This window comes from Streptomyces sp. MMG1533 (assembly GCF_001279775.1).
Classification (GTDB): Bacteria; Actinomycetota; Actinomycetes; order Streptomycetales; family Streptomycetaceae; genus Streptomyces.
The window spans coordinates 1-112690 of the sequence record NZ_LGDG01000063.1; the positions used below are offsets into that span (position 1 = coordinate 1).

Annotated in this window: 101 protein-coding genes and 2 pseudogenes (1 of these 103 cut by a window edge); 60 read left to right on the plus strand and 43 right to left on the minus strand. The window is 71.0% G+C overall.

Annotation, left to right across the window (positions count from 1 at the left end):
- A pseudogene (locus ADK57_RS09775) lies at positions 1 to 178 on the plus strand (electron transfer flavoprotein subunit alpha/FixB family protein); the annotation flags it as partial.
- A 59-nt stretch (positions 179 to 237) separates the two neighbouring features.
- Here ADK57_RS09775 and ADK57_RS09780 read toward each other — a convergent pair.
- Positions 238 to 1143: an endonuclease/exonuclease/phosphatase family protein gene (locus tag ADK57_RS09780; protein ID WP_053748985.1), complete on the minus strand. Its 906-nt coding sequence runs from the start codon at positions 1141 to 1143 to the stop codon at positions 238 to 240.
- A 224-nt stretch (positions 1144 to 1367) separates the two neighbouring features.
- Between ADK57_RS09780 and ADK57_RS09785 the strand changes: the two genes are divergently transcribed.
- Together ADK57_RS09785 and ADK57_RS09790 are read left to right on the plus strand one after the other, a co-directional pair.
- Positions 1368 to 2672, plus strand: coding sequence for a DUF6986 family protein (locus tag ADK57_RS09785; protein ID WP_053748986.1), 1305 nt, complete (start codon positions 1368 to 1370; stop codon positions 2670 to 2672).
- Positions 2673 to 2767: 95 nt separating this feature from the next.
- Positions 2768 to 4699 carry a serine/threonine-protein kinase gene (locus ADK57_RS09790; protein WP_053748987.1) on the plus strand — a complete coding sequence of 644 codons (1932 nt, stop codon included), beginning with the start codon at positions 2768 to 2770 and terminating at the stop codon, positions 4697 to 4699.
- Here ADK57_RS09790 and ADK57_RS09795 read toward each other — a convergent pair.
- Positions 4645 to 5469 (minus strand): hypothetical protein, encoded by an 825-nt coding sequence (locus ADK57_RS09795; RefSeq protein WP_053748988.1) that lies wholly within the window; start codon positions 5467 to 5469, stop codon positions 4645 to 4647. The genes ADK57_RS09790 and ADK57_RS09795 overlap by 55 nt on opposite strands.
- A 7-nt stretch (positions 5470 to 5476) precedes the next feature.
- Positions 5477 to 6526, minus strand: coding sequence for a LacI family DNA-binding transcriptional regulator (locus ADK57_RS09800; RefSeq protein ID WP_053749094.1), 1050 nt, complete (start codon positions 6524 to 6526; stop codon positions 5477 to 5479).
- Positions 6527 to 6740: 214 nt separating this feature from the next.
- On the opposite strand from ADK57_RS09800, the gene ADK57_RS09805 reads away from it, so the two are divergent.
- The 9 genes from ADK57_RS09805 (at position 6741) to ADK57_RS09845 (ending at position 16641) form a co-directional block, all read left to right on the plus strand.
- Positions 6741 to 7694 carry an ROK family protein gene (locus ADK57_RS09805; protein WP_053748989.1) on the plus strand — a complete coding sequence of 318 codons (954 nt, stop codon included), beginning with the start codon at positions 6741 to 6743 and terminating at the stop codon, positions 7692 to 7694.
- Between the two features lie 139 nt (positions 7695 to 7833).
- Positions 7834 to 8844: a TIGR01777 family oxidoreductase gene (locus tag ADK57_RS09810; RefSeq protein WP_053748990.1), complete on the plus strand. Its 1011-nt coding sequence runs from the start codon at positions 7834 to 7836 to the stop codon at positions 8842 to 8844.
- 31 nt (positions 8845 to 8875) lie between these two features.
- Positions 8876 to 9070, plus strand: coding sequence for a hypothetical protein (locus ADK57_RS09815; protein ID WP_053748991.1), 195 nt, complete (start codon positions 8876 to 8878; stop codon positions 9068 to 9070).
- A gap of 146 nt (positions 9071 to 9216) precedes the next feature.
- Positions 9217 to 10257, plus strand: coding sequence for an NUDIX hydrolase (locus ADK57_RS09820; protein WP_053748992.1), 1041 nt, complete (start codon positions 9217 to 9219; stop codon positions 10255 to 10257).
- 368 nt (positions 10258 to 10625) lie between these two features.
- Entirely contained in the window at positions 10626 to 11657 is a 1032-nt protein-coding gene (locus ADK57_RS09825; RefSeq protein ID WP_053748993.1) for an ABC transporter permease, read from the plus strand.
- Between the two features lie 83 nt (positions 11658 to 11740).
- Positions 11741 to 13408, plus strand: a complete 1668-nt coding sequence (locus ADK57_RS09830) for an ABC transporter substrate-binding protein (RefSeq protein WP_053748994.1) — start codon at positions 11741 to 11743, stop codon at positions 13406 to 13408.
- A 77-nt stretch (positions 13409 to 13485) separates the two neighbouring features.
- A complete protein-coding gene (locus ADK57_RS09835) occupies positions 13486 to 14478 on the plus strand; it encodes an ABC transporter permease (RefSeq protein WP_053748995.1) in 993 nt (330 codons plus the stop codon).
- A gap of 37 nt (positions 14479 to 14515) precedes the next feature.
- A complete protein-coding gene (locus ADK57_RS09840) occupies positions 14516 to 15592 on the plus strand; it encodes an ABC transporter ATP-binding protein (protein WP_053748996.1) in 1077 nt (358 codons plus the stop codon).
- Positions 15589 to 16641, plus strand: coding sequence for an ABC transporter ATP-binding protein (locus tag ADK57_RS09845; RefSeq protein ID WP_053748997.1), 1053 nt, complete (start codon positions 15589 to 15591; stop codon positions 16639 to 16641). Before ADK57_RS09840 ends, ADK57_RS09845 begins: the two co-directional genes overlap by 4 nt.
- Here ADK57_RS09845 and ADK57_RS09850 read toward each other — a convergent pair.
- The 3 genes from ADK57_RS09850 to ADK57_RS09860 all read right to left on the minus strand — a co-directional run bounded on the left by ADK57_RS09850 (position 16611) and on the right by ADK57_RS09860 (position 19810).
- Positions 16611 to 17669 carry a hypothetical protein gene (locus tag ADK57_RS09850; protein ID WP_053749095.1) on the minus strand — a complete coding sequence of 353 codons (1059 nt, stop codon included), beginning with the start codon at positions 17667 to 17669 and terminating at the stop codon, positions 16611 to 16613. The two genes, ADK57_RS09845 and ADK57_RS09850, sit on opposite strands and share 31 nt — an antisense overlap.
- A gap of 11 nt (positions 17670 to 17680) precedes the next feature.
- Complete coding sequence (locus tag ADK57_RS09855) at positions 17681 to 18385, minus strand: MBL fold metallo-hydrolase (RefSeq protein WP_053748998.1); 705 nt, start codon at positions 18383 to 18385, stop codon at positions 17681 to 17683.
- Between the two features lie 69 nt (positions 18386 to 18454).
- Entirely contained in the window at positions 18455 to 19810 is a 1356-nt protein-coding gene (locus ADK57_RS09860; RefSeq protein ID WP_053748999.1) for a dipeptidase, read from the minus strand.
- Between the two features lie 134 nt (positions 19811 to 19944).
- Here ADK57_RS09860 and ADK57_RS09865 point away from each other — a divergent pair, with 134 nt between their 5' ends.
- Entirely contained in the window at positions 19945 to 21216 is a 1272-nt protein-coding gene (locus tag ADK57_RS09865; RefSeq protein ID WP_053749000.1) for a geranylgeranyl reductase family protein, read from the plus strand.
- Here the strand turns inward: ADK57_RS09865 and ADK57_RS09870 are convergent.
- Positions 21206 to 21655 (minus strand): nitroreductase family deazaflavin-dependent oxidoreductase, encoded by a 450-nt coding sequence (locus ADK57_RS09870; RefSeq protein WP_053749001.1) that lies wholly within the window; start codon positions 21653 to 21655, stop codon positions 21206 to 21208. The two genes, ADK57_RS09865 and ADK57_RS09870, sit on opposite strands and share 11 nt — an antisense overlap.
- 167 nt (positions 21656 to 21822) lie before the next feature.
- Here ADK57_RS09870 and ADK57_RS09875 point away from each other — a divergent pair, with 167 nt between their 5' ends.
- The 3 genes from ADK57_RS09875 (at position 21823) to ADK57_RS09885 (ending at position 24731) form a co-directional block, all read left to right on the plus strand.
- A complete protein-coding gene (locus ADK57_RS09875) occupies positions 21823 to 22542 on the plus strand; it encodes a TetR/AcrR family transcriptional regulator (RefSeq protein ID WP_053749002.1) in 720 nt (239 codons plus the stop codon).
- Between the two features lie 291 nt (positions 22543 to 22833).
- Positions 22834 to 24069, plus strand: coding sequence for a sensor histidine kinase (locus ADK57_RS09880; RefSeq protein WP_107091517.1), 1236 nt, complete (start codon positions 22834 to 22836; stop codon positions 24067 to 24069).
- A complete protein-coding gene (locus ADK57_RS09885) occupies positions 24066 to 24731 on the plus strand; it encodes a response regulator transcription factor (protein ID WP_053749004.1) in 666 nt (221 codons plus the stop codon). Before ADK57_RS09880 ends, ADK57_RS09885 begins: the two co-directional genes overlap by 4 nt.
- On the opposite strand, the gene ADK57_RS09890 is transcribed toward ADK57_RS09885, so the two are convergent.
- Both ADK57_RS09890 and ADK57_RS09895 read right to left on the minus strand, forming a co-directional pair.
- On the minus strand, positions 24692 to 24979 hold the full coding sequence (locus ADK57_RS09890) for a DUF6332 family protein (RefSeq protein WP_053749005.1): 288 nt from the start codon (positions 24977 to 24979) through the stop codon (positions 24692 to 24694). The two genes, ADK57_RS09885 and ADK57_RS09890, sit on opposite strands and share 40 nt — an antisense overlap.
- Positions 24980 to 25053: 74 nt before the next feature.
- Positions 25054 to 26535, minus strand: a complete 1482-nt coding sequence (locus tag ADK57_RS09895; RefSeq protein ID WP_053749006.1) for an MFS transporter — start codon at positions 26533 to 26535, stop codon at positions 25054 to 25056.
- An 86-nt stretch (positions 26536 to 26621) separates the two neighbouring features.
- On the opposite strand from ADK57_RS09895, the gene ADK57_RS09900 reads away from it, so the two are divergent.
- Positions 26622 to 27014, plus strand: coding sequence for a MarR family winged helix-turn-helix transcriptional regulator (locus ADK57_RS09900; protein ID WP_053749007.1), 393 nt, complete (start codon positions 26622 to 26624; stop codon positions 27012 to 27014).
- Between the two features lie 55 nt (positions 27015 to 27069).
- Here the strand turns inward: ADK57_RS09900 and ADK57_RS09905 are convergent, their stop codons facing one another.
- On the minus strand, positions 27070 to 27816 hold the full coding sequence (locus ADK57_RS09905; protein WP_053749008.1) for a maleylpyruvate isomerase family mycothiol-dependent enzyme: 747 nt from the start codon (positions 27814 to 27816) through the stop codon (positions 27070 to 27072).
- Between the two features lie 437 nt (positions 27817 to 28253).
- Positions 28254 to 29450, minus strand: coding sequence for an MFS transporter (locus ADK57_RS09910; RefSeq protein ID WP_053749009.1), 1197 nt, complete (start codon positions 29448 to 29450; stop codon positions 28254 to 28256).
- A gap of 371 nt (positions 29451 to 29821) precedes the next feature.
- On the opposite strand from ADK57_RS09910, the gene ADK57_RS09915 reads away from it, so the two are divergent.
- Positions 29822 to 31027 (plus strand): lactonase family protein, encoded by a 1206-nt coding sequence (locus tag ADK57_RS09915; protein ID WP_234390093.1) that lies wholly within the window; start codon positions 29822 to 29824, stop codon positions 31025 to 31027.
- Positions 31028 to 31103: 76 nt separating this feature from the next.
- On the opposite strand, the gene ADK57_RS09920 is transcribed toward ADK57_RS09915, so the two are convergent.
- From ADK57_RS09920 to ADK57_RS09935, 4 genes are all read right to left on the minus strand, one after another.
- Positions 31104 to 31409, minus strand: coding sequence for an SDR family NAD(P)-dependent oxidoreductase (locus ADK57_RS09920; RefSeq protein ID WP_053749010.1), 306 nt, complete (start codon positions 31407 to 31409; stop codon positions 31104 to 31106).
- A 128-nt stretch (positions 31410 to 31537) separates the two neighbouring features.
- Positions 31538 to 33067 (minus strand): APC family permease, encoded by a 1530-nt coding sequence (locus ADK57_RS09925; protein WP_053749011.1) that lies wholly within the window; start codon positions 33065 to 33067, stop codon positions 31538 to 31540.
- Between the two features lie 218 nt (positions 33068 to 33285).
- Positions 33286 to 34647: a 6-phospho-beta-glucosidase gene (locus ADK57_RS09930; protein WP_053749012.1), complete on the minus strand. Its 1362-nt coding sequence runs from the start codon at positions 34645 to 34647 to the stop codon at positions 33286 to 33288.
- The gene (locus ADK57_RS09935; protein ID WP_053749097.1) at positions 34644 to 35396 is read right to left on the minus strand and encodes a DeoR/GlpR family DNA-binding transcription regulator; all 753 of its coding nucleotides are present in this window, start codon (positions 35394 to 35396) and stop codon (positions 34644 to 34646) included. The genes ADK57_RS09930 and ADK57_RS09935 overlap by 4 nt, the downstream gene beginning before the upstream one ends.
- 338 nt (positions 35397 to 35734) lie before the next feature.
- Between ADK57_RS09935 and ADK57_RS09940 the strand changes: the two genes are divergently transcribed.
- The 3 genes from ADK57_RS09940 to ADK57_RS09950 are packed head-to-tail and all read left to right on the plus strand — an operon-like array spanning position 35735 to position 38917.
- Positions 35735 to 37012 (plus strand): extracellular solute-binding protein, encoded by a 1278-nt coding sequence (locus ADK57_RS09940; RefSeq protein ID WP_053749013.1) that lies wholly within the window; start codon positions 35735 to 35737, stop codon positions 37010 to 37012.
- A 1-nt stretch (position 37013) separates the two neighbouring features.
- Positions 37014 to 38087 carry a carbohydrate ABC transporter permease gene (locus ADK57_RS09945; RefSeq protein WP_078973043.1) on the plus strand — a complete coding sequence of 358 codons (1074 nt, stop codon included), beginning with the start codon at positions 37014 to 37016 and terminating at the stop codon, positions 38085 to 38087.
- Between the two features lie 50 nt (positions 38088 to 38137).
- Positions 38138 to 38917, plus strand: coding sequence for a carbohydrate ABC transporter permease (locus ADK57_RS09950; protein ID WP_078973050.1), 780 nt, complete (start codon positions 38138 to 38140; stop codon positions 38915 to 38917).
- 61 nt (positions 38918 to 38978) lie between these two features.
- Here the strand turns inward: ADK57_RS09950 and ADK57_RS09955 are convergent, their stop codons facing one another.
- Together ADK57_RS09955 and ADK57_RS09960 are read right to left on the minus strand one after the other, a co-directional pair.
- Entirely contained in the window at positions 38979 to 40310 is a 1332-nt protein-coding gene (locus tag ADK57_RS09955) for a HupE/UreJ family protein (RefSeq protein ID WP_078973051.1), read from the minus strand.
- Positions 40311 to 40330: 20 nt separating this feature from the next.
- Positions 40331 to 41584, minus strand: a complete 1254-nt coding sequence (locus tag ADK57_RS09960; RefSeq protein WP_078973044.1) for a DUF3500 domain-containing protein — start codon at positions 41582 to 41584, stop codon at positions 40331 to 40333.
- 126 nt (positions 41585 to 41710) lie between these two features.
- Between ADK57_RS09960 and ADK57_RS09965 the strand changes: the two genes are divergently transcribed.
- On the plus strand, positions 41711 to 42427 hold the full coding sequence (locus ADK57_RS09965; RefSeq protein WP_053749015.1) for a response regulator transcription factor: 717 nt from the start codon (positions 41711 to 41713) through the stop codon (positions 42425 to 42427).
- A complete protein-coding gene (locus ADK57_RS09970; protein ID WP_078973045.1) occupies positions 42424 to 43971 on the plus strand; it encodes a HAMP domain-containing sensor histidine kinase in 1548 nt (515 codons plus the stop codon). Before ADK57_RS09965 ends, ADK57_RS09970 begins: the two co-directional genes overlap by 4 nt.
- A 10-nt stretch (positions 43972 to 43981) precedes the next feature.
- On the opposite strand, the gene ADK57_RS09975 is transcribed toward ADK57_RS09970, so the two are convergent.
- Positions 43982 to 44428, minus strand: coding sequence for a helix-turn-helix domain-containing protein (locus tag ADK57_RS09975; RefSeq protein ID WP_053749016.1), 447 nt, complete (start codon positions 44426 to 44428; stop codon positions 43982 to 43984).
- A 74-nt stretch (positions 44429 to 44502) separates the two neighbouring features.
- On the opposite strand from ADK57_RS09975, the gene ADK57_RS09980 reads away from it, so the two are divergent.
- From ADK57_RS09980 to ADK57_RS09990, 3 genes are all read left to right on the plus strand, one after another.
- A complete protein-coding gene (locus ADK57_RS09980) occupies positions 44503 to 45384 on the plus strand; it encodes a class I SAM-dependent methyltransferase (protein WP_053749017.1) in 882 nt (293 codons plus the stop codon).
- Positions 45385 to 45572: 188 nt separating this feature from the next.
- A complete protein-coding gene (locus ADK57_RS09985; protein WP_053749018.1) occupies positions 45573 to 46283 on the plus strand; it encodes a ThuA domain-containing protein in 711 nt (236 codons plus the stop codon).
- Positions 46253 to 47380 carry a Gfo/Idh/MocA family protein gene (locus ADK57_RS09990; RefSeq protein WP_053749019.1) on the plus strand — a complete coding sequence of 376 codons (1128 nt, stop codon included), beginning with the start codon at positions 46253 to 46255 and terminating at the stop codon, positions 47378 to 47380. Before ADK57_RS09985 ends, ADK57_RS09990 begins: the two co-directional genes overlap by 31 nt.
- 115 nt (positions 47381 to 47495) lie before the next feature.
- Here ADK57_RS09990 and ADK57_RS09995 read toward each other — a convergent pair whose 3' ends face one another.
- From ADK57_RS09995 to ADK57_RS10020, 6 genes are read right to left on the minus strand one after another with little or no spacing between them, the layout of a single operon-like run.
- Positions 47496 to 48524 carry an ABC transporter ATP-binding protein gene (locus ADK57_RS09995; protein WP_078973046.1) on the minus strand — a complete coding sequence of 343 codons (1029 nt, stop codon included), beginning with the start codon at positions 48522 to 48524 and terminating at the stop codon, positions 47496 to 47498.
- Positions 48521 to 49567, minus strand: a complete 1047-nt coding sequence (locus ADK57_RS10000) for an ABC transporter ATP-binding protein (protein WP_053749020.1) — start codon at positions 49565 to 49567, stop codon at positions 48521 to 48523. The genes ADK57_RS09995 and ADK57_RS10000 overlap by 4 nt, the downstream gene beginning before the upstream one ends.
- Positions 49560 to 50525 carry an ABC transporter permease gene (locus tag ADK57_RS10005; RefSeq protein ID WP_053749101.1) on the minus strand — a complete coding sequence of 322 codons (966 nt, stop codon included), beginning with the start codon at positions 50523 to 50525 and terminating at the stop codon, positions 49560 to 49562. The genes ADK57_RS10000 and ADK57_RS10005 overlap by 8 nt, the downstream gene beginning before the upstream one ends.
- 5 nt (positions 50526 to 50530) lie before the next feature.
- The gene (locus ADK57_RS10010; protein WP_053749021.1) at positions 50531 to 51556 is read right to left on the minus strand and encodes an ABC transporter permease; all 1026 of its coding nucleotides are present in this window, start codon (positions 51554 to 51556) and stop codon (positions 50531 to 50533) included.
- A complete protein-coding gene (locus ADK57_RS10015; protein WP_053749022.1) occupies positions 51553 to 53277 on the minus strand; it encodes an ABC transporter substrate-binding protein in 1725 nt (574 codons plus the stop codon). The genes ADK57_RS10010 and ADK57_RS10015 overlap by 4 nt, the downstream gene beginning before the upstream one ends.
- 21 nt (positions 53278 to 53298) lie before the next feature.
- Entirely contained in the window at positions 53299 to 54195 is an 897-nt protein-coding gene (locus tag ADK57_RS10020) for a proline iminopeptidase-family hydrolase (RefSeq protein ID WP_053749023.1), read from the minus strand.
- 240 nt (positions 54196 to 54435) lie between these two features.
- On the opposite strand from ADK57_RS10020, the gene ADK57_RS10025 reads away from it, so the two are divergent.
- Complete coding sequence (locus tag ADK57_RS10025; protein WP_053749024.1) at positions 54436 to 55203, plus strand: FadR/GntR family transcriptional regulator; 768 nt, start codon at positions 54436 to 54438, stop codon at positions 55201 to 55203.
- Positions 55204 to 55336: 133 nt separating this feature from the next.
- Here ADK57_RS10025 and ADK57_RS10030 read toward each other — a convergent pair whose 3' ends face one another.
- Both ADK57_RS10030 and ADK57_RS10035 read right to left on the minus strand, forming a co-directional pair.
- Positions 55337 to 56806, minus strand: coding sequence for an L-fucose/L-arabinose isomerase family protein (locus ADK57_RS10030; RefSeq protein WP_053749025.1), 1470 nt, complete (start codon positions 56804 to 56806; stop codon positions 55337 to 55339).
- A 32-nt stretch (positions 56807 to 56838) separates the two neighbouring features.
- The gene (locus ADK57_RS10035) at positions 56839 to 58137 is read right to left on the minus strand and encodes an MFS transporter (RefSeq protein WP_053749026.1); all 1299 of its coding nucleotides are present in this window, start codon (positions 58135 to 58137) and stop codon (positions 56839 to 56841) included.
- Positions 58138 to 58356: 219 nt separating this feature from the next.
- Here ADK57_RS10035 and ADK57_RS10040 point away from each other — a divergent pair, with 219 nt between their 5' ends.
- Positions 58357 to 62304 carry a glycosyl hydrolase gene (locus tag ADK57_RS10040; RefSeq protein ID WP_053749027.1) on the plus strand — a complete coding sequence of 1316 codons (3948 nt, stop codon included), beginning with the start codon at positions 58357 to 58359 and terminating at the stop codon, positions 62302 to 62304.
- Positions 62305 to 62312: 8 nt separating this feature from the next.
- Here ADK57_RS10040 and ADK57_RS10045 read toward each other — a convergent pair whose 3' ends face one another.
- Entirely contained in the window at positions 62313 to 63332 is a 1020-nt protein-coding gene (locus ADK57_RS10045) for a LacI family DNA-binding transcriptional regulator (protein WP_053749028.1), read from the minus strand.
- Between the two features lie 299 nt (positions 63333 to 63631).
- Here ADK57_RS10045 and ADK57_RS10050 point away from each other — a divergent pair, with 299 nt between their 5' ends.
- Positions 63632 to 64315, plus strand: coding sequence for a lytic polysaccharide monooxygenase auxiliary activity family 9 protein (locus ADK57_RS10050; RefSeq protein WP_053749029.1), 684 nt, complete (start codon positions 63632 to 63634; stop codon positions 64313 to 64315).
- A 137-nt stretch (positions 64316 to 64452) separates the two neighbouring features.
- Positions 64453 to 64908: a VOC family protein gene (locus ADK57_RS10055; protein ID WP_053749030.1), complete on the plus strand. Its 456-nt coding sequence runs from the start codon at positions 64453 to 64455 to the stop codon at positions 64906 to 64908.
- A gap of 108 nt (positions 64909 to 65016) precedes the next feature.
- On the opposite strand, the gene ADK57_RS10060 is transcribed toward ADK57_RS10055, so the two are convergent.
- Together ADK57_RS10060 and ADK57_RS47160 are read right to left on the minus strand one after the other, a co-directional pair.
- Entirely contained in the window at positions 65017 to 65820 is an 804-nt protein-coding gene (locus ADK57_RS10060) for an SMI1/KNR4 family protein (RefSeq protein ID WP_053749031.1), read from the minus strand.
- 82 nt (positions 65821 to 65902) lie between these two features.
- Positions 65903 to 66274, minus strand: a pseudogene (locus tag ADK57_RS47160) (transposase); the annotation flags it as partial.
- Positions 66275 to 66437: 163 nt separating this feature from the next.
- Here ADK57_RS47160 and ADK57_RS10065 point away from each other — a divergent pair.
- The 4 genes from ADK57_RS10065 (at position 66438) to ADK57_RS10080 (ending at position 70951) form a co-directional block, all read left to right on the plus strand.
- Positions 66438 to 67181, plus strand: a complete 744-nt coding sequence (locus ADK57_RS10065) for a GntR family transcriptional regulator (protein WP_053749032.1) — start codon at positions 66438 to 66440, stop codon at positions 67179 to 67181.
- A gap of 381 nt (positions 67182 to 67562) precedes the next feature.
- Positions 67563 to 68387: an intradiol ring-cleavage dioxygenase gene (locus ADK57_RS10070; RefSeq protein WP_053749033.1), complete on the plus strand. Its 825-nt coding sequence runs from the start codon at positions 67563 to 67565 to the stop codon at positions 68385 to 68387.
- 138 nt (positions 68388 to 68525) lie between these two features.
- The gene (locus ADK57_RS10075; protein ID WP_053749034.1) at positions 68526 to 69314 is read left to right on the plus strand and encodes a cyclase family protein; all 789 of its coding nucleotides are present in this window, start codon (positions 68526 to 68528) and stop codon (positions 69312 to 69314) included.
- Positions 69311 to 70951, plus strand: coding sequence for a thiamine pyrophosphate-binding protein (locus ADK57_RS10080; RefSeq protein WP_053749035.1), 1641 nt, complete (start codon positions 69311 to 69313; stop codon positions 70949 to 70951). Before ADK57_RS10075 ends, ADK57_RS10080 begins: the two co-directional genes overlap by 4 nt.
- A 51-nt stretch (positions 70952 to 71002) precedes the next feature.
- Here ADK57_RS10080 and ADK57_RS10085 read toward each other — a convergent pair whose 3' ends face one another.
- The gene (locus tag ADK57_RS10085; protein ID WP_053749036.1) at positions 71003 to 72181 is read right to left on the minus strand and encodes a CdaR family transcriptional regulator; all 1179 of its coding nucleotides are present in this window, start codon (positions 72179 to 72181) and stop codon (positions 71003 to 71005) included.
- Positions 72182 to 72412: 231 nt separating this feature from the next.
- Here ADK57_RS10085 and ADK57_RS10090 point away from each other — a divergent pair, with 231 nt between their 5' ends.
- Genes ADK57_RS10090 through ADK57_RS10105 form a run of 4 tightly spaced genes read left to right on the plus strand, consistent with a single transcriptional unit; the run spans position 72413 to position 76155 of the window.
- A complete protein-coding gene (locus ADK57_RS10090; RefSeq protein WP_234390095.1) occupies positions 72413 to 73315 on the plus strand; it encodes a substrate-binding periplasmic protein in 903 nt (300 codons plus the stop codon).
- A 10-nt stretch (positions 73316 to 73325) separates the two neighbouring features.
- Entirely contained in the window at positions 73326 to 74105 is a 780-nt protein-coding gene (locus tag ADK57_RS10095) for an amino acid ABC transporter permease (RefSeq protein WP_053749038.1), read from the plus strand.
- Positions 74102 to 74896: an amino acid ABC transporter ATP-binding protein gene (locus ADK57_RS10100; RefSeq protein WP_053749039.1), complete on the plus strand. Its 795-nt coding sequence runs from the start codon at positions 74102 to 74104 to the stop codon at positions 74894 to 74896. Before ADK57_RS10095 ends, ADK57_RS10100 begins: the two co-directional genes overlap by 4 nt.
- Positions 74893 to 76155, plus strand: a complete 1263-nt coding sequence (locus ADK57_RS10105) for an NAD(P)/FAD-dependent oxidoreductase (RefSeq protein ID WP_078973047.1) — start codon at positions 74893 to 74895, stop codon at positions 76153 to 76155. The genes ADK57_RS10100 and ADK57_RS10105 overlap by 4 nt, the downstream gene beginning before the upstream one ends.
- 2 nt (positions 76156 to 76157) lie before the next feature.
- On the opposite strand, the gene ADK57_RS49850 is transcribed toward ADK57_RS10105, so the two are convergent.
- Positions 76158 to 76727, minus strand: coding sequence for a hypothetical protein (locus tag ADK57_RS49850; RefSeq protein WP_078973048.1), 570 nt, complete (start codon positions 76725 to 76727; stop codon positions 76158 to 76160).
- 107 nt (positions 76728 to 76834) lie between these two features.
- Positions 76835 to 77923 (minus strand): DUF6183 family protein, encoded by a 1089-nt coding sequence (locus tag ADK57_RS10115; RefSeq protein WP_053749041.1) that lies wholly within the window; start codon positions 77921 to 77923, stop codon positions 76835 to 76837.
- 217 nt (positions 77924 to 78140) lie between these two features.
- On the opposite strand from ADK57_RS10115, the gene ADK57_RS10120 reads away from it, so the two are divergent.
- Positions 78141 to 78719, plus strand: a complete 579-nt coding sequence (locus ADK57_RS10120) for a hypothetical protein (protein ID WP_234390097.1) — start codon at positions 78141 to 78143, stop codon at positions 78717 to 78719.
- Positions 78720 to 78789: 70 nt separating this feature from the next.
- On the opposite strand, the gene ADK57_RS10125 is transcribed toward ADK57_RS10120, so the two are convergent.
- The 3 genes from ADK57_RS10125 to ADK57_RS10135 all read right to left on the minus strand — a co-directional run bounded on the left by ADK57_RS10125 (position 78790) and on the right by ADK57_RS10135 (position 82138).
- Positions 78790 to 79974 (minus strand): flavin-dependent monooxygenase, encoded by a 1185-nt coding sequence (locus ADK57_RS10125; RefSeq protein ID WP_053749042.1) that lies wholly within the window; start codon positions 79972 to 79974, stop codon positions 78790 to 78792.
- 287 nt (positions 79975 to 80261) lie between these two features.
- Positions 80262 to 80891 (minus strand): response regulator, encoded by a 630-nt coding sequence (locus tag ADK57_RS10130; protein WP_053749043.1) that lies wholly within the window; start codon positions 80889 to 80891, stop codon positions 80262 to 80264.
- Complete coding sequence (locus ADK57_RS10135; RefSeq protein ID WP_053749044.1) at positions 80888 to 82138, minus strand: sensor histidine kinase; 1251 nt, start codon at positions 82136 to 82138, stop codon at positions 80888 to 80890. Before ADK57_RS10135 ends, ADK57_RS10130 begins: the two co-directional genes overlap by 4 nt.
- A 212-nt stretch (positions 82139 to 82350) precedes the next feature.
- On the opposite strand from ADK57_RS10135, the gene ADK57_RS10140 reads away from it, so the two are divergent.
- Positions 82351 to 83133: a class I SAM-dependent methyltransferase gene (locus tag ADK57_RS10140; protein WP_053749045.1), complete on the plus strand. Its 783-nt coding sequence runs from the start codon at positions 82351 to 82353 to the stop codon at positions 83131 to 83133.
- Here ADK57_RS10140 and ADK57_RS10145 read toward each other — a convergent pair.
- Positions 83111 to 83719, minus strand: a complete 609-nt coding sequence (locus tag ADK57_RS10145) for a hypothetical protein (RefSeq protein ID WP_053749046.1) — start codon at positions 83717 to 83719, stop codon at positions 83111 to 83113. The two genes, ADK57_RS10140 and ADK57_RS10145, sit on opposite strands and share 23 nt — an antisense overlap.
- A 200-nt stretch (positions 83720 to 83919) precedes the next feature.
- On the opposite strand from ADK57_RS10145, the gene ADK57_RS10150 reads away from it, so the two are divergent.
- Both ADK57_RS10150 and ADK57_RS10155 read left to right on the plus strand, forming a co-directional pair.
- The gene (locus tag ADK57_RS10150) at positions 83920 to 85062 is read left to right on the plus strand and encodes a sensor histidine kinase (protein WP_053749047.1); all 1143 of its coding nucleotides are present in this window, start codon (positions 83920 to 83922) and stop codon (positions 85060 to 85062) included.
- Position 85063: 1 nt separating this feature from the next.
- Positions 85064 to 85726, plus strand: a complete 663-nt coding sequence (locus ADK57_RS10155; RefSeq protein ID WP_053749048.1) for a response regulator — start codon at positions 85064 to 85066, stop codon at positions 85724 to 85726.
- Between the two features lie 57 nt (positions 85727 to 85783).
- On the opposite strand, the gene ADK57_RS10160 is transcribed toward ADK57_RS10155, so the two are convergent.
- On the minus strand, positions 85784 to 86710 hold the full coding sequence (locus ADK57_RS10160; RefSeq protein WP_234390099.1) for a hypothetical protein: 927 nt from the start codon (positions 86708 to 86710) through the stop codon (positions 85784 to 85786).
- Positions 86707 to 88812 (minus strand): PEP/pyruvate-binding domain-containing protein, encoded by a 2106-nt coding sequence (locus ADK57_RS10165; RefSeq protein ID WP_053749049.1) that lies wholly within the window; start codon positions 88810 to 88812, stop codon positions 86707 to 86709. Before ADK57_RS10165 ends, ADK57_RS10160 begins: the two co-directional genes overlap by 4 nt.
- Before the next feature lie 431 nt (positions 88813 to 89243).
- On the opposite strand from ADK57_RS10165, the gene ADK57_RS10170 reads away from it, so the two are divergent.
- The 8 genes from ADK57_RS10170 (at position 89244) to ADK57_RS10205 (ending at position 96337) form a co-directional block, all read left to right on the plus strand.
- Entirely contained in the window at positions 89244 to 90359 is a 1116-nt protein-coding gene (locus ADK57_RS10170; RefSeq protein ID WP_053749050.1) for a Gfo/Idh/MocA family protein, read from the plus strand.
- Complete coding sequence (locus ADK57_RS10175; protein WP_053749051.1) at positions 90356 to 91282, plus strand: PmoA family protein; 927 nt, start codon at positions 90356 to 90358, stop codon at positions 91280 to 91282. The genes ADK57_RS10170 and ADK57_RS10175 overlap by 4 nt, the downstream gene beginning before the upstream one ends.
- Positions 91276 to 92037, plus strand: a complete 762-nt coding sequence (locus tag ADK57_RS10180) for a cupin domain-containing protein (RefSeq protein WP_053749052.1) — start codon at positions 91276 to 91278, stop codon at positions 92035 to 92037. The genes ADK57_RS10175 and ADK57_RS10180 overlap by 7 nt, the downstream gene beginning before the upstream one ends.
- 58 nt (positions 92038 to 92095) lie before the next feature.
- Positions 92096 to 93379 (plus strand): ABC transporter substrate-binding protein, encoded by a 1284-nt coding sequence (locus tag ADK57_RS10185; protein ID WP_053749053.1) that lies wholly within the window; start codon positions 92096 to 92098, stop codon positions 93377 to 93379.
- Positions 93376 to 94320: a carbohydrate ABC transporter permease gene (locus ADK57_RS10190; protein ID WP_053749054.1), complete on the plus strand. Its 945-nt coding sequence runs from the start codon at positions 93376 to 93378 to the stop codon at positions 94318 to 94320. The genes ADK57_RS10185 and ADK57_RS10190 overlap by 4 nt, the downstream gene beginning before the upstream one ends.
- Complete coding sequence (locus tag ADK57_RS10195; protein ID WP_053749055.1) at positions 94317 to 95183, plus strand: carbohydrate ABC transporter permease; 867 nt, start codon at positions 94317 to 94319, stop codon at positions 95181 to 95183. The genes ADK57_RS10190 and ADK57_RS10195 overlap by 4 nt, the downstream gene beginning before the upstream one ends.
- A 5-nt stretch (positions 95184 to 95188) precedes the next feature.
- The gene (locus ADK57_RS10200) at positions 95189 to 95779 is read left to right on the plus strand and encodes a hypothetical protein (RefSeq protein WP_053749056.1); all 591 of its coding nucleotides are present in this window, start codon (positions 95189 to 95191) and stop codon (positions 95777 to 95779) included.
- Between the two features lie 105 nt (positions 95780 to 95884).
- Positions 95885 to 96337 (plus strand): phospholipase, encoded by a 453-nt coding sequence (locus ADK57_RS10205; protein ID WP_053749057.1) that lies wholly within the window; start codon positions 95885 to 95887, stop codon positions 96335 to 96337.
- A 49-nt stretch (positions 96338 to 96386) separates the two neighbouring features.
- Here ADK57_RS10205 and ADK57_RS10210 read toward each other — a convergent pair whose 3' ends face one another.
- Positions 96387 to 98639: a heavy metal translocating P-type ATPase gene (locus ADK57_RS10210; RefSeq protein ID WP_053749058.1), complete on the minus strand. Its 2253-nt coding sequence runs from the start codon at positions 98637 to 98639 to the stop codon at positions 96387 to 96389.
- 205 nt (positions 98640 to 98844) lie between these two features.
- Between ADK57_RS10210 and ADK57_RS10215 the strand changes: the two genes are divergently transcribed.
- Positions 98845 to 99828 (plus strand): hypothetical protein, encoded by a 984-nt coding sequence (locus ADK57_RS10215; RefSeq protein ID WP_053749059.1) that lies wholly within the window; start codon positions 98845 to 98847, stop codon positions 99826 to 99828.
- A gap of 20 nt (positions 99829 to 99848) precedes the next feature.
- Here ADK57_RS10215 and ADK57_RS10220 read toward each other — a convergent pair whose 3' ends face one another.
- Positions 99849 to 101675, minus strand: coding sequence for a glycoside hydrolase family 15 protein (locus ADK57_RS10220; RefSeq protein ID WP_053749060.1), 1827 nt, complete (start codon positions 101673 to 101675; stop codon positions 99849 to 99851).
- Positions 101676 to 101821: 146 nt separating this feature from the next.
- Here ADK57_RS10220 and ADK57_RS10225 point away from each other — a divergent pair, with 146 nt between their 5' ends.
- Together ADK57_RS10225 and ADK57_RS10230 are read left to right on the plus strand one after the other, a co-directional pair.
- A complete protein-coding gene (locus tag ADK57_RS10225; protein ID WP_053749061.1) occupies positions 101822 to 102397 on the plus strand; it encodes a TetR/AcrR family transcriptional regulator in 576 nt (191 codons plus the stop codon).
- 57 nt (positions 102398 to 102454) lie between these two features.
- Positions 102455 to 103642 (plus strand): GDSL-type esterase/lipase family protein, encoded by a 1188-nt coding sequence (locus ADK57_RS10230; protein ID WP_053749062.1) that lies wholly within the window; start codon positions 102455 to 102457, stop codon positions 103640 to 103642.
- A 36-nt stretch (positions 103643 to 103678) separates the two neighbouring features.
- Here the strand turns inward: ADK57_RS10230 and ADK57_RS10235 are convergent, their stop codons facing one another.
- Positions 103679 to 104458, minus strand: a complete 780-nt coding sequence (locus tag ADK57_RS10235) for a DeoR/GlpR family DNA-binding transcription regulator (protein WP_053749063.1) — start codon at positions 104456 to 104458, stop codon at positions 103679 to 103681.
- 121 nt (positions 104459 to 104579) lie between these two features.
- On the opposite strand from ADK57_RS10235, the gene ADK57_RS10240 reads away from it, so the two are divergent.
- From ADK57_RS10240 to ADK57_RS10250, 3 genes are all read left to right on the plus strand, one after another.
- Complete coding sequence (locus tag ADK57_RS10240) at positions 104580 to 105461, plus strand: SIS domain-containing protein (RefSeq protein WP_053749064.1); 882 nt, start codon at positions 104580 to 104582, stop codon at positions 105459 to 105461.
- Positions 105462 to 105481: 20 nt separating this feature from the next.
- Positions 105482 to 106348 (plus strand): class II fructose-bisphosphate aldolase, encoded by an 867-nt coding sequence (locus ADK57_RS10245; RefSeq protein WP_053749065.1) that lies wholly within the window; start codon positions 105482 to 105484, stop codon positions 106346 to 106348.
- A gap of 118 nt (positions 106349 to 106466) precedes the next feature.
- Positions 106467 to 107198, plus strand: coding sequence for a hypothetical protein (locus ADK57_RS10250; RefSeq protein ID WP_053749066.1), 732 nt, complete (start codon positions 106467 to 106469; stop codon positions 107196 to 107198).
- Positions 107199 to 107260: 62 nt separating this feature from the next.
- Here ADK57_RS10250 and ADK57_RS10255 read toward each other — a convergent pair whose 3' ends face one another.
- A complete protein-coding gene (locus ADK57_RS10255) occupies positions 107261 to 108400 on the minus strand; it encodes a methyltransferase (protein ID WP_053749067.1) in 1140 nt (379 codons plus the stop codon).
- A 66-nt stretch (positions 108401 to 108466) separates the two neighbouring features.
- Here ADK57_RS10255 and ADK57_RS10260 point away from each other — a divergent pair, with 66 nt between their 5' ends.
- From ADK57_RS10260 to ADK57_RS10270, 3 genes are read left to right on the plus strand one after another with little or no spacing between them, the layout of a single operon-like run.
- The gene (locus tag ADK57_RS10260; protein WP_053749068.1) at positions 108467 to 109180 is read left to right on the plus strand and encodes an alpha-ketoglutarate-dependent dioxygenase AlkB family protein; all 714 of its coding nucleotides are present in this window, start codon (positions 108467 to 108469) and stop codon (positions 109178 to 109180) included.
- Between the two features lie 36 nt (positions 109181 to 109216).
- Entirely contained in the window at positions 109217 to 110458 is a 1242-nt protein-coding gene (locus tag ADK57_RS10265; protein ID WP_078973049.1) for an ROK family protein, read from the plus strand.
- Positions 110459 to 110513: 55 nt separating this feature from the next.
- Positions 110514 to 110963: an RpiB/LacA/LacB family sugar-phosphate isomerase gene (locus ADK57_RS10270; RefSeq protein WP_053749069.1), complete on the plus strand. Its 450-nt coding sequence runs from the start codon at positions 110514 to 110516 to the stop codon at positions 110961 to 110963.
- On the opposite strand, the gene ilvY is transcribed toward ADK57_RS10270, so the two are convergent.
- Positions 110960 to 111817 (minus strand): HTH-type transcriptional activator IlvY, encoded by an 858-nt coding sequence (gene ilvY / locus ADK57_RS10275; protein WP_053749070.1) that lies wholly within the window; start codon positions 111815 to 111817, stop codon positions 110960 to 110962. The genes ADK57_RS10270 and ilvY overlap by 4 nt on opposite strands.
- An 88-nt stretch (positions 111818 to 111905) precedes the next feature.
- Between ilvY and ADK57_RS10280 the strand changes: the two genes are divergently transcribed.
- Positions 111906 to 112690, plus strand: the 5' portion of a protein-coding gene (locus tag ADK57_RS10280; protein ID WP_053749071.1) for a hypothetical protein. It continues 685 nt past the right edge of the window; the window shows 785 of its 1470 coding nt (coding positions 1-785); the start codon lies at positions 111906 to 111908; the stop codon falls past the right edge of the window.

The window sequence follows — 112690 nt, forward strand, 5'->3', positions numbered from 1 at the left end:
CTCCGGCATCTCCGGCGCGATCCAGCACCGGGCCGGCATGCAGACCTCCAAGACCATCGTGGCGATCAACAAGGACGCCGAGGCCCCGATCTTCGACCTGGTCGACTACGGCGTGGTCGGCGACCTCTTCGACGTCGTCCCCCAGCTCACCGAAGAGATCAACACCCGCAAGGGCTGAACCCGTTCGGGCGTACGAGGCCCCCGCGACCGCTTCCGCGCGGTGGCGGGGGCCTCGGCTCATTCCAGGGTCAGGGCCGCCTGCACCGGGAGATGGTCGCTGGGGAACTGCCCGTTCAGCGTGAAGGTGTTGATCGCCGCGCGGTGGGTCGTGACGCCGGACGAGGCGAGGATCCAGTCGATGCGGTCGCCCTCCGGTGTCAGTGGCTGGTAACCGTGGAAGGTCCCGTACAGCCTGCTCCGCTCGGCCGCGCTGTCCCAGGTGTCGACCAGGCCCGCGCCCAGCATCGTGTCGTAGACCGCGTTCTTGTGGGCGGCGACGTTGAAGTCCCCGGTCACCAGGACCGGGAGCGTCGGGTCGAGCCCGGCGATCCGCTGGGTGATCAGTGACGCGGCACGCGCGCGTGCGTACTCGCTCGCGTTGTCGAGGTGCGTGTTGAGGACGTGGAACTCCCGGTCTCCGTCGAGCAGGTCCCGGAAGCGGACCGAGGTCACCATCCGGATGGAGGCGCCGCCCCAGGTGTTCGAGCCGATCACGTTCGGGGTCTCGGAGAGCCAGAAGTGCTCGTACTCGCGCGGGGCGAGTCGGCGGGCGTCGTAGAAGACCGCCATGAACTCGTCGCGGCTGCCGCCCGCGCGTCCGGTGCCGATCCAGTCGTAGTGCGGTCCGAGGTCACTCTTGATGTCGCGCAGCTGCTGGTACAGACCCTCCTGGGTGCCGAGGAGGTGCGGGCCCTCGCGGCGCAGCAGCTCACGCATCACGGGTCTGCGGGCGGTCCAGCTGTTGGGCTCGGCGGTACTCGCGAAGCGGAGGTTGAACGACATGACCTGGAGGGGGCCGCCTCGGGGCTCGTCCGCCGAGGCGGGGACGGGCGAGAGTGCTGTACTGGACAGGGGCATGAAGATCGTGGCCGCTAACGCGGTCTTCATGCCCATACGGCGTGTGACTCGGCTGTGGTTCGGCACAGGGGCTCCTTCTGCGGCGGCTTCCGGGCGAGTCGGGCGGGGAGTGCTGTGAGGTCGCGGTGTGTGCTGTGAAGTTGTCTGTTGAACGGTGCCAGATGGACGTGAGCATGCCGAGATGTCGGAGTGGATCGAAGGGGAGTCGGTGTTGACCGGCGGAAAGGTTGCCGGATAACTTCGTTCTACGGATTGTTGATTCCGTAAAGCGGAAAACAGGAGGGTGCGGGATGGGTCAGGGCCAGCAGGAGCAGGTGGCGACGAGCCTCGCGGGCGCCGTCAGCGAGGAGATCAGCGCCTCCCTCGCCCCGGTCGACGCCGAACTGGAGCGCCGCTACCCCGGAGACCCCGGCACCCGCCAGCCCGTCCACACCGTGTACGTCCCCGGTGACGCCTTCGCCGCCGACACCATCCGTTCCTGGGGCGACCAGGCCCTCGCCGCGCTCGACGAACACGCCCCGGACGCCGCCTCCTTCGCGGCGGTCCTGGGCCTGTCAGACGAACTCGCGGGGCCGGTCTACTCCCGCGTCCGTGCCAAGCTGGAGCACGAGCCCGTCGAGGACCTGCGCGTCGACTTCGAGGACGGCTACGGCCCCCGGCCGGACGCCGAGGAGGACGAGACGGCCGCCCGTGCGGCCCGGCTGATCGCGGAGGCGTTCGAGAACGGCACGGCGGCGCCGTACATGGGCATCCGCATGAAGTGCATGGAGGCGGCCGTTCGCGACCGGGGGATCCGCACGCTCGACATCTTCCTCACCGGTCTGATGGAGGCCGGAGGTCTGCCCGACGGGCTGGTCCTGACGCTGCCGAAGGTGACGTATCCCGAACAAGTCAGTGCCATGGTCCGCCTTCTCGAGGCCTTCGAGAAGGCGCGCGGCCTAGAGCCCGGCCGGATCGGCTTCGAGATCCAGATCGAGACCAGCCAGGCCATCCTCGCCACCGACGGCACCGCGACCGTCGCCCGGATGATCCAGGCCGCCGAGGGCCGCGCCACCGGTCTGCACTACGGAACCTTCGACTACAGCGCCTGCCTCGGCGTGTCCGCCGCCTACCAGGCCAGCGACCACCCGGCCGCCGACCACGCCAAGGCGATCATGCAGGTCGCGGCCGCGGGGACGGGCGTACGCGTGTCGGACGGCTCGACGAACGTGCTGCCCATCGGCCCGACCGCCAAGGTCCACGACGCCTGGCGGCTGCACTACGGCCTCACCCGCCGCGCCCTGGCCCGCGCCTACTACCAGGGCTGGGACATGCACCCCCGCCACATCCCCACCCGCTACGCCGCCGTCTTCGCCTTCTACCGCGAGGGCTTCGAACAGGCCGCCGCCCGCCTCGCCCGCTACGCCAACCGCACGGGCGGTGACGTCATGGACGAGCCCGCCACCGCCAAGGCCCTCAGCGGCTACCTGCTGCGTGGCCTCGACTGCGGCGCCCTCGACATCGCCGAGGTCGCCCGCCTGTCCGGCCTGACCCGGGCGGACCTGGAGGGCTTCGCGGCACCGAGGCGGGGGGACCTTACGGTCTCCGGCAAGTAGCGGGCCTGTCACAGCGGTCACGGCCGGCCGGCGCTGTCACCCCTGCCCCGTAGTGTGTACGGCACGCACGGACGGGTCACAGGAACGGGGCGGCGGTGTCTTCGGGGGAGTACGGGCAGACGGACGGGATCGGGCGGGTGCTGGCCGGGCGCTATCGGGTCGTGGCGCAGCTCGGGCGCGGCGGCATGGGCGTCGTGTGGCGGGCCGTCGACGAGGTGCTGGGGCGTGAGGTCGCCGTCAAGGAACTGCGGACGTACACGGACGCCGACGGGCCCGAACTCGCCGGTATGCGACTGCGGATGCAGCGCGAGGCCCGGGCGGCGGCCAGGGTGCGGCATCCCGGCGTCGTGGCCGTGCACGACGTCACCGAGGTCGACGGCCGTCCGCTGATCGTCATGGAACTGGTGGACGGGCCGTCCCTGGACGACGTCCTGCGCGAGCGCGGCACCCTCGACGCGTGCGAGGCGGCCGGGATCGGCGCCAAGGTCATGGACGCCCTGGCCGCCGCCCACCGCGCGGGCGTCCTGCACCGTGACGTGAAGCCGGGCAACATCCTGCTCGACCGCTCGGGCCGCGTCGTCCTCACCGACTTCGGCATAGCCACCATGGAGGACCCGGGCGACGGCTCGGCCACCCACCTCACCCGCAGCGGCGAACTCGTCGGCTCCCTGGACTACCTGGCACCCGAACGCGCCCAGGGCGCCGACCCCGGCCCCGCCTCCGACATCTGGGCCCTGGGTGCCACGCTGTTCGCGACGGTCGAGGGCGCCGCGCCCTTCCGCCGTACGTCCACCTTCTCCACCCTCACCGCCATCGTCAGCGAGCCCCTGCCCGAAACCCGCCGCGCCGGTCCCCTGGCGCCCGTGCTCCAGCGGCTGCTGGACAAGCGTCCCGAGTCCCGCCCGGAGGCCGACGAGGCACGGGAGCTGTTGCAGGCGGTGGCGGACTCGGACGGTACGGATGCGCCGACGACGACGCTGAGGCGTACGGCGGGCGCTCCGGCCGTACCTCCGGGTCTCGGGCCGCCGGAGGCGACGGGGTCCGCAGGGCAGGGGGACGGGGCCGGGGCCCCGGGATTCGGTCCGGTGCAGCAGGGCGGGTCCGGTGCGCCGGGGTTCGGTTCTGCGGAGGCTGCGGGAACGGCCACGCCCGGGTTCGGTCCCGTGGAGCCTGCGGCAACGGCCGCGCCGGGCTTCGGGGCGGCAGAGCAAGCGGTGCCGGGGGCGCCGGGTCATGCGCCTCCCGCATCATCACCGCCGCCGTCCGGCCCGGCCCCCGCGTCCATGCCCGGTACCTCCCCTCCCACCGGCCCCATGTCCGCCTCCACCCCACCCCGCCGCAAGGGCGGCCGTGCCCTCCTCGCCGGCGCGGCCCTCACCGTCGTCCTCGTCACGGCAGGTACCACCGTCGCCCTGCTGAACGACCAGGGAGACGCCGAAGCCGGGAAGCCGCCCGCCACGTCCGCCACCTCCGCCGGCGCCGGTGCCTCGGCGGCAGGCCGGGCCGACGCCGGTCGCACCGGCGACCCCGAGGCCACGGAGGAGGGCGACGACAAAACCCCGACGGCGACCAGGGCCCCGAGCGGCAGGACCGACACCAACCCCACCGGCCGGGCCGACACGTCCTCCCCGGCCAAGACCTCGGGGAGCGGCACCAACGGCGGTACCTCCGGCGGCGGTTCCGGTGACGGTGGTACGACGGGCGGAGGCGGCACGACAGGCGGCGGTACGGCGACCACCCCGGCCGCCTCATGCCGGTCCGTCGGCGGCGGCAAGTACAACTGCGAGGTCTGGCGCACCGCCAAGTCGTACACCGCCTCCGGCATGGAGGCCGGCGTCCTCAACGAGGGCACCAGCTACTTCTACTGCCAGCAGAACCTGGGCCGCCGCGAGACGTACGGCGAGTGGACCAACGTCTGGTGGGCGAAGACGGACGACGACAGCGGCAACACGAACGTCTACGTCAGCGACGTCTACATCAAGGGCGGCGACAACGACGAGCCGGTGCCGGGGCTCCCGGTCTGCTGAACCCGTACGTGCCGCTCCAGGCCGGAAGCCGTCACCCGCTTCTCGTCCTTGAACAGCCGCGTACCGCGCTCGCACAACCGCCGGTCGGCTCGGGCCCGCGCGCAGAACTCCTCGGGCGTGACCCCGAACAGCTCCCGCAACCGGGCGGAGCCGACGAGGAGTTCGCTGAGCAGCGCCCGCTGGCCCGGGTGCGTGCGCGGGATGCCGGTGCCGTCGTGCAGGACGCCGTGGCGGTTGACGTACGCGTACACGCCTGGGAGCGTCACCCCGGCCCCCAGCTCGACCCGGACCTCGGACGCGGGCAGCCACCTACGGGCGTAGTTGCCGTTCGCCAGCGGCACACCCTCGCTCGCGTCGACCACCGCGAGCTGATCGGCGTCCAGCCAGATGACGAACAACTCCCTTACCGCGCCCGGCGCCTCGAAGGGCGACGCGGACACGTACCCCAGGCGGCTGACGTGCGCGGAGACGCCGACGTCGATGCCGGTGACCCGGGCCCTGACCATCGGGATGGGCGAGGTGATCCCGACCTCGGCCATCTTGTGGCGCAGTTGGGCCGGGCTGGCGTTGGAGCCCACGGCCAGGACGGGCGTGCGGCTCTCGTGCACGAGGTCGTCGAGGGGGAACAGGTGGTCCCCGTGCAGGAGCGTGGATTCCGGTGGCCACATGCCCGGGTAGAGCAACGGATGATCACGTGGCGCCTCGGCCAGACCCAGTGCCTCCAGGGTGCGGCCGTACACCTTGCGCAGGTTTCTCGTGAGGTCGTCCATGGGCCGCTCAGTCCGTCGGTGGCAGCTCGCCCGAGCCGCGGGTGATCAGCCGGGTCGGCAGCTCGATCCGCTCCGGGGTGAGCAGGGTGCCGTCCAGCTGGCGGAAGAGCCGCTCGGCGGCCGTACGGCCCAGGGCTGCCGCGTCCTGGGCGACGACCGTGACGCCCGGCTGGAGCAGGTCGGCGAGTTCGATGTCGTCGAAGCCCACGAGGGCGACACGGCGGGCCTGTTCGGCGAGGACGCGGATCACGGTGACCGTCACCCGGTTGTTGCCCGCGAAGACCGCGGTGACGGGGGAGGGGCCGGACAGCATCTCCTCGGCCGCCCGCCGCACCCGCCCGGGGTCGGTGACGCCCAGGGACATCCAGGAGTCCTCCACCGTTATGCCCGCGTCCTCCATGGCGGTCCGGTAGCCGCGCAGCCGTTCGGCGGCGGTGTGGATGCGCGGCATGTCACCGATGAAGCCGATCCGCCGGTGCCCGTGGGCGATGAGGTGGGCCACGCCGTCGCGGGCACCGCCGAAGTTGTCCGACAGGACGACATCGGCGTCGATCTGTCCGGCCGGACGGTCCACGAACACCGTCGCGACACCGGCCTTCAGCTCGGGCTCCAGATAGCGGTGGTCGTCGCCGGCCGGAATCACCACGAGCCCGTCCACCCGCCGTGCGCACAGCGCCAGCACCAACTCCTGCTCGCGGTCCGGGTCCTCCGCGCTGGAACCGTTGATCAGCAGTGCTCCATGGGCGCGGGCCACCTCCTCGACGGCGCGGCTGAGCGGGCCGTAGAACGGGTCCGCGAGGTCCTCCAGGACCAGCCCGATACTGGCGGTGCGGCCCTTGCGCAGTACCCGCGCGCTGTCGTTGCGGCGAAAGCCGAGCGCGTCGATGGCCTCCTGGACGCGGCGCTCCGTCTCCGGCGTGACCCCCGGCTCCCCGTTGACCACACGCGAGACCGTTTTCAGCCCGACACCGGCCCGCGCGGCCACGTCCTTCATGGTCGGACGGTTGCCGTAGCGGGTGCCGGACAGACGGTCTGCTCGGCTGTGGGTCTCGGGCACGATGCGGTGTCCTGTCCTGTCGTCCACGGGGGTGTGGCGATCCATGATGTTGTATGAGGATGTGGCGTCGAGCATAGAGCCTGGACAACGTTGTCAGATGCGGGAGACACTGTCCACCGCAATCTCCGGCCTGCGCCCCCACCGCGAGACCGGCCTGCTGGTTCTTCATGGTTGTTCTCTGGTTGTCCATGTCTGACGGGGAGATCCGACACTGATGCACACCGACCTCGTGGCCGCGCTCGACATCGGCGGCACCAAGATCGCCGGGGCGCTGGTCGACGGCCACGGCCGGATCCAGGCCCGCGCGCAGCGCGCCACGCCCGCACGGGAGGACGGCGAGACCGTCATGCGGGCCGTCGAGGAGGTGATCGGCGAGCTGACCGCATCGCCTCTGTGGGGACGGGCAACGGCGCTCGGGATCGGCAGTGCGGGCCCGGTGGACGCCTCCACGGGCACGGTGAGCCCGGTGAACGTGCCCGGCTGGCGCGACTACCCCCTGGTCCAGCGGGTGCGTGCCGCAGCCGGTGGGCTGCCCGTCGAGCTGATCGGCGACGGTGTCGCGATCACGGCCGCCGAGCACTGGCAGGGCGCGGCCCGCGGCCACGACAACGCCCTGTGCATGGTGGTCTCGACGGGCGTCGGCGGCGGTCTGGTCCTCAACGGTCAGCTGCATCCGGGCCCGACCGGCAACGCCGGCCACATCGGGCACATCAGCGTCGACCTCTACGGCGACTCGTGCCCGTGCGGTTCGCGCGGCTGCGTGGAGCGGATCGCCAGCGGCCCCAACATCGCCCGGCGAGCGTTCGAGAACGGCTGGCGGCCCGGCCCGGACGGCGACGCCTCCGCCGCCTCGGTGGCCGCCTCCGCCCGCGCCGGCGACCCGGTCGCGGTGGCTTCCTTCGAGCGGGCCGCCCAGGCGCTGGCCGCGGGGATCGCGGCCACCGCCACCCTCGTGGAGATCGATGTCGCCGTCATCGGCGGCGGTGTGGGCAAGGCGGGCGACGTGCTGTTCACGCCACTGCGCAGGGCCCTGAGCGACTACGCGACCCTGTCCTTCGTCCAGCGGCTGACGGTGACGCCCGCCCAGATGGGCACCGACGCGGGGCTGGTGGGCGCGGCCGCGGCGGCGCTCGCCAGACAGGCGGACGCGACTGCGGCGGGAGTCTGACGCACTGGGCAGGAACGTTCATTCGGAAGCTCGGTCGACCCGCACGGGTCGGCCGAGCTTCGTGGTTCACGGCACATCGTCGATTTTGAACATGTTCAATTTTTCGCGCTAGGCTTGCCCCACACGAAGGGGGAGCCCAATGAAGATCGTGATTCCCGGGGGAACCGGACAGGTGGGCACGGTCCTGGACCGCGCGCTGACCGCCGCGGGCCACGAGGTCGTCGTCCTGACACGACGACCGCGGCATGTGCGCGAGGTCGCCTGGGACGGGGAGACGCCGGGTGCGTGGGCCGAGGAGATCGACGGCAGCGACGTGGTGATCAACCTGGCCGGCCGCAGTGTCAGCTGCCGCTACACCGAGGCCAACCTGCGGGCCATGATGGATTCGCGGGTACGTTCCACGCGGGTCGTGGGTGAGGCGATCGAGGCCGCGGTGCGCCCGCCCCGTCTCTGGCTGCAGATGAGTACGGCCACTGTCTACGCGCACCGCTTCGACGCCCCGAACGACGAGGTGACGGGTGTGATCGGGGGCGACGAGGCCGGCGTACCCGACTACTGGGCCCACAGCGTGGAGATCGCCAGGAACTGGGAACTGGCCCAGCAGCAGGCGCGGACCCCGCACACCCGCAAGGTCGCCCTGCGCTCGGCGATGGTGATGAGCCCCGACCGCGGCGGCGTCTTCGACGTCCTGTCGTGGCTGGCGCGGCTCGGGCTCGGCGGCCCGGTCGCGGGAGGCGCCCAGTACGTGTCCTGGATCCACGACCGGGACTTCGTGCGCGCGGTCGAGTTCCTGATCGACCGCGACGACGTCGACGGGCCGGTGAACCTCGCCGCTCCCGGGCCGCTGCCGCAGCGCGCGTTCATGCGTGGGCTGCGCTCGGCGTGGCGTGTTCCGGCGGGCCTGCCCGCGACGAAGTGGATGGCGGAGATCGGCGCGTTCGTCCTGCGCTCCGACACCGAACTCCTGCTGAAGAGCCGCCGCGTGGTCCCCGGCCGGCTGCTCGACTCGGGGTTCGCCTTCGACCACGCCGAGTGGCCGGGAGCCGCCGAGGACCTGGTACGGCGGCTGCGTGGCGGGGCGGGGCCCGTCGGGCCGACCCCTCGGCGTCGACTTCCGGCACTGTCGCGATCACTTCAGCGCCGGGCGTGACCTGCGCGGCGGTTCGCCAGTTGATCCCGGTATGAAGAAGCGCAGCATGCTCGCCATCGCCTCCCTCGCCACCGGCTTCGTCGTCGCGGCGGTCTCCCCTTCCCACGCCGCGGGGGAGGAACTGGGTGACCTCGTCGTCGACAAGACCCTCAGCGCCCTCGACCAGACCGTCTCCAGCGACAGCCTGGCCGATGTCGACGAGGGCACCCTCGGCCAGAACGGCTGACGAGGTACGGGCTCAGCAGGACCGTGGCGCCGGCGCCCCCGGAAGGAGGGGGCGTCGGCGCCCCTTTGTGCGCCCTCAACTGCGGCTGGTTTCCGTGGCAGGGTGGAGCGGGCAAGCCTCAGGGGGCCAGTAGCAGAGGGGGAAACGTGATCGTCTGGGTCAACGGCGCGTTCGGTGCGGGGAAGACCACCACCGCACGGGAACTGATCGAACTGATCCCGAACAGCACGCTCTTCGACCCCGAGGTCATCGGCGGAGCACTCTGGCACCTGCTGCCGCCCAAACACCTCGCAGAGGTCGGCGACTTCCAGGACCTGCCGATCTGGCGACGGCTCGTGATCGACACGGCGGCCGCGATGCTCGCCGAGCTGGGCGGGACCCTGGTGGTCCCGATGACCCTCCTGCGCCAGGACTACCGGGACGAGATCTTCGGCGGCCTGGCCGCGCGCCGGATCGCCGTCCGGCATGTCCTGCTCGCCCCGGCGGAAACGATCCTGCGCGAGCGAATAGCCGGGCGGAAGATCCCGCCCGACCTGCCCGACGGCGAGATGCGGCAACGGCAGTGGGCGTACGACCACATCGAGCCGTACCGGGCCGCCCTGGCCTCCTGGCTCACCGCCGACGCGCACCCCGTCGACAGCGGGGCCCTCACGCCGTACGAGACCGCCGCCCGGATCGCGGCGGCCGTCAGCGCCGGGACCGTGCCCGTGTGCGACATCGTCCAGACGCCCGAGCCCACCGCCGAGACCCTCGCGGCGGGGGTCCTGCTCTTCGACGAGCAGGACCGGGTGCTGCTCGTGGATCCCACCTACAAGGCCGGCTGGGAGTTTCCCGGCGGCGTCGTCGAACCCGGCGAGGCGCCGGCCCGCGCCGGTGTGCGCGAGGTCGAGGAGGAGACCGGGATCCGCCTGGACGACGTACCCCGCCTCCTGGTCGTCGACTGGGAGCCGCCCGCACCCCCCGGTTACGGCGGTCTGCGCCTCCTCTTCGACGGCGGCCGGCTCGACTCCGCCGATGCTGCGCGGCTGCTGCTGCCCGGCCCCGAGCTGCGCGGCTGGCGCTTCGCCAGCGAGGAGGAGGCCGCCGACCTGCTGCCGCCCGTCCGCTACGAACGGCTGCGGTGGGCCCTGCGGGCGCGGGAACGCGGCGCGGCGATGTATCTGGAGGCCGGGATACCGGTCGGCTGATCCGCGATGAGGTCCCCGCCGCTGCCTGGCGCCGGCGGGGACTTCGGCGTGCCCCGGGTGGCGATCTCCGAGGGAGACGAGTGCCAAGCGGAGCCCGCGAGACCGTAGCAATACCTCTATGTGAGAGCTAACTGGACGCCGCGCTCTCGTCAACTCTTGGCAACGAGCGCAAACAATCACTTTTCAGCCACTTATCCGCCTTGACCGGACTCACGACGCGTTGCGAAAGTCCGCTCAGTCGCACGGCGACGGCAACGAGCGTCGCCCATGCCTTTCACCCAGGGGCACCTCCGCATGACGAGTCCCTCCACTTCGGCGACCGCGGAAACTCCGCTACAGCCTCAGCCCATATCCGGGACGTCCGAACGATGACGACGCAACACCAGCCGGTCCCGATCGGCACCGGCACCACGCTCCCGGCCGACGAACAACCGTCGGCCTCCCGGCCCGGCGGCCCCGCCATCGCGGGACGGTCACCGGCCCGCATGGCCTGGAACCGCATCAGGCGGGACAAGGTGACCATGGCCGCGTTCGTGGTCACCGTCCTGTTCATCCTGATCGCGCTCCTGGCCCCGGTGCTCACGGCGCTCACCGGCTGGGGCCCCATCACCCCGGACGGGAAGGCCATCGACCCGGACACGGGCAACTTCCCCCGCGGTTCTCTGGGCGGTATCAGCCTCGACCACCTGCTGGGGGTCGAGCCGGGCACGGGATACGACCTGTTCGCCCGGATCGTCTACGGCCTGCGCACCTCGCTCGTGGTCGGCTTCGCGTCGGCCGTGCTGTCCACCGTCGCCGGAGTGGTGGCCGGCCTCGCGGCAGGCTATTCGGGCGGCTGGGTCGACTCCCTGCTGTCACGGGCCATGGACGTGATGCTGGCGTTCCCGCAGTTGCTGTTCATCATCGCGCTCACCCCGGTCATCCAGAACGCGCTGCAGACCAACAGCCACGGCGGTACCGACGAGAACCTCCGGCTGCTGGTCCTGGTCCTCAACATCGCGGTGTTCGCCTGGGCCTACACCGCCCGCCTGGTGCGCGGGCAGGTACTTTCCCTGCGCGAGCGGGAGTTCGTCGACGCCGCGCGGATCATGAGCGCCGGCCGAGGGCACATCCTCTTCCGCCAGCTGCTGCCGAACCTCTGGGCACCGATCCTGATCTCCTTCGCGCTCGCCGTCCCGCAGAACATCACCACCGAGGCGGCCCTGTCGTACCTGGGTGTGGGCGTCATCCCGCCCAACCCGGACTGGGGAGCCCTGCTCTCGGACGCCTCCCAGTTCTTCCTGCAGGACCCGATGTACCTGTTCGTCCCCGGTGTCCTGCTCCTCGTCCTCGTCCTCGCACTCAACCTCCTCGGAGACGGAGTCCGGGACGCCCTCGATCCCCGCGCAGGCCGTAGCTGACGCGTTGCCCTGAGCGCCGGCCCGGACGGACCCCGTAAAGGGCCGCCCGAAGCCGGACCAGTTCCAGAACGGAGTGTTTGCCGATGACGCGCAGAACGCGCACCCTCGCCCTCACGGCGTCCGCCGTGGCGATAGCCCTGGGGGCCACCGCATGCGGGGGCTCCTCCAGCACCACCAGCAGTGGTGCCCCGACGAAGGGGGGCACGCTGACGATCCTCAACGATGCCGACTACGACCATCTCGACCCCCAGCGGGCCTACACGACCGAGGGTTCGAGCATGGACGAGGAGATCGTCCGCACCCTCACCGGCTGGGACGAGACGGGCTCGACGCCGAAGCTGGTCGGCGACCTGGCCACCGACACGGGGGCGCCCAGCAAGGGCGCCACCGTGTGGACCTTCCATCTGCGCCACGGGATCAAGTACCAGGACGGCACCGAGGTCACTGCCCAGGACGTCAAGTACGGCGTCGAGCGGACGTTCTCTCCGGACATCAACGGCGGCCCGCCGTACGCCAGTCAGTGGCTGGTGGGCGGCTCCACGTACCAGGGCCCCTACAAGGGGCAGCAGCTCAGCTCCATCCGGACGCCGGACAAGTACACTATCGCCTTCCATCTGAACCAGCCCGTCGCCGACTTCAACGAGACGACGGCCATGACCGGGTGGTCCGCCGTGCCCAAGGCCCACGACACCGGCGCGACGTACGACACGCACGTCTGGTCCGACGGGCCGTACATGATGAAGTCGTACGCCAAGAACAAGGAACTCGTCCTCGTCCGGAACAAGAACTGGAGCCCGACGACCGACCCGATCCGCGAACAGAACGTCGACGAGATCGACGTGAAGTTCGGTCAGGACCAGGCCGCCATCGACCAGCAGATCAAGTCCGACGCCGGCACCGCCCAGACGTCGATCATGCAGACGCCGATCGCCGGCTCCGACCTGACGCCGATCGCGGGCGACGCGTCGCTCAAGTCGCGCTATTACAAGATCCCGGCCCCGGGGATCAACTACATGGCGATCAACACGAGTCGGGTCAAGGACGTGAGGGTGCGTCAGGCGATCGAGGACGTCGTCGACAAGACCACCGCCCGCGGTGCCTTCGGCGGTTCGGCCTACGGCGACTACGCGACCTCGGTGCTGAGCCCCGGCATCGGCGGCTACAAGAAGTTCGACCTGTACAGCGCCGATCCCGCGGGTGACCTCGCCAAGGCCAAGGCGCTGATGAAGCAGGCCGGCAATCCCAAGCCCACCATGTCGCTCGCGGTGGAGAACATCACCACGCATGAGCACTTCGCCGACGCGGTGAAGACCTCGCTCGGGAAGATCGGCATCACCGTCAACATCACCCCGATCGACGCGGCGAACTACTTCAGCACCGTGGACAACGTGAAGAACCAGTACGACCTGACCTGGGGCGACTGGATCGCGGACTGGCCGAACGCCTCCACCGTCCTGCCCGTCCTGTTCGACGGAGCCCAGATCGCGAAGCTGCCGCAGTCCAACCAGGACCTGTCGTACCTGAACGACGCGAAGGTCAACGCGCAGATCGACAAGATCTCCAGGATGACCGGCATCAACGAGGCCAACACCGCCTACGGAAACCTGGACGAGCAGATCATGAAGGACGCCGCCGTCGTCCCGCTGATGTACATGAACTTCAGCGAGCTGGCGGGCTCCAAGGTCGGCGGCGTCATCCCGGACACCATCCTCGCCGAGCCGAGCCTGGTGCACGCCTACGTCAACCACTGACGCCCCCTCCGTCCGCCCCCCCGCCGGCGGTGCGCCGCCGGCGGGGGCCTCCCCCTCACGTCAGGTCCCGGGACGACATGCTTCGCTATCTCATCCGACGTCTGCTGGCAGCGGCCGCGATCCTGATGGTGATCACCGTGATCACCTTCGTCATCTTCTACGCCCTGCCCTCCGACCCCGCACTCCTGGCCTGCGGAAAGACCTGCTCGCCCTCCCGGTTGGAGGAGATCAGGCACTCGCTGGGCCTCGACCGGACCTTCGTCACGCAGTTCTGGGAGTTCTTCAAGGGGCTCTTCGTCGGCCGTGACTTCGGCGACCAGAGTGTGCGCGTGCACTGCGGCGCGCCCTGCCTCGGGGTCTCCTTCCAGACCGACACGCCGGTCCTCACCACCCTGTTGGACGACTTCCCGGCGGACCTGTCGCTCGGCCTCGGCTCCGCGGTGGTCTTCCTCGTCCTGGGCGTCGGCCTCGGCACGGTCGCCGCCGTGCGCAGGGGCCGGGCCGCGGACAAGGCGGCGGTCGGACTGGCGCTGGTCGGCGTCTCCGTGCAGATCTACTTCATCGGTCTGCTGCTGCTCTTCCTGTTCGTCGACAAGTGGCAGATCCTCCCCGCGGCCGGCTACACACCGTTCACCCGGAACCCGGCCGCCTGGTTCCAGGGGCTCGTCCTGCCGTGGGCCACCCTGGTCATCGTCTACCTCGCGCTGTACACCCGGCTCACCCGCTCCTCCATGCTGGAGGTCTTCGCCGAGGACTACATGCGCACCGCCCGCGCCAAGGGACTGCCCGTCGCCAAGGTCGTCCTCAAGCACGGCCTGCGGGCCGCGATCACCCCGATCATCACCATCTTCGGCATGGACGTCGGCTCGCTGATCGGCGGCTCCGCCGTCATCACCGAGTCGGTCTTCGGCATCAACGGCATCGGCAAGCTGGCGGTGGACTCGGTGCAGAACTCCGACCTGCCGGTCATCCTCGGCACCACGCTCTTCGCCGCCACGTTCGTCGTGCTCGCCAACGTGGTCGTCGACGTGGTGTACGGCCTCGTCGACCCCCGCGTACGCCTCGCCTGAGCCGCCCCAAGCCCCCCGTCGTCACAAGGACAAGCCAGTGACCCTGCACACCTCACCGCAGCCCACGGACGTCACGACGACGTCCACCGCCTTCCTCGACGTACGGGACCTGCGGGTGCACTTCCCCACCGAGGACGGCGTCGTCAAGTCCGTCGACGGAGTCTCCTTCACCCTGGAGAAGGGCCGAACGCTCGGCATCGTCGGCGAGTCCGGATCGGGAAAGTCGGTGACCTCGCTGGCCCTGCTCGGGCTGCACAAGGGCACCCGCGCCACCGTCTCCGGCGAGATCCTGCTGGAGGGCAGGGAACTCGTCGCCCTGCCGGAGCACGAGATGCGCGCGCTGCGCGGCAGGACCGTGTCGATGATCTTCCAGGACCCGCTGTCCGCCCTGCACCCGTACTTCACCGTCGGTGCGCAGATCGCCGAGGCGTACCAGGTGCACCACAGGGTCTCCAGGAAGGAGGCCCGGGACCGCGCCGTGGAGATGCTGAAACGGGTCGGCATCCCGCAGCCCGAACGGCGGGTGAAGGACTACCCGCACCAGTTCTCCGGCGGCATGCGGCAGCGCGCCATGATCGCCATGGCGCTGGTCTGCGACCCCGCGCTGCTCATCGCCGACGAGCCCACGACCGCTCTGGACGTCACCGTCCAGGCGCAGATCCTGGACCTGATCCGCGATCTGCAGGAGGAGTTCGGCTCCGCCGTCATCCTCATCACCCACGACCTCGGCGTGGTGGCCGACGTCGCCGACGACATCCTGGTGATGTACGGCGGCCGCCGCATCGAGTACGGCACCGTACGTGACGTGCTGAAGCGCCCCGAACACCCCTACACCTGGGGCCTGTTGCAGTCGGTGCCGCGCATCGGCGGCGACGTGAGCCGACGGCTGAACCCCGTCCCCGGCACCCCGCCGAGCCTGATCAACCTTCCGGGCGGGTGTGCCTTCCATCCGCGCTGCGCCCACAAGGGCCGGGTGCCGGAGGGACGTTGCGCGGTGGAACGGCCGGAACTGCGGGCGGTCGACGGCACCGACGCGCACCTGGCCGCGTGCCACCTGACCGCGCGGGCGAAGCAGGAGATCCGCGGTGAGAGCGGGAACAGGAGCATGGCGTGAGCACCGACCGGCAGTCGCAGACTCCGCCGACCGACGCGCCGCTGCTCGAGGTCAGGGGGCTGCACAAGCACTTCCCCATCCGCCAGGGCATCGTGTTCCAGCGGCAGATCGGGGCCGTCCGTGCCGTCGACGGCATCGACTTCTCGGTCGGGGCCGGTGAGTCGCTGGGCCTGGTGGGCGAGTCCGGCTGCGGCAAGTCGACCACGGGCCGCCTGGTGACCCGGCTGCTGGAACCCACGGGCGGTTCCATCGTGTTCGACGGCGAGGACATCACCCACAAGCCGGCGGCGAAGCTCCGGGAGCCGCGCCGCAACCTCCAGATGATCTTCCAGGACCCGTACTCCTCGCTGAACCCCCGGCACACGGTCGGCACCATCATCGAGACGCCGATGAGACTCAACGCCGTCGACCCGCCCCAGGGGCACAAGAAGCGGGCGCAGGAGCTGTTGGAGACGGTGGGGCTCAACCCCGAGCACTACAACCGCTACCCGAACGAGTTCTCCGGCGGCCAGCGTCAGCGCATCGGCATCGCTCGCGCCCTGGCCCTGCGGCCCAAGCTCATCGTGGCCGACGAACCGGTGTCGGCGCTGGACGTCTCCATCCAGGCCCAGGTCGTCAACCTGCTGCAGGACCTGCAACGGGAGTTCCGCATCGCCTTCCTCTTCATCGCTCACGACCTCGCCGTGGTGCGCCACTTCTCGGAGCGGGTCGCGGTGATGTACCTCGGCAGGATCGTCGAAGTGGCCGACCGGGAGTCGCTTTACGCGCGGCCGCAGCACCCCTACACGCGTGCGTTGCTGTCCGCCGTCCCGGAGGCCGACCCGGACCTCGCACAGGGGCGCGAACGCATCCGCCTGGCCGGGGACGTACCCTCGCCGATCGACCCGCCCTCCGGCTGCCGGTTCCGCACCCGCTGCCCCAAGTTCGCGCAACAGCTCACCGAGGAGGAACGCACCGCCTGCGTGGAGCGGGAACCCGAGCTGCTCGACCGGGGCGACGGCAACCCGGTCGCCTGTCACTACGCGGAGAGCGTGGCACCGCTGTCGTAGAGGGCGCCGCGGATCTCCTGGTACGGGTAGGGCGTGAGCTTGCCCTCCCGCTCCAGTCGCCGGAAGAAGTCGTTCAGCACGGCTGTGAGGGGCGCGTGGCGGGTGATGATCGCGGTGGCCGCCGACGGCATGCCCTCGGGGCGCGCACCGTCGGCGCACGCGCGTACGAACGCCTCGCGGTCGTCACGGTCGTACCCGTGCAGGGCGGTCGCGAGCCAGTTCACGAAGTACGAGGTGGCGTAGGCGCGGTCGTAGTCGCGGTGTCGGTCGAAGAAGACCCGCTCCTGCGGGGTGAGACGGAAGCGGGAGGACAGTGCGAGGCCGTAGTCGGCGAAGTAGAGCTGCCTGCCGTCAGTGAGGATGTTCTCGAAGTGGGCGTCGAAATGGTGGAGTTCACGCGCCTGAAGGAAGTCGGCGGCCTCGGTCAGACCTTGCTCCACCAGCGCGCAGGCGGCGTCGGCGTCCGGCGTGCGGATCCGTGCGTCGAGCCAGTCGTGGAGGGTGTACGGGACGTACTCCAGGAACAGGGTCAGGCTCGCGGTGGCCGTCCGCAGGGCCTCGATGCGCTCACGCACCTGAGGGCCGCCGCCCCAGTCGGCGACGACCCGGTCCACGTCGGCCAGTTCCTCCGGCAGCGGCTGGGGCTCGTCGGGCAGGACCCGCCAGTGGTGCGTCAGCGGGAAGCCCGAGAACGCCCCGCCGACCACCCCGTTGGTCGTCATCGTGTGCACGGCGAGCTCCCGCCACGCCCCGAAGCCGGGCCCGCCGATGCCGTAGTGGCAGAAGGACGGCAGGCCGAACAGGTTCGCCGTGGACCGGGCGTGCTCCGGGAGCAGTTCGCTGTCCGTCAGCGGCACGCGTTTGACGAAGACCCGTCGGCCCTCCACCTCGACGTGCAGGCCCCGCCCGCCGATCCCGGTGCCGACGGGCACGCCGGACGCCACCAGGTCGGCGAGCTCGCGGTCGCCGAGCAGGGCGAGGGACGTGGCGAGGCCAATGTGGGCGGCGAGACGCGCGGTGCGGGACATGAGCCCCATCCTCACGGCGCAGCCGGGTACCCGTCCGCCGACTTCCGAAGGACGGCCGAGGCGTGCCCGAGCACCGGGTCACCGTGGCCGAAACAGGCCAGGTCGGTGTCCAGCGCCGCCAGCCGCCGGAAGGAGGCGAGGGCCTGGTCGCGGTCGAGGTTGAACACACCGAGCATCACGGCCCCGTCGACCGGGGACGCGGCGACGGCGTCTCCCGTGAACAGCACGCCGTGCCGCGGCAGACGGATCGCGATGCTGCCGTGCGTGTGGCCGGGGACGTGGACGACCTGCGCTCCGCCGCCGAAATCGAGGAGGTCGCCGTCGGACAGCTCGGTGACCTGCGGCGGCCGCGCGAACTCCCCCTGGGGCAGGTGCCGTACGGCCTCCGCGTGCAGGGGGCGTTCCCAGTCCTCGAACACCGGTGGCGGGCCGGGGGCCTCACCCCGTACGACGGGCGCGTCCAGGCGGTGGGCCAGCACCTCGGCTCCGGTCGACGCCGCCAGCTCACCGGTGCCGCCCACGTGGTCCTCGTGGAAGTGGGTGAGCACGATCCGCCGTACGCGCCCCAGGGGTGCGGCGAGTTCGGCGATCGATGCTCCGGCCCCCGCGGGCCCGGCGTCGATCAGCGTCAACTCGTCGCCGTCGCGCCAGACATAGGCCTGGCCGACCGGGAAACGCAGGAGGTGCAGGCGCGGGAGTAGTCCGATGACGTCCATCGGACGACCGTACGAAGGGCCCCGTCCGGTGACGAGGGCCCTCTGCCGACAGCAGAGCGGGACGTCCGGTCAGCTCGCCGCGTAGTTGCGCAGGAACAGCGCCTCCGCCACCGACAGCCGCTCCAGTTCCTCCGGGGACACGCTCTCGTTCACCGCGTGGATCTGCGCCTCCGGCTCGCTCAGGCCGATGAGGAGGACCTCCGCGTGCGGGTAGAGGGCGGCGAGGGTGTTGCACAGGGGGATGGAGCCGCCCTGGCCGGCGTACTGCATCTCCTGGCCGGGGTACGCGACCGCCATCGCCTCGGCCATCGCCGCGTACGCCGGGCTGGTCGTGTCCGCGCTGAACGGCTGGCCCTGGCCGATCTGCTCGGTGCGCACCCGGGCGCCCCACGGGGTGTGCGTCTCCAGGTGGGCCTCCAGCAGCTTGGTCGCCTCGGCCGCGTCGAGGCCCGGCGGCACGCGCAGGCTGATCAGCGCGCGGGCGCTCGACTGCACCGACGGGGTGGCGCCGACGACCGGCGGGCAGTCGATGCCGAGGACCGTGACGGCGGGACGGGCCCAGATGCGGTCGGCGACCGTGCCGGAGCCGATCAGCCGCACGCCGTCCAGCACCTTGGCGTCCTGGCGGAACTGCTCCTCGTCGTACTGCAACCCGTCCCAGGAGGTCTCCGGCGTGAGCCCGTCGACCGTGGTCGAGCCGTCCTTTGCGCGCAGCGAGTCGAGTACGCGGATCAGGGCGCCGAGCGCGTCGGGGGCGGCGCCGCCGAACTGGCCCGAGTGCAGGTTGCCCTCGAGCGTGTCGATCCGGACGCGGACCAGGGTCATGCCGCGCAGGGTGGAGGTGACCGTCGGCAGGCCGACCCGGAAGTTGCCCGCGTCGCCGATGACGATGGTGTCGGCCTCCAGGAGCTCGGGGTGTTCCTCGGCGTACCGCTCCAGGCCGCCGGTGCCCTGCTCCTCCGAACCCTCGGCGATGACCTTGACGTGGACGGGGACACCGCCGTTGGCCTTGAGCGCGCGCAGCGCGAGCAGATGCATGATCACGCCGCCCTTGCAGTCGGCGGCCCCACGCCCGTACCAGCGGCCGTCGCGCTCGGTCAGCTCGAAGGGCGGGGTCGTCCAGGCGGCCTCGTCCAGCGGCGGCTGCACGTCGTAGTGGGCGTACAGCAGGACCGTCTTGGCGCCCGCGGGGCCGGGCAGGTAGCCGTACACCGACTGCGTGCCGTCGGGGGTGTCGAGCAGGGCCACGTCCTCGAAGCCCTCGGCGGTGAGCGCGTCGGCGACCCAGCGGGCGGCGCCCTCGCTCTCGCTCTTCGGGAACTGGTCGAAGTCCGCCACCGACTTGAAGGCCACCAGCTCGGTGAGCTCCGCCCTCGCCCTCGGCATCAGCGAGGCGACGGTCTCGGCGACCGGATTCGACGACATGGGCACGCTCCTTGTGGGTGCGACGTTGTACCGATGAGTGCCGTAGATCCTCCCACAGCGGTCTGTGGGGACGTCCGCCGTAGGATGCGGAGGGACAGGTGCGGCAGCGGCTTGATCGGGAGCAGTAGACCATCGTGAGCAGCGAGAACTCTTCGGCGGACGACTCTTCGGCGGACGACGTGCAGCGGGTGTGGGACGTCGTCGTGGTGGGCGCGGGACCCGCGGGGGCGTCGGCCGCCTATGCGGCTGCGGTCGCGGGGCGGCGCGTGCTGTTGCTGGAGAAGGCCGAGCTGCCGCGCTACAAGACGTGCGGCGGCGGCATCATCGGCCCCTCGCGCGACTGCCTGCCGCCCGGCTTCGAGCTGCCGTTCCGGGACCGGGTGCACGCGGTGACGTTCTCGCACAACGGCCGCTTCGCCCGCACCCGCCGCTCCAAGCAGATGCTGTTCGGCCTGATCAACCGGCCCGAGTTCGACCAGCAGCTGGTCGAGCACGCCCAGAAGGCGGGCGCCGAGCTGCGGACGGGTGTCACCGTCCAGCGGGTCGAGCAGCACGGCTCGTCCGTGCCGGACCGGCGCACGGTCGCGGTGGTCCTGCAGGGCGGCGAGACGGTGCTCGCGCGTGCCGTCGTCGGCGCGGACGGCAGCGCCAGCCGCATAGGAGCACATGTCGGCGTGAAGCTCGACCAGGTGGACCTCGGCCTGGAGGCGGAGATCCCGGTGCCGGAGACGGTCGCCGAGGACTGGAAGGGACGGGTGCTCATCGACTGGGGCCCGATCCCCGGCAGTTACGGCTGGGTGTTCCCCAAGGGGGACACGCTCACGGTCGGTGTGATCTCCGCGCGCGGTGAAGGCGCCGCGACCAAGCGGTACTTGGAGGACTTCATCGGCCGGCTCGGCCTCGCCGGCTTCGAACCGAGCATCTCCTCCGGCCACCTGACCCGCTGCCGTGCCGACGACTCACCGCTGTCGCGCGGGCGGGTGCTGGTGTGCGGGGACGCGGCGGGGCTCCTGGAGCCGTGGACCCGCGAGGGCATCTCGTTCGCGCTGCGCTCCGGCCGGCTCGCGGGCGAGTGGGCGGTCCGGATCGCGGAGGCGCACGACGCGGTGGACACCCGTCGCCAGGCCCTGAACTACGCGTTCGCGATCAAGGCAGGGCTCGGCGTCGAGATGAGCGTCGGAAAGCGGCTGCTGATCGCGTTCGAGCGGCGTCCCGGCCTGTTCCACGCGGGGCTGACCGGTCTTCGCCCGGTCTGGAAGGCGTTCATGGACATCACCCGCGGCGCGACGTCGCTGGGCGAGATCGTCCGCACCCGTCCGATGGCCCAGCGCGCCCTGACCGCACTGGACCGGCGCCAGGCGGGTCCCGCCGCCGACGCCGCCGACGCCGCCGACGTCAGCTCGTGACCGTGATCCGGAAGACCGGGTGGTCGGGGGCGATCCGGCGCAGATCGGCGTCCGGCGAGTTTGGGCCGACGCCGTTGAAGAAGACGCCGACCTCGGCCTTCCAGCGCTTGAGGTAGGCACGCAGCAGCGGAACCTTGTCGTCGTCGGTGACCTCGGTCGCGGTGAACACGTCCACGTTCTTGCCGAGGTGCAGTTCACCGCCGCCTGCCGCACGCATGTTGTGCGTCCACTGGACGTGACCGCGAGGGGCGACCAGGAACTGCTCTCCGGCCACGGTCAGCAGGTTCACGGGGGTGGTCCGCCACTCGCCGCTCTTGCGGCCGCGGACCGCCAGGACCCGGGAGCCCCAGACGCTGATGCCCCGGCGGGTCATCCATGCCACGGCACGGTTGAAGACGTTGACGGTGAACCAGCCGGGCTTCTTGACGTGCGTGGACATGGAGACCCCCAAAGAATGAGAAGAGCGACGCTCTCTATTGCGAGCACTGCTCTCGCTTGATGCACAGTCTGCCGGAGGTCGGGGATCCAGTGCAAGAGCACTGCTCTCTTTCTTGTTCAGTGCTCTTGTTTGTGTGCACCGCTCTCCTTTCATGGGACACTGACCTCATGAGCAGCACCGCACACGGCGCCCGAGCCCGCGCCAGGATCGAAGTCACCGCGGCCATCAAGGACGAGGCGCGCAGACAGCTCGCCGCCGAAGGGGCCACCAAGCTCTCGCTGCGTGCCGTGGCGCGCGAACTCGGCATGGTCTCCTCCGCGCTGTACCGCTATTTCCCCAGCCGCGACGACCTGCTCACCGCGCTCATCATCGATGCCTACGACTCCCTCGGCGAGACCGCGGAGCAGGCGCATGCCGCTGCCGCCGACGCCGGGCCCGTCCGGCGCTGGTCGGCGGTGTGCGAGGCCGCGCGCGCGTGGGCGCTCGGGCACCCGCACGAGTACGCGCTGATCTACGGATCGCCGGTGCCCGGCTACACCGCGCCGCAGACCACCGTCCCGGCCGCCGCCCGCGTCGGCCTCGTCCTCGTCGCCATCCTGCGCGACGCCCATCAGGGCCCCGGTCTGACCACGTCCCCGCTGCCCGCCGAACTGCGGGCCGAAGCCGACCGGATGACCGCCGACCTCGCCCCGGACCTCCCGCCCGAGACGGTCACGGCGCTCGTCGCGGCCTGGGCCCAGCTGTTCGGGCTGATCGGGTTCGAGCTGTTCGGGCAGTTCAACCGCGTGGTGGAGGACCGTGAGCCGTTCTTCCGGCAGGCGGTGGCGCAACTCGCCCGCGGGGTGGGGCTGATGGATCGGCGGCAGGGGGAAGACGAGAAGGGCTGAGCGCTGATCCCTCCTCTCTCGTGGGAGCGGTTGGCACCGAAGGGTGGGCCGGGTGCCGGCCCTCAGGCCGTCGGCACCGCGCTGACCATCCTGGTCGACGCCACCCTCATCCGGGTGGTGCTGCTTCCGGTGACGATGCGGCTCGCGGGGCGCGCGAACTGGTGGGCGCGAAGCGGCTGCGCCGCTGCGGATCAGGGAGCCCGGGGCAGCCGACGTACTTCGGGGGGAGTACGTGTGATCACCGCGCTCGGCGGACGCCGCCGACGGCCCCCGGCGTCTAGCGTGGCGGTCATGGACGTGGAGCGCGTACGCGGGGGCGGCCCGCCGCACTGGTGGCGGCACGGGCCGCCGTGGCTGAACCACGGGGACGCGAAGGAGCGGCGTCCCCGGTGGCCGTGGCGTTCCACCGTGCTGTTCACCGTGTTCGTGCTCGCCGGGTCGAACTTCGCGGCCGCCGAGCAGGTCGGCGAGCGAGACCCCCTGGACCCCTTCGCGCGCGTGCTGCTGGTGCTGGCTTCGGGTCTGCTGCTGTGGCGGTGGCGGCATCCGGTGCTCGTCGTGTTCGGCACGGCGGCGGCCGCCATGCTCTACCTGGGCGCGGGCTATCCGTACGGGCCGGTCTTCCTGGCAGTCGCGCTGGCCTGCTTCAACGCCATTGTCGCGGGGCACCGCCGCTCCGCCTGGGCGGCACTGGGGATGCTCTGGGCCGGGCATGTGCTGGTGGCGCACTGGCTGTACCGGTGGCTGCCGCCGTCCGGGGACCCCGCCGCCTCCTGGGGGCGGGAGGTCGTGGTCGCCACCTGGATGGTGATGATCCTCGCGGTGTCGGAGCTCGCCCGCGCCCGGCGTGAGCAGTGGGCTCGCGATCGGGCCGAGCGCGCGCAGGCGGCCCGTCGGCGCGCGGACGAGGAGCGGCTGCGGATCGCCCGCGAGCTGCACGACGTCCTCGCGCACAGCATCTCGGTCATCAACGTGCAGGCGGGCGTCGGCCTCGCGCTCCTCGACACCGACCCGGAGCAGGCGCGTACGGCGCTCACCACCATCAAGACCGCGAGCAAGGAGGCGCTCGGAGAGGTCCGCCAGGTCCTCGACACGCTCCGTACACCGGGGGACGCGCCGCGCGCGCCGGCGCCCGGCCTGGACCGGCTGCCCGAGCTGGTGGAACAGGCGGCGGGCGCCGGCCTGACGGTCGAGGTCGAGGGGGAACCTCCCCGGCTCGCCCCCGGGACGGACCTCGCGGCCTTCCGCATCGTCCAGGAGGCGCTCACCAACGTCGTACGGCACTCCGGTTCACGGCACGCACGCGTGCGGCTCGATCACGACGGCGGTGCGCTACGGCTGCGCATCGACGACGACGGACCCGCGACCGGCGCCGACGCGGGCGGCAGCGGCAACGGTCTGGCCGGAATGCGGGAGCGGGCCGCCGCGCTGGGTGGCACGATCGAGGCGGGCCCGCGTGCCGACGGAGGGTTCCGGGTGCTGGCAGTGCTGCCGTCGAAGGTGAAGCCCAAGGAGGACGACCGGTGATCCGCGTACTGCTCGCCGACGACCAGTCACTGGTGCGGGCCGGCTTTAGGGCACTGCTCGACGCGCAGCCGGACATCGAGGTGGCCGGGGAGGCCTCCGACGGCGAGGAGGCGCTGCGCAAGGTACGCGAACTGCGCCCCGACGTCGTCCTGATGGACATCCGCATGCCCCTGCTGGACGGCCTGGACGCCACCCGGCGCATCACCGAGGACGCGGCGCTTCACCAGGTCAAGGTGGTCATGCTCACCACCTTCGAACTCGACGAGTACGTCTTCGAGGCGATCCGCTCGGGCGCCTCCGGCTTCCTGGTCAAGGACACCGAGCCGGCGGAACTCCTGCGCGCCGTACGGTCGGTGGTCGGGGGCGACGCGCTGCTCTCGCCGGGCGTGACCCGCCGCCTGATCGCCGAGTTCGCCGCCCGCTCGAAGGAACCGGCCGCCGCCGACGCCCTCGTCCAACTCACCGAGCGGGAACGGGAGGTGATGGCGCTGGTCGGCATCGGCCTGTCCAACGAGGAGATCGCCCGCCGTCTGGTGGTCAGCCCGCTCACCGCGAAAACCCACGTCAGTCGAACCATGGTCAAGCTGGGCGCCCGCGACCGGGCCCAACTCGTCGTGCTGGCCTACGAGTCGGGGCTGGTGCGGCCGGGGTGGCTGGGCTGAGGCCGTCCCTGCCGGAAACGGACCAGCACGCTGATGACCCGGGCGAGGAAGAGGACGGGCGCGAGCACCGTCCCGGTGCGGAGCAGTAAAAGCTCCATGATGTGCGGCAGTTCGAACAGCAGCGCCGGCCCCGCGATCGCCCCGAAGACGACCGCCGCCGCGAACGCCGCGCTGAACAGCGCGTACCCGATCTCGACGGTGATCGCGTCCCGCTCGGCCTGACCGCGCCTTCCCCCGTGGTTCTCCATCCGGGGAGTCTCACAGGCGTGCGCCCGGCGGAGCAAGCAGGCCCCGCCGGGCGCACGGCATCGGAGACGTCCCCCTATTCGCGCACTGAGACGCGCTCCGTCTCCTTCACGGTGGACTTGGCGACCACGACGGACGGCTGCTGCGCGCGACGCGTGGGCCGCAGCCCGCTGAGCGTGATCAGCAGCCCGGCCGCGGCGACCACGGTCACCACGACCAGTCCCGGTCGGTAACTGTCCAGGACGGCCTGCGGGGTGGCGTTCTCGGGGGCGCCCGCGGTGACCACGGCCGTCACGATGGCCAGGAAGATCGCGCCGCCGACCTGGACGGAGGTGTTGAGCAGTCCGGAGACCATGCCCTGCTCGTGGTCCTCGACGCCGGAGGTGGCCTGGATGTTGAGCGACGGGAAGACCAGAGCGCAGGCCGCGCCGATGAGCAGCATCGACGGCAGGATGACGGCCGCGTACACCGGATCGAGGTCGACCCGAAGGAAGAGGGCGTATCCGACGACCATCAGCGCGAAGCCCGCTGCGATCAGCCGCTGGGTGCCGTAACGGTCGACGATCGAGCCGACCTTCGTCGAGGACAGTGCCACCAGCGCGCCCGCGGGCAGGAAGGCGAGCGCGGTGTGCAGCGCCGACCACCCGAGCAGGGACTGCATGTACAGGGTGACCAGGAACTGGAAGCCGACATACGACCCGAAGAAGGCCATCGCGCCGAGCTGGGCGCGGATCTGGGTGCCGGAGCGCAGCACACCGAGCCGGATCAGCGGACCGGCCGAGCGCCGCTCGACCAGCACGAACACCGTGAGCAGGATGGCGACCGCGAGGAAGGACAGGAGAGTGCGGGCCGAGGCCCAGCCGACCTCCGGGGCCTGTACGACGGTGAAGACCAGCAGCAGCATCGACGCGGTGCCGAGGACGGCGCCGGGCAGGTCGTAGCCGTTGTGGTCCTTCTCCCGGGCGCTGCGCGGCAGCAGCTTCAGCCCGGCGACCAGGGCGATCAGGGCGATGGGTGCGGGCAGCAGCATGGTCAGGCGCCAGCTGGCTTCGGTGAGCAGGCCGGACAGCACCAGGCCCATCGAGAAGCCGGTGGCGGCGCAGGTGGTGTAGATGGAGAGGGCGCGGTTGCGCAGCGGGCCCTCCGGGAACGTCGTGGTGATGATCGACAGGCCGGCGGGGGCGGTGAAGGCCGCGCTCAGGCCCTTGATGAAACGGCTGGCGATCAGCAGCGGGCCGGAGTCGACGAGCCCGCCGAGCACTGATGCCAGCGCGAAGACACCCAGGGCGATCAGGAAGACCTGACGCCGGCCGAGCAGGTCGGCGGCCCGGCCGCCGAGGAGCAGCAGGCCGCCGTAGCCCAGGATGTAGCCGCTGACGATCCATTGCAGGGTCGAGGTGGACAGGCCGAGGTCGGCGCCGATGGAGGGCAGGGCGACGCCGACCATCGACACGTCCAGCGCGTCCAGGAACATCGCGGCGCACAGCACCAGCAGCGTGCCCCAGAGCCGGGGCGTCCAACGTCCTTCGGACGCGGGGGTGGTGAGCGGAGAGGTCATGCCGGAGACATTACATGCGCATGCATCGAATGCAAATGCATTTAATTCCGGTGCAATAAAGTTGTTCCTCTGCTACGGTGCCGCTCATGGCGGCGAAGAAGGCCGAGCAGACGCTCGCGGACCAGTGGCGGGACATCCTGGCGCTGCATGCGCGCACCCAGTGCGAACTCGACCGGGCGCTGCACCGACACGGCCTGTGCGCCAGCGACTTCGAGGTGCTCGACGTCCTGTCCGAACAACGCTCTGACGGCGTCTGTTCCTATCGCGTCCAGGAGATCTCCGAGCGCATCCACCTCAGTCAGAGCGCACTGTCGCGGCTGGTCGCCAGGCTGGAGAAGGACGGCCTCGTGGAGCGCGGGATGTGTCCGGAGGACCGCCGCGGCGTTCGTGTGGCGCTCACGGAGAAGGGGCGCGCGCTGCACGGCGATGTGCTGCCGGTGCAGCGCGCGGTACTGACGAGGATGCTGGCCTCGGGCTGAGCGGTACTCGGCTGCGCGGGGTGGGCGGGTCTCGCCTTCTCGGGCTGAGCCGGCCTCAGCTCCAGGCCACGCCCGACTTCTCCCGCCACAGTTCGGCGACCGAGTCGTCCCCGGTCACGGCCGGAAACGGCAGCCGATTCCACAGCGACAGATACAACTGCGCGACGGGCCCGGCCACTTCACAGTCGGCCTCGGCCTCCCGGCCGTCGCCCCGCTCGGCCGCCGGCGGCTCCTGCGACAGTCGTACGGTCCACACCGCGCCGTCCGTGTCCGTCGCCCGCACCCGTAGCACCCGGGGTTCCTCGGTGCGCACCCTGCTCTTGGGGCGGGCGTGGAAGCCGAGCAGCAGCTCGTCGACGCCGTCCACCGCGAAGTCGCCGGCGATCCCACTCGGGGCGCCGCCCCTGGCCGACTCGGCGTCGACGCGGTGCACGGCCGTCTCGTGCGCCTGCCGCCGGGCCCAGAACGCGAGCGGCGACGGCGCGGGCAGGAAGTGCCAGCACCGGATGTCGGGCGAGGCGGAGCGCAGGGTCTCGACGAGCTGCCCGTGCCCCTCCCGGAACCAGGCCAGCAGCTCGGCGCCGTCGAGATCGGGCAGCCCTCCGTCGGGGTGGTACGAGGTGTGGCCCTCGGCGACGAACGCCGCCGCCCAGCGATGCACCATGCCCGTGTGCCGCAACAGGTCTGTCACCTGCCACTCCGGGCACGTCGGCACCTTGGCGCCGGTGCCTGCCTCCTCGGCGGCCGCGGCCAGCAGCCGCCCTTCCCGGTCCAGGATCGATACGAACTCGGCAGTCTCCATGGGGTGAGTGTGCCGGATGGAGTGCGGTCCAGGGGGAGGCATTCCGGTGCGGCAGCCGTGGCGCCGCGGTGCCGAGCCCTGTGCGGAGGGGCGGGCGCGCTCTCCTGCCCGCTGTCCTGCGCGGGCCGACCCAACTCCTCGCGCAGTAAAGGCAGTTCTGGGCAACGGCCTCCTCGGACTCGCGGACGCTGCATGCGAACGGGTCGTACGCGATGTCGAGGGAGTCGGCGAAGCGGTCGAGCAGTGTCCGGATCGGGGCAGTGCGCCAAATGCCGGGCGGGCCCGCCCCCGTGGCCCGGGGTGTGGGCGATGAGGCCCACGGACAGGTCTGTGGACCAGGCCGAGGGACGGCAGGGCCGGGGCGCGCGTCGGTCCGGCACGGTTCGGAGGACGATCGGACGATCGGGGGAAGGGAGTTTGCCGGGAGCGGTCCGGTGTCATCCACCCGTCGCCGAGCCGCGGATGGCGAATCCGATCACCGCGGCGACCGCCGCCAGCACGGCGACGCTGGTGAGTGCGACGGGCAGGGAGAACCAGTCGGCCATGAAGCCGATGGCGGGCGGGCCGAGGAGCATGCCGCCGTAGCCGAGGGTGGAGGCCACCGCGACGCCGTTGGGGCCGGCCAGGGCGCCGGCGCGCTCCACGGCGACCGGGAAGATGTTGGCGAGGCCGAGCCCGGTGACGGCGAAGCCCAGGAGCACCATCCAGACCTCCGGAGCGAGCGAGCCCAGCAGCATGCCCGCCGCCGCGGTGGCACCGCCCGCGACCACCGTCGGGGTCCGGCCGAGCCGCTGGAGGAGCGTGCTGCCGGTGAGCCGGCCGACGGTCATCGCGAGCGCGAAGCAGGAGTAGCCCGCGGCCGCGATGCCGGGGGAGGTGTCGAGGTCCTGTTGCAGGTGCAGGGCACCCCAGTCGGCCAGGGCGCCTTCGCCGTAGGCGGTGCACAGGGCGATGAGGCCGAAGACGACGACGATTGTGCGGGTGCGGGTGCGGGTGCGGGTGCGGGTGCGGGTGCGGGTGTCGAGGCGGGCGGTGGCGGGCTTCTCCCGGAGCTCCTGCTCGGGTGGTGCGGGAGGTTCGGTGCGCAGCAGGGTGGGGCCGGCCGTGGCGGTCACCAGCAGGCCGATGAGGGTGAGGCCGAGCAGGTGCCGGATGGGGGAGAGGTGGTCGGCGACCAGCCCGCCGAGGCCCGCGCCGATCATGCCGCCGAGACTGAAGGCCGCGTGGAAACTGGGCATGATCGGGCGCCGCAGGGCGGTCACCAGGTCGACGGCCGCGCTGTTGAAGGCGACGTTGATGCCGCCGTAGGCGGCGCCGAAGATCAGCAGGACGGCGGCGAGTGTGGCCGCGGAGTGGGTGAGAGGGGGTAACGCGACGCTCAGGGAGAGGAGAACGGCGCAGACGACGGTGACTTGGTGGTTGCCGTAGCGGCGGCAGAGGCGTCCGGTGAGGATCATGGTGATGACTGCGCCTGCGGAGACACCGAGGAGGGCGAGGCCCAGTGCGCTGGCGGAGGCATCGGTCTGTTCCTTGATGGCGGGGATGCGCACGACCCAGCCGGCGAAGATGAAGCCGTCGAGGGCGAAGAAGGTGGTGAGGACGATGCGGAGCCGGGTGAGGGCGTTACCCGGCACGGCGCTGTGCGTTCGGGCTTTGTTTATTAACGGCACAAAATGAGGCTAGGGCGGTGCCGGGGCCGGAGCAAGAGCGAAGGCCGGCCGCGGCGTGCATGAGCGGGTCGCGTGATCGCCGGGCTTGGCCCTCGACAGCTCCGCGGCGTGGGACCTGGACGCATTGGCGTCGACCGGCACGTTCCGACGGCGTCCCGCATCCGAGATGGCTGTCCATGACCTTGGCGTCTCGGTGCAACGGACCACCTGGGCCCCGCTTCTGACGAGCCGCGTCGGATCTTACGAGACCCTGACGCGACCGCCGAACGCCGTCACCACCGTCCTCACCCCGGCAACTCTGGTCACGCACGCCCCCCGGACCAGAGGAGCCGCAAATGAGCAGGCACAACAAGCGCAGGTCGAAGCTGCGGAAGAGGATGACGGTCTTCGGCGGTGGCGCGGTGGCCGTGGCGGCCGTCGTGGCCACGGTCAACGTCGCCTCCGCAGGCCAGGTATCGCCCACCCCTCGCGCTGAGTCCAAGGCCGACCACGCCGTCTTCGTCCAGGGCAACGAACTGGCCGGGAACACCATCCATGTCTTCCGTCGCGGCGACGACGGCAAGTTGACCGCCGCGGGGAAGTACGCGACCGGTGGCAAGGGCGGGGATCAGGTCGACGCGCCCACGGACTCGCTCGCCTCTCAAGGATCGCTGGTCTACGACGACCGGTCCGGCCGGCTGCTGGCGGTCAACGCCGGCAGTGGCACGCTGACCTCCTTCGCAGTGCACGGTCAGAAGTTGACGGATCGTCAGACCCTGTCGACGGGAGGTGACTTCCCCGCCGGCATCTCGGTCTCGGGTGACCTGGCGTACGTCATGAACGCCGGCGGTGCCGGCAGTGTCCAGGGCTTCAAGGTCACTTCGAAGGGATTGAAGCCGCTGAGTGGTTCGTACCGCGCTCTCGGACTGAAGAACGCGAAGGTGCCGCTGTTCAGCAGCTCGCCGGGACAGGTCGCCTTCACGCCCGACGGCCGGAACCTTGTCGTCACCACCAAGTCGGCCAACACCATCGAGGTCTTCCCCCTGGGGCGGGACGGCCGCCCGGCACACAGGCCGGTCGTGAACAAGTCGGCGGGCATGGTGCCGTTCGCCGTCGCTTTCGACGAGTCCGGCCGCATGCTGGTCGCGGAAGCCGCCAAGTCCACCGTCAGTACCTACAAGGTGCGGCGTGACGGGGCGTTGAAGACCGTCCCGGAGTCCTTGCCCAACGGGCAGGACACCTTGTGCTGGCTGGAGCGGGCCGGTGACTTCTTCTACGGCGGAAACACCGGCAACTCGACGGTCACCGGCTACCGCCAGGACGCGCACGGCCGGCTCGCGCTGACCAACGAGGCGGGCATCGCCGCCGCTCCGTCCGGAAAGTCTCAGGGCGTCATCGACATCGCCGTCGCCGCCGACAAGTTCGTCTACGTCCAGAACGCGACCTCCGGCACCGTCGACGGTTTCCGCGTGGGCCGCGCCGGTGAGCTCACCAAGGTCACGACGGTCACAGGACTGCCCGCCTTCGCCGAATCCGGCATGGAGGGCATCGCCGCGGTGTAAGGAAGCGGCCTCCGCGGTGGGACGCCCCGGGCGCGCGACACGCGCGTCCGGGGCGGGCGCGCTCCCGTTGGCACGCTCACGCCGTCCATGTACATGTCCGGTCCCTGACCGGCGTCGAGGAGTACGACGTCGACGGAGCCGCACTCCGCGACGGCGGCCGCCACCACATCTGCGGCCGCCTGCGCGTTCGGGCGTCTGCCGGGATGACCGGACAGACGCTGCCTGCGGCCCGTATCTCCTCGGCCCCGGAGGGGAGTTCGGTGGCGCGGCGTGCCGTGATGACGAATCGGTTGGCGCCGTGGGCGAGTTGGCGTGCCACCTCGGCACCGATGCCCGACGAAGCGCCGACGATCAGAACCGTCCGGCCGGTGATGCCTGCCATGGTGTCCGCTAGGGAAGCAGGCGGTGCCGCTGCAGAACAGATCGCGCACGCCGGGAGACGCCTGGGCGTCCAGGGCGGTTGCGGGGTCGGTCGGGCCCGCCGACGGGGACCAGCGGCGACGCCGTGTGCTACTCCTTGGCGGCGGATGATGTGCGGGTCGGCTTGCCCAGTGCCCAGAAGAGCACGCCGAGGAGCATGAACCCGATGAGCGGGACGGCCTCGGTCAGCAGGTACTTCCAGCGCTCGCCGTAACCCCAGCCGTCCGGCGCGTAGTCGGAGCCGAACCAGTGGTCGCCGAGTCCGGGGGCCACCAGCTGCACGCTCGCGAACAGGACGAGCAGGGTGAGCACCACGCTGATGGTGCGGGGGAAGGGCGCCCGGTAGGGGCGGGGGACGTCCGGGGCCTTGCGGCGCAGTACCGCGAGTGCCGGGAAGATGCCCAGGTAGCTGACGAGGGTGGTGGACACGGCGAGGCCGAGGACGGCGCCGAAGAGCTTGGCGGCGCTGCCGTCGGTGAGTTCGTGGGCCAGGACCAGGACGAGGGTCGAGACCAGACCACTGAGGACGTTGACCCGTACCGGGGTGCCGAACCGGCTGGAGATGACGCCGAGGAAGCGGGGCGCGGCGCCGTCGTAGCCGGAGACGGCGAGGGCGCGGTCGGAGCCCATGACCCACGTGACGCCGGAGGACAGCACCGTGAGGATGAACATGATCGCGGCGAGGTCTCCGAGCAGGCTGCCGGCGCCGCTGAGCGTGGCGGTGCCGTCGGCGGCGACGTGGCCGCCGTACACGGTGAAGACCTGCCTGATCGCGTCGATGAATCCGCCGAGCCCGGTGATGGCCTTGACCGGCAGGACGAGCAGGATGCCGAGGATCGGCAGCGCGTACAGCAGTACGGCGAGGCCGGCGCTGCGGAAGATGGCGAAGGGCACGTCCTTCTGGGCGTCGGTCATCTCGTCGCCGGCGGTGTTGGGCAGCTCGAAACCGACGTAGTTGAACATCAGGACGGGCACCAGGCCGACGAATCCGACGTAGGTGGGGGAGAAGTCGCCGAGGCCGAATCCGTGCAGGCCGTGCTGGACGCCGTAGACCACGACCGTGACGGTGAACAGGCCGAGGAGGAGGAAACGGCTCCAGGCGCCGATGGTGGGAATCCACTTGCCGACGTCGAAGGAGAGGATCGCGGCGAGCACACCCACCCAGACGAACACGAGGGTGAAGGCGTAGAAGGCCGGGGTGCTCAGGTCCTTCCCGTCGTTGAAGAAGGTGGTGCAGGCCGTGACGGCGGAGACGGAGAGCGTGCCGCCGAGCCACACCGGGTTGGTGATCCAGTACAGGAAGTTGTTGACGGCACCGGCGAGCCGTCCGAAGGCCCGGCTGGTCCAGATGTAGGGACCGCCCTCGTCGGGGAACGCGGCCCCGAGTTCGGCGGTCAGTAGCGCGGAAGGCACGAAGAACACGACGGCCAGCACGATGAGCCAGGTGAACGCCTCGGCACCGGACGAGGCCACGGTGCCGATGGTGTCCACACCGACGATGGTGCAGAGAAGGAAGAAGAGGATGTCGAAGCGGCCGAAGTGCTTGCGCAGCTTCTGTCGCTCCGTCCGGGCTGCAGTCGGCGTGTCGGCCGGCTCGGACGTTATTTGGCCAGCGGCCACCGGGGGCTCCTGCGTGCTCGTGGTACGGGTGGGATCCGCCCATGATCCGCCGCCTCCACAAAGCCCCACAAGCGTTCATGTACAAGTCTTGACCATGACTTCTTCGCACGAATGCAATCGAAACCGCACCGAAACACGGCAATGACAGCCCGCACCTCACATCCGGAACCGGCCCTTCACCAGCCCTCCGCGCAGCCCTGCGCGGAGGGGGAGACAGCTCAGCGACGCAGGTAGGCGAGTTCGGGGAAGTGGCGCTGGTAGGCGGACAGCAGGCGCTCGGCGACGGCATACGAGTCGATCAGCGGGTGGATGGTCAGCGCCTTGACCGCGCGGGCGCGGTCGCCGGTGCCGGCGGCTTGGACGACCGAGCGTTCGACCGCCTTCACCGAGCACACCAGGCCCGCGCCATGGTCGGGCAACGAGGCTCCGGCGATGGGGCGGGCCCCGTTGGCGTCCACGTGGCAGGGGACCTCGATGACGGCGTCGTCGTCGAGGGCGGGGATCCGGCCGCGGCCCCGGACGTTGAGGATGAGGGTGGCGCGCTCGTCCAGGGCGATGGCCCGCATGAGGGAGAGGGCCACCTGCTCGTATCCGCCGGATTCCAGGTCGCAGGAGTCCCGTTCGCCCATGCCGACGGCGTCGCGGTTCTCGGCCATGTAGGTGGTCTCGCGCTCCAGGCGGGTGGCGTCCCACGCGTTCCAGGCGGAGCGGGGTGCCGACCCGCCGCTGCAGGCGGTGCCCATGGAGTCGTAGAAGTGCTGTTGCTGGAACTCGAGGAAGGCACCCCGGGTTTGTTCGGCGGCCCGGGCGGAGTCGACCGACTCGCGGTTGAAGTAGTAGTAGTGCAGGTATTCGTTGGGCAGCGCCCCGAGCGTGCGCAGCAGGTCGGCGCCGAAGAGCTTGCCCTCCTCGAAGGAGGTCAGTGCCGCCTCGTTCTCGAACAGCGACGGCAGCAGGTCCCGGCCGTCGGCGTACAGGCCGCACAGCCAGCCCAGGTGGTTCAGGCCCACGTAGTCCAGGCGGATGCGGGCCGGATCGGCGCCGAGCGCACCTGCCGCGCGGCGGCCCAGACCCACCGGGGAGTCGCAGATCCCGATCACGCGGTCGCCGAGGTGGGCGGTCATGGCCTCGGTGACCATGCCGACCGGATTGGTGAAGTTGATGACCCATGCGTCGGGCGCCAGGACGGCGATGCGGCGGGCGATCTCGAGCGCCACCGGGATGGTGCGCAGCCCGTAGGAGATGCCGCCCGCGCCGACGGTCTCCTGGCCCAGTACGCCTTCCTCCAGGGCGATCCGCTCGTCCGCCGCGCGGCCGGCGAGCCCGCCGACGCGGATGGCCGAGAACACGAAGTCGGCTCCGGTGACCGCCTCGTCCAGGTCGGTGGTGACGGTGACGAGGGGTGGGTCGCGGTGCCCGGCGGACTGGTCGGCAAGAACCCTGCGGATGGTCGCCAGCCGGGAGGCGTCCACGTCGTGCAGGGTCACCTCGGTGACCCGTCCTTCGCCGTGGTCGCCCAGCAGCGCCCGGTAGACCAGCGGGACACGGAAGCCGCCGCCGCCCAGGATCGTGAGTCTCATACCTCGACCACCTCGACTCCCGCCTCGCGCAGCCGGCTGCAGGTCTTCTCGTCCGCGGCGGCATTGGTCACCACGATGTCGAGCTCCTCCGGACCGCACACCCGGGCCATCCCGGTGCCGGGGAACTTGCCCGCGTCCGCCAGCAGGACCACCTGGGCACTGGCGGCGATCATCGCCCGCTTGACGGGGACCTCGACGGCGGTGGTGTCCAGCACCTGGCCGTCGGGGCGTACCCCGCTGGTGCCGAGGAACAGCCGGTCGGCGTGGATCTGCCGCAGGTTGTCCTCGGTGAGGAAGCCCACCAGCGAGCGGTAGTCGCGCCGGACCACGCCGCCCAGCAGGATCAGCTGGACGGCCTTGTCGTCCTGGAGCTCCTCGTAGACGGCCAGGTTGCTGGTGATCACGGTCAGGGAGCGGCCGTGCAGATGGCGGGCCACCCGGTGTGCCGTGGTGCCAATGTCGAGCAGGACCGTCTCGCCGTCCTTGACGAGATCTGCGCACCAGGCGCCCAGGGCGTCCTTGGCCTCGACCCGGACCGCGGCCACGTCGGCGAACGGGTCGTCCTCACCGACGACCGGGGCGGCACCGCCGTATACGCGTTTGAGCAGCCCCTCGTCCTCCAGTTGCACCAGGTCACGCCGGATCGTGGCCTGGCTCGCCCCGACCTTCTCGGCCAGGGAGGTCACGCTGGTGGGACCGTCCGCGCGCAGGACACGCAGGATCAGCTCATGTCTTCGGTCAGGGAGCATGGCGCCGACCATACTCGCGAACTCGCCAAACTCAAGCAAAGTCACGCATGAATGTCTCGATCACTGCTTGACTCTTGTCAAAACCGCTCACCGGGTGCACTCTCTTGCGTAATTCGAGCCGGGTTCGGGCCCCACTCCGGTCGGTCGAAGCGGATCAACGGCGCTTTTCGCCGCCATTGGCGCGTCGGCACCGTCTGAGAAGACCGCGTCACACGTCCCGGGCAGCGAGGTGCGTTCGTCGGCCACCGTCGCCCTCAAGTCACCGGACCCACGCCGGCCCCTCCCTCGCCCATGACTCCCAGGTCCTAGCCGGACACGCCCAACACCAGGAGAAGACCGTGGACCTTTCCCGCAGACGATTCCTTCAGGCCGCCGCACTCACGGCCGCTACGGCAGGTGCCACCGCAGCGTGCGGCGGCGGCACCGGGGCGAGCGGCAGCAAGGACGACAAGAACCTGACCCTCTGGTACTGGTCCGGCGGCCTGAGCGACAAGGTCGTCGCGGACGCCAAGAAGCACTTCTCCGGCATCAGCCTCAAGACCTCCGTGGTCGGCGGCGACTTCAAGACCAAGCTGCTCACCGGCCTGAGAGCCGCGCAGTCCGCCCCGGACATCACCGGCATCAAGGGCGAGGACATCGCCTCGTTCCTGCCCAACGCCAACCGCTTCATCGACCTGAACACCCTCGGCGCGGACAAGGAGATCGCGCAGTACCTGTCGTGGAAGGTGAAGCAGGCCACCACTCAGGACGGCAAGCTCATCGGACTCCCGATCGACGTCGGCCCCTGCGCCATGTTCTACCGCGAGGACCTCTTCGCGAAGGCGGGACTGCCCACCGACCCCGCCAAGGTCTCCTCCGAACTGTCCACCTGGGACGACTACTTCCAGGCCGGCGTCGAGTTGCACAAGGCCACACCGAAGACCTTCCTGATCAACAACATCAGCTCGGTGTTCACGATGATCGTCGGCCAGAACGTCCACCGGTTCATCGACGAGAGCAACAAGTTCATCGGCGACCAGGACCACATCCGCACCGCCTGGACCACCGCCGTGAAGCCCTACACCCTCGGCATCGACGCCAAGATCAACGACAACACGTGGAACGCCGCCGTCAGCGGCGGTGCCCTGGGGACCGAGATCGGCGCCGCCTGGCACGCGCTGGACATCACGAGCGCCGCCCCGGACACCAAGGGCAAGTGGCGGGTGGCGAGCCTGCCGGGCGGGCCGTCCAACCTCGGTGGGTCCTTCCTGGCCATCCCCGCCACCAGCGGCAACCCCGAAGAGGCCTTCAAGATCATCAGCTGGATACTCAGCCCGGAGAACCAGGCGCGCGGCTTCACCGACGCCGCGCTGTTCCCGACCGCCCCGGCCGCGTACCTGCTGCCCGCGCTGACCGGAGGCGACGCCTTCTTCGGCGGCCAGAAGACCATCGAGATCTTCGCTCCGGCGGCCGAGGACATCCCCGCCGCCTACGAGGCCCCGGCCGACGCGGCGGTGTCGGCGCCCTTCTACAGCGAGCTGACCAGCATCGAGGCCAAGGGCAAGGACCCGGACACCGCCTGGAAGGACGCGGTCAGCCAGGCCAAGCAGATCGCCCAGCGGCAGGGAGTGAAGTGACATGTCGTCAACCCCGGTAGCCGGTCCGGCAGCCACCGGACCGTCCTCCGGATCGGACACCGGGCCCGCCGGCCGGCCCGGCCCGGACCGCCCGCGCGGTCCGGGCCGGCCGCGCGGTCCGGGCCGGCCCGGCCGCCGGGTCCGGCCGGTGTCGGCCGGGGCCCGGCGCGGGCCGCGGCGGCGGGTCGCCAGGCACTGGCCGCAGTACCTGGCCATCTCGCCGTACTACCTGCTCTTCTCGGTCTTCATGCTCTTCCCGGTGCTCTACACCGTGTATCTCGCGTTCCAGAAGTGGGACGGCATCGGGGAGATGCAGTTCGTCGGGTTCCAGCAGTTCCGCTTCCTGTGGGACGACCCGGTGTTCTGGCTGTCCGTCCGCAACACCCTCGTCATCTGGGTGCTGTCCACCGTGCCGATGCTCTTCCTGGCGCTGGTGCTCGCGGTGCTGGTGAACTCCACCAAGCGCTTCACGGCGTTCTACCGGGTCGCCCTGTTCATCCCCAGCATCACCTCGCTGGTGGCCATCGCGATCTTCTTCGGCGCGGTCTTCAGCAACAACTTCGGCCTGATCAACGCCATCCTCAGATCGCTGCACCTGTCGGCCGTGCCGTGGATGAGCAACGAGTGGACGATCAAGCTCGTGATCGCGGCGCTGATGACGTGGCAGTGGACCGGTTACAACGCCATCATCTATCTGGCCGGTCTTCAGGCGATCCCCTCGGAGCTCTACGAGGCCGCCAGGATGGACGGGGCCGGCCCGGCGCGGATCTTCTTCTCCATCACGATCCCGCTGCTGCGGCCCATCATCCTGTTCACCGTGGTGATCTCCACCGTCACCGGCCTGCAGAGCTTCACCGAACCACAGGTGCTGTTCGGGAGCGAGGCGGCCACCAACCCCAACTCCGGCGGGCCGGGCCAGGCGGGTCTGACCACGTTGCTGTACTTCTACCACCAGGCCTTCGACAACAACGACTTCGGCTACGGGGCCGCCATCGTCTGGGCCTTCTTCCTGCTGATCCTGCTCATCGTCACCGTCAACTGGCGCCTGGTGCAGCGTAAGGAGCGACGGCCGTGAACAGCCAGAACCGCAACCGCGTCCGTGGGCTGAGCGTCCATCTCATCCTGATGACCGGTGTCGTCATCTCGGTGTTCCCGTTCTACTGGATCGTCGTCATGGCGACGAACACCTCGCAGGACATCTACCGTTACCCGCCGAAGCTGTGGTTCGGCGACAACCTGATGACCAACGTCCAGCACCTGTTCGACAAGATGGACTTCTTCGGGTCCCTGTTCAACACGGTGATCGTCGCGGTCTGTACGACCGTGCTGGTGCTGTTCTTCGACTCGCTGGCCGCCTTCGCCTTCGCCAAGTACGACTTCCCCGCCAAGAAGTTCCTCTTCGGCGTGCTGCTGTCGATGTACATCCTGCCGACCCAGCTGGCGATCATCCCGCAGTACGAGATCATGGTGCAGCTGGGCTGGCTGGGCACGCTCAAGGCGCTCATCGTGCCCGCCGCCGCCAACGCCTTCGGCATCTTCTGGATGCGGCAGTACACCACCAGCAGCGTCCCCGACGAACTGCTGGACGCCGCCCGCATCGAGGGCGCGGGGTTCTTCCGTCTGTACTGGCACGTGGTGCTGCCGTGCGTCCGCCCGGCCCTGGCGTTCCTCGGCATCTACACCTTCATCGCCGCCTGGAACGACTACATCCTGCCGTTGGTGATGCTGGTCAACCCGGACCGCCTCACCCTCCAGGTGGCGCTGGCACAGCTGTACGCGGGCCACTCCACCGACTACAGCATGGTGATGTCCGGGGTACTGCTGTCGGTCATTCCGCTGGTGCTGGTGTTCACCTTCTTCGCCCGCGGTTTCATCGCCGACGCCACCAAGGGCGCCCTGCGCTGAGGGCGGCGAGTGATGAGGCCTTCGGACTCCGCGAGCGCTGCGGGTGCGGCGGCTGCCTCGGTCATCCGGCGTCGGCGGGCACCCGCTGCTCCCCGTCGGGCACGGCGGCCGGGCGGTCGTCGACGCCGTCGGTGGGTGCCGGTGCCCGTGGGGCCAGACCTCGGGCGAGGGCGGCGAGGGCCGCGACGGACCCGGCGACGAGCAGTGGGTGCCCTACCAGCGACATCTGGACGCCTTCGAACGGGTCAAAGGACGTCAGGCCCGCGCGTTCGAGCATCCAGGACACCGAGAACAGCAGGCCGAGGAGGGCCACCCCGATACGGAACGCGGGATACACGGCTGTACGGGCAAGGACGAGCAGCGACGGCATCATCAGCGCGACGACCAGCAACTGCGTCAGCTCGATGCCCAGGTTGAAGCCCAGCAACGTGGTCACGAGGGATCCTCGGTCCAGCCCCAGCTCGCCGATGAGCGACGCGAACGCCAGCCCGTGGACGAGCCCGAAGCCACTGGCGATGAGGACCTCACCGCGGGCCACCAGGGGGCGTATCGCATGGAGCGCGGACACCGCGATCGAGAAGGCGATCAGCGTCTCGACCGGCCGTGACGGTACGTGAATCACGCCGGCCGCCGCCAGCGCCAGAGTGAGCGAGTGGCCCACCGCGAACGCGGAGACGACGTGCACGACACGGACGACGCTGCGCCGCGCCGGTGCACCGGCTGCCCGCCATCTGCCGCCCGCCGCCGCCAGCGGGGCCGGTATGAGCAGCATCAGGAGGAACAGCAGGTGGTCGGCGCCCTCCCCGACGTGCTCGATGCCCAGGCCCGCGGTGGCGGCGAAGCCCTTCAGCCACGAGCCCTCGCCGGCGGGCACCTTCAGGCTCTTGTTGTTCCAGTCGACGACCCCGAGGGTCTCGGCGTCGTCCGTCTTGAGGATGCCGCGGTCGAAGTCGTACCGGACGGTGACGATGACCCGGTGGGTGAGCAGTTCCTCGACGATGACGTCGTAGCGGAGGTCGAAGTCGGTGACATGTCCGTCGGGCGGGCGGATCTCGAGCGGGTAGACGAGGTGCGCCACCGCGTCGATCGTACGGACCGACGGCGTGCCGAGCGTGACCGTCCAGGACGTGCCGTGGGCGGCGGCGGAGATGTGCTCGGCGGTGTAGCGCTTCAGGAACGCCCGGTCGGCGCCGAGGACGCCGGCCGGGGTGAGGTCCCGGTGGACGGCGACGGCCAGGCGGTCGATGGGCAGTTGCACCTCCCCCTCGACCCGGTCTTCCTGGACGTCGAGGAGGACGGCGGAGGTGCTCATGGGGTGGGCGCCGGCCGGCGACGCGAGGCCGCCGACCAGCAGGAACACCGCGATGAGGAGTGCGGGAAACAGATGGCGCACGGCGATGGTCCCTGGCTCCGTCATTCCCAGCCGTAGTCGGCGGTCTCGTCCCGGAAGATCGTGTGCTGATGGATCTCGTCGGTGGAGGCACCGGGCTGGTTGGAGAACTCGATCCAGGCGGACGGCCCGTCGAGGCGGACGTACGTCTGGTCGTTGTCGAGGGTCGTCCCGCCGCTCCAGCCGATGTACGTCTCGTCGTACTCGGAGACGTACTTGGCCAGCATCCGCGCCGCGGCCTTCTCGTCCAGGTCGTCGACCCAGGCCTTCAGCATGGCGGTCACCTTGGCCTGCTGCTTCTTGGTGAGGCTGCTGACCAGGACGCCCTCCGGCTGCTCCGGGAAGGGACCGTCGTTGCCCGGACCCAGGTACAGGTCGTCGAAGCTTCCGTCGATCTCGGCCGCCGTCAGCTCGTCGGCGGTGAGGGACTGGATTGCGCCGATGGTGGAGGTCCGCTTGTCCTCCAGCGGGGCGTAGTACAGGTCCTCCCAGTTGAACTCCATCGGCTCGACCGCGGTCAGCGTCGGCGACATGGTCACGCTGCTTCCGGCGTAGGTGATGTTGTACGCCGCGTGGTGGCCGCCGTACTGGACCGTGAACTCGCCGGTCTTGCTGGGCGTTCCGAAGAAGGAGATGTAGTACCACTCCGAGCCGAAGTTGGCGCCACCACCGCCGCCACCACCGCCGGGCCCACCGGGCCCGCCGGTGGGCGTGCCGGTCGGCGTCCCGGTGGGTGTGTTGCTCGGGGCGGCGGTGGGCGTGGCACCGGTATCGCCGGTGTCCGACAGCGAGGCGAGGTAGTCGTCGGCCTTGCGGATCTCGACGAGTTCCTCGTAACCCTTCTTGCTGAGCGCGGCCTCCATCACCTTCAGGGCCGCGGCCTCCTGCTCGTCGGTGAGGTCACCGAGCTTGAGGCCGTTGCGTTCCACGACCGGCGTCGGGAAGTTCGACCAGCCGGTCTTCTTGGTGGCGTCGTCGAAGTCGTAGAGGACGGTGTCCTTCTGCTCGTCGGACAGGGTCGCGAGGAAGGCGTTGGCGGCGGCCACCACCTGGGCAGTGTTCGCCCCGCCCGCACCGGTGCGGGTCGCGGAGGCCGGAATCGCCTTCTGGGTCGTCAGCTTCGCCGACGAGGACGCCGAGCCGGTGGTGGCACAGCCGGCGACGCCGAGACCGACGCACGTGGCGAGGGCCACGGCGCGGCGGACGAGCGCCTGCCTGGGCCCTCGGGTGCGCGACGGCGATCCGGGCCCGGCGGTGGGGGTGACGAGGGCAGACATGGGACTCCTGTGGGGGTGATCGATGGGTGCGGCCCTCATGCTGGGCGAGGGATCTCAAAGCTCGGCGGGAGTCCGTCCGGAATTCGATGAGAACAGGCGTTCAGGATGGTGTGCCATCATGCCGGGATGCCGGATCGTGTCCTCATCGCCGACGACGATCGTGCGGTCCGCGAATCCCTCGCGCGGGCACTGGAGTTGGAGGGGTACGAGGTCGTCACCGCCGTTGACGGAGTCGACACGCTGACCCGGGCCCGCCGGGAGTCCTTCAGCGCGCTGGTCGTCGACGTGATGATGCCCCACGTCGACGGAGTGGCCGTGTGCCGTGTGCTGCGGGCCGACGGCGACCGCACACCGATCCTGATGCTCACCGCGCGAGCCGGGGTCCCCGACCGGACCGCCGGCCTGGACGCCGGAGCCGACGACTATCTCCCCAAGCCTTTCGAGGTGCCCGAACTGCTCGCACGCCTGCGGGCGCTGCTGCGCCGGGCCGCGCTGGTGCCGGGGCCCGCCCCCCAAGCCGAGGCACCGGACGGAGCGGGTGCCGTGCTGCGGATGGGAGCACTGCGAGTCGCCCCGGGCGCCCGGCGGGCATGGTGGGGCGAGAGCGAACTGCAGCTCACCAAAACGGAGTTCGAGCTGCTCGAGCTCCTGGTGCGCAACGAAGGACTCGTGCTGGACCACGCCACGGTCTACCGACAGGTCTGGGGCCCTCACGTCGGCGTGGACGCCAAGAACCTCGCGGGCTACATCGGCTACGTGCGGCGCAAGCTCGCCGAGGCCGGTGCACCGCCCGACCTGATCCACACGGTACGGGGCGTGGGCTACGCGGTACGCCGATCATGAGCCTGCGCTCACGGTTCGCGCTCGCCTTCGCCGCCGTCGGCGCGGTGGTGGCGACGGCGGTGGGTGTGCTGAGCTACTACGCCGCCTCCGACCGCGTCCTCGCGGAGATCGACCGGTCGCTGCGGTCGGCGACCCAGACCCTGGCGCGCGCCCAGGAGCAGGATCAGGAACCGGCCCTTGACGACACGGTCACCCGGGCCCCGGACCTCTTCCCCGGGCCGGACCGGCCCGGCCCGGGGGACGAGGAGGAACCGCAGCCGACCCTGCAGGCCGTGTCCCGTGACGGCACGCCCACCCATCTCGGCGGCCCGCCCGTGCCGTTGCCGGTGTCCGACATCACGCGTGTCCTGGCCGCCTCCGGCGAAGCCGGACAGTCGGACACCGCCGAGATCGTCGTGGACGGCCACACCTATCGTCGGCTGGCCACGGCGCTGGGCGGGGACCGCGGGGCCTTGCAGGTGGCCGTCCAGGTCGACCAGACGCACTATGTGCTGGGCGGCATGGCCAGGGAGATCGCGGCGGTCAGCGGCGCGGTCATGCTCGTCGCGGCGGGCGCGGGCCGGCTGCTCGCGGGGCGCATCACCCGGCGCCTGGCCCGGTTGACGGAGGTCACCGAGGAGGTGAGCGCCGACGGCCGAGTCGTCTTGGACGGTGCGGGCCTGGTGGGCGGGCGCGACGAAGTGGGGCGGCTGTCCGCGTCGTTCAGCAGGATGCTCGCCCGTATCGTCGCCGCCCGTGCGGCCCAGGAACGGCTGGTGCACGACGTCGCCCATGAGCTGCGGACCCCACTCACCAGCCTGCTCACCAACGCCACCGTGTTGCGCCGCGCCACCGAGCTGTCCCCGGACGCCCGCGACCGGCTCCTCGACGACGTCGAGGGCGAGACGCGCGAGCTCGGCCACCTGGTCGACGAGCTTGTCGAGCTGGCCCTGGCCCAGGGCCGTCAGGAGGCCGAGGAACCCGTGGAGCTGGCCGAGGTGGCCCGTCGCGCGGCGCGGCGCGTGTATCGGCGTACCGGCCGCCTGGTCCACATCGACGCCGACGGATCCGTGGTCCGCGGCCGCCCTCAGGGACTCGAACGCGCGGTGGGCAACCTGCTGGAGAACGCCGCCAAGTTCGACCCCGAGGGCAGCGAACCCATCGAGGTGCGCATTCAGCGGGGCCAAATCACCGTCTCGGACCGCGGACCGGGCATCGCCGGCAACGACATCGCCCACGTCTTCGACCGGTTCTATCGGGCCGACACCGCCCGCAGCCTGCCCGGGTCCGGACTCGGCCTCGCCATTGTCCGCGACGTCGCCGAGACCCACGGCGGCACCGTGTTCGCGGGTGCCCGATCCGGGGGCGGGACCGCGATCGGCTTCAGTGTGGAGGGATCACGTCTCCTGTTGGGGCCCCGTGCCGATTCCGGCCCCGGCTCCGGGCCCGGCACCGATTCGGGCTCCAGCCCCGGCTCCGGCACCGATTGCGGCCCCGAGTCCGGCTCGACGACGACTCCCGCAAGCGGCGGACCGCAGCAGGCGGACGACGGGCGGGTTCGGTGAAGGACGGCATTCACGGTGGCTTCGGAGCCCGTGGCTTCGGAGCCCGCTTCCTCGGCACCGCGACAGCACCGGACGCGACGACCCTGAGGAGGCGGCGGAAGGTGGAGCACTCCATGTGGCTCGGTGCGGGGCAGGCGGCGGCGTGCCGTAGGGAGTCACGCAGAACGCCGAGTTCGCGGATCGTCCTGTCCAGCTCCTCCGCCTTGGCCGCGAGCATCTGCCGGTCGATGCGGGGTTGTCCGTCCGGCGCGAACATGCGCGCGATCTCGTCGAGCGAGAAACCGGCCGTGCGCCCCGCCGCGATCAGCGCCAGACGCTCCAGCACGCCGGGATCGTACTGACGGCGCAGGCCCCGCCTGCCGATCGAGGTGATCAGGCCCTTCTCCTCGTAGAAACGCAGCGTCGAGGCGGGAACCCCGGCGCGGTGCGCCACCTCGGCGATGTCCAGATCTGTCATCCTCTTGACCTCAAGTCGACTTGAAGTAGGACGGTGTCATCTCCGACCGGGCAAGGCAAGCACAGGAGTCGAACATGGACATCACGCGCAGGACCGAAGACGAACAAGCGGCCCGTTGGAACGGGCCCGCCGGCCACGCCTGGGTCGCGGCCCAGGCAGTGCTGGACGAGATGCTCAGCCCCTTCGAAGACCTACTCGTCGAAGCGGTCCTCGCCGACCACGGGCGCCACGTGCTCGACGTCGGCTGCGGCACGGGCGGCACCACGCTGGCCGTCGCGCGGCGGTTGGGCGCGGCGGGGCGCTGCGTCGGCATCGACATTTCCGAACCGGTGATCACCGCTGCCCGGGAACGTGCCGAGCAGGCGGGCACTCCGGTGTCCTTCATCCACGCCGACGCACAGGATCACGCGTTCGAACCTGCCACCTTCGACACCATCATTTCGCGCTTCGGAGTCATGTTCTTCAACGACTCCGTCCGAGCCTTCACGAACCTGCGGCGTGCCGCGAGGGACGACGCCAAGCTCCGCTGCATCACGTGGCGCACCCCCGCTGAGAATCCGTTCATGACGACGGCCGAACGCGCCGCGGCACCGATCCTGCCGAACCTCCCCGCCCGCCGACCGGACGAGCCGGGGCAGTTCGCCTTCGCGGACCCGGACAGGATCCACCGCATCCTGACGGAGAGCGGCTGGACCGGGATCGACATCCGGCCGATCGACGTGACCTGCACCCTGCCCGAGACGGAGCTGGTCGGCTACTTCACCCGGCTCGGTCCAGTCGGTCAGGTGCTGCGCGAGGCGGACGAGCAGACCCGCGCACAGGTCGTCGCGACGGTCCGGGCCGCCTTCGACACCTATGTGCAGGGCACGGAAGTCCGCTTCACCGCTGCCTGCTGGATGATCGGCGCCCGAGCATCGTCCGCGTCAGGGGCGGTGAAGGACACGGCCACCACCTGAGCGGTGGTTGTCGCCTCGCTGCCGTCACACCGTCGGCGAGCGGTCACGAAACTTTCGTGAACCCGGGGAGCCTTTCCCGAGCGCCGGAGCCTGGCGCATCCTGTGGTCCGTGGTGCTGCCCACATCCGAGGCCGTGAACGCGGAGACGGCGCCGTTCTACCGGGGCGACGGCCCCATGAAGGAACCAGATGACGCGGAAGAAGGCCCTGGTGGTCCGAGGCGGATGGGAGGGACACGAGCCGATCCGGGCCACGGAGCTGTTCCTGCCCTTTCTGCGCGGCAGTGGATACACCGTCCGGATCGAGGAGTCGACCGATGTCTATGCCGACGCCGCCGAGATGGCCGGCACCGACCTCGTGGTGCAGTGCGTCACGATGTCGGAGATCACCGCCGAGCAACTGTCGGGACTGACCACGGCCGTCGCGGCCGGCACCGGCTTCACCGGCTGGCACGGCGGCATCGCCGACTCGTTCCGTGCCTCATCCGACTATCTCCACCTGGTGGGAGGCCAGTTCGCGACGCACCCGGGCAAGGAGCCGTGCGAGCGCCGGGGCGACGCGGAGGACAACTACCTGCCGCACGTCGTCGACATCACCGAGCTCGGCCGCGCGCACCCCATCACCGCGGGCCTCCAGAACTTCGAGCTGCACACCGAGCAGTACTGGGTGCTCCACGACGACCTGTGCGACGTCCTGGCCACCACCACCCATCCCACCCGGCCGTGGCAGCCCTGGCACCGGCCGGTCAGCTCGCCGGCGGTCTGGACCCGTCGGTGGGGTGCCGGGCGCATCGTGGTGACGACACCGGGGCACAGCCTCGACGTGCTCGAGAACCCCACCGTCCGCACCATCATCGAAAGGGGCATGCTGTGGGCGACGCGCACCGCATCGGCGTCGTAGGTCTCGGGGTCATCTCCCGCGCGTACCTGGACACTCTCCTCGGCCATCCCGCCGTGCGCGTCACCGCGGTCGCCGACCTCGACGCCTCCCGGTCGGCCGCGGTCGCCGCCGAACTGCCCGGCGTCGAGGCGCTGACCGTCGAGGAGTTGCTGAGCAGCCCGGACGTGGACACGGTGCTGAACCTCACCGTCCCCGCGGCCCACGCCGAGATCGCCCTCGGCGCCATCGGTCACGGGAAGCACGTCTACGGGGAGAAGCCGCTGGCCGCCACACTCCTCGAAGCCCACGCCGTCACGGAGGCCGCCGCGAAGGCGGGAGTCGGTGTGGGGTGCGCGCCGGACACCGTCCTGGGCACCGGGATCCAGACGGCTCGGGCGGCTGTGGAGGCGGGGCACATCGGACGTCCCCTGTTCGCCTCGGCCGCGATGATCACCCCGGGACACGAACGCTGGCATCCCCACCCCGACTTCTACTACACCACCGGGGGTGGCCCCCTGCTGGACATGGGGCCGTACTACCTCGCGTCCCTGGTCCACCTGCTGGGACCTGTGCGTGCCGTGATCGGGACGTCCAGCCGGCTCCGCGCCGAGCGTGTCATCGGCTCCGGCCCGCGCGCGGGTGAGCGGATACCGGTCGAGGTGGACAGTCATGTCTCCGGTGTGCTCGAGCACGTGGACGGGACCCTGACGACGATCACGACGAGCTTCGACGGCGTGGCCACAACGGCGGCGCCGATCGAGGTCCACGGCGAGAGGGGGACGCTCACGGTTCCGGACCCGAACTGCTTCGACGGCGAGGTACGGCTCTTCGAACTCGGCGACACGCACTGGCGCACGCTCCCGCCGTCGGCCGGCTACGTCGGCGGCGCACGGGGCATCGGCCTGCTCGACTTCATCGGCGCCGACGGGCAGCGGGCGCCTCGCGCGAGCGGCGATCTCGCCCTGCACGTGCTGGAGGCGATGAGCGCCCTCCTGCGCTCGTCGGCCGAGGGGCGACGTATCGAGCTGACGACGTCGACGGCGCCGCCCGTTCCCGTTCCGCTGACGGCCGCCGAGGAGTGGAGAGGACGCTCCGCCCGCCGACCCACGTCGCCGTGACGCCGTGGAGCCGGACCGGCGTGCGGCGACGGGCCGCACCACCGGGGGCGCTCCTGCCGGTCCGAGCGACAAGGTGCCGGACATGTGTGTGGGGGAGTCCCTTGTGGTTCCGCAGTCAGACGGCCAGTGGGTAGTGGCAGGCGGCGTGACGGCCGGACGCCGTGGGTGTGAGTCGGGGGCGCTCCAGGGCGCAGCGCTCGCGGGCGTAGGGGCAGCGGGTGCGGAAGGGGCAGCCCGTCGGCTTGTCCACCGGGTTGGGTACTTCGCCGGTGAGGACGATGCGTTCCCTGGGCGGTGCGTGGGTGCCGTCGTCGATGTCCGGGACCGCGGACAGCAGTGCCTGCGTGTAGGGGTGGGCGGGGGCCTCGTACAGCGCCTCCGTCTCGGCCAGTTCGACGATCTCACCGAGGTACATGACCGCGATCCGGTCCGACACGTGCCGGACCACGCCGAGGTCGTGGGCGATGAAGACATAGGTGAGCGCGAACTCCTCCTGGAGATCGGCGAAGAGGTTCAGTACCTGGGCCTGGATCGACACGTCGAGGGCGGACACCGGTTCGTCGGCGACGATCAGCTTCGGAGCGGTGGCCAGGGCCCGGGCGATACCGATGCGCTGGCGCTGCCCACCGGAGAACTCGTGCGGATAGCGCTCCAGATGCGCCGCGGCCAGTCCTACGACGTCGAAGAGCTCGGCGACTCGGCGGCGTACCGAGGCCGCGTCCCCGTAGCGGTGCACGAGCAGCGGTTCCGCCACGATGTCCCCGGCGCGGCGGCGGGGGTTGAGCGAGGCCTGCGGGTCCTGGAAGACCAGCTGCATGCCCGGACGTACCGGCCGCAGCCGGCGGGCGGAGAGAGCGGTGATGTCCTGTCCGTCGAACTCGACCCGGCCGCCCGTGAGTTCGGTGAGTCGGACCAGACAGCGGCCCAGGGTGGACTTGCCGCAGCCCGACTCGCCGACGATGCCGAGGGTTTCGCCGGTGCGGACCTCGAGTGACACTCCGTCCACGGCGCGCAGCACCCGGCGGCGCCGGGACAGTGTGTCCGCGCGCAGGGGGTAGTGCTTGGTGACGTCCGTGGCGCGCAGCAGGACGTCGCCACCGGGAGGCGCACCCTTGGCCACTGCCACCATGTCCTGTGCCGTCACGACGCCGCCTCCGTGTCCATGTCCGTTGCCTCGTCGGCCGCCGCGCGCGCCGTCAGGCGCAGCGACGCCCGGTCTTCGGTCGGCAGCCAGCAGGCGTCGCGGTGTGCGGCGTCGCCGTTGCCCGCGGCCAGCGCGGGCCGCTCCTCGCACCGGTCGTGACGCAGCCGGCAGCGCGGCGCGAACGCGCAGCCCTCCGGAAGGCTGCCGGGCGAGACGGGCAGACCCGCGATGGTGGGCAGCCGCCGCAGCCGGGGGCCGCCGACGCGGGGCACCGAGTCGAGCAGGCCCCAGGTGTACGGGTGGCGCGGGCCGTGGAACACCGCCCGGCGCGGACCGTCCTCGGCCGCCCGGCCGCCGTACATGACCAGGACCCGGTCGGCGATCTGGGAGATCACGCCCATGTCGTGCGTGATGAGCACCACCGCCGAGCCGCGCGCGTTGAGCTCGCGCATCAGGTCGAGGATCTGCGCCTGGACGGTCACGTCGAGCGCCGTGGTCGGTTCGTCGGCGATCAGCAGCGAGGGGCTGCAGGAGAGGGCCATCGCGATGACCGCGCGCTGACGCATGCCGCCGGAGAACTCGTGCGGGTAGGCGTTCACCCGCGAGGCCGCGTCGGGGATGCCGACGTCGGAGAGCAGCCGGACGGCGCGGGCGTGTGCCTCCTTGCGGGACACCTGCTCGTGCGCCCGTATCTGCTCGGCGATCTGCCAACCCACGGTGTACACGGGGGTCAGCGCGGTCATCGGGTCCTGGAAGACCATGGCGATCTCCCGGCCCCGTATCGCGCGCATCTGTTTGTCGGGGAGGGACAGCAAGTCACGCCCGCGGAAGAGGGCTTGGCCCGAGACGGTCACGTTCGGGTTGGTCAGCAGTCGTAGCACGGCCAGCATCGACACGCTCTTGCCCGAGCCCGACTCGCCCACCACGCCCAGGACTTCGCCTGGCGACACCGAGAGGGACAGGCCGTCGACGGCGGTGACCGGGCCCCGGCGGGTTCGGAACGACACCCGCAAGTCGCGTACTTCCAGCAGAGGTTCAGGCATGACGTGCCCTCGGGTCGAGTCGCGCGTACAGGATGTCCACCAGTGCGTTGGCGAGGACCACGAAGAACGCCGCGTACAGGACGGTCCCCATGATCACGGGCAGGTCGAGGTTCTGCAGGGCGTCGAAGGTGAGCTTGCCGATGCCGGGCAGGCCGAAGACCACCTCGGTGAGCAGCGCCGCGCCGCCCACGAGGGCGCCGAAGTCCAGGCCGAACAACGACACGATCGGGATCAGCGAGCAGCGCAGGGCGTGGCGGACGAGGATCCGGCGCTCGGACAGGCCCTTGGCCCGCGCGGTGCGGACGTAGTCCTCGTTCAGCGCGGTGACGACCTCGCCGCGCAGCAGCCGGGCGTAGATCCCGGCGTACAGCAGTGCCAGGGTCAGCCAGGGGAAGAGGAGGTGCAGTGCCCACTGGCCCGGGTGGCTCAGCCCGACGTATCCGGGTGGCGGCACCCAGGAGAACACCGAGTCGTGCAACTGCTTCTGGGTGACGAGGTTGACGACCTCGCCGAGCCAGTAGGCCGGCAGCGAGACGCCGACCACGCCGACCAGCATGATCAGCGGATCGGCGGCCTTGCCGCGGAAGGTCGCCGCGGCCGTGCCCATGAGGATGCCGGCCGTCATCCAGATCAGCGCCGCACCGATGACGAGCGACAGGGTGACGGGGGTGGCCTGCACTATCTGCGGAATGACGCGGGAGCCGCGGTTGACGAACGACTCCAGGTCCCGGTCGACGAGCAGATGACGCATCATCAGCAGATAGCGGATCGGCATCGGCCGGTCGAGGCCGAAGGAGTGCCGTACTTGGGCGAGCGTGGCCGGGTCGGCGTTGCGTCCCGCGATGCGGGCCGCGGGATCGACTCCCGGGGTGGCGAAGAAGATCAGGAACACCAGGACGCTGATGGCGAACATCACCAGCAGGGCCGAGGCGAAGCGTCTGAGCGCGAAGTAGAGCATGAGCGTCACACCCCTCCGCGCAGTCGGGCGCTCGGGTCGAGCGCGTCGCGCACGCCGTCGCCCAGCACGTTGAGTGCCGCCGTGGTCAGTGCGATCAGCAGTCCCGGGGCGATCGTCACGGCGGGGCGGGTGTAGAGCAGTCCCAGACCGTCCTCGATGATCGTGCCCCAGCTGGCCTCGGGCGGCTGGACGCCGACGGACAGGAAGGACAGGGCCGACTCGGTCAGCATGGCCAGCGCGGTCATCAACGGGACGAACACGATCGCGGTGGGCAGGACGTTCGGCAGGACCTCCCGGCGCAGGATGCGCAGGGTGGGCGCGCCGGACCCGACGGCCGCCTGGATGTACTCCTTGTTGCGCAGCACGAGGACCTGGCCGCGCAACGGCCGTGCGATGTACGGCACATAGATCGCCGCGATGATCGCGACCGGCAGCCACAGGCTTCCCGCGTCCACGGTGAGCGGCCCCAGGCGCAGCCCGTCGGTGAGCAGGACCACCGACAGACAGATGGCCAGCAGATACACCGGAAACGCCCAGACCACATCCAGGATCCGGGAGATGACGGCGTCCACGACACCGCCCGCGTAGCCGGCGACGACTCCGACGGCCGTACCGACCAGGCAGGTCAGCAGAGCCGCGGTGACGCCGATGAACAGGCTCGTACGGCCGCCGTACAGCAGGCGCGCCATGACGTCGCGGCCCTGGTTGTCCGCGCCGAGGAAGTAGTGGGCGGGGTCCCAGGTGGGTCCGATGGGCGTGACACCGAGGCCGAGGCCGGTGCTGCTGGGGGTGAGCACGGGCACGGTCTTCCCGCCGACGACCGTGGTGCCGGAGACGTGGGACTGGAACGGGTCGGTGTGGGCGACGTGGTCCGCGTACAGCGGAGCGCACAGGCTCGCCAGCACGACGATCAGCAGGACGACGGCCGCGGCCAGCGCAGACCTGTTGCGCAGCAGGTCGGCGCCGGCCGTCCGCCAGGGGCCCGGCGAGCGCCGGGCCCCGGTCGACGGGTTCGGGAGCGTGCGGCTCATGTGACCCACAGCTGCCCGACGAGCATGTAGAACTGCTTGCTGAACTGGTAGTTGCCGACCCGCTTCGACGTGAAGTCGATGAGCTTCGGGTTGATCAGCGGAACGACCGGTGACTCGGCCATGATCTCCTGGTCGATTGCGCCCCACTGCTGGTCGGCGCTCTTCTGGTCGGTCTGCCCGGCCGTCAGCGCGGTCTTCATCTTCGCGTCGATGCCCTTGTCGCAGAAGCCGGCGATGTTGATGCTGGAGTCGCTGCCGGGATGGAACGAGGCACAGGACAGGAGCACGTTGAGAAAGTCGGAGGCCGCCGGATAGTCCTGGTACCAGGACGTCAGGGCGAGCTGCACCTTGTTCTTGGTGTTCTGGATGTAGGTGAACTGGATGTTCCCCGACAGCGGCTTGAGCTTCGCCTTGTAGCCGAGCTGGGTGAGCAGGCTCTGCAGGTACTGTCCGATCGACTTGTTGACGTCGTCGTCCTGGACGACGATGCCGACCTCCTGGCCCGCCGTACCGGACTTCTTCACCAGTTCCTTGGCCTTGGCCAGGTCCGCGGCCGACCAGGCCTTGCCACCGCCCTTGGTGTAGTCGCAGGAGTCGACGTGCCCGGGGAAGCCCGGCGGCAGGATCGTGCAGGCGGGAGAGGCGAGGTTCGTGCCGCCGTACAGCCGGACCACGGCGGAACGGTCCACGGCCCAGTTGATCGCCTGACGGGCCAGCTTGTTGTTGAAGGGCGCCGTGTTGACGTTCAGCGTCGCGTACCAGAACGCGGTCAGCGGGTTCACATGTGCCTGGGAGGAGTACTTGGTGCCGATCTCGTTCAGCCGGTCGGCGGGCGGCGGGTCGTACATCCAGTCCGCCTGGCCGTTCTCGACGGCGGTGACCATGGACTCGACGGTCTGGCCGAAGGTGTAGTCGATCGCGTCGGGATAACCCTGGGGCTGGCCCTCCCGGGACCACTCCTTGAAGTGCGGGTTGCGCACCAGCTTCAGCGCCCGGTTCGGGTCGTACGAGGCGGCCATGTACGGACCGGTCGTCGGCAGCGGCTTGGTGCCCGCGTCCTTCGCCGGCGAGTCCTTCGGTACGACGCTGGCGTGCGGGACGGCCAGCTTGTACGGGAACTCCGGGTCCGGGGCGGTGAGGTTGACGGTGACCGTGCCGGCCGTCGCGTCGCCGGTCACGCCTCCCTCGAGCGTGCAGGAGGCGGGCTTCTTCAGACAGGCGTCGGCTCCGACGATGCCGTTGTAGAAGGTGCCGGCGGTGGGGCTGGAGACCTTGAAGATGCGCTGGAAGGACGCCACCACGTCGTCGGTGGTCAGCGCCTTGCCGTTGGAGAAGGTGATGCCCTTGCGGAGCGTGAACGTGTACGTCTTGCCGCCGTTGGTGACCTTCGGCATCGCGGCCGCCAGGTCCGGGACGACGGTGAACGACTGCCGGCCGCCGACCTTCTTGAACGAGAGCAGGCCGTCGTACATCGACTGGTACAACTGCCAGTACTGGAGTGTGTAGTTGACCTGCGGGTCGAGGCTGCCCGCCGCGGCGTGAGCGACGAGCTTCAGGGTTCCGCCCTTGTGCTGCGGCTGGAAGGCGGAGGAACCCGAACCGGAGGAGGACGCGGTCGGATCGGAGGAGGAGTCGTCGCCGGAGGACGAACAGGCGGCGGCGGTCAGGGCGAGGGCGACGGTGGCGGCGGCGAGCGCGCTCCGTCTCGTGTTGCTGGACATCCGGGAACTCCCGTCGGGGGATCAGTCGGTGGAGTCGAGGAACTCGCCGACGACCCGGAGGTAGAGCTCCTCCTCCTCGACGTGCGGCATATGGCTGGAGTGCTCGAACAAGTGCCAGCGCACGTCGGGGATGTGGTCGGCGAAGGGACGGACGGTCTCGGGAGTCGCCTCGTCGTACCGCCCGGACACCAGCAGGGTCGGCACCTCGATCAGGTGCAGCCGGTCGACGACGGACCAGTCCTTGAGCGTGCCGACGACATGGAACTCGTTCGGCCCGTTCATCGTGTGGTACACGGTGGGATCGGCCTCGATGTTGTCCCAAGTGGCCTGGATTTCCGGCGGGTTGGGGACCAGTCGGCACACATGGCGCTCGTTGAAGACCTGCTCGGCCGCACGGTAGGCGGGGTGGTCGGTGGTCCCGGCCGTCTCATGGGCGAGCAGGGTGTGCTGGACCTCCGGCGGGAGCTCGGAGCGCAGCTCGTCCGCCGCCGCCAGCCACAGTTCCATGGACGCGGGGGAGTTGGCGATGACCAGGCCGCGCAGCCCGGGGGGTCGGCGTACGGCGTGCTCGGCGGCGAGCATGCCGCCCCAGGACTGGCCGAGGACGTGGTAGGCGTCGGCGATGCCCAGCGCCTTGAGGAGGTTGTCGAGTTCGTCGAGGAAGAGCTGGACGGTCCAGAAGTCGGCGCCTTTGTGGGGCAGGTGGGTGGACAGTCCGGTGCCGAGTTGGTCGTAGTGCACCACGGTGCGGCCCTGCTGGGCGATGCCCGCGATGCTGAGGGTGTAGTTGTGGCCGGCACCGGGTCCGCCGTGCAGGACGACCAAGGGTGTCCTGCCCGGTTCGCCCGTGATCCGGTACCAGGTGGACCAGCCGTTGAAGTCGACGGTTCCGGTGTGGTTCGGTTCGGGGATCGCCACGGGGAAGCCTCCCGGGCCGACCGGAATCGGCCGACCTGTGTCTGAAATCAGATGGGTGTGACGGATGGGTGAGATAGTGATTGGGTAAAAGGTCAGCGCACAAGACCTTTTGGCGGGCGCAGGGCAAGACGTAACGACGTGTTCACGTGGCCCCCGCGCGTTTACAGAGACGTCGCTTGACGGGGAGGACAGCTGACATCCGCACCTGAATCACCTGAACCGGGGGACGAGTTCTCGCGCGTGCTCGACCGCGTACTCCTCGGCGGCACTCCGTCGTCTTCGCTGCACCCGGTGCGTGTGACCTCGGCTGTCGACGAGGTCTCCGACCGGCTGCTCACCGCGATCGCCGTCGGAGACTTTCTGCCCGGCGAGCGGCTGCCCGCCGAACGCGAACTCACCGGGCTGCTGCGGGTGAGCCGCCCCACCGTGCGCGAAGCCGTCGGACGCCTCCAGGCCCTTGGTGTCGTCGAGATCCGCCGGGGCCGCAACGGAGGAGCCTTCGTCCGCGACACCTGGAGCGAGTCCTCGGCGGCAGCGGTCCGCCGTACGCTGCTTCCCCGGTGGGAGGAGTTCGAGCAACTCTTCGACCTGCGCGGTCTGGTGGAAGGCATGGTGGCCGCGACGGCCGCCCGCCGCCGCCGGCCCGAGGACCTCGAGCCGATGCGCGAGGCCCTGGCCGCGCACCTCTCCGCCGGCACTCCCCGTGCGGAACAGGCCGCCGACAGCGCGTTCCACCAGGCCATCTGCACGGCCACCCGCAACCCGCAGATCGCCCTGCTCAGCCGGGACCTGCTGACCCGGATCAGCCTCGGCTTCCCGATCGAGCCGTGGGGCAAGGGCGAGCGGTCCCACCATCACCGGGCCGGCGAGGGCCACACGGCGCTGTACGAGGCCATCGCGGCGGGCGAGCCCGAGCGCGCGGAGGAGATCGCCCGGGAGCACTTCATGATCAGCGCCGAGATGATCCGTGACGTCCTGGCCCGCGTCCGGGCCGCGGGGCCGTCCTGAGGGCTTCCTCCCGGCTGCCGCCCGACTGCTCAGGGGCGTCGGGACGTGCCGTGCGAGCGGGCGCGGGGCGGGATGCGGCATCGTCCTGACCGCCGTCAGTGCATGAGCGTCCCGGACGGCGGGCCGACGGCGGTCACACCTCCCGGTGGTCGATGCCGAGCAGGCTCGCGGCCGCGCGGAAATCGGCGCTGTGGTGGCCCACCGCGAGGGACCAGTGGTGGCCGACGCCCGTCGCGCTCCACGCGTCCACCCACTCGCCGGGATCACCGCCGAAGTCGACGCGGCTGGTGGTGTTGCCGATCTCCAGCAGCGGGCCGGGGACGACGGTGCCCTCGGAGGTGATGAACGACAGGCTGCCGTCGGCGTCCTGACCGAGCCCGAGGAGGGTGACGGGGCCGTGCCGGACGTCGAACTCCACGCTGACGCCCCAGCCGCGCTTGCCGTGGTAGACACCCAGGCCACGCAGCAGCGGGTCACGGGCACTGACGGCCAGGTGGGCGGGCCCGTCGTGGCCCATCTCCACCACGCCGTCCTCGAAGTCGAGGGCCTGTATCTCGGTGAAGGAGCCCCCCGCGCCTACGCTCTGGGAGGCCAACTGGGCGACACTGGTGCGCAGTTCGTACTCGCCGGCCGCGGGCACGCCCCGGGCCGTGAGCAGGGAGGCGCCGAGGATCATGCCGGCGCCGAGCCGCTCGTGCAGCTCGCCGCCGAGACCGCGGTGGTAGTACGCGAGAGTGTCGAGCCCGAAGTCCTCGACGAGCCGGTCGAGGGCCACCGACACGGTCGCTCCCCACGCGAAGTCCTCCTCCGCCACGCTGTCGTCGAGGGTGAAGACCTGCCGGGCGAGCGCCATGCGCTCCCGGGTCTCGGCTTCGCTCACCTTCTCCACCCGGTGCCGCAGGTCGTCGAACTCCAGCACCTCGACGTGCGAGCCGAACGTGCTCGGAAGCAGCGTGAGATCGGTCGACACGTCGAGCATGCCGGGATACAGATGCCCCATCAGGCCGTGGCGGGCGTGCCGAAGAGCGGCCCGGACATGTGCGGCGCGGATCCACTGCTCGATGCGCCGCCACGCGGACTCCTGGTGCAGCCAGCCCGAGACCGACCGGAAGGGGATACCGGCCCGGCGGAAGACGTTGCCGACCTCGGGCACGGAGCACTGCGCGCAGTACGCCAGCCAGGCACCCGTGTCGAAGGAGGCGTGGTCCATCCGCTCGGACGGCTGCAGGTCGACGACCAGGACGGGAGTCTGCGAGCGCTTGGCGATCGGCAGCACCATCGACGAGGTCAGATACGTCGTCAGGAACAGCACGATCAAGTCGCAGTCCGCCCGGCGCAGTTGCTCGGCGGCGACCGCTCCCTCCTCGGCGTCGGAGATGAAGCCGACGTCGGTCACCTCTGCGTCCATCCGCTGGAAGCGTTCGGCGACGTACGCGGATGACTCCCTCAACTGCGGTAGCAGTCCGGGGAATTGCGGCCAGTAGGCGCCAAGACCGCCCGCGACCAGTCCGATCCGGGTGCGGCGTCGGGCCACCGGTGGGAGCAGCTCGCGCAGTGTGGCGGCGCGGTCCGCGGTCACCGTCGTGGGTTCGGTCGTTGCCATGGTTCGGTGATCCTTCCGAGGTCCGTTCGGATTCAGGCCCGGGCCACTCCCAGATCCGCAGGGGCGGCGGCGGCATCAGGGGAACGCCGGATGAGGACGCGGATGATGTACACGCCCGCGATCCCCGAGGCCGCCATGCAGAGGGTGATCGACCAGAGCAGGAGGGACGCGCTGTACTCCATCAGGGCGGGCGTGACGAACGCGACGCCCGCGAAGACCCCGCGCGACAGGGCGTAGGTGAGGCCCTGGGTGGTGCCGCGGGTGTCCGGAGGCAGCGTGAGCTGCGACCACACCTTGTAACTTGCCTCTCCCGCGAAGGGGTTGGAGATCTGGTAGAGCACGAAGAAGACGAGCATGCCGACGAGGGCGCCGGCCGTGAGGGAGGCGATACAGAAGGCGACGACCTGCATGACCGTGAACACGTAGAACAGCCGGTCGCGCCAGGGCCTGTCGGCGATCCGGACGAAGACGAAGGTCAGCACCAGCGCGATCGGGAGGAAGGCCAGGTTGATGCCGGTGGCCAGGCTCTGCGAGGCACCGCTGACCGTGACCAGCAGATAGGTGCCGAACTGGCCGAAGGTGTTGGCGCCGATGCCCCAGGTGACGTAGTAGACGAAGGTCGCGGCCATCGGCAGCAACGCGGCACGGTTCCACACGTTCTTGAGCTCGATGCCGCGCGGGGCGGCCAGCGCGGCCGCCTCTTCGGCCACCTCCGTGTCCGACGGCTCGTCGGCCAGCTTCAGACGGGAGCGGAGCTGCCAGGTGAGCAGCGCGGCGACGGCCAGATGGCCGGTGATGAACCGCGCCCCGGTCATGCCGGTGTCCGACAGGACGTAGCCGAGGAAGATGACGACGACGATGCCCAGCACCCACATGACCTGGGTGAAGGACACGAGACGCGCCCGGCCGTCGGCGGGCGCGGCGTCCGAGACCACGGCCAGCGACGTCGGCAGATCGGCGCCGGCCGCCAGCCCCGCGACGAGCACGCCGACGAAGAGGACGATGTCGTTCGGCGCCAGCGTGATGACGATCGCGCCCAGCGCGTAGCAGAGGATGTCCAGGTTGTAGACACGGCGGCGCCCGAACATGTCGGCGAGCCGTCCGCCGACGAGGGAACCGACGGCGATACAGCCGGTGACGATCGCGCTGATCGCCCCGGCCATCCACACGCCCATGTCGTAACTGTCGCGGTAGATGGCCAGGTTGACGGCGATGCTGACGATGAGCGCGGCGTCGAGGTAGGAGGCCATGCCCGACAGGGCCGCGACCTTCCACAAGTGCTTCGGAATGGGCTGTTCCGGGTGATCCGGGGCAGGCGAAAAACGGGCCATGATGCGGCTCCTCGCGGCTCTGGGGCCGGGGTCGCAGTGAATATAGGGTTCAAAAAACGTTCCAACAACCCCTCTTGCGCGCATCCGCAGGAAGTGGAGACGACCTCCTTCCCGCCCTCCGGATCCGGTGCCAACATTCCAGGTGACCAGTGACTGATCCGACGTAAAACGTTTTTGATCCGCGAGGGTGCCCGAGCCGTACTCGGAAGGACCGCAATCGTGATCTCCCCAGCACTGCAGCAGCTGTTCGACGCCCCGCCCCGGGACTTCGGCCCCACCCCGCTGTGGTGGTGGTCGGGTGCGAAGGTCACCCGCGACCGCCTCGCCCGGCAGATGCGCAGGTTCGCCGAAGGCGGCATCCACAACCTCGTGGTGATCAACCTCGCCCCGGCCGGCCCGAGTTTCGGCGCCCGGACCGACGACCCGCCATGGTTCGGCGAGGAGTGGTGGGCCCGCTTCACCGACGCCTGCGAGATCGCCGGGGAGCTCGGAACGCGCCTGTGGTTCTACGACCAGATCGGGTTCTCCGGCGCCAACGTCCAAGGGAGCATCACCCGACGGCATCCCGACTCGGCGGGACAGGGGCTGCGCTCGCGCCGGGCCGTCGTCTCCGGCGGCAGGGTCGCGTTGCGGGGTTCCGAGACGCTGTTGGGCGCCTACGACACGACGGGCGCCCCCCTGCGCACGGAAGCCCCCGCCCGGATCGCCGCCGCCGACGGAACCGAGGCAGTGCTGGTCCTCGCCGTCCCCACCGCCTTCGACTACCTGGACCCGCACGCCGTCGGCCTGCTGCTGGACGCCGTCCACCACGAGTACGACCGCCGCGTCCCCGAGTACCTGGGCAACGTCGTCGCGGGCAGCTTCCAGGACGAACTGCCCGGCACCAACTCCTGGAGCCGCCGCTTCCCCGAGGAGTTCATCGCCCGCCGCGGCTACGACCTGCTCGACCACTTGCCGGCCCTCTTCCACGAGAGCCCCGAGGCCGCGAAGATCCTCGCCGACTACTACGCGGTCCGCGCCGAACTCACCGAAGAGGCCCTGTTCCGTCCGCTCGCCGCCTGGCACGACGAGCGCGGCATGCTCCTGGGCTGCGACCAGAGCAACCCCGCCCGCGCGGGCTTCCCGGCCCAGTCCACGCAGATCTACACGGACTACTTCCGCACCCACCGCTGGTTCGGCGCCGCCGGCAGCGACCACCACGGCGACGCCAAGGTCCACTCCTCCATGGCCCACCTCTACGGCCATGAGCGCGTCTGGATCGAGGCGTTCCACTCCTCCGGCTGGGGCGGCACCCTGGAGGACACCTACGACTGGCTCCTGCCGTTCCTGCGCAGCGGCGCCAACCTGTACAACCCGCACGCCAGTTACTTCGGCACCGCGGGCGGCTGGTTCGAGTGGGCGCCGCCCTCCACCGACTGGCGTCAGCCCTACTGGCAGCAGTACCCGGCGTTCTCCCGGGCCGTCGCCCGGATCTGCTCGATCATGTCCTGGGGCACCTACAGCGCCGATGTCGCGGTCCTCCACCCCACCGCCACCATGCAGGCCCTCATCCCGCTGGACGCGCCCGTCAAGCACTTCGGCGACGGCGTCCTCGGTGCGGGTTACGCCGAAGTCGACGAGACGCAGCGGCACTACCTGGACCTGTGCGGCACCAACAACTGGCTCCGGCCCCGGATCGGCGCCCTCGACCGGCACCGCGTCTCCTTCGACGTGATCGACGACGCCTCGGTGCAGGGCGCCAAGGCGGCCGACGGCGCCCTGCGCATCAGGGACCTGGCGTACACCACGCTTCTGCTGCCCTCGACGAGCGTTCTGGAGGAGGATACGGCGCGTCGGCTGACCCAACTGCTCGACGTCGGCGGCCGGGTCGTGGTCGTGGGCCGCCCGCCCGCGGAGGCGGCCGGCCGCGCCGGCGACGACTTCGTCGTCACGGCGCTGCTCGCCCATCCGCGGCTGGAGCGGGCGAGCGACGCCGAGACCGGCGCGGCGACGGTGGCCGACGCCGCGGGATACGCGACGGGCGACGTGCCGCTGCTCGTCAGGCGGAAGGGCGAGGCGGCGGTCGCCCTGGTGACGGGTGCCTTCCCCGACGCCCGTAGGCATCCCCCGAGGGACACCCACGAGATCGACCCCGCGCGCTACGCCCCCACCTCCTCCGTCACCGTGCACGCCGCGGTCGCCGAGGCCGAGATCTGGAACCCGGCGACCGGTGCTCGCCGCCCCGCGCACGTCACCGTCTCGGACGACGTCTCCACCATCGAGGTGCCATTGGAAGGCGCCCCCGCCGTCCTCGTCGTATGGCGAGAAGGCATTCCGCCGGACCGGTCGACCGCACCACTCCAACCGGCCTCGGCTCGGACGCTCGACGTCTCGACCGGTTGGGAGGGCCGCCTGGTTCCCACCATGGACAACACGTGGGGCGACTTGGCGCTGCCGGCCGGAGCGTCCGTGGCGGAGCCGCAGATCTGGACCATGGGGTGGACCGAGAGCGATGCCCCCGAGGCACCCTGGGAACAGGCGCGAGTGACATACGGCAACCGGGTGCGCGTCCTGCCTCCGGTGCCCCACGGGCAGGCTCCCGACCCGCTGGACGGCGTCTCAGTCGAACGAATCCTGGCCGGAGAGCTGCCCCTCGCGCCCCCGGATGCGGACTGGGACGTCTCCCTGTACTCCACGAGCCGGGGGATCCCGGATCCGGACGGGCTGCTCGGCAACAAGGGGCTGGTGCCCGAGGAGTTCGTACGGGTCCCGGTGCCCGGAAACGGAACCGTCGCCCGCGTCCGGGCGATCGTGGAGACCGGCCATCGTGGCAACGCCGACCTGCACGTCGGCGCGGCGGCCGCCAAGCGTGTGTGGTGGAACGGTGAGCGGCTGGACACGGGCAGCGGCTATCTGGCGTCCGCCCGGGTGCACGTGGAGCGGCCCCGCAATCTGCTCGAGTACGAACTGACGTACGCCGAGGACCGGCCGCGGCTGATCTCGGGTGCCGCCGGTACACCGTTGGGCAGTTACTTCTGCCTGTCCCGTCCGGACGGGTTCGCGGCGCGTCCGCAGTTCATGTGCCTGCCCGAGGACGTACGACCGGACGGCAGCGTGACCTACCGCGGGCGGCTGCGCCTGGCGCGCGACGGAGCGGAGGCGGTGCTCGTCGTGGGTGCCGCGGCGGGTGTCACCGTACGGCTCGACGGTGCCGTCGTGGCACGTCAGGAGAAGGTGGAGTACTACGAGTCCGACTGGGGCGCGGTGCCGATGTTCTTCCGCCACCAACTCACGCTCGGCAAGGGCGAACACGTACTGGAGATCGTGGCCGACAGCGTCCACGCACGGGACGCCGTGTTCGTCGACCTCGTGGCGAGCGCGGAGTCGACCGCGTTGGTCAGCGGCGCCGGGTGGGAGGCCGGGACGGGAGAGTGGTGTGGACGTACGGTCGAACACGAGGGCCGCTGGGGCGAGTTGCAGCACTGCTACGCCGCGGTACGACCCCATCCGTTGCCGGAGACCGAGTGGCTCACCGGCGCACCGACGCTCGGCAGCGCCGTACTGCCACTGCGGTCGACCGACGACGTCCGCGAGGCGGCGCAGCGTTTCCGCTTCACCGTGCCACCGGGCACCGTGTCGGTCGACCTGCCGCTGGAGCTCCCCGCGCGGGTGCGGGTCGGGAACAACGCGGCACGACCGCTCGACGGGCAGGAGCTGACGCTGGATCAACCCCTCCCGAAACCCACGGAGATCGAGATCGTCACCGCACCGACCGCAGTGCTGCGAGGCGGCTCCGCCTGGCGGGGACCGGCGCGCGTCCGCACCGTGGCGGCGCCGCTGCCGCTGGGGGACTGGCGCTCGCTGGGGCTGGGCAGTTGGAGCGGGGGCGTGACCTACTCACGGATGCTGGAGGTACCGGCGGGGCCGGACCCGGTACTGGACCTGGGGCGGGTGCGCGGCAGCGCCGCGGTCCTCCTCGACGGGGAACCCGTCGGTGAGGCCTTCTGCTCGCCGTACCGGTTCGCCCTGCGTGGTGCGGCCGGGCGTAGCGTCCGGGTCGAGGTGACCGTCAACAACACCCTGGCCCCGTATCTCGCCGAAGCCACTCCGACGGCCTGGGCGTTCCCGTCCCAGCTCTCGTCGGGCCTGCTGGGGCCGGTGACACTCCGGATCCCCGGTTCCGTCTGAGGGCGCGCTCAGGTATCGGAAGGCGCCCGCGTGGAGTCCCGCAGGACGAGGCCGGGTGCGAACACCCGTGTCTCGTGCGCGTGTTCCGCACGGGCCTCCACCTCGTCGAGCAGCATCTCCACGGCCGCCCGGCCGAGGTCCTCGACCGGCTGCCGGACCGTCGTCAGGGTCGTCCCCACGAAGCTCGCGATGTCGAGGTCGCCGTAACCGACCACCTGTACGTCCTCGGGAATCTTCACGCCCCGCTCGCCCAGCGCGCGGCACAGCCCCGCGGCGAGGAAGTCGTTGGTGCAGAAGACCCCGTCGGGCAGGTCGTCGAGTTGGCGGGCGATCTCCACGCCCTGGGCCACCGTCATCTCCTTGGCCACGACCTGGCCCAGCCGCGCCTCACGTCGGCTGCGCACGGCCTGTCGGGCGCCCTGGTAGCGGTCCGCGCACTGACGTATCCCGCGTTCCCCGTTCACGACGAGGATGTCGCCCGCTCCGCGGTCCAGGAGGTGCTGCACGGCGATGCGGCCTCCGGCGATGTCGTCGACGGAGACCGAGCAGCCGTCCTGCGCCGAGATCGCACGGTCCGCCAGAACCAGGGGGATGCCGCGCTCACGCAGCCGTGAGAGCCGGGTGGGATCGGCGCTGAGCGGAACCACCACGGCTCCCACGGCCCGTTGCTCGACGAGCATGGTGAAGTAGCCCTGCTCCCGCTCCGGTGCGTCCCCGCTGTCACAGAGCACGAGGGAGTAACCGTGGTCGTACGCCGCGTCCGCGGCACCTCGCGCGATGCGGGAGTAGAAGGAGTTGGCCACGTCGGGCAGGACCAGACCGATCGAGGACGAGTGCCCGGTCCGCAGGCCGGCGGCTCCCGGGTGGGGAACGTAGTCGAGCGCCGCGACGGCGTCGCGGACCCGCTCGGCCGTGCGCGCGTTGACGCGCTCCGGTCGGTTCAGGACGTTCGACACCGTGGAGACCGAGACGCCCGCAGCGGCCGCGACGTCCTGGATACGGGCGGGACGAACCGGAATGGCGTCCACCCCCCTCGCTGCGGCAGCCGTGCGACCAGGCACGACGTGGTCCTCATGAGCGACGCAAGTCTACCCCGGCGGTGACTAAAACGTTTTTCAACCCGTGTGTACTCCGGGGCGGCCGGAAGTGGCGCAATCGAATGTTGCAACCCTGGTGTGTGAGGCGCAGGTTGGACGGTGCGGGAGCGCTCCCACGCCTCATCCGCACCACACAATCCCATTCCGCAACTGATCTCGAAAACCCGTCTCGCAACCCGTCTCGCAACCCGTCTCGCAACCCCGTCCGCCACCTCGGAAAGAAGGAGATCATGGCTTGTCATGATCAGGACAATCGCCAGGACCATTACATACGCCCGCGTCTGACACTCGCGCTGAGCGGGCTCGTCGCAGTGCTGCTCTGCCTCATCCCCTGGAGCGGCACCGCCGTCGCCCACGGCTCGGTCGTCGACCCGGCATCCCGCAACTACGGCTGCTGGCTGCGCTGGGGATCCGACTTCCAGAACCCGGCCATGGAGCAGGAAGACCCCATGTGCTGGCAGGCGTGGCAGGACAACCCGAACGCCATGTGGAACTGGAACGGTCTGTACCGCAACGGCTCCGCCGGTGACTTCCAGGCCGTGGTCCCCGACGGGCAGCTGTGCAGCGGCGGACGGACCGAGGGCGGGCGGTACAACTCGCTGGACGCCGTGGGCCCCTGGAAGACGACCGACGTCGACGCCGACTTCACCGTGCAGCTGTACGACCAGGCGAGCCACGGCGCCGACTACTTCCTGGTCTACGTCACACGCCAGGGCTTCGACCCGACCACCCAGCCACTGACCTGGGCAGACCTCGAACTGGTCGCCAGGACCGGCAGCTACGCGCCCAGCCAGAACTACTCGATCGACGTGAGTACGTCCGGGCTCAGTGGCCGCCACGTCGTCTACACGATCTGGCAGGCGTCGCACATGGACCAGACGTACTTCCTGTGCAGCGACGTGAACTTCGGCTGAAGCGGCTGAAGCGGCTGAAGCGGCTGAAGCGGCCGGACTCGGCGACGACCAACTCGCCCAGGCCTTGCGAAAGTGTGCCTCCCCGTTGGCGGGGTCGGTCCGGCATGAATGTCAGACGTGTCTGTCAGGCTCTGGTCATGGAGATGACGCTGCAATTGACGATCGACTGTGCCGACCCGCAGAGGCTGGTGGCGTTCTGGAGCGAGGCTCTGGGGTACATACCCGAACCTCCACCGGCCGGCCATGCCACGTGGCGGGTGTACTGGGCAGCCATGGGGGTGCCCGAGGAGGAGTTGCCGGCAGGTGCGGGCGACATCCCGGAGTCGATCGTCGATCCCGCAGGACAAGGGCCCCGGGTGTGGTTCCAGCAGGTTCCGGAACCCAAAGCCACCAAGAACCGAATACACCTCGACCTGAAGGTCGGCGGCGGGCGCGACGTCCCGTTGGCGGTCCGCACGCAGCGGGTCACCACCACAGTGGAAAGACTGATCAAAGCCGGCGCCAGCGTGCTTCGGATCACGGATGAGCCGGACATGGGGCAGTACGCCGTCCTGCTGCAGGACCCGGAAGGCAACGAATTCGACGTTGTCTGAGAGTTCATTTCATCTGGCGAGTCTGCTGTGGCAGACGAGGGCTTCTGCCCTGTTTACCGACGGCGCTGACCAACCTGGCTGCGGACGCCAGTGGCGGCGCGGGATCGGTCACTCACTCTTCCGGTAGTTCATGAACCAGTGCGTGTCGAAATAGCGGGCCATCGTGAACGGGTGGTGCGGGTCGATGAGGATGCGACAGACGAACTGCGCGGCCTGGCAGCCGAAGGGGACGTCCTCGCCATCGAAGGACCGGACGACGACGGGCCAACGGTCGGGGTCGTCGCCGTCGGCCCGCCAGCAGTACAGGTCCTCGTGCTCCGTGCCCGCCCAGATGAGTAGCTCGTCCTCCCTGAGATCCGTCCACGGCTCCTGGTTCAGGCTCAGATACGCGTCGAAGGCGCCCACGCCGAACGTTTCGACCATGCGCTTGTAGTCGCTCGGGAGCGCGGTGCCCAGGCGCGACTCCACCTCCGCCCAGTTCACATCCGGCCGCTGGGCGGGCTGCGTCCAGCCGGTGATCCGTATGAGCCGCTCCACCCAGTCGACGTCCCCGTCCTCGTCCGGAGCGACCTCCAAAGGTTCTGGCACCTGCCTCTGAGCGACCACCAGCACCGGCCGCTCGACGCCTTCGGCGTCTCGCGCCGTACCCGTGCCGACCCACTGATCCCCGTACGCCCACGCCCGCATCTTCACGGCCCGGTCCTCGAAGGGGACGAGGAGAGCCGCGCCCCTGGAATCGTCGACCGTCGGATCGGTGAAACCGTCGAGGACGAGGGTGCATGGGGCTCCGTACCTGCTGGCGAGCAGGTCGGTCAGAGCCTGCGGGTCCAAGTCGCCGGGCAGGTACATGTAGCTGTCTGCCGGGCCGAGCTGAGCCAGTAGATCGTTGACGGTCGTCTGCGTGAGCTTCATGGCGGACAGTGAAGCGCACCGCACTGACAACGGACCTGTTCGGACGTATCCGACGTCAATTGGACAGTTGTCGGACCGGAGTTCATTCAGCGAGCCCGCGGTGGCATATGAGCGTCGCTGCGATGGCTGCGAAGGCGAGAAAGTGTTCGCGCTTGCGTTCGTGGCGGCGGTGGAGGCGTCGGCATCCTGAGAGCCAGGAGACGGCGCGTTCGACGACCCATCGGTGTCGGCCCAGTCGCTGTGAAGGCTCAACGCCCTTGCGGGCGAGGCGATGTCTGATCCCGCGGGCGGTGAGCCGGCGTCGCAGGTATCGGAAGTCGTAGCCCTTGTCTCCGTGGAGCTTGGCGGGCCTGCGGCGTCGGCGCCCGCGGCGGGAGCGGATGGGAGGGATGCCTTGCACCAGTGGGATCGGGGCCTGGCTGTCGTGCAGATCGGCGGCCGAGATGCCGATCGACCCACACCCTGGCTTCGGACCACTCGGTGAAACGGCGAGGCCGAAGCCGGGCGGCAGTTGGGCAATGCTTGCGGCGGCCGGGACCGAAGTGCGCCCTGGAGCGGGATAGTGTCGACACCGTTGCATCGGCTGTGAGCCCGGATCAGGCAGGGAGAAGTGCCGCATGACCGATGAGGACACGCACCTCGTGCTGGAGCGCCTCCTGCGGCTGCGGGACCGGCGTGAGCCGCTGGTCGCGCAGATTGCCGAATGGGTCGGCGTGGGCATCATCGAGGGGCGGCTGGAACCCGGACAGGACCTCAACAGCGTCGATCTGTCACGCCGGTTCGACACCAGCCGTACGCCCGTCCGCGAGGCGCTGATGCTCCTCGAACAGGAGGGCCTGGTCGAGATGAAGGCGCGCCGCAGGCCCCGGGTCGCCGCGCCTTCCCCGCAGGACATCCGGGACATCTACCAGGTGCGCAAGCGGCTCCTGTCGATGCTGGCGGGCCTGCTCGTCGAGCGGGCCGAGGACGAGGAGCTGGGGGAGCTGCGCACCCGGGTCGAACGGATGCGGAAACTGGCGGACGCCGGTGACGTGGACGCCTATTTCTGGAGCCATGTGCTGCTCCAGGAACGGATGACCGAGATCGTCGGCAACGCCACCCTCAAGCAGATCCTCGACTCCCTGGCCCTGCGCACGCTCATGCTGCGCCATCTGAGCCTGACCCGGGCCGGTCGCCTCGCCCGCAGCATCGACGACCAGGAACGGTTGCTGCAGGCCGTGGAGGAGCGCGACGGGGAGCTCGCCTCCGCCCTGATCGCGGGGGCCACGGTGCGGGCCCTCAGGGCGATGGAGGAACAGCTCGAACAGGACGCGTCGGCGCCGCAGCGCAAGCCGGTGCGCAGACGGCGGGCGGCTTCCTGAGTGTCGTGTCCGCACGGCGCTCACTTGGCCGGCGCCCCGGCGCCCCGGCGTCTACGGGGAAGTTGCCGACCGTCATCCACGCCGAGTCGTCGGGCGCCGGACAGGCCGCGCACCAGGTGATGTGCGCGGGTGTCCCGACCCGGCCCAGCGAGATACGGGCGAGCAGGGCCTCGGGGCCGCACTCTTCGCGAGGGTGCCGTGCGGGACCGCGGTGTGGCTCGCTCTCGCTCTTAGTGTCGACAGTATGAGTAAATCGAGAGGTCGGGCAGCTGTAGGCGCCGTGTGTGCGCAATTCTGTCGACAGTTGGGGCTTGGATGCTTATTGGAATGACAGCCCCGGACCATGCGTGTCACAGGAGCCGCTCCTAGGTTTCCGTGACCATGACAGAGAACATTCCTGCGCAACCGCAGGGCGAAGCGAAGCACAAGCTGTCCCGCACCGTGAACCGTCGTAAGGTCATCGCCGCGGGCGGTGCGGTGGCCGCGGCCGCCGGGCTCGGACTCGCCGCGACGGCGTCGGCCGACCAGGAGAGCGGCACCACCGCGACGGCCACCGGCTCGACGTCGGGCTCCACTTCCTCGACAACCGCCGTCTGCACCCTCAACGCCGAGGTCACCGAAGGCCCTTACTTCCTGGAAGGCGCACTCGTCCGCGAGGACATCCGGGAGGACAAGGAGGGCTTCGAGGTCCAGTACACCTTCACCGTCGTCGACCAGGCCAACGACTGCGCGCCGCTCGCCGACGCCCTCGTGGAGATCTGGCACTGCGACGCACTCGGCGAGTACTCCGGATTCGTCGGTGGCAACGGCCACGAGGAGGAGGACAACGGCACCTTCCTGCGCGGCGGCCAACTCACCGACGAGAACGGCGAGGTGAGCCTCATCTCCATCTGGCCCGGGCACTACGTCTCCCGGGCCGTCCACGTGCACATGCGGGTCCACACGGACGTGACGCTCACCGACGACTCGTACACCGGCGGCGAGATCATCCACACCGGCCAGCTCTTCTTCGACCCGGACATCAACACCGAGATCCAGGCGACGTCACCGTACTCCGCCAACACCACGCAGGAGACCGCGCTCGCCGACGACTCGATCTACGACGACGGCGGCGCCTCCTCCGGCCTGCTGACGCTGACGGCGCTCGGGGACAGCGTCTCGGACGGCTATGCGGCGACGCTGACCGTGGGCGTCAACTCGGCCTGACCGATCGACGGCCGGCCGCGGGACCCGTCCCCGCGGCCGGCCTGCGGGGAGTGACGCGCTTCGCGCCCGCTCCCACGTCCGAACAACCGTCACCACCGGCTGCCATGCTGGGAGTTCCGCCGTCTCAGGGAGGCACTCATGCCCGAGCAGCCGTCCGTCCTCGCTTCACTGGTGTCCGGGTTGCGAAGCGGCTCCATCGAAGTCGTCGATCTCACCTCGCCGTTGTCCTCGTCGACACCGGTGATCCAACTGCCGCCGGAGTTCGGCCAGACGGCGACCTTCGAACTGGAGGAGATCAGCAGGTACGACGACCGGGGACCGGCCTGGTACTGGAACAACTTCCGCAGCGGCGAGCACACCGGCACCCACTTCGACGCCCCGAACCACTGGGTGAGCGGGAAGGACCTCGCCGACATGGCGTCCGTACCGGCGCACCGGCTGATCGCACCGGCCGCCGTACTGGACTTCACCGCCGAGGCGGAGGAGGACCCGGACTTCCTCGTGGAGGTGGACCACATGCGGGCCTGGCAGGCCGAGCACGGTCCGCTGCCCGACGGCGGCTGGCTGCTGCTGCGCACCGGCTGGGACGCCCGCTCGCACTCGCAGGAGGCGTTCCTCAACGCGGACGGGAACGGCCCGCACACGCCAGGCCTGTCACCGGAATGCGCCCGTTGGGTGGCCCAGGAGTCGCCGGTGATCGGCCTGGGCGTAGAGACGGTGGGCACCGACGCCGGACGCGGGCACTCGTTCGACCCGGCCTTCCCCTGCCACTCCTACCTGATGGGCAGTGACAAGTACGGTCTCACCCAGCTCCGGAACCTGGCGGCGCTGCCGGCCACCGGCGCCGTCGTCATCGCGGGACCCCTGCCCATCGTCGCGGGATCCGGGTCCCCCGCGCGGGTGCTCGCGCTGGTGGAGCGGTCATGAAGGTCGCCGAGGCCGTCGGACGTGCGGTGACCGCGGCCGGCGTCGGCCGGGTCTTCGGCGTGGTCGGATCGGGCAACTTCCATCTGACCAACGCCATGGTCGCGGCGGGGGCGCGGTTCGTCGCCGCACGGCACGAAGGCGGCGCGGCGACGATGGCCGACGCGTACGCGCGGATGAGCGGCAGGCCGGCCGCGCTGAGCGTCCATCAGGGACCCGGTCTGACCAACGCCCTCACCGGTGTCACCGAGGCGGCCAAGAGCCGGACCCCGCTCCTCGTGCTGGCGGCCGAGGTGACCGAGCCGCGCTCCAACTTCCACGTCGACCAAGAGGCGTTGGGGCGCGCGGTGGGCGCGATCACCCTGCGGGTCACATCGGCCGAGAACGCGGTGGGGCAGACCCTCGACGCGGTGCGGCTGGCCCTGCACGAACGCCGCACCGTGCTGCTCAACCTCCCCCTGGCGGTGCAGGCACTGGACGTGCCCGACGGTGTCCTGGCACAGGCCGCGCCACCCCCGCAGCGAGCGGCGGTCGAGCCGACGGCGGCCGACGTGGCGGCACTGGCGCGGGCACTCGACCGGGCGCGGCGACCGGTGTTCGTGGCCGGCCGGGGATCACGCTCGCCCGGCGCCCGCGACGCCCTCGCGGCGCTCGCCGAGCGCCACGGCGCGCTGCTGGCGACGTCGGCCGTGGCACGCGGCCTGTTCCACGGCAATCCGTGGTCGCTCGACGTGTCCGGAGGCTTCGCCTCACCCCTGACGGCGGAACTGATCGGCGCCGCGGACACGATCGTGGGCTGGGGCTGCGCACTGAACATGTGGACCATGCGGCACGGCAACCTGATCGGCTCCGACACGACGGTGGTACAGGTCGACGACGACGCGTCGGCGCTCGGTGCGCACCGTGACGTGCATGTCGGGGTCACCGGCGACGTGGAACGCACGGCGCGGCGCGTGCTGGAGACGGGCGGCGCGAAACGTCAGGGCTACCGGACCGCCGACGTCGCCGCGGGCATCGCCGCGCGCGTGCGCCTCAGGGATGTGCCGTACGAGGACACGGGCAGCCGCGAGCGGATCGACCCGCGCACGCTGAGCATCGCGCTCGACGACATCCTGCCCGCGGAGCGGGTGATCGGCGTGGACTCCGGCAACTTCATGGGCTACCCGAGCATGTACCTGTCGGTGCCGGACGAGAACGGCTTCTGCTTCACCCAGGCGTTCCAGTCGATCGGCCTCGGGCTGGCCACCGCGATCGGCGCGGCGCTGGCGCAGCCGGACCGGCTGCCGGTGGCCGCGCTCGGGGACGGCGGCGCGCTGATGGGCGCCGCGGAACTCGACACGGTGCGTCGGCTGGGGCTGCCCATGGTGGTCGTCGTGTACAACGACGACGGCTACGGAGCCGAGGTGCACCACTTCGGGCCCGACGGACATCCCCTCGACACGGTCGAGTTCCCGTCGACGGACATCGCCGACGTGGCGCGAGGGTACGGCTTCGAGGCGGTGACCGTGCGCACGCGAGCGGATCTGAAGGCCGTGGCGGACTGGGTCGCCGGTCCGCGGTCCGCGCCTGTGCTCATCGACGCCAAGGTGGTGAAGGACCGCGGGTCCTGGTGGCTGGAGGAGGCGTTCCGCGGACACTGAGTGCCGGCGGGCGGCCCATGCAATCAGCGGGGCCCATGACGTCAACGGCTGTCAACCGCTGCCCAGCCGATCCGCCAGACAGGCGAGGTAGAGGGCCAGGGTCGCGCGGTGGTCGCGCAGCGGGCGGCCGGTGATCTGCTCGATCTTGTTCATCCGGTAGACGACGGTGTTGCGGTGGATGTGCAGGGCCGCGGACGCCCGCAGCAGATTGAACCCGCTCTCGCACCAGGCGGTGACCGTGTCGCGGAGCGCCGGCCAGTCCGGTTGGGCGCGCAGGTCCGCGGCCGTGACGTCGAGCAGTCGGCTGCGGGCGGACTGGCCCACCGCCGCCAGGACCTGGTGGACCCGCAGGTCCGCTATGAGATGGACGGGGGAGCCGTCCCCCGGCCGGGCCCCCAGGCGGAGGGCGTCGCACGCGTCCTGGTAGGAGTCGTGCAGACCGGCGACCGAGATGGCCGGCTCGCCGATCCCCGCACGGGCGGCGAGACCGTCCTGCGCGGCGATCACATCGGTGACCCGTCGGCAGTCGGCGACCAGGGACGCCGTCGAACCGCGGGCCGGAAGCCGGTGCAGGACGCCGATCCAGCCGGGAGCCGTGCCGGCCACGATGTCCTGGGGGTCGGCGAAGACCTCTCGGACGGTGCGGAGCAGTTCCGAACGGATCAGTGCCATGTCCTGCGTGGGGGCGCCCCGGCGTCGGGCGGTCGCATCGGGCACGGTCACCTCGAAAGCCACCGCGACCCGTTGCAGCCGCAGGTCGAAGCCGAGTTCGGCGGCCCGGAACACGAGGAAGTCGCCTTCCACGACCTGCGGATCGTACGCGGCGATGTCGGCGAGCAGCTTCTCTGCGGCCCGCTCCGCGAGCAGGCGGGAGCGCAGCATCACGGACTCCCTCAGCAGGATCTCCGTCTGACGCTTCACCAGCAGCCCGAAGCGGCGTACCTGGGCGGGGGTTCCGGTGATCCCGACGGTGCCCACCGCCCGGCCGCCGGTCACCAGCGGCAGCGTGACCCCGGGACGCACCCCGCGCAGCCGCTGGGCCTGCGACGCGCTGTGTGTGGCGGGTTCCTGAGTGCGGACGACCTCGACGGACGCCTCGTGAAAGGTGCCGACCCGGCTGCTGTCGCCGCTGCCGATGACCATGCCCTCGGCATCGGTGATCAGCACGTTGAAGCCGATGACGGCGGAGGTGTCCCCGGCGATCTCCTGCGCGAGGGACGGGCTCAGCACGGGGGTTCCTCCCGTCGCGGGCGGGCCGGGGTTGGACGCACCGTACAGGGGACCGAGCGATTTCAGCCACAAGTTCATACGAAGTGAACGGTGACTCGCCGGAGGTTGATCCCTAGCGTATGGGCTCAATCACATCCCCGCCGGGGGCACAGCGCGGTGAACGGCGGGCTCCTTCAGCGCACCTACGGAAGGCCCGAGCCGATGACTCGTGTGCGTTCTCTCGTATCCACAATGACCGCCCTACTGCTGTTCTCCTCGGTCGCCGCCTGCGGTTCCGACGGCGACGACGCCCCGAAGAACGTGTCCGCGAAGACCGCCGCCCTGGGCACGCTCAGGCCCGGCGTCATCAAGGTGGCCGTCCAGCCGTACGCGCCCTACACCAGCGTCCAGGGCGGCAAGATCGTCGGACTGGACGGCGACATCCTCACCTACGTGGCCAAGAAACTGGGCCTCCAGATCAAACCCCAGGTCACCGACTTCGCCGGCATGCTCGCCGGAGTGCAGTCCCGCCGGGCGGACATCACCATCGGCGGCGTCGCCTGGTCCGCCGACCGGCAGAAGCAGGGCCTGTTCACCGACCCGCCCTACTACTCGCCCCCCGCGATGGCCGTCCGCAACGGCAAGACCTACAAGACGGTCGACGACCTGAAGGGCCTCGACCTCGCCACGGTCGAGGGCTACGTCTGGGTCAAGTCCATCCAGTCCGTGCCCGGCGCCGAGCTGCACGCCTACCCGGACGCCACCGGGGTCTTCGACGACCTCGGCGCGGGCCGCGTCGACGTCGGCTTCCTCGACCCGCTGATCATCATCGCGGCGCAGAAGCAGCGCCCGGAGCTGAAGATCAGCACGGAGTACCTGACACCGCCGACCGCGGCCGAGGTCAAGGCCAAGCCCGCCTACCAGTACTTCCAGCCGTACCAGACCGGCTTCTACCTCCCCAAGAAGGCCACCAAGTTGGAGAAGGCCGTCTCCGCCCAGATCGACGCCATGTACGCGAACGGCGAGATGGCGAAGCTCGTCGAGAAGTACGGCGGCGACCCCGAACAGTTCCTCAAGCCGACCGCCGACGTCGCCACCGCGCGCCGCGGCGTGGACCGGCCGCAGGACTGGACGCCGCCGTCCATCGGACAGTGAGGACGCCGACATGACCGGTCTCTTCCAAGTCCCCTGGTCCGACTACCGGTCGGACCTGCTCGACGCACTCGGGCGCACCGTCTCGTACACCGTGGTGAGCTTCGTCGGCGCCGTCCTCCTCGGCCTGGCGGTGGCGCTGCTCCGGATCGCCAAGGCGCGGCCTCTGCGTGTCCTTGCCGCTGTCTACACCGAGGTCTTCAAGAACATCCCGCTCCTCGCGATCATCTTCCTGACCTACTTCGGCCTCGCCTCGGCCGGGCTCCGGCTGGACGTGTTCACGGCCGGCTGCCTCAGTCTCGTCGTCTTCTACGCCGCCTACCTGTCCGAGATCTTCCGCTCCGCGATCAGCGGCGTGCACGACGGACAGACGGAAGCCGGCGAGGCGCTGGGTCTGGGCAGGGCCGGCATCTTCGTCCATGTCGTCCTGCCGCAGGCCGTACGTCAGGCCCTGCCCGGCACCAACACCATGCTGGTCGACCTGCTGAAGTCCACCTCGCTGCTCGTCACGGTCTCCGCCGCCGAGTTGATGTCCGAGGGGCGGCTCATCACGTCGGCCACCTTCCGGGCGCTGGAGGTCTACCTGGTCATCTCCGCCGTCTACTTCGCCCTGTGCTACCCCCTGTCCCAGCTGCTTCTGCTACTGGAACGAAAGGTGCGGGCGGGCGTCCCCCTGTCCCCGTGGCGGCGCCGGCGGGTGCGCACCGCCCGCGCACTGCTTGCGGCCGACCTCGGCGCAGACCTCGGCGCCGACCGCGCCGCGGACCTCAAGCAGAAGGAGGCGGCGGCATGACCGAGCCCGTCACCACGGCGCAGGCCGTCCCGTCGGCGGGCACCGACGCGGTCGTACGGATCGAGGGGCTGAGCAAGTCCTTCGACGGCCGCCTGGTGCTCGACCACGTGAACCTGGAGGTCGACCGCGGCCGCATCGTGAGCGTCATCGGACAGAGCGGCGGCGGCAAGACCACGCTGATGCGCTGCGTCAACCTGCTCGAACGCCCTGACCGGGGCACCGTCGAGGTGGCCGGCGAAGTGGTGCACAGCGCCGGCCGGACGGTCTGCCACGACCTGCCCCGGCTGCGCCGCACCGTCGGCATGGTCTTCCAGCGGTTCAACCTCTTCCCGCACCTCACGGCAGTCGAGAACGTCGTCCTGGCCCAGCGCAAGGCGGGCGTCCCGGAGGACGAGGCACTGGAGCGGGCCGTCGCGCTGCTGCGCCGGGTCGGCGTGGCCCACCGCGGTCTCGCCCTACCCGACCAGCTCTCCGGCGGGGAACAACAACGCGTCGCCATCGCGCGGGCACTCGCGCTCAAGCCGGAGGTGCTGCTCTTCGACGAGCCGACCTCCTCCCTCGACCCGGAGGCCACCCGGGAGGTCCTGGCGGTGATGCGGGAACTGGCCGCGGACGGGATGACGATGCTGCTGGTCACCCACGAGCTGCCCTTCGCCCGCGAGGTGTCCGACCATGTCGTCTTCGTCGACGGCGGCCGGATCGTCGAGGAGGGACGCCCGCAGGACGTCCTCGACAACCCCTCCCGGATCCGGACCCGGGAGTTCCTCGCCTCGTACGGGTCGGCGTCATGACCGCTCCCGTAGTGGTCGTCGGGGGCGGCGTCGTGGGACTGTGCACCGCGTACTACCTGGCCGAGGCGGGCCTCCCGGTGGAGGTCGTCGAACGCCGTGCCCTGGGCTCCGGGGCCTCCCGGGGCAACGCGGGCTGGGTCTGCCTCAGCCATTCGACGCCGGTCCCGGCACCGGGCGTCGTACGGTACGCGCTGCGCTCACTGGGACGGCCGGACTCGCCCCTCTACCTGCGACCCCTTCCCGATCCGGCGTTCGTACGGTGGCTGTGGCGGTTCTGGCGCAGCAGCACACCCGCCGCCTTCCGGCGCGGCTACACCGCGGTCGCCGAGCTGAACCGCACCACCTTTGACCTCTTCGACGGCCTGCGCGAGGCCGGCGTCGACACCACCCTGACCCGTCCCGGCATGGTCCACGCCTTCCTGTCCCCGACCGAGGCCCGCCACCACCTCGCCCTGCAACAGGAGATGGCCGACGGCCGCTACCCGATACCCGACGACGTCGTCACCGGGGACGAGGCCCGGCTGCTGGACGACGCCCTGTCGTCCAAGGTGCGCGCGGCGTACCTCGTCGAAGGGGAGGGCGTGGTCGACCCCGAGGCGTTCGCCCACGGGCTGGGCCAGGCGCTCGTCGCCTCCGGGGTGAAGGTCCACGAGAACGTCGAGGCCGTCGGGTTCCGTACCTCCGGGGACCGCGTCACCGCCCTGCGCACCGCACAGGGCGAGATTCCCTGCGCGGCCGTCGTCATCGCGGCCGGCATGCGCTCCTCCCGCCTGCTGACTTCGCTGGGACATCCGCTGCCGCTCCAGGCGGGCAAGGGCTACAGCTTCTCGGTGGACCTTGATCCGGCCCCCCGGCACACGCTGTACTTCGGCGAGCGCAGGGCCGTCGCCTCGCCGATCGGCACCACCACACGGATCGGCGGCACGATGGAACTCAGCGGCAACAACAACCGCCTCGACTGGCGGCGTGTCGTGGCCGTCGCCCTCGCCAGCCGGCACTACCTGGGCCGCTGGTTCGAGGATCCCGACGACCTGGTCGGCCTGATCCGCGACCCCTGGGTCGGCGGACGGCCCTTCCTCCCCGACGGACTCCCGGTCATCGACCGCGTCCCGGACCACGCCAACGCCTACGCGGCCACCGGGCACGGCATGCTCGGTGTCACCTTGGGCCCCGTCACCGGTCACAGGCTCACCGAGTACATCCTCACCGGCCGCCGCCCCGAGGCCCTCACGCCCTTCCGTTTCGACCGACTCCGGTGAGGTCAGTGCGTCGGCAGCCATTCACTGAGGGCGTCGATGAGGCGGTCGAGCGGGGGCTCCTCGGCGGAGCGGTCCGTCATGACCGTACGACCGTCGAAGCGCAGGGTGTACTGGAACCTGTCGGCCGCCCCCATGTCGATCGTGACCTCGGAGACTTCGGCCAGTGCCGGATCCCCGAGCAGTGTGCGCAGTTCCCCGAACTGGGCCGCGCTGGTGCGCCGTACGACGGTTTCGCCCTTGTCACTGACGCGGACAGTGCCGTCGCCCCGGAGGACGACCTGTCGGCTGACACCGGCGAAACCGCCGCTGACCGTCATGGTCACCAGCTTCTGCTCCGGTCCGGTGACGGGCACCGGGGACGGGCTCGCGGAAGCCGAAGAGGAGGAGGGCGAGGGCGCGGGCGAGTCGGGCGACGGTGAGGCGGAGGTGGCCGGGGACTCGGTGGAGGCGGAGGAGGCGGAGGAGGCGGAGGAGGCGGTCACCGTACTGATCGCCGCGTCCGTCGGCTCCGCCGAACTTTCGCCGCTGCCGAAGGCGCAGCCGGCCAGACCGAGTACCTGCGTCGCGCACATCACCGCCGCCCTCGCGGTCGTACCCCTGCCCCTGTCGAGCACAGCGCCCCCGCCCGTCGATCACCCCAACTGGACTGTCAATACCACGGAACCACGCGTTCCGGCCCTCAGTCGGTCTCGCTCGCCGCGATCACGGCGACGCGCGTGCGGGTGGGGTCCAGGCAGGCGAAGGCGGTGTCCGTGAGGTCGCCGGCGAACCAGCGGTTGTCGGTGTACGGCGCGAGGGCGAAGCGGAGCCAGCGGTGGTCGGCGGCCAGACGCACGGCGTCGTGGTGGGACACCTCCGTGTCGAGGTCCATGAGCGCGTACAGGCTGCGCCAGGTGAACAGTCGGGCGTAGGCGCCGTGGTGCCCCTCGTTCCACAGGCCGCCTCCGAAAGCGGCGATGAAGAGGTCGGCGGCGAGATCGTCGGCGGTGGTGTGGACCGTGGCGAGAGTGTCCGTCGTGACGGCGTCGAGGCAGTCGGCGTCGAGTTCGGCGAGCAGCGCGGAGTTGAAGTCGCCCGCGTCGAGCGGCTCGGGCAGGGCATAGAACGCCGCCTCGTACTGCGCGAGTTGAGAGAACCCCGTGGCGGCCGACTCGGCGCGCGACTCGTCCGGCACCCTCCGGGCGGCGCGGCCGGCGCGGGCGCCGCCTTCGGTGGGCGGTATCTCGGGGTAGGCGATGCGCAGGCTCTCCGGAGTGGCGGAGCCGACCATGAGCCCCTCCATGTACGCCCCTGCGCGCATGCTGTGCTCGAAGTGCAGGGAGCCCAACGGCAGCCAGGCCAGGGGGTGTCCGAGGGCGCGCAGCCCGGCCCCGTAGTCGAGGTAGACGTCGTCGTGCCGGCGTCCGAAGCCGAAGCGCAGCGCCATCTCGTGCAGCAGACAGGCTCGGAACTCGGTCGCCGGATCGTCCAGGGCGACGGGCGTGTGGTTCTCGAACTGCGGCCTGAGCGCGACGATGCTGGGCCGCTGCGCGAGCTGCCAGGCGATCCGCCGCGCCAGCGCCCGCCAGGTGTCCGTCCGCTCCCGGCCCAGCCGTTCCGCCAGGCGCACGGCCCAGTCGGTGGCCGCCTGCGACCGCTGATCGGCCAGGAGCCGGGACAGCTTCGCGATGTCGTGGCTGCTGGAGGCCGTCAGTGCCAGGTCGTGAAGGCGTTCGGGATCGGTGGCGGCGTACACCTTGAGCGAGGCGTCGTCGGGGAGTTCGGACATGTGATCACCCTAAGAGGCGTGTGCTCGCCAGGCGGTGGGTGCGCGTCCATCGCACTCCGACATGGGCGAAGGGAACCCGGGTACTGGGCGGAGCATTCGTCGAAGACCGCCGGCCGTGGTCTCCGGGCACCGCGAACCGGGTGGTCTTCGCTCATCCGGCCCGACGCCGCCGCGGCTGGTGTCGGCCGCCGTGCGGAGCTCGGAACAGAATGGATCGATGAGGAACACGCTGATGCGCGGTGGCCGACCACGGGCACTGGCCGGGGTGGTGCTGTTGCTGGGCGGTGCGGTGGCCTGCGGGCCGTCCGGAGCCGGGGGAGAGGCCGGTGCCGGTGGCGCCTCGTCGACGCCGTCCGCGACGACGTCCGTCCGGTTCGGGGAGGAGATCGAGTTGTCCGACGGCCGGCACGTGGGCGTGTCGTACGCAGCCGGCAGTGGGCTCGTGGAACAGCACCGGGACGCCGGGACGGATGAGTGGAGCAAGCCCCGGGTGGTGTACCGGACCATGGCGGACGCCTGCCAGAGCATCACGCTCGAGGAGTTCGACGGCACGGTCGCCGTCATCGCCGACTGGGGCTACTACTGCGCGGACGGCGAGCCCCCCGAGGAATCGATCGCCGCGGTCGGCACCGGGGACCTGTCGCGGTGGGACGCGAAGCTCACCAAGGCCTTCGACGGCTGGGAGAAGGCCACCGCCGAGGGCGACTCGCGTCACCTCCGCTTCACCAACGGCTCCACGCGGCTTCGGTGGAGCCGGGCGGAGGGATTCGGGCAGGTGGAGGAGACGTATCGCTGAGTCGAGTGGTCCCTCGGCACTTGGCGTGGTCCCTCGGCACCTTCGACAGCGGTACCCGGAGGAAGGCGACTCACAGGAACGGCGTGCCCGGGTCGAGTCCGGACAGGACCCGGCCGTACAGCTCCAGGTTGGTGGCGGGATTGACGAAGGAGTGGAGGCTCAGGGCGTGCAGATCGCGCACCGCCCGCTGCACGGGCACGTCCCGGTGCAGGGAGGAGGCTCCGGAGGCTGAACCGATCAGGTCGACGGCCTCCTTGCACAGCCGCGTCACATAGCCGCTCTGCGCCCGGATCCTGGCGCGCTCCTCCACCGTGTACGGATCCCCGCTCGCGGACCGGGACTCGATCAGGGCGACGAACTCGGCGGTCAGCAACTCGGCGCAGGAGATCTTCATCGCCGCCTCGGCCGCCTGCAGATGGGTGACGGCCGCCTCGTGCTGCCGCTCGTGGAACGTGTACGTGATGCCCCGCCGATGGATGCGCTCGGTGAACTCCGTCAGTGCCGACCGCGCCAGACCGAGGGCGTTCGGCGCCGTCCAGGCACAGAACAGCAACAGGACGGGCATCCGGTAGAAGGGCTCGTCGGCGTTGGACTTCGAGGGGAAGTCGCCGCCCAGCAGGGGGCCGACCGGCAGGACGCGGTGCGCGGGGACGACGACGTCACGCGCGACGACGCTGTTGCTGCCACTGCCGGCCAGCCCCGAGACGTACCAGTCGTCCAGGACCTCCAACTCGCCCATGGGGACGGCGGTCCACAGCACCTCGGGCGGCCCGTCGGCCGATTCGACCCGGACCGTCAGCAGGTGCCAGTCGGCGTCCTGGCAGCCCGTGGCGAAGGCCGAGGTGCCGTTGACGACATAGCCGTCGTCCGTGGCGACCGCCGTGGCATCCGGGATGAGAGTGCCGCCGACCCGCACGTCCGGGCTGGAGAAGATCTCGTCCTGCGCTTCGTCGGGGAAGAGCGCCGCGATGTACGAACAGCCCGCCTGGATCAGCGTCTTGAAGGCGGTGGAGCCGCAGGCGGCGGCGACCTCCGACAGCGCCTCGACCTGTGTGCGTAATCGGGTCTGGTAACCGCCGTACCGCCGGGGGACGTTCATCCGGTGGATCCCGGCGTCGCTCAGCGCCGAGGCGACCTCGCTCGTCACCCTTCCGTCCTGTTCGGTGCGCAGCGCGTGCTCCCTGATGAGCGGTCGCAACGCCCGTACGCGCTCGACGAGGCCGGCATCGGAGCGGGGCGCTGACGACGGAGCCATGGCGGACCTCCGGGTGCGACGGGTTCCTCACCGTGACGCGGATGGCCTGAAGAGTCAACGGTGCGTCGCAGCAGCCGAGTTGGTGACATGCGCCGCGATCTTCCTGATCAGTGGGCCAGGCCGGCAGCAGCACGATCACCACGTACACGGCGGTTGAGGCTGTGGTCCACCGGCGGACCAGGATGCGGTACACGGTCGAGGCGGGCAGGTGCAGGATCGGCCCGAGGCGGGCGGGGCCGAGTGACCAATACATCTGGCGCCGACCGCCGGCGAGTCGTGCGCCGGCCTCACGCCAGCAGTCGTCGCTCCTTGGCGACCGCCACCGCTCCGGCCCTCGTCTCCACGCCCAACTTGCCGTAGATCCGTCCGAGATGGGTCTTGACCGTCGCCTCGCTGATGAACAGGGCCCGGGCTATCTCCCGGTTGCCCAGGCCGCGGGCGAGCTGCCCGAGGATCTCGTGCTCGCGCGCGGACAGGGCGGGGCGCGGGCTGCGCAGCCGGGTCATCAACCGGTCCGCCACCGGAGCGGACAGGGCGGTGCGGCCGGAGGCCGCGTTGCGGATCGCGGTGAACAGTTCGTCGGGGTGTTCGGCCTTGAGGAGATAGCCGGTGGCGCCCGCCTCGATGGCGCGGGTGATGTCGGCGTCGGTGTCGAACATCGTGAGCACCAGGACCCGCGGACCCTCCGCACCGCCGGCGGTCAGGTTCCTGGTGGCCGTCACTCCGTCCATCCCGCCGTCGAGCTGGAGATCCATCAGCACGACGTCGGGACGCAGCCGCGACGCCATGGCGAGCGCCTCCTCGCCGGTGGCCGCCTCACCGACCACGTCGATGCCGTCAGCACTCGACAGCAGGGCGCGCAGCCCCGCACGTACCACGGCGTGGTCGTCGCACAACAACAGCCGGACGGGCGTCACAGGACGGGCTCCTTGGGGGTGTTCGAGGCGGACCGGACCGCGGAGGCCAAGGGTGCCAGGGGGATCGCCGCCGATACGACGGTGCCCTCGCCGGGCGTGGACTCCACGGTGAGCGTGCCGCCCGCCTGTGCCGCCCGGATGCGCATGGCGGGCAGTCCGTGCCCGCGCGCGCTGTCGGGGGCCGGGCCGGACGGTGCGCGCGAGGGATCCCCCTCGAATCCGCGCCCGTTGTCGGCGACGTCCAGCGAGATCTGGTCGTCCAGACAGGTCAGGGTCAGCGCGGCCCGGGTCGCCGCCGCGTGTTCGCGCACGTTGGCCAGCGCTCCCTGGGCGATCCGCAGCAGCGCCGCCTCGACCCGTTCCGGCAGCCTGCCCGGCTCTCCGTCGAGCCGGAAATCGACGGCCAGCCCGGGACCGCTCTCGCGTTGTGCGAGTACGGCGAGCGCGCCCGGCAGCGTGTGCTCGGCGAGGTCGGCCGGCGCCAGGTCGTGGACGAACCGGCGGGCCTCCGCGAGGCTGCGGGACGTGATCTCCGCCGCCCTGTCCACGTGTTCGCGGGCCGCGTCCGGGTCCGTCCGCCAGACGCGCCCGGCGGCCTGGAGCAGCATCTGCTGGCTGGACAGGCCCTGGGCGAGCGTGTCGTGGATCTCCGTGGCCAGCCGTTGGCGTTCCGCGAGGACTCCCGCCCGTCGTTCGGTGGCCGCGAGCTCGTGGCGGGTACGGACCAGATCCTCGATCAGGACGCGCTGCCGGGCCCCCTGGCGCTGCAGATGGACCATCACGGCGGTGGCGACCGCGGCGACGGCCGGCGGGGCGACGACCATGTTGGGGTTCAGCGTGCCTTCGGCGACGCGCACTTCGGAGGCGACGACCAGCGCGGTGAGCACGGCCGCCACCGGCACCGCGATCCGCGGCGGCAGCGCGTGCAGCCCGGCGAACAGCAGCGGCATCGCGCACCAGGTGGCGCTCGGCGCCAGGACCAGGAGCACGACCCACACCGCGGACACCGAGCCCAGCCAGACCAGATGACGCGTGGTGGGCGGCGAACCGGGGCGCGGCGCCGGAGCCAGGAGACAACCGAGGACGTACAGCAGACAGAAGGCCGCGAACAGGGCCACCACCCACCCGGCGCGCGCTCCGCCCTGGTCGCGGGTCAGGAAACGGGCGAACGAGGAGCCGAGCAGCAGGAAGAACGCGCCGTGCACGACCGCGCCCAGCCAGCGCTCGTCCGGATCGGTGTGTCTCATCCTCCGTGTCTAACGCGTCCGACGCGCAACCGCATCAACCGATCGGTTGACCCGGCCGTCACCCGAACCGCACGAGGACCGCAGCCTGTTGACCGAGCCGGCCGCACCACTCCCGCACCGAGGCTGGAACCACGACCCGAGCCGCCTGGGATCGCCACCCGGCACCAGGCCACGAACCGCCCGGCATCCGCCCCTCGGAAAGGCAGCGACCCGTGCCCGCCAAGAACGTCACCGTCAACCGCTCCGCCCTCGGCCACCGCATCGGCTACGCCCTGCGCCACCCCGACCGGGTGCCCCGCCATCTGACCCGCGCCGCCCGGGACCTGTGGCTGCGCCACCGCCACACCGACCACGTCTCCTACTACCGGGCCGTGATGCGCTCCGACACCCGGACCGACCCGGACGCGGCGGTCGGCAGCCGCAGTCGTGAACGATGGCTCGCGCTGGGGGCGATGCAGTTCGACTACCTGCTCGGCCACGGCCTGCGCCCCGAGCACCGCATGCTGGAGATCGGCTGCGGCAACCTGCGGGGCGGCTGGAGGTTCATCCGGCATCTGGAGCCCGGGCACTACCACGGCATCGACATCTCGCCCGACATCCTCGTCGCCGCGCAGGACACCATCGTGGAGATGGGCCTGCAGCAGCGACTCCCCACGCTGACCCCGGTCCGCGACCTGACACTGCGGTTCCTGCCCGACGCGCACTTCGACGTGGTGCACGCACACAGCGTCTTCTCCCACTCGCCGCTGCCGGTCATCGACGAATGCCTGGCCCATGTCGGCCGGATTCTCGCGCCGGGCGGCTGGTTCGACTTCACCTTCGACCGCACCGAGGGCGAGGAACACCATGTCCTTCGGGAGGACTTCTACTACCGCACCGAGACCCTGGTGGAGCTGGCCGGGAAGCACGGTCTGCGGGCCCGTTTCATGGACGACTGGGAGGAGCTGCCGCACGGCCAGTCCAAGATCCGCGTCACCCGCGGGGACGTGAACTGATCAGGTCCTCCTCTGCGTTCAGGTGTTCGCGGCCCGACGTTCGCCACAGCGCCGTCGAGAGCCACACCAGGATCACGCCGACCAGGAGGTGCAGCGCGCCGGTCAGCAGGGAGTCGGGCAGCGAGGTCAGGAACGCGAACAGCGGCAGGACGGTGGCGTATCCCCACGCCGGAACCCTCGGCAGGATCCGGGCGCGGACCGTCGCCGCCCCGAACAGGGCGCAGCCCACGGCGAAGACGGCCGCTGAGCCGATGAACACGGGGATCGTGGGGCCGGTCAGGGTCTCGTCGACGACGTCGTCGTCGAAGTGGAAGAGCACCAGGTTCGAGGCGAACGCGGCCCCGCCGAACAGGCCGAGCCCGACGAGGTTCACGGCGTGGGCGATCTCCCCGAGGCGCCCGGTGGCCCGGCCCTGCCGCAGGTGCAGGGCGGTGAGCAGTGGCAGGGCGAACGCGGGGGAGAGGGCCAGCGGCACGCTGGTCGCGGACGTCTCCCCGGTGAACGCCTCGACCAGGGCGGGCAGGGTGATCAGGAGGCCGGACAGCAGCCCGCACAGGGCGCCGGCACGAAGCGTGGACGAGGACATGGGTTCCTCCCAAAGTGGGTCGGGCCGTCACCGTAGGGAGTGCTCGGCGGGCGCCGGGAGGTGAAGGACGTCGGCCTCGGCGGCCGTAGGTCACCGCCCTGGTGGCCGTTCGGCATGTGCCGTTCGTCCCGAACCGGCCGGGGGCGCTCCCCTGCCGGCGGGTTCGGCCTACGCTGACGACAGCGGGGGAGGGGGTGCGCATGGCGGCGTATGTGCCGGTCCGGTGGGTGGCACCGCTGCTGTACGGGGCGGTACTCGCCGGCAGCCTGTACTTCGCGGTGGCCGGTCTGGGTGACGGACCCGGGCCGGCGGTCTGGCGGACCTCGGGTTTCGTCGCAGCGATCGGAGTGCTGTTCGCCCTGGAAGCGGTGGCACACCGCCGGCCCGCGGCCCGGATGGCGCTGCTCCTGGCACGGTGCGGGCTGATCGGCGCCGTGGTGGTCCTGGACGCCTCCGGACTGTCCCAAGTGCTTTTCGTGCTGCTGCCGTTCACCGCCTACTTCGCCTTCGGGCGCACCACCGCGCTGGTGCTGGGTGCGCTGTGCCTGGCCGGGCTGCTCGTCGTCTACCTGCTCACCGCCCCCGGCTGGTACCGGGACCTGGAGCGCGTGTCCGACCTGTTGATGCTCTGCGTCGGCCTGGTGCTGGCGGTCTCGATGGCTGCGGTGGCCGTCGGCGAACAGCGCGCCCGGCGCGAACTGGAGGCATACGCGGCGCGGGTCGCCGAGTTGTCCGCAGCCACCGAGCGCAACCGGCTGGCCCGGGACATCCACGACAGTCTCGGGCACCATCTCACCGCGATGTCCGTGCAGTTGGAGATGGCCTCGGACTTCCGGGCCCTCGACCCCGACGCGGCCCAGCGGGCCCTTGCCGAGGCGAGGCAGTCGGTGCGGCTCGCACTGGGCGACGTACGACAGTCGGTCCGCGCGCTGCGGGGCGAGGCGGCACGGCCCGTGCTCGCGGACGCGCTGGCCGGCCTCGCACAGGCCGCCGGAACACGGCCGCAGGTCCTCGTCGAGGTCAGCGGTGACGAGGCCGGCTACGGCACGGCCGAACTGACCGCCCTGTACCGGGCAGCGCAGGAGGGTGTGACCAATGCGCGCCGGCACGCGGCGGCCTCGCGGGTGACGGTGGCGGTCCGGCTGGCCGACGATGCGGCCTGCTTGGAGGTGACCGACGACGGGAGGGGCTTCGCACCGGACGCGGCCGCCACCGGGGTCGGGCTGCTCGGAATGAGAGAGCGGGTACAACTGGTGGCGGGGAGCGTGGACATCGACAGCAGTCCCGGCGCCGGCACCCGGCTGACGGTGACCGTGCCACGCGGGAAGACGGGGGAGACCTGACGTGGACCAGGGGCCCGAACCGGTGCCGCCCGTGCGGGTGCTGGTCGTGGACGACCAGCGACTCATCCGGGACGGCATCGCGTCCCTGCTCTCCATCCGGCCGGGCATCACGGTCGTGGGCACGGCCGAGGACGGCCGGGAAGCCGTGGCGAGGACGCTCGAACTGGACCCGGACGTCGTGCTCATGGACGTACGCATGCCACACATGGACGGAGTCGAGGCGGTCGCCGTTCTGCGGGAGCGGGCGCCGCGGTGCCGGGTGGTGATGCTGACGACGTTCGACGACGAGGAGTACGTCGTCCAGGCGTTGCGGGCCGGTGCGCACGGCTACCTGCTCAAGGACCTGCCGGCCGAGGAACTGGCGCACGCGGTCCGCCTGGCGCATGCGGGCGTCACCCAGCTCGACTCGTCCGTCGCCCGCCACCTCACCGCTTCCCTGCCGCGCTCCGGCCCCGCGGCGGCGCCTCCCGCCGTCGCGCTGAGCCCGCGTGAGACGGACATCCTGCGGCTCCTGGCGCGCGGGCACACCAACCGGGAGATCGCCGCACGCCTGTATCTCAGCGAGGGCACGGTCAAGAACCACGTCTCCCGGATCCTCCAGCGCCTCGCTCTGCGCGACCGCACCCAGGCGGCGCTCCGCGCCCGGGACCTCGGGCTGCTGTGAACCGACGGGCCCGTCGCACCGCTCGATGACGGGCCCGTCCGCTTGCGTCGATGTGACTCAGTGCCTGGACTGCGCCTGCCCCTCGCCCAGTACGGCCGCGCTGGTGCGGTTGGTGCTCGCGTCCTCGATGCAGCCCCGCAGCCGCATCACGTCGTGCTCGGGCAGCGCCGGCCGGATCACGCCCGTGTAGACGCCGTCCTTCATCCGGCTCAGCGTGGTGTTGTCGTTCTGTGCGGCGGTGGAGCGGCGGCAGGTCTCCCAGAGGTCCTGCGCGGCGAGTTGCAGGGCCGTGTCGCCACCGTCGGCCTTGACCTCGACGCGGAAGACCATGGTCGTGCTCTCCGCGTCGGGCGTGTCCTGGGCCCGGGTCTGGGTCGCGTCGGCCAGTGCCGTCCACAGGACGGGCACCAGGATCAGGCCGGCCACGGCCGCCCCCACGCCGAGCAGGGTGCGGCGGGTGCGGGCGGGCGGCACGGCCTGGCTGCTCTCCAGCGGTGTCCTGCCGGCGCGCGGTCCGAGCGGCGGGGCGGTCAGGGCCGCCAGGCGTCCGGCCAGCCGGCGTTCGGCGCCCGGCCGGGCGGTGGCGCCCGCCAGCTTCTGGATGACCATCGCGATACCGGAGAGCGCCGCGCCGGCCGCCATCAGGACGGGCACGAACACGAACGTGTGCTGGGTGCCGTCCAGTTCCTGCATCTGCGTCGAGTTCATCCAGCGGAACCGGTTCGGATGCGGCGCGCGGCTCTGCTGCAGCCGCTGCCGCACCTCCTCCACCCGGGCGTCGGACTGTTCCATCCGCTGCTCCAGCCGGGAGAACCGGGTCAGCAGCACGACGGTGGCGAGGAACACCTCGACCACGAGCAGCAGGACTCCGGACATCATCGCCCGCTGCCATTCCCAGCGGGTCAGGTACAGCACCATGTAGTAGCCGGCGTAGACGGCGGACAGTCCGCCGAAGACGTAACCGACGATTCTCAGGCTCTTCATGCCGCCGGCTCCTCTCCGTGTGTGGTGGGCAGGATGCTCTCGTCGGGGTGCTCCGCCGTCACGGCGCCGGTGCCGCCGTCGACGGTGAGGGGGGTGCCGCTCGGGAAGCGGTCCACCGCGTTCGGGACGCCGACCGCGGTCGGTACATGGAACTCTCGGGCGAGCACGGCGAGATGGGACAGCGCGCTGCCGGTCTCGGCCACCAGTCCGGCCAGTCCGGGCAGCACCGGGGCCAGCGCCGGGTCGAGGGAGCGGACCACCAGGACCGCGTGCTCGGGACGTTCGCCGCGGCCGTCCCAGGCCGTGCCGGCGCCGAACCCGCCGCCGGCGCCCTGGCCGTCGTCCGAGTTCCGTCGGCCCGGCGGGAGTTCGGCCACGGGCACGCCGTCGGCCAGCCGGAACGCGGCGGGCAGCGGACCCGCGTCCGGGGACCTCGGCTCCCGCCGGACCAGATCGGCCGGCAGCCCTCCGTCCTCCGTCACCTTCACCAGTTCCTCCCAGCGCAGCAGTGCCAGCCGGGACAGTCCCGGGGCGCACTCGCCGGCATCGAGCCTCCCGGCCAGCTCGCGCACCATCTGGGCCTGCATCTCCTGCACCCAGCGGATCCGCAGCCGCAGCCCCTCCCGCACCGGCAGGGCGCCCACGCCGCGCGGCAACGCCGTCCAGCCCGTGTGCCCCGGCAACGGAGCGCGGTCGCCCAGGGTCGGAGGCAGCAGGGCCATCAAAACCGGGTGACGGGCGAGCAGCGCCTCCTCGGTGAGCCCCCGGGAACGGCCCTCGGCCAGTGCGGCCAGCGCCTCACCGGCCCCCGTGGCCCCGGACCCCGCGCCGAGCAGCGCGCCGGCCAGGGACTCCTGGGCGTGCAGGGAGGACAGCACCTCGCGGCCCCACGAGACGGCGTCCAGCAGCTGGCCGCCGAGCAGCTGCCCGGGCTCGGGGATGTCGGCGAGGGCACGGTCGACGTCCGCCATCAGGTCGGCCGCAAGGAGCGGCAGCGCGGACCGCAGCCTGCCGATCCGCCAGGCCGCCCCCGCTCGCCGGGCCCCCGGCGCCGGGTTGATGAAGTCCAGCACGGGGTGCGTGGACGGTACGGCACCCAGGAGCCGCAGATCCGCGGCGACCCGTCCGTCCACCGTGGAGACCACCGGCAGCCTGCGCAGCGTGCGGCGCGGGGCAGCCCCGGCGATGTCCAGGGCCAGGGTGAGACCGTGCGACATCGGCGTCACCCACAGATCCTCCTCCAGGGGCTGGAGCACCCCGGGCAGGGTCTCGGCGACCGGGCCGGGGCCCAGCAGGCGGGCTCCGCGCGCGGGCCGGGCGGCCATCGCGGTGATGGGCCGCGCCTGGAACAGCCACAGCTTTCCGCCGGAGTCGAAGCCGAACTCCATGTCCTGGGGCCCGCCGAAGACCCGCTCGGTCTTCTTGGCCAGCGCCACCAGCCGGGTGATCCGCCGGTGCGTCAGCAGCCGTTGCCCCGCGGGCTCGGCGGGCTCGGTCCGCACCAGTCGGGCGAAACGTGTCAGCTGGTAGCGCACCCCTTGCGTGCTGCCGTCGACGAGCTGGTCCGGACCGCCGCTGACCGCGCTGACCAGGAGCCGGTCGGTACGTCCCGCCACCGGGTCGGCGGTGAACATCACGCCCCCGATGGCCGCGCGCAGCATCGGTTGCACCAGCACCGCCATCCCGTCGTCGGGCGGCGCGTCCGCGGGCGGATGCAGGAGCTGCACGCGTCGGGCGGAGTCCAGCACGGTCTGCACCGCCGTGGTGAACTCCTCCCACCCGCGCACGTCCAGCACGGAGTCGAAACGCCCCGCCATGGAGGAGTCCTCGGTGTCCTCGTGGGCGGACGAGGACCGCACGACGAGCGCCCGCTCGGCATCCCGTGCCCCGGCGAGTTCCCGCCAGGCGGTGCGCACCGCGTCCTCCCCGGCGGGCGCGCCGGGTGCCCGGTCGGCCGGCACCAGCACGAACCCCGGCAGCACCGGCAGGCCCGCCACGGCCGAGCGGGCCAGATTGGCGGCCTTCGCACCCGTGACGGCGGGGTCCTTCGCCCGCTCGGTGTCCAGCGGCACGACGGCGAGGTTTGCCACCAGAAAACCCATGATCTACTCCTTTTGTGCGGACGTGGACAGGTGTGGCGACAGAGGTGTGGAAGCAAGGACGGCGACGACCGGCACCGCGAGCGGCGGGTCAGGCCGCGCGCTGGCCCCATCCGCGCCGGGCCGCGGTGAAGGCGGCCGGGCCGGCCGCGACGGCGACGATGAAGCAGCAGGTCACGAGGGCACTCACGGTCGAACTCCGCTCTGCGTCCGATCGGGGGTGCCGTTCGGCCCGGTTCCCCCACGGGTGTCTTTGCTTGAGTTAGGCAATCATATTGGAGTTACTTGAGTCAAGCAAACAAGTTGGGTGCGTTTCTTCGATATCACCTCACGGGGGCTTGTTCGGGCATTCGGCCGGGATCTAGGGTCGACCTAGAGAAGCAAGCGCTTTCTGCACGTCAGCGTCCCGACGTCGGACGCCCGAGGAGGACCGCATGTCCCCACGCCCAGCTCGCCGCCGCGTCGCCGTGGTCGGCACTGGCGCCATCGTCAGCGGCAGTCATCTGCCCGCTGTCAGAGCCCACTCCGACCGCGTGGAGCTGGTCGCCGCGGTCGACGTGGACCCGGGCAGACTCGACGCCTTCCGGGAGCTGGCGGGGGAGGGCGTCGCCGGGTACACGTCGATGGACGCGATGCTGGACGCGGCACGCCCGGACCTGGTGCTCATCGGCACGCCGCCGTCCCTGCACCGGGAGCAGACGGTGTCGGCGCTGAAGGCGGGCGCCTGGGTGCTGTGCGAGAAGCCGCTGACCCTCTCGCTCGCCGAGTACGACAAGATCGCGGCGGCCGAGGAGGCGTCGGGAGCGTACGCGGCCGTGGTCTTCCAGCACCGCTACGGTTCCGGCGCGGTGCACGCCCGTGAACTGATCGCCAGCGGTGAGCTGGGTGCTCCGAGGGTCGCGCACTGCCAGACCACCTGGCACCGTGACGCCGCCTACTACGCCGTGCCGTGGCGCGGGAAGTGGGTCACCGAGGGCGGCGGGCCGACGATGGGGCACGGCATCCACCAGTACGACCTGCTGCTGCACCTGCTCGGCCCGTGGACGGAGATCCGGGCCATGGCGGCGCGGCTGGTCCACGACACCGAGAGCGAGGACGTGTCCACGGCCCTGGTCAGGTTCGAGAACGGCGCCCTCGCCACCGTCGTCAACAGCGTGCTCTCCCCGGACGAGGTCAGCCGCATCCGCATCGACTGCGCGGACGCGACGGTCGAGCTCACCCACCTGTACGGGCACCGCAACGAGGACTGGGTCTACACCCCCGCCCCGCACGTCCCCTCCGAGCGTGCCGCCGCCTGGAACACCCCCACCGCGGACGTGCCCAGCTCCCACACCGCCCAGCTCGGCACCCTCCTCGACGCCCACGACAACGGTGTCAGGCCCCCGAACAGCGGCACCGAAGCCCGCGCGACCCTCGAATTCGCCGCAGCGCTCTACAAGGCCGCGTTCACCGGCAGCCCCGTGCACGCGGGCGAGATCGGCGCCGGCGACCCGTTCTACCCGGCCATGCACGGCGACCACCCCCACTGGGCCCCCAAGGAGCGCGCATGAGCATCCGCGTCACCCACGTCCACGGCGAGCACATCGCGGTCGAGGCGGCGGACGGCACGGAGATCCTCCGCTACGTCTACCGCCCCGATCCCGAGGCCTTCGAGTCCCGCAAGCCCTACGCCCACCCGGTACGCACCCTCGCCGGACGCACGGTGACCGGCTACCGCCCGAACGACCACCGCTGGCACAAGGGCCTGCAGATGACGGCCAGCCATCTGTCCGGCCAGAACTTCTGGGGCGGCAACTGCTACGTCCACGGCCAGGGCTACCTGCCCCTGCCCGAGCGCATCGGCTCGATGCGCCACGACGGCTTCCCCGCGTTCACGGTCGAGGACGGCCGGCTCGCCTTCACCGAAGAGCTCACCTGGGTGGAGAACGGCGGCGCCCGGTGGGCGCGCGAGGAGCGCGGTCTGGCCGTCCACTCGGTCGACGAGGAGGCCGGTGCCTGGGCCCTCGACTGGTCGATCCGGCTCACCAACCTCCGCGACGCGCCCCTCGCCTTCGGCTCCCCGACCACCGCCGGCCGCGAGATGGCCGGCTACACCGGCCTGCAGTGGCGCGGCCCGCGCGACTTCACCGGCGGCACCGTCTTCGCCCCGGACACCGACGCCGACGCGGACAAGCTCATGGGCACCCAGAGCCCCTGGCTCGCCTTCACCACCCAGCACGACGAGGTCGACGCGCACTCCACGCTCGTCTTCGCGCACGCCCCCGAGAACCTGGACGAGAAGACGGCCGTCCACCCCTCGCACTGGTTCGTGCGCTCCGAGCCGTTTCCGACGGTCGCGTTCTCCTGGGCGTTCTTCGAGGAGTTCGAGCTGCCGCCCGGCGAGTCGTTCGCGTACCGCTACCGGGTCGTCGTCGCGGACGGCGCCTGGGACGGTGATCGCGTCGGCACGTACCTGGAGGGGCTGCCGTGGTGAGCGAGCCCAAGCCCGTCCTTCCGCACCCCCTGCCCGGCGCCGTCGGCCTGTCCCATCTGAGCGCGTACGACTGGGAAGCCGCCGACGGAGTGTGCGGCGGGAGCCCGCATCTGCACCTGGTGTGCACGGAGGCGTACGTCGTCACCGGTGGCCGGGGCGCGGTGCAGACCCTCAGCCCCGACGGCTTCCGGGACATCCCGCTGGAGCCGGGATCGGTCGCCTGGTTCACGCCGGGCACCGTGCACCGGATGGTGCAGGGCGGTGATCTGCGGATCACCGTGCTGATGCAGAACAGCGGCCTGCCGGAGGCCGGGGACGCGGTCTTCACCTTCCCGCCCGAGATCCTCGCGGACCCCGACTCCTACGCGGCGGCGGCCGCGCTCCCGACCGGCACAGGACCTCGGACGGCCACGGCAGCGCGCCGCCGCAGAGACCTCGCCGTCGAGGGCTACCTCGTGCTGCGCGAGGCGCTCGTCGCCGGCGACAACGGCCCGTACCTGGAGTTCCAGCGCGCCGCCGCCCGGCTGGTGCGCGCCAAGGTGCCGGCCTGGCGCGAGCTGTGGCGGGCCGGTGCGCTGGCCACCGCCGAACGCACCGGCGCCCAGCTGGACGCGCTGGCGGACGGCGAGCCGGCGTATCTCCGCGAGGCCACCGCGCACGAGGCCGCGCCCACCCGGCTCGGCGGCTTCGGGATGTGCGGCAGACGGGACGAGTACGCACTGCCGGGGACGACGCTGCCCTACCAGGGCGAGTAACGGGGGGCCGAGGGGGGCCGTCGAAGAAAGTCCGAGGAAGGGATGAGGTGACCTCGGCATGCCCGGACACAGGACAAAGGGGTTCTGCGCGTCGGCCGCCGCACTCGTGCTCTGCGCGGTGCTGGCCGGCTGCGGGGGATCCGGGGAATCGGTCGGTGGCGGCAAGGTCGTGCTGCGCTACACGTGGTGGGGCAATCCCGACCGCGCGGAGCGCACCGAGCGGGCCGTCGCCCTGTTCGAGAAACGGCATCCGAACACCAGGGTGCAGACATCGTTCTCCGGCTACGACGCCTACAAACAGAAGCTCGCCGTCCAGGCCACGGGCGGCGACGCACCCGACGTGATGCAGCTCGACTACCGCCAGATCGACCAGTACGCGTCCGGCGGTGTCCTGCTCGACCTGGCGCGGCAGAAGGCCGTACTGCACACCTCGGAGATCGACCAGGGTCTGCTCGCCACCGGCCGGGTGGACGGTACCCAGTACGCGATCCCGCAGGGCCGCGGCACCGAGACCGTCGTCTACGACGCCAAGGCGTGGCGAGACGCCGGGGTGCCGCTCCCACGCCAGGGGTGGACCTGGGACGACTGGGCCGACGCCGTGCGCGCGCTGGCGAAGAAGACCGGGAAACCGGGTGCCACCGACCCCGGCCAGAGCGAGGACGCCTTCGAGGTCTGGCTGCGCGGGCAGGGCAAGTCCCTCTACACGAAGGCCGGAGGGCTCGGCTTCACCGCCGACGATCTGACCGAGTGGTGGACCTTCACCGACAGGCTCCGGCGCGAGGGCGCCGTCTCGCCCGCCGAGCAGACCACCCAGCTCGACGGATCCGTCGAGAACACCCCGCTCGGCCGCGGCGAGGCGACCGCCGACACCAACTGGGATGCCCCGTCGAGCGGTTACCTCGCTCTCGTCCCGACCGGCATCGCCCTGGCACCCATGCCGTCCGGCGCGGACGGCACGCCCGGCCAGTACTTCAAGCCGTCCATGTTCCTCGGTGTCTCCGCCAACACCGGCCACGCGAAAGAGGCGGCCCAGCTCGTCGACTTCCTCCTCAACGACGGGGACGCGGCGAAGATCCTCGGCGCGACCCGGGGCATCCCTGTCAACGAGACCATTCGCAAGGTGACCGCGCCCCAGCTCAAGGACTTCGACAAGACGGTCGCCGACTTCCAGTCGTCCCTCGAAGGCACCCTCAAGGACCCCCCGCAGGCCCCGCCCTCCGGCGACAACGCCCTGCAGACCACCTTCCAGCGCGACTACGACCAGGTGTCGTACGAGCGCATGTCGCCCCGCGAGGCGGCCGAGAACTACGTCACCGAGGCGAAGGCGGAGCTGAGGTCATGACCACCACCGACATCCCCGCGTCCACCGCACGCCCGAAGCGGCCCGCCACCGCCCAAAAGCGCCGCCCCAAGCGCGAACGGGAGGGCGCAGCCTGGGTGTTCCTGTCCCCGTGGGTCCTCGGAGCGAGCGTCCTCACGCTGCTGCCGATGGTCGTCTCGCTGTATCTGTCCTTCACCGACTACAACCTCTTCGACCCACCGCACTGGGTCGGCCTGCGCAACTACACGCAGATGTTCACCGAGGACCCGCGCTACTGGCGTTCGGTCATGACGACCCTGATGTACGTCGTCATAGCCGTACCCCTTCAACTCGCGCTCGCCCTGGTCGTCGCGCTCGCCCTGAAACCCATGAAGCGCGGCAAGGGCTTCTACCGCTCCGCGTTCTACGCCCCCTCACTGCTCGGCGCGTCCATGTCCATCGCCCTCGTCTGGCGGGCGGTCTTCAACGACGGCGGCACGGTGGACAACCTGCTCGGCACCGGCGGCTGGGTGAACAAGCCCGGCTGGGCGCTGCTGGCCGTGGCGCTGCTGACGGTCTGGCAGTTCGGCGCACCGATGGTCATCTTCCTCGCCGGACTCCAGCAGATACCCGCCGAGCTGTACGAGGCGGCGGCCGTGGACGGGGCGGGAAAGTGGCGGCAGTTCCTGTCCGTCACCGTGCCGATGCTGTCCCCGGTGCTCTTCTTCAACCTCGTTCTGCAGACCATCCAGGCCTTCCAGGTCTTCACGCCCGCCTTCGCGGTCAGCGCCGGCAAGGGCGGCCCCGCCGACTCGACGCTCGTCTACACGATGTACCTCTACGACCGGGGCTTCGTCGCCTCCCACATGGGCTATGCCTCCGCCATGGCCTGGGTGCTGCTGCTCGTCATCGGTGCCGTCACGGCGGTGCTGTTCCGTACGTCGCGCTCCTGGGTCTTCTACGCGTCCGAGGGGGACCGATGACCGTCGTATCAACTGCCGCCTCCCGCAAGCCCGTTCGCCGGGGCCGTATCGCCCTGCACCTCGGCTGCCTGGCCGCCCTGCTGGTGATGCTCTACCCGCTGGCCTGGCTGCTCGCCACGTCGCTCAAGCCCGCCGACGAGGTGATCGCCAGCCTCGACCTGCTGCCCAGGCACCTGGAGTGGTCGAACTACAAGACCGCCATGGACGGTGTGAACGACGTGTCGATCTGGCGGCTTCTCTCCAACTCGCTGCTGATCGCGGGCGGTGCGGTCCTCGGCAACGTGATCAGCTGCTCGCTCGCCGCCTACGCCTTCGCCCGGCTGCGCTTCCGCTTCCGCGGCCCGCTGTTCGCCTTCATGATCGCGACGATCATGCTGCCGCACCACGCGGTACTGATCCCGCAGTACATCATCTTCAACCAGCTCGGCCTGGTGAACACCTACTGGCCGCTGATCCTGCCGAAGTTCCTCGCCACGGAAGCCTTCTTCGTCTTCCTCATCGTGCAGTTCATGCGTGGCCTTCCGCGCGAGCTGGAGGAGGCGGCCCGCATCGACGGCTGCGGCCCCTTCCGCAGCTTCTTCCGGATCGTGCTGCCCCTCACCAGGCCCGCGCTGATCACGACGGCGATCTTCACCTTCATCTGGACCTGGAACGACTTCTTCACCCAGCTCATCTACCTCTTCGACCCGGACAAGTTCACGCTCACGCTCGCCCTGCGGTCCTTCGTGGACGCCTCCAGCCAGTCGTCGTTCGGCCCGATGTTCGCGATGTCGGTGATCGCGCTGCTGCCGATCGTGCTCTTCTTCCTCGCCTTCCAGCGCTTCCTGGTGGAGGGCATGGCCGGCTCCGGACTGAAGGGGTGAGCGGGATGCCGACGCGTGAACCGGGAGAGGTCTTCGGACCCCGGATGACCCTGTTCGCCGACGTGCTGAGCGTCGGCCTCGCCACGGCGGTGGCGTGTCTGCCCCTGGTGACCGCCCCGGCCGCACTGTCGAGCGCGAGCGCTGTGCTGCGGGGTGCGGGGGAGGGGCAACCCGCCACCGCCGGGCGGTATTTCGCGGTTCTACGGCGACGGCTTCGGGTCGGTGACCTGGCGGCCGGGGGCGTCGCTCTCGCGGGTGCGCTGCTGCTTGCCGCGGACCTCGCGCTGGCCGGGGCGGGACTGCCGGGGGCCGGACTGTTCGCGGTGGTGGCCGCCGCGATCGGCGCGTGTGCACTGGTGGTGGGTCTCAGGGCGTGTGCTCGGCCCGAGTCGCTCACCGACTGGCCTGCCGCCCTGCGCGGGGCCGCGCGGAACGCCGTAGCGGATCCGGGCGGTTCTGCCCTGGTGCTGCTCGCGGTGGCGACGGCCGTCCTCGGCGCCTGGATGATGCTGCCGCTCGCGTTCCTGGCGCCGGGCCCGCTGGCGTTGGCGCTCACCGCCGTCGACGTCCGTTTGGCCGGTATATCCGAGAGTTGAGGGGCCATTAGGGGACTTGCGGTGTGAAGAGGTACTTGCGGTGTCAATCATCTTGTCATGAACCTGCGACCCGACGGACGGGTCGCAGTCTCATGGAGGTGTGGGATGCACCGCAGACTCGCCACCGGAATGGCCGCCTCGACTCTGGCCCTGATCACCGTCGTCGGCACCGCCGCAGCCGCCGACGCCGCCCCCGCCGACGAGCCCCAGGTCCTCGCGAGCTGGACGCAGACGAGCGCGTCGAGCTACAACTCCTGGGCCGCCGCCCGCGCGAACCGGTCCGCATGGAACGCGTACGTGTTCGACTGGACGACCGACTACTGCTCCTCCTCGCCGGACAACCCGTTCGGCTTCCCCTTCCGGATGTCCTGCGCCCGCCACGACTTCGGCTACCGCAACTACAAGGCCGCGGGCGCCTTCAGCGTCAACAAGTCCCGCCTGGACAGCGCCTTCCACGAGGACCTCAAGCGGGTGTGCGCGAAGTACACGGGCGGCACCAAGACCGCCTGCAACAGCACGGCGTGGACGTACTACCAGGCCGTGAAAGCCTTCGGCTGAGCGGCCATCACCGGTCGGGGGCGCGCCCAGCCGCCCCCGACCGGACGGTTCAGTCCGCCGCCCGGAACGAGCGCAGCCGCAGCGAGTTGCCGACGACGAACACCGAGGAGAAGGCCATGGCGGCCCCGGCGAGCATCGGGTTGAGCAGGCCGGCCGCGGCGAGCGGCAGGGCGGCCACGTTGTAGGCGAAGGCCCAGAACAGGTTGGTGCGGATCGTGCCGAGGGTGCGGCGGGCGAGCCGGATGGCGTCGGCCGCTGCGCGCAGGTCACCGCGCACGAGGGTCAGGTCGCCGGCCTCGATCGCGGCGTCCGTGCCCGTGCCCATCGCCAGCCCCAGGTCGGCCTGGGCGAGGGCGGCCGCGTCGTTGACGCCGTCGCCGACCATCGCGACCGAACGGCCCTCGCGCTGAAGGCGCTTGACGACGTCGACCTTGTCCTCGGGCAGCACCTCGGCGACGACGTCCTCGGGCGCGATGCCCACCTCTCGGGCGACGGACTCGGCGACGGCCCGGTTGTCGCCGGTCAGCAGGATCGGGGAAAGGCCGAGTGCGCGCAGCCGGGTGATCGCCTCGGCGCTGGTCGCCTTCACCGCGTCCGCGACCTCCAGGACCGCCCGTGCCTCGCCGTCCCAGGCGACCACGACGGCCGTACGCCCGGCCGCCTCGGCGTCCGCCTTGGCCCGCGCCAGCTCCTCCGGCAGTTCCATGGCCCAGTCGGCGAGCAGCCGTTCGCGGCCGACGAGGACCGCGTCACCGTCGACGACGCCCTGCACCCCGAGACCGGGCACGTTCGCGAAGTCCTCGGGCGCGGGCAGCGACCCCAGCTTCTCCAGTGCTCCCTCGGCCACGGCGCGGGCGATCGGGTGCTCGGAGGAGTGCTCCAACGCCCCCGCCAGCCGCAGGACTTCGGCCTCCTCGGTGCCGTCGGCCGGGTGCAGGGCCGTCAGGGCCATCCGGCCGGTGGTGACGGTGCCCGTCTTGTCGAGGACCACGGTGTCGACCTTGCGCGTCGACTCCAGGACCTCGGGGCCCTTGATGAGGATCCCGAGCTGCGCGCCACGCCCGGTGCCGACCAGCAGCGCGGTCGGCGTGGCCAGCCCGAGGGCGCACGGGCAGGCAATGATCAGTACGGCGACGGCGGCGGTGAAGGCCGCCGTCGGACCCGAGCCGTTGCCGAGCCAGAACCCGAGCGTGCCCAGCGCGAGCGCGATCACGATCGGCACGAAGACCCCGGAGATCCGGTCGGCGAGCCGCTGCGCCGCGGCCTTGCCGTTCTGCGCGTCCTCGACCAGCTTCGCCATCCGGGCCAGCCGGGTGTCGGCGCCGACGCGGGTCGCCTCGACGACGAGCCGGCCGCCCGCGTTGACCGTCGCCCCGGTGACCGGGTCGCCGACGCCCACCTCCACGGGCACGGACTCGCCGGTCAGCATCGAGGCGTCGACGGCGGAGGAGCCCTCGACGACGGTGCCGTCGGTGGCGATCTTCTCGCCGGGGCGGACCAGGAAGCGGTCGCCGACCTTCAACTCCGCGAGGGGCAGGGTGCGTTCGTCGCCGTCGGGCCGCAGGACGGTGACGTCCTTCGCGCCCAGTTCCAGCAGCGCCCTCAGTGCCGCGCCCGCCTTGCGCTTGGAGCGGGCCTCGAAGTACCGCCCGGCCAGGATGAAGGCGGTGACACCGGCGGCGGCTTCCAGGTAGAGGTTCCCGGCCCCGTCGCCGCGGGTGATGGTCAGCTCGAACGGGTGGGTCATGCCGGGGGTGCCCGCGGTCCCGAAGAACAGTGCCCACAGCGACCAGCCGAACGCGGCCGCCGTACCGACCGAGATCAGTGTGTCCATCGTGGCCGCGCCGTGCCGGGCGTTGGTGAACGCCGCCCTGTGGAAGGGCCATCCGGCGTACGTCACCACGGGCGCCGCGAGGGTGAGTGACAGCCACTGCCAGTACTCGAACTGGAGGGCGGGGATCATGGCCATCGCGACGACGGGCCCGGCCAGCACCACGGCGGTGACCAACCGCTCGCGCAGCGGCCGGAGTTCGTCGTCCGCCGCCATGTCGTCGTGCCGCGGCTCGGGCGGTTCGGGTTCCTGCGCCGTGTACCCGGTCTTCTCGACGGTGGCTATCAGGTCCCGCACCGAGACGTCACCGCTGTGGCTGACCCGGGCCTTCTCGGTGGCGTAGTTGACGGTGGCCGTGACGCCGTCCATCCGGTTGAGCTTCTTCTCGATGCGCGCCGCGCACGAGGCACAGGTCATGCCGCCGATGACGAGTTCCGTCTCGGCGTCGGGGCCGGTCGTGGTGGTGGTCATCGCTGCTCCTGAGGTCGTCCCAGCCGTGTACCGCGGTCGACACGGATACGGGGTGGGGGTATCTTGCGTCTCAGGTTCTGTATACCCCCACTGGGTATCCGAAGCAAGTCTTCCGAGGGCTTGACCTGATACCCCCCAGGGGTATGGTGAGTCGTATGGAAGGCCTCGCATCGAAGCCCGGGGCCCCGCCTCCCAGGAGCCGAACATGCACGCTGGACTGAAGATCACCACGTTCGCCGCCGCGCTGGCCGCGACCTTCGGCACCGCCTACGGCGTGGGCAAGGGTCTCGACCCCCTGGTCGAGGACAGCGCGCCCCCGCGTCACGAGAGCCACCGCGAGGCGTCGTCGACCTCCTCACCGGACGGAGGGGGCGGCCATGCGGAGCAGGGGGCGGAGCCGTCCGGCGGGCTGCAGATCTCCGAGAAGGGCTACACCCTCGACCTCCAGACCCCGCGGGTGGCCGCGGGGCGCGCTGCCGACCTGCGCTTCGTCATCCGCGACGACAGTGGCCGTGCGGTCACCGCCTACCAGCGGGAACACGACAAGGAACTCCACCTCATCGTGGCCTCCCGCGACCTGGTCACCTACCGCCACCTGCACCCCAGCCGTGCCACGGACGGCACCTGGAGCATCCCCGTCGACCTGCCCCGCGCGGGCGGTTACCGCGTCTTCGCCGACTTCACCCCGGCGAAGAAGGACGCCGAGAACCTCACCCTCGGCGCGGATCTGGCGGCTTCGGGCCCCTATGAGCCGCAGCGCATGCCGGCGCCGAGCGACACCGCCCGGATCGACGGCTACGAGGTCGAGCTGGACGGCTCCCTGCGCCCGGGCGCGGCAGACGACCTGACCCTGAACGTGTCCCGGAACGGCAAGCCGGTCACCGACCTCCAGCCCTACCTCGGTGCGTACGGCCATCTGGTCGCCCTGCGCGCCGGCGACCTCGCCTACCTCCATGTCCACCCGAACGGCGAGCCCGGCGACGGCACGACCGAGCCCGGCCCGGCCGTCTCGTTCACGGCCACGGCTCCGAGCGGCGGCACCTACCGGCTCTTCCTCGACTTCAAGCACGACGGGGAGGTCCACACCGCCGCGTTCACGGTCCGGGCGGGGGCGGCAGCCGGCGACGAGCCCTCCGGTGCACCCGCGTCTCCGGGTGCCCACGAGGCCTCGGGCGGCCACGGGCACTGAGGGTGCCTCGGTGGGCTCCCTCAGCCGAGGGCCCGGTCGAGGTTGAACGCGGCGCTGATCAGGGCGAGATGGGTGAAGGCCTGGGGGAAGTTGCCCTGTTGCTCGCCGGTGTGGCTGATCTCCTCGGCGTACAGGCCCAGATGGTTGGCGTACGTGAGCATCTTCTCGAAGGCGAGCCGCGCCTCGTCGATCCGCCCGGCGTGGACCATGGCCTCGACGTACCAGAACGAGCAGATGGAGAACGTGCCCTCGTCGCCGCGCAGTCCGTCGGGGCTCGCCTGTGGGTCGTAGCGGTAGACCAGCGAGTCGGACACCAGGTCGTGGGTGAGTGCGTCCAGTGTGGACAGCCACTTGGGGTCGGTCGGCGCGATGAACTTCGTCAACGGCATCATCAGGACGGCCGCGTCGAGCACGTCGCCGTCCTCGTGCTGTACGAAGGCCTGGCGGGCCTCGGACCAGCCCCGCTTCATGATCCGCCGGTAGATCGTGTCGCGGGACTCCCGCCAGCGGGACAGGTCTGCGGGCAGGCCGCGCCGGTTGGCCATGCGGATCGCCCGCTCGATCGCCACCCAGCACATCAGCCGCGAGTACAGGAAGTTCTTGCGTCCGCCGCGCGTCTCCCAGATGCCTTCGTCGGGCTGGTCCCAGTGCTCGCACACCCAGTCCACCAGGGCGCACACGTCGTCCCACTGGCCGCTGGAGATCGGCTTGGCCCACTTGTCGTAGAGGTAGATCGAGTCGATCAGTGCGCCGTAGATGTCGAGTTGGAGCTGCTCGGCCGCTCCGTTGCCGATGCGTACCGGCGCGGAGCCCTGGTGTCCCTCCAGGTGGGCGAGTTCACGCTCGGGCAGGTCGGTGCGGCCGTCGATGCCGTACATGATCTGCAGGGGGCCCGACGGCTTGCCGTCGCCCGGAGTGATGTGCCGGGTCACGAACTTCATGAACGCCTCGGCCTCGCCGGTGAAGCCCAGTCGCAGCAACGCGTACACGCAGAAGGCGGCGTCGCGTACCCACACGTACCGGTAGTCCCAGTTGCGCTCGCCGCCGAGCTGCTCGGGCAGACTCGTCGTCGGGGCGGCCACGATCGCGCCGGTCGGGGCGTACGTCAGCAGCTTCAGTGTGAGGGCCGAGCGGTGCACCCTCTCCCGCCAGCGGCCCCGGTACTTGGAGGCGGACAGCCAGCGCCGCCAGTACGCGACCGTGGTGGTGAACTGCTCCTCGGCCTCCGTCCGCGCGCACCGGCGTGGTGCCACCTCGCCGCCCACCTGGTCCAGCGCGAACACCGCCGACTCGCCCTCGGCGAGCTTGAAGTCGGCCCGCGCGTCCTGGCCGTCGGTCTCCAGCGGCACGGTCGCGGTCAGCCCGAGGGACAGTTCGGCGGACTCGAAGACCGCGACGTCGCCCTCCATGCGCACGGTGTGCGGCCGGCCGCCGTAGTCGAACCGCGGTGCCACGCGCGTGCTGAACGGGAGGGAGCCGCGCACGCACAGAACCCGCCGGATCAGCCGGTGACGTTCGGTCTCCACCGAGTCGTCGCCGACCGGCATGAAGTCCTGCACCTCGCCGACGCCGTCCTCGGTGAAGAACCGGGTGATCAGGACGTTGGTGTCGGGGAAGTAGAACTGCTTGGTGCGGGCCGGCACGCTCGCCGCCAGCTCGAAGCAGCCGCCCTTCTCCGCGTCCAGGACCGAGGCGAAGACGCTCGGGGCGTCGAAGGAGGGGCAGCAGTACCAGTCGATCGTGCCGTTGGTGCCTACCAAGGCCACGCTGCGCAGGTCGCCGATCAGACCGTGCTCGGCGATCGGCAGATAACGCGCGGTCCCGGACACGTGCTGTGGATCGTCCATCGCAGCCTCCATGTGCCGACACGCACCTCAGCCTCAGGCTCAGCTTAGGGGGCTCGGACGGCGCGGCGCCGAGGGAAGGAGACATGTGATTTGCCTAAAGGTGTTAGGTAAATACACAATGCTTTCAGGTAAATGAAGGGTGGCTGATGGCGCGCGCAGGACTGACCACGGAACGCCTGGTGCGGGCGGGAGCCGAGTTGGCCGACGAGGTCGGCTTCGACCAGGTGACCGTCTCGGCGCTCGCCAGGCGGTTCGACGTCAAGGTCGCGAGTCTGTACTCGCACGTGAAGAACTCCCAGGACCTCAGGACCGGGATCGCCCTGCTCGCCCTGGAGGAACTCGCCGACCGGGGCGCCGCCGCCCTGGCCGGCCGGGCCGGCAAGGACGCCCTCACCGCCTTCGCCAACGTCTACCGCGACTACGCCCGGGAGCACCCCGGCCGGTATGCCGCGGCCCAGCTGAGGCTCTCTCCGGAGGCGGCGGCCGCCAGTGCCGGGGGCAGACACGCACAGATGACGCGGGCGATCCTGCGCGGCTATGACCTGACGGAGCCGGACCGGACACATGCGGTCCGGCTGCTGGGCAGCGTCTTCCACGGCTACGTCAGCCTGGAGCTGGGAGGAGGGTTCAGCCACAGCGCCCCCGACTCGCAGGAGACCTGGTCGAGAGTCATGGACGCCCTCGACGCGCTGTTGCGGAACTGGCCGGCGCCGTCCACGTAGTCCGCTCGGTTCGCACAGTCCATCCGGTTCCGGCACATTGATCAACAGGTTGAGGCAATGCACACCAAGGACAACTGGACCACCACGCCCATCACCATGGACCTCCTGCGCGGAGCCCTCGACCTGGAGCGCACCGAGCACGGTGTGCTGCCGCACCGGGTGCCCGCCCGGGCCCGCGCCCAGTGCGCCGACGGGCAACTGGCCATGGCCGAGTCCCAGCCCTCCGGCGTTCGGCTGGCCTTCCGCACCCGGGCGACCGCCGTCGAACTGGACACGCTGCCCACCAAGCGGTTCTACGTGGGTGCACCGCCGCGCCCGGACGGCGTGTACGAGCTGCTCGTCGACGGTCGCCCGACGGGCCGTGGCAGTGTGACGGACGGCCACACCCTGACCATCGACATGACCACCGGGAGTGTCGAGCACCGGCCCGGGCGGCCCGGCACCCTCCGCTTCACCGACCTCCCCGACGGGCTCAAGGACGTCGAGATCTGGCTGCCGCACAACGAGACCACCGAACTCGTCGCCCTGCGCACCGACGCCCCCGTCGAGCCCGCCCCGGACCCTGGCCGCAGGGTGTGGCTGCACCACGGCAGCTCGATCAGCCACGGCTCCGACGCCGCCGGGCCCACCGGTATCTGGCCGGTCCTTGCCGCCTCCCTCGGCGGCGTGGAACTGATCAACCTGGGTCTGGGCGGCAGCGCCCTGCTCGACCCGTTCACCGCCCGCACCCTGCGGGACACGCCCGCCGACCTGATCAGCGTCAAGATCGGAATCAACCTGGTCAACGCCGACGTGATGCGCCTGCGCGCCTTCACCCCCGCCGTCCACGGCTTCCTCGACACCGTCCGCGAAGGGCACCCCACCACTGAGCTGCTGGTCGTCTCGCCCATCCTGTGCCCGATCCACGAGGACACGCCGGGCCCCACCGCCCCGGACCTCACCAACCTCGGCACCGGGCAACTGCGGTTCGTGGCCATGGGCGATCCGGCGGAGCGCGCGAGCGGGAAACTGACCCTGGGCGTCATACGGGACGAGCTGGCCCGGATCGTGACGCAGCGAACGGCCGAGGACCCGCACCTGCACTACCTCGACGGCCGCGACCTCTACGGCGAGGCGGACTCCGCCGAGCTTCCGCTGCCCGACAACCTCCACCCGGACGCCGCCACCCACCGCCACCTCGGCGAACGCTTCGCCGAGCTGGCCTTCGCGAGCGACGGGCCCTTCGCGGAACCCGGCGGCAACTGAAGCGCTTCGGCGGCCGTAGGGCCTGTTCCAAGAGCCTCAGACCGCGACGACCCGCAGCCCCGCCTCCTCGAACCGTCGTACCGTGTCCGGCCCGGCCGCCGTGTCCGTGACCAGCGTGTCCACGGACTCCGCCGCGCAGATCCGGGCGAAGGCCCGCTGTCCCAGCTTGCTGGAGTCCGCGGCGACGACCACACGCTCGGCGCGTTCGCAGAGCAGCCGGTTGATCGCCGCCTCCGCCTCGTCGTGCGCGGCGGCACCGTGCGTGACGTCGAAGGCGACGACGCCGAGGACCGCCACGTCGAGCGTGATCTGGCTCAGCACACCGTCCGCGAGCGGTCCGACGAGCTCGTACGACTGCGGGCGCGCGACCCCGCCGGTCAGCACGATCTTGAACTGGGGGCGCACGGCCAGCTCGTTGGCGATGTTGAGCGCGTTGGTGACCACGGTCAGCGCGGGCGAACCGGACGCCAGGTCACCGCGCACGGCCAAGGCCCGTGCGACCTCGGTCGTGGTCGTCCCGCCGGTGAGCCCGACCGCCTCGCCAGGGGCGACGAGGTCCGCCACCGCCTTCGCGATGCGCTGTTTCTCGGAGGCGTGGCGGGCCGTCTTGTAGCGCAGCGGCAGCTCGTACGACACCCCGTGCACGACCGCGCCGCCCCGCGTGCGCACGAGCATCTGCTGCTCGGCCAGCTGGTCGAAGTCGCGCCGAATGGTCGCGGACGAGACCGCCAGCTCGGCGGCCGCCTCCTCGACGTCCAACCGGCCGCGCTCGACCAGCAGTTCCAGCAGCGCCTTCCACCGGGCGTCGCGCGACATCCGGGCCCTCCGTTCCTCGATCTCCCGGCGACCCTAGCGCACCCCCACCTCCGTCCGGATGCTTGATTGTGCTCGAAACCTGGCTATATTTTGCACGAACAATCAAAATGGAGGGTGCGGCATGAGCCATGTCGAGGACGAGCTGAACAGTCAGCCCGAGTGCTGGACACGCGCGGCGGCCCGGGCGCCGGAGCACGGCGGGGCGCTGCCGGCGCCGGGGGAGCGCGTCGCGATCGTCGGCTGCGGCACCTCGTACTTCATGGCTCAGGCTGTGGCGGCGCTGCGCGAGGGATCGGGCCAGGGCGAGACGGACGCCTTCGCCGCCTCCGAGTTCCCGCACGGCCGCTCGTACGACCGGGTCGTCGCCCTCACCCGCTCCGGCACCACCACCGAAGTGCTGGAGCTGCTGGGTGAGTTGCGGGGGCGCACGCGCACGACCGCCATCACCGCCGACCCCGCCACCCCCGTCATGGACGCCGCCGAGGACCTCGTCGTCCTCGACTTCGCGGACGAACGGTCGGTCGTGCAGACCCGGTTCGCCACCACCGCGCTGACCCTGCTCCGCACCCACCTCGGCCTGCACACCGACGCAGTCGTCGCCGACGCCCGCACCGCGCTCCGCTCGGACCTGCCCCAAGGGCTCGTGGACTGTGTCCAGTTCACCTTCCTCGGCCGCGGCTGGACCGTCGGGCTGGCCAGCGAGGCCGGGCTGAAGATGCGCGAGGCGTCCCTCGCCTGGACCGAGGCCTACCCGGCGATGGAGTACCGGCACGGCCCCATCAGCATCACCACCCACGGCACCGCCACCTGGATGCTCGGCGAGGCACCGGACGGCCTGCCCGAACAGGTGCGGGAAACCGGCGGGTTGTGGGTCGCGGGCGGCCTCGACCCGCTCGCCGAGCTGGTCCGCGTCCAGCGGCTCGCCGTCGCCGTCGCCGCGGCCCGCGGCCTGGACCCCGACCGGCCGCGCCACCTCACCCGCTCGGTGATCCTCGCCCCCTGACCCTGCCGGAAGGATCAGCCGTGCCCCTCGTCACCACCGGCGAGCTCGTCACCCGCGCCGCCGCCACGCACTCCGCCGTCGCCTCCTTCAACATCATCACGCTGGAACACGTCGAGGCGGTCATCGCCGGTGCGGAGTACGTGAGTTCGCCCGTCGTCCTCCAGGTCAGCGAGAACGCCGTCAAGTTCCGCCACGGACGGCTGCTCCCGCTCGCCCGCGCCGCCCTCGCCGCCGCCGAACAGGCCGCCGTACCCGTCGCATTGCACCTGGACCACGTGCGGAGCGACAGTCTGCTGCGCCAGGCACCCGAGGCCGGATTCAGCTCCGTCATGTACGACGCGGCCCGACTGCCGTACGAGGAGAACCTCGCCGCGACCAGAGCCGCCGCCGACTGGGCGCACGCCCAAGGGCTTTGGATCGAGGCCGAGTTGGGCCGGATAGGCGGCAAGAACGGCGAGTCGCCGTTGGACGCCCACGCCCCCGGAGCCCGCACCGACCCCGCCGAGGCCCGCGCGTTCGTCGCGGACTCCGGCGTCGACGCCCTCGCCGTGGCCATCGGCAGCTCCCACGCCATGACCACCCGCACCGCCACCCTCGACCACACCCTCCTCAGTCGCCTGACCGGCACACTGGACGTACCCCTCGTGCTGCACGGCTCGTCCGGAGTACCGGACGACGAGCTGGCCAGGGCCGTCGCGGGCGGCATCACCAAGGTCAACGTCGGCACCGCCCTCAACATCGCCATGACCGGCGCGATCCGCGAGTTCCTGGCGGCCCGTCCCGAGGCCGTCGACTCACGGGCGTACCTGAGCGTGGGCAGGGAGGCGATGGTGCGGGCGGTGGCGGGGATCATCCGGGCGCTCGGCTCGGATCCCGTGACGCCCTGAGGGGCCAGGGCCGGACGTCCCCGTGCCTCGGCGGCTCAGAGCGTTCCAGAAGCCGTCCTGACCGTCGTCATCATGCCTGCGGCGCGCGCAGTTCGAACTGGCCTACTGGCGTACCCAGGTGTGGGACACGTATCGCGGCCTGCGGGAGTCGCAGCGTTGGACCGTGGCCGGTGCCCGCTTCGTGGCTCTGATGGGCACGAGCTGCGGTCTGTGGCAGTCCGAGCGCGTTCCCGCAGACATCGCGGCACTCGCCGCCGAGGCGGTCGTCGACCACCGCGTCCGCTGGCGGCTGCACCACCTGCGGCCCGATCCCGACGAGGTGTCCGAGCTGGCGGACGGCATGCTCCGCGACGAGGCCGGACCCTGGCGGCCCCGAACGGTTTCCGCTCTGCGCCCGGACGCGACGGCCCGGTCCCTCGCCACGGGCATGGCCCTCATCCGACGGGCCGCCGTCGCCCCGTCCCGCTGGTGCGACGACGTTCCGGGACACCACCAGGAGGCCACGAACCCGGCACGGTCCGTGCCGGCGGAGGCCCTGGCCTCGGACACGGCGCGACTGCTCGGTGACATCGCTCTGGCGCGGAGCCGTTCCGTCAGCGCGGTGACGGCCGATCCGAGCCTTCCGGCTCCCTGGGTGAGCCTGGCGCTCGCCCTGCGCAGTACCGACGCCGGATCCGAGTCCGAGGCGCGGTGCGCGGCGCGGGCCCTGTCGCACCGCCCCGAACTGGTTCGGGCGGTGTGTGCGGCGGTCCGGGCCCGTGCGGAAACCGCCCCCGACCCCGTTGCCCTGGCTGCTCGGATCGACCCGCCCCACGCCGGGGTCGACCCGCCGCCGGTCTATCGTCCCTGAGCCGCACGGCACGGGTGCCGTGCGCGAACTCGCCCCGCTGACACGGACATTGCCGGGGGCGGCTACCTTTTGACCGCCTTCAGCACCACGAACTTCGGGTCACTGGCGACCAGTTCACTGTTGCCGAACAACCGCCGCAGCTTCAGGTGATACCCGAGATGACGGTTGCCGATCACCCACAGCTCGCCGCCCTGCCGGAGCGCGCGCCGCGCCCCGGTGAACATCCGCCACGCGGTGGTGTCCGTCGTCGCCTGGTGCGAGTGGAACGGCGGATTGTTCAGCACCAGGTCCACGCTGCCGGCCGGCACCCCCGCCAGCCCGTCCCCGACCCGGAACTCGGCATGCCCCGGCACGCCGTTCGCCTTGAAGGTCGCCTCCGCCGAGGCCACCGCCTGGAACGACTCGTCCACGAACAGCACCTCGGCCTCGGGATCGGCCAGCGCCATCGCCGTACCGACGACACCATTGCCGCACCCCAGGTCCACGACCCGCTGCCCACCGCTGCTGCCCGGCAGATGCTGCAGGAAGAACCGGGTGCCGATGTCGAGGCGGTCGGCGCAGAAGACACCCGCGTGGTTGACGACCGTACGGCCCGAGACGGGACCGAGGCCGTCCGGGAGCTCGTAGCTGTACGGCCACGGATTGGCGGCCCGTTCCGGCGATGGCACCGGCTTTGGCGTGCAGAAGATCAGCCGGGCCTTCTTCTCCGCGAGCGACGTGCGGGTCGGACCGAGGATCCGCTCGAACAACTGCAGCGTCGAGGTGTGGATCTCCTTCACCATGCCGGTGCCGACGACGACCGTGCCCTCGTGCACCGCGGGCGCCAGCCGCTGCAGCTGGTCCTCCAGCAGCGCCAGGCTCCTCGGCACCCGCACCAGCAGGACGTCGACGCGCCCGGGAGGCGGATCCTGTGTGGTGAGCAGTTGCACGGCACCGGGCTCGACGCCGGCCCGCGCCAGGTTAGCCCGGGTCGCCTCCTGGGCCAGGTACGAGTCGGTGATCTGCACCGGCCGGTGCGCCGCGAGCGCCGTGACCAGCGCGCCCCAGCGGTCACCCACCACCACGACCGTGCCGAACAGCGGGACGTCCTGGTCCGCGAGATGCCTGAGGAGGTACTCGTCGGAGGCGTCCCAGGCACGCAGCCTCTCGCGCGGGTCCTCGGGGAAGCGGGTCGGCGCGAGCTCGCCCCACGGAGTCGTCATACGGTCGTTCATCGTGCGTCCAGGCTAGCCGAGCCGCAGCTCAGGGCTGTCGGGCAGGATGGAACCATGGATGCCGAGCTGTTCCCGAGGGCCCGCACGCAGGTCGCGCCGGGCGCGGTGCACGTGCCGGACTGGCTGGACGCGGCCCGGCAGCGCGAGCTGCTCGAGGCCTGCCGGGAGTGGGCCCGCCCGCCGGCCGGCCTCAGGACGGTCCGCACGCCCGGCGGCGGCACGATGACCGCCCGCCAGGTCTGTCTGGGCCTGCACTGGGCTCCCGTACGGAGGTGCCCGAACTGCGGTCGAGCAGTACGGGACAATCCCGAGTGCCCGGGCCGGCACTGGTATCCGTACGCCTACGCCCGCACGGTCGTCGACGGGGACGACGCACCGGTGAAGCCGTTCCCGGCCTGGCTGGGGGAGCTGGGCCTGCGCGCGGCGAGGGACGCCCTGGGCGCCGAATCGGCTCCGTACGACATCGCACTGATCAACTTCTACGACGGCGACGCCCGCATGGGCATGCACCGCGACAGCGACGAGAAATCCGACGCGCCGGTGGTGTCCCTGAGCCTCGGCGACACGTGCGTCTTCCGCTTCGGCAACCCCGAGACCCGGACCCGGCCGTACACGGACGTCGAGTTGCGCAGCGGCGACCTGTTCGTGTTCGGCGGGCCGTCCCGGCTCGCGTACCACGGCGTGCCCCGGGTCCACGCGGGCACCGCACCGCCGGAGTTGGGTCTGGCCGGGCGGTTGAACATCACGCTTCGGGTGAGTGGTCTGTAGACCGCCCGGCCTGCGGATCATGGGAGACTCGCCCTCATGAGCGGCAAGGCGGACCCCCGGACGGCGGGGGAAGGGACCACCTCGAGGGCGCGGCTGGACCGTGGGCGCGGGGCGCTCGGGCCTGCGTTGGAGCTCGTGCACACCGGACGGGCCCCGACCCGCGCCGTGCTGACCGCCGAGCTCGGCGTCACACGGGCCACCGCCGGCGCGGTCGCCGCCGAGCTGGAGGCGCTCGGGCTGATCCGGGTCGACGCCCGGCCCGGCGCGGCGGCCGGTTCGCAGGGGCGGCCCTCGCACCGGCTCGCGGTCGCCGAGGACGGACCGGTCGTCCTCGCCGCACAGGTGCACGCCGACGGGTTCCGGGCAGCGCTGGTCGGTCTGGGCGGCCGTATCGTCGCCACCGCACCCGGGTGCGAGACCGTCGACGCCGATCCGGCGAAGGTCCTCGGGTCCGTCGTGGAGGCCGGCGCCGAACTGCTCGGCACGACCGGCCGGCGGTGCGTGGGCGCCGGGCTCGCCGTGCCGTCCGCGGTCGCCGAGCCGGACGGACTCGCGCTGAACCCGCTGCACCTGGCGTGGCCGGTCGGCGCCCCGGTGCGCCGTATCTTCGCGGAGTGCGTGCGCGCGGCAGGGATCACCGGACCGGCCTTCGCGGGCAACGACGTCAACCTCGCCGCGCTCGCCGAACACCGGCACGGGGCGGGCCGCGGCGCCCGGGACCTGCTGTGCGTGGCCACCGGCCACCGGGGCGTGGGCGGCGCGCTGGTGCTCGACGGGCGTCTGCACACCGGCAGTTCGGGGCTGGCGCTCGAAGTCGGCCACCTCACCGTCAACCCGGAGGGCCGCCCCTGCCACTGCGGCAGCCGCGGCTGCCTCGACGTCGAGGCCGATCCGCTCGCCTTCCTCACCGCCGCGGGCCGCGACCCCGGACCGGAGGTGTCCCTGCTCCAGCAGGCCAACGACCTGATCCGCAACCACTACGACGACCCGGCCGTCCGCACCGCCACCGAGGCCCTCATCGACCGCCTCGGCCTCGGCCTGGCCGGCCTGGTGAACATCCTCAACCCGGACCGGATCATCCTCGGCGGTCTGCACCGCACCCTGCTCGACACCGACCCGGACCGCCTGCGCGCGGTCGTCGCCGACCGCAGCCTGTGGGGGCAGAGCGGCGGCGTCCCCATCCTGGCGTGCACCCTCGACCACAACAGCCTCGTCGGCGCGGCGGAGTTGGCATGGCAGCCGGTACTGGACGACCCGCTGGGCGCGCTTGCCCAGTGACGCCCACGCACAGGGCGTGAGGCGCCTGCGGGCACGCCCCGGGTAGGCTCGTGACATGCGGATCTCCGTTTCCTCGGACATGGACGAACCCGTGGCGCGCAGCCTCGTCGCCGAGCTGCGCAACCGTGGCCACGAGGTGGTGCCGTACGGCGCGCTGAACCCGGGTGACGACCCCCAGTGGGCCGCCTGCTCGGAGGCCGCCGCCCGCGAGGTCGCCGCCGGAACCGCCGACCAGGCGGTCGTGTGCTGCTGGACCGGCACGGGCGCGTCGATCGCCGCGAACAAGGTGCCGGGCGTACGCGCAGCCCTGTGCACGGACGCCTACACGGCAGGCGGCGCCCGCCGCTGGAACGACGCCAACGTGCTGGCCCTCAGCCTGCGGCTGACATCCGAGCCACAGCTCAAGGAGATCCTCGACGCCTGGTTCGCCGCGGAGGCCAGCGCGGACGCCGAGGACCGGGAGAACGTGGCCCGCGTCGGCCGCCTCGACCTCGGCAGGGCCTAGCTCTCCGGCGCCGTAAGGCTCCACAACGCCGCCACCAGAGGCCGGCGCAGATCGGCCCGCCGTACGCACAACCCGATCGGAAACTGCTCCGGCAACGGCTCGACCGGCAGCACCGACAGCCGGTCGCGCACCGCACTGTTCTCCAGTACGAGACGGGGGACCACGCCCGTGCCGCAGCCCAGCGCGACGAGCGTCAACAGCCCTTCGTGGCCGTCGGGTTCGCAGGCCACCTCGGGTGCCGTGCCGCGCATACGGAACCAGCGGTCGGCGGCCTCGCGGACCAGCCCGCGGTGGGGGAGGACGAAGGGCCCGTCGAGGCCGGAGTCCGGTCGGTCCCGGGCGGTGACCAGGACCAGCTCGGTGACCGCGACCGTACGGCTGACCAGGGGTTCCGGCAGCCTGGCCGGGATCCCCGCGACGGCCACGTCGACCTCGCCCTCGTCCAGCCGGGCCAGCGCCGCCGCCGCGTCGCCGGTGCGCAGGTCCAGCCGGACCTGGGGGTGCGCGGTTCGGAACGGGGCCAACAGGTCGGGCAGGAGCGCCTGGCAGGCGGTCACCGTCGCGAACACGGCCAGTCGGCCGGTCAGTTCGGCCGGGTCGGGATGCTCCTCGCGGTAGGCGCGCCACAACTCCAGTGCCTGGACGGCGTATTCACGGAATCGGTGCCCCTCCGCCGTCAGCGACACCCCGCGCGGGCCTCGGTCGAACAGCCGGTGCCCGAGATCGGCCTCCAGCCGCTGCACGGTCCGCGTCAGCGTCGCGGGGCTGACATGGCAGTCCATACTCGTCCGGCCGAAGTTCAGCGTCTGCGCCAGATGCAGGAAGAGACGCAGCTCCCGGTGATCGTCCCGCATGCCGTGGCCTGGCCCTTTCGCTTGACGCAACAGTGCGCTGCAAAGGTTGCGCTTGCCGCAACGCTCGGGCGGAGCCTACAACTCGACCATGACCTCGACCACGTACACCTCGCGTGTCTTCGCCCTCGAAACGATGGCCCTGCCGGGCGGCACCGAGACCATCCTGCGCGGCGGACGGCACCTGTTCCCCCTGCTGCCGAAGGCCTTCGCAGGCGTCCGCCGCATCGGCGTCGTCGGCTGGGGGCCGCAGGGCCGCGCCCAGGCCCTCAATCTGCGCGACTCCCTCGCCGGGACGGACACCCGGGTGGCCGTCGGACTGCGCCCCGGCTCCCGCTCGGCCGCCGACGCCCGTGCCCACGGCTTCAGGGAGGAGGACGGCACCCTCGGCGACTGGCTCGCGGTCGCCGCCGACAGCGACCTGGTGATCCTGCTGATCGCGGACGCCGCGCTCGCCGCCCACCACCAGGAGATCTTCGCGGCCCTCAAGCCCGGCGCCGCGATCGGCCTTTCGCACGGATTCCTGCTCGGCCACCTGCGGGAGACCGGCGGCGACTTCCCGCCCGGCCACCCGGTGATCGCCGTCTGCCCCAAGGGGATGGGCGACTCCGTGCGCCGTCTGTACCAGCAGGGTGCCGAGATCAACGGTGCCGGGATCAACAGCAGTTTCGCCGTGCACGCCGACCCCGACGGCCGGGCCGTCGACCTGGCGCTCGGCTGGTCGGTGGCGCTGGGCTCGCCGTACACCTTCCGAACCACGCTGGAGAGCGAGTATCTCTCCGACATCGTCGGTGAGCGCGCCATCCTGCTCGGCGCCGTGCACGGCATCGTGGAGAGCCTGTACGGTCGCTACCGCCTGGCCGGAGACGACGAGGT

What these genes read in the sequence shown, in the direction of transcription:
- ADK57_RS09785 (WP_053748986.1), top strand. Translation starts at nt 1,368, where the DNA reads ATGGGTCAGGGCCAGCAGGAGCAGGTGGCGACGAGCCTCGCGGGCGCC.
- ADK57_RS09795 (WP_053748988.1), bottom strand. Translation starts at nt 5,469, where the DNA reads ATGGACGACCTCACGAGAAACCTGCGCAAGGTGTACGGCCGCACCCTG.
- ADK57_RS09805 (WP_053748989.1), top strand. Translation starts at nt 6,741, where the DNA reads ATGCACACCGACCTCGTGGCCGCGCTCGACATCGGCGGCACCAAGATC.
- ADK57_RS09810 (WP_053748990.1), top strand. Translation starts at nt 7,834, where the DNA reads ATGAAGATCGTGATTCCCGGGGGAACCGGACAGGTGGGCACGGTCCTG.
- ADK57_RS09815 (WP_053748991.1), top strand. Translation starts at nt 8,876, where the DNA reads ATGAAGAAGCGCAGCATGCTCGCCATCGCCTCCCTCGCCACCGGCTTC.
- ADK57_RS09825 (WP_053748993.1), top strand. Translation starts at nt 10,626, where the DNA reads ATGACGACGCAACACCAGCCGGTCCCGATCGGCACCGGCACCACGCTC.
- ADK57_RS09830 (WP_053748994.1), top strand. Translation starts at nt 11,741, where the DNA reads ATGACGCGCAGAACGCGCACCCTCGCCCTCACGGCGTCCGCCGTGGCG.
- ADK57_RS09835 (WP_053748995.1), top strand. Translation starts at nt 13,486, where the DNA reads ATGCTTCGCTATCTCATCCGACGTCTGCTGGCAGCGGCCGCGATCCTG.
- ADK57_RS09850 (WP_053749095.1), bottom strand. Translation starts at nt 17,669, where the DNA reads ATGTCCCGCACCGCGCGTCTCGCCGCCCACATTGGCCTCGCCACGTCC.
- ADK57_RS09855 (WP_053748998.1), bottom strand. Translation starts at nt 18,385, where the DNA reads ATGGACGTCATCGGACTACTCCCGCGCCTGCACCTCCTGCGTTTCCCG.
- ADK57_RS09860 (WP_053748999.1), bottom strand. Translation starts at nt 19,810, where the DNA reads ATGTCGTCGAATCCGGTCGCCGAGACCGTCGCCTCGCTGATGCCGAGG.
- ADK57_RS09870 (WP_053749001.1), bottom strand. Translation starts at nt 21,655, where the DNA reads ATGTCCACGCACGTCAAGAAGCCCGGCTGGTTCACCGTCAACGTCTTC.
- ADK57_RS09875 (WP_053749002.1), top strand. Translation starts at nt 21,823, where the DNA reads ATGAGCAGCACCGCACACGGCGCCCGAGCCCGCGCCAGGATCGAAGTC.
- ADK57_RS09880 (WP_107091517.1), top strand. Translation starts at nt 22,834, where the DNA reads ATGGACGTGGAGCGCGTACGCGGGGGCGGCCCGCCGCACTGGTGGCGG.
- ADK57_RS09890 (WP_053749005.1), bottom strand. Translation starts at nt 24,979, where the DNA reads ATGGAGAACCACGGGGGAAGGCGCGGTCAGGCCGAGCGGGACGCGATC.
- ADK57_RS09895 (WP_053749006.1), bottom strand. Translation starts at nt 26,535, where the DNA reads ATGACCTCTCCGCTCACCACCCCCGCGTCCGAAGGACGTTGGACGCCC.
- ADK57_RS09900 (WP_053749007.1), top strand. Translation starts at nt 26,622, where the DNA reads ATGGCGGCGAAGAAGGCCGAGCAGACGCTCGCGGACCAGTGGCGGGAC.
- ADK57_RS09905 (WP_053749008.1), bottom strand. Translation starts at nt 27,816, where the DNA reads ATGGAGACTGCCGAGTTCGTATCGATCCTGGACCGGGAAGGGCGGCTG.
- ADK57_RS09915 (WP_234390093.1), top strand. Translation starts at nt 29,822, where the DNA reads ATGAGCAGGCACAACAAGCGCAGGTCGAAGCTGCGGAAGAGGATGACG.
- ADK57_RS09920 (WP_053749010.1), bottom strand. Translation starts at nt 31,409, where the DNA reads ATGGCAGGCATCACCGGCCGGACGGTTCTGATCGTCGGCGCTTCGTCG.
- ADK57_RS09930 (WP_053749012.1), bottom strand. Translation starts at nt 34,647, where the DNA reads ATGAGACTCACGATCCTGGGCGGCGGCGGCTTCCGTGTCCCGCTGGTC.
- ADK57_RS09935 (WP_053749097.1), bottom strand. Translation starts at nt 35,396, where the DNA reads ATGCTCCCTGACCGAAGACATGAGCTGATCCTGCGTGTCCTGCGCGCG.
- ADK57_RS09945 (WP_078973043.1), top strand. Translation starts at nt 37,014, where the DNA reads ATGTCGTCAACCCCGGTAGCCGGTCCGGCAGCCACCGGACCGTCCTCC.
- ADK57_RS09950 (WP_078973050.1), top strand. Translation starts at nt 38,138, where the DNA reads ATGACCGGTGTCGTCATCTCGGTGTTCCCGTTCTACTGGATCGTCGTC.
- ADK57_RS09960 (WP_078973044.1), bottom strand. Translation starts at nt 41,584, where the DNA reads ATGTCTGCCCTCGTCACCCCCACCGCCGGGCCCGGATCGCCGTCGCGC.
- ADK57_RS09965 (WP_053749015.1), top strand. Translation starts at nt 41,711, where the DNA reads ATGCCGGATCGTGTCCTCATCGCCGACGACGATCGTGCGGTCCGCGAA.
- ADK57_RS09970 (WP_078973045.1), top strand. Translation starts at nt 42,424, where the DNA reads ATGAGCCTGCGCTCACGGTTCGCGCTCGCCTTCGCCGCCGTCGGCGCG.
- ADK57_RS09975 (WP_053749016.1), bottom strand. Translation starts at nt 44,428, where the DNA reads ATGACAGATCTGGACATCGCCGAGGTGGCGCACCGCGCCGGGGTTCCC.
- ADK57_RS09980 (WP_053749017.1), top strand. Translation starts at nt 44,503, where the DNA reads ATGGACATCACGCGCAGGACCGAAGACGAACAAGCGGCCCGTTGGAAC.
- ADK57_RS09985 (WP_053749018.1), top strand. Translation starts at nt 45,573, where the DNA reads ATGACGCGGAAGAAGGCCCTGGTGGTCCGAGGCGGATGGGAGGGACAC.
- ADK57_RS10000 (WP_053749020.1), bottom strand. Translation starts at nt 49,567, where the DNA reads ATGCCTGAACCTCTGCTGGAAGTACGCGACTTGCGGGTGTCGTTCCGA.
- ADK57_RS10005 (WP_053749101.1), bottom strand. Translation starts at nt 50,525, where the DNA reads ATGCTCTACTTCGCGCTCAGACGCTTCGCCTCGGCCCTGCTGGTGATG.
- ADK57_RS10010 (WP_053749021.1), bottom strand. Translation starts at nt 51,556, where the DNA reads ATGAGCCGCACGCTCCCGAACCCGTCGACCGGGGCCCGGCGCTCGCCG.
- ADK57_RS10015 (WP_053749022.1), bottom strand. Translation starts at nt 53,277, where the DNA reads ATGTCCAGCAACACGAGACGGAGCGCGCTCGCCGCCGCCACCGTCGCC.
- ADK57_RS10030 (WP_053749025.1), bottom strand. Translation starts at nt 56,806, where the DNA reads ATGGCAACGACCGAACCCACGACGGTGACCGCGGACCGCGCCGCCACA.
- ADK57_RS10035 (WP_053749026.1), bottom strand. Translation starts at nt 58,137, where the DNA reads ATGGCCCGTTTTTCGCCTGCCCCGGATCACCCGGAACAGCCCATTCCG.
- ADK57_RS10050 (WP_053749029.1), top strand. Translation starts at nt 63,632, where the DNA reads ATGGCTTGTCATGATCAGGACAATCGCCAGGACCATTACATACGCCCG.
- ADK57_RS10055 (WP_053749030.1), top strand. Translation starts at nt 64,453, where the DNA reads ATGGAGATGACGCTGCAATTGACGATCGACTGTGCCGACCCGCAGAGG.
- ADK57_RS10060 (WP_053749031.1), bottom strand. Translation starts at nt 65,820, where the DNA reads ATGAAGCTCACGCAGACGACCGTCAACGATCTACTGGCTCAGCTCGGC.
- ADK57_RS10065 (WP_053749032.1), top strand. Translation starts at nt 66,438, where the DNA reads ATGACCGATGAGGACACGCACCTCGTGCTGGAGCGCCTCCTGCGGCTG.
- ADK57_RS10070 (WP_053749033.1), top strand. Translation starts at nt 67,563, where the DNA reads ATGACAGAGAACATTCCTGCGCAACCGCAGGGCGAAGCGAAGCACAAG.
- ADK57_RS10075 (WP_053749034.1), top strand. Translation starts at nt 68,526, where the DNA reads ATGCCCGAGCAGCCGTCCGTCCTCGCTTCACTGGTGTCCGGGTTGCGA.
- ADK57_RS10080 (WP_053749035.1), top strand. Translation starts at nt 69,311, where the DNA reads ATGAAGGTCGCCGAGGCCGTCGGACGTGCGGTGACCGCGGCCGGCGTC.
- ADK57_RS10090 (WP_234390095.1), top strand. Translation starts at nt 72,413, where the DNA reads ATGACCGCCCTACTGCTGTTCTCCTCGGTCGCCGCCTGCGGTTCCGAC.
- ADK57_RS10095 (WP_053749038.1), top strand. Translation starts at nt 73,326, where the DNA reads ATGACCGGTCTCTTCCAAGTCCCCTGGTCCGACTACCGGTCGGACCTG.
- ADK57_RS10100 (WP_053749039.1), top strand. Translation starts at nt 74,102, where the DNA reads ATGACCGAGCCCGTCACCACGGCGCAGGCCGTCCCGTCGGCGGGCACC.
- ADK57_RS10105 (WP_078973047.1), top strand. Translation starts at nt 74,893, where the DNA reads ATGACCGCTCCCGTAGTGGTCGTCGGGGGCGGCGTCGTGGGACTGTGC.
- ADK57_RS49850 (WP_078973048.1), bottom strand. Translation starts at nt 76,727, where the DNA reads ATGTGCGCGACGCAGGTACTCGGTCTGGCCGGCTGCGCCTTCGGCAGC.
- ADK57_RS10115 (WP_053749041.1), bottom strand. Translation starts at nt 77,923, where the DNA reads ATGTCCGAACTCCCCGACGACGCCTCGCTCAAGGTGTACGCCGCCACC.
- ADK57_RS10120 (WP_234390097.1), top strand. Translation starts at nt 78,141, where the DNA reads ATGAGGAACACGCTGATGCGCGGTGGCCGACCACGGGCACTGGCCGGG.
- ADK57_RS10125 (WP_053749042.1), bottom strand. Translation starts at nt 79,974, where the DNA reads ATGGCTCCGTCGTCAGCGCCCCGCTCCGATGCCGGCCTCGTCGAGCGC.
- ADK57_RS10135 (WP_053749044.1), bottom strand. Translation starts at nt 82,138, where the DNA reads ATGAGACACACCGATCCGGACGAGCGCTGGCTGGGCGCGGTCGTGCAC.
- ADK57_RS10145 (WP_053749046.1), bottom strand. Translation starts at nt 83,719, where the DNA reads ATGTCCTCGTCCACGCTTCGTGCCGGCGCCCTGTGCGGGCTGCTGTCC.
- ADK57_RS10150 (WP_053749047.1), top strand. Translation starts at nt 83,920, where the DNA reads ATGGCGGCGTATGTGCCGGTCCGGTGGGTGGCACCGCTGCTGTACGGG.
- ADK57_RS10160 (WP_234390099.1), bottom strand. Translation starts at nt 86,710, where the DNA reads ATGAAGAGCCTGAGAATCGTCGGTTACGTCTTCGGCGGACTGTCCGCC.
- ADK57_RS10165 (WP_053749049.1), bottom strand. Translation starts at nt 88,812, where the DNA reads ATGGGTTTTCTGGTGGCAAACCTCGCCGTCGTGCCGCTGGACACCGAG.
- ADK57_RS10170 (WP_053749050.1), top strand. Translation starts at nt 89,244, where the DNA reads ATGTCCCCACGCCCAGCTCGCCGCCGCGTCGCCGTGGTCGGCACTGGC.
- ADK57_RS10175 (WP_053749051.1), top strand. Translation starts at nt 90,356, where the DNA reads ATGAGCATCCGCGTCACCCACGTCCACGGCGAGCACATCGCGGTCGAG.
- ADK57_RS10185 (WP_053749053.1), top strand. Translation starts at nt 92,096, where the DNA reads ATGCCCGGACACAGGACAAAGGGGTTCTGCGCGTCGGCCGCCGCACTC.
- ADK57_RS10190 (WP_053749054.1), top strand. Translation starts at nt 93,376, where the DNA reads ATGACCACCACCGACATCCCCGCGTCCACCGCACGCCCGAAGCGGCCC.
- ADK57_RS10195 (WP_053749055.1), top strand. Translation starts at nt 94,317, where the DNA reads ATGACCGTCGTATCAACTGCCGCCTCCCGCAAGCCCGTTCGCCGGGGC.
- ADK57_RS10200 (WP_053749056.1), top strand. Translation starts at nt 95,189, where the DNA reads ATGCCGACGCGTGAACCGGGAGAGGTCTTCGGACCCCGGATGACCCTG.
- ADK57_RS10205 (WP_053749057.1), top strand. Translation starts at nt 95,885, where the DNA reads ATGCACCGCAGACTCGCCACCGGAATGGCCGCCTCGACTCTGGCCCTG.
- ADK57_RS10210 (WP_053749058.1), bottom strand. Translation starts at nt 98,639, where the DNA reads ATGACCACCACCACGACCGGCCCCGACGCCGAGACGGAACTCGTCATC.
- ADK57_RS10215 (WP_053749059.1), top strand. Translation starts at nt 98,845, where the DNA reads ATGCACGCTGGACTGAAGATCACCACGTTCGCCGCCGCGCTGGCCGCG.
- ADK57_RS10220 (WP_053749060.1), bottom strand. Translation starts at nt 101,675, where the DNA reads ATGGACGATCCACAGCACGTGTCCGGGACCGCGCGTTATCTGCCGATC.
- ADK57_RS10225 (WP_053749061.1), top strand. Translation starts at nt 101,822, where the DNA reads ATGGCGCGCGCAGGACTGACCACGGAACGCCTGGTGCGGGCGGGAGCC.
- ADK57_RS10230 (WP_053749062.1), top strand. Translation starts at nt 102,455, where the DNA reads ATGCACACCAAGGACAACTGGACCACCACGCCCATCACCATGGACCTC.
- ADK57_RS10235 (WP_053749063.1), bottom strand. Translation starts at nt 104,458, where the DNA reads ATGTCGCGCGACGCCCGGTGGAAGGCGCTGCTGGAACTGCTGGTCGAG.
- ADK57_RS10240 (WP_053749064.1), top strand. Translation starts at nt 104,580, where the DNA reads ATGAGCCATGTCGAGGACGAGCTGAACAGTCAGCCCGAGTGCTGGACA.
- ADK57_RS10255 (WP_053749067.1), bottom strand. Translation starts at nt 108,400, where the DNA reads ATGACGACTCCGTGGGGCGAGCTCGCGCCGACCCGCTTCCCCGAGGAC.
- ADK57_RS10260 (WP_053749068.1), top strand. Translation starts at nt 108,467, where the DNA reads ATGGATGCCGAGCTGTTCCCGAGGGCCCGCACGCAGGTCGCGCCGGGC.
- ADK57_RS10265 (WP_078973049.1), top strand. Translation starts at nt 109,217, where the DNA reads ATGAGCGGCAAGGCGGACCCCCGGACGGCGGGGGAAGGGACCACCTCG.
- ADK57_RS10270 (WP_053749069.1), top strand. Translation starts at nt 110,514, where the DNA reads ATGCGGATCTCCGTTTCCTCGGACATGGACGAACCCGTGGCGCGCAGC.
- ilvY (WP_053749070.1), bottom strand. Translation starts at nt 111,817, where the DNA reads ATGCGGGACGATCACCGGGAGCTGCGTCTCTTCCTGCATCTGGCGCAG.